The 111022-nt window shown below is 73.7% G+C and carries 105 protein-coding genes, 2 tRNA genes, 4 pseudogenes and 1 riboswitch (2 of these 112 only partly in view); of the genes and pseudogenes, 61 read left to right on the top strand and 50 right to left on the bottom strand.

The window, feature by feature from the left end; translation table 11 throughout:
• The 3 genes from ACFYM6_RS05605 to ACFYM6_RS05595 form a co-directional block, all read left to right on the top strand.
• Positions 1 to 349, top strand: the end of a protein-coding gene (locus ACFYM6_RS05605) for an MMPL family transporter (protein ID WP_387272549.1). 1790 nt of this gene lie to the left of the window's left edge; the window shows 349 of its 2139 coding nt (coding positions 1791–2139); its start codon lies off the left edge, out of view; its stop codon occupies positions 347 to 349.
• A complete protein-coding gene (locus ACFYM6_RS05600; protein WP_387272547.1) occupies positions 339 to 1580 on the top strand; it encodes an FAD-dependent oxidoreductase in 1242 nt (413 codons plus the stop codon). The genes ACFYM6_RS05605 and ACFYM6_RS05600 overlap by 11 nt, the downstream gene beginning before the upstream one ends.
• A 142-nt stretch (positions 1581 to 1722) precedes the next feature.
• Positions 1723 to 1799: transfer RNA gene (locus ACFYM6_RS05595), tRNA-Ile, on the top strand.
• 14 nt (positions 1800 to 1813) lie between these two features.
• Here the strand turns inward: ACFYM6_RS05595 and ACFYM6_RS05590 are convergent.
• A complete protein-coding gene (locus tag ACFYM6_RS05590) occupies positions 1814 to 2185 on the bottom strand; it encodes a tyrosine-type recombinase/integrase (RefSeq protein WP_387272545.1) in 372 nt (123 codons plus the stop codon).
• A 72-nt stretch (positions 2186 to 2257) separates the two neighbouring features.
• On the opposite strand from ACFYM6_RS05590, the gene ACFYM6_RS05585 reads away from it, so the two are divergent.
• The gene (locus ACFYM6_RS05585; RefSeq protein WP_387272543.1) at positions 2258 to 2626 is read left to right on the top strand and encodes a hypothetical protein; all 369 of its coding nucleotides are present in this window, start codon (positions 2258 to 2260) and stop codon (positions 2624 to 2626) included.
• A 257-nt stretch (positions 2627 to 2883) separates the two neighbouring features.
• The gene (locus ACFYM6_RS05580) at positions 2884 to 3252 is read left to right on the top strand and encodes a hypothetical protein (protein ID WP_357051212.1); all 369 of its coding nucleotides are present in this window, start codon (positions 2884 to 2886) and stop codon (positions 3250 to 3252) included.
• Here the strand turns inward: ACFYM6_RS05580 and ACFYM6_RS05575 are convergent.
• Positions 3249 to 3434, bottom strand: coding sequence for a hypothetical protein (locus ACFYM6_RS05575; RefSeq protein ID WP_387272541.1), 186 nt, complete (start codon positions 3432 to 3434; stop codon positions 3249 to 3251). The two genes, ACFYM6_RS05580 and ACFYM6_RS05575, sit on opposite strands and share 4 nt — an antisense overlap.
• Positions 3435 to 3631: 197 nt before the next feature.
• Between ACFYM6_RS05575 and ACFYM6_RS05570 the strand changes: the two genes are divergently transcribed.
• Both ACFYM6_RS05570 and ACFYM6_RS05565 read left to right on the top strand, forming a co-directional pair.
• On the top strand, positions 3632 to 3931 hold the full coding sequence (locus ACFYM6_RS05570; protein WP_387272539.1) for a multiprotein-bridging factor 1 family protein: 300 nt from the start codon (positions 3632 to 3634) through the stop codon (positions 3929 to 3931).
• A 308-nt stretch (positions 3932 to 4239) separates the two neighbouring features.
• Complete coding sequence (locus tag ACFYM6_RS05565; protein WP_387272537.1) at positions 4240 to 5001, top strand: DUF2510 domain-containing protein; 762 nt, start codon at positions 4240 to 4242, stop codon at positions 4999 to 5001.
• 74 nt (positions 5002 to 5075) lie between these two features.
• Here ACFYM6_RS05565 and ACFYM6_RS05560 read toward each other — a convergent pair whose 3' ends face one another.
• On the bottom strand, positions 5076 to 6101 hold the full coding sequence (locus ACFYM6_RS05560; protein ID WP_387272535.1) for a hypothetical protein: 1026 nt from the start codon (positions 6099 to 6101) through the stop codon (positions 5076 to 5078).
• Between the two features lie 67 nt (positions 6102 to 6168).
• On the bottom strand, positions 6169 to 7530 hold the full coding sequence (locus ACFYM6_RS05555) for a metallophosphoesterase (protein ID WP_387272534.1): 1362 nt from the start codon (positions 7528 to 7530) through the stop codon (positions 6169 to 6171).
• A gap of 251 nt (positions 7531 to 7781) precedes the next feature.
• Between ACFYM6_RS05555 and ACFYM6_RS05550 the strand changes: the two genes are divergently transcribed.
• Positions 7782 to 8177 carry a hypothetical protein gene (locus ACFYM6_RS05550; RefSeq protein WP_387272532.1) on the top strand — a complete coding sequence of 132 codons (396 nt, stop codon included), beginning with the start codon at positions 7782 to 7784 and terminating at the stop codon, positions 8175 to 8177.
• 67 nt (positions 8178 to 8244) lie between these two features.
• On the opposite strand, the gene ACFYM6_RS05545 is transcribed toward ACFYM6_RS05550, so the two are convergent.
• The 3 genes from ACFYM6_RS05545 to ACFYM6_RS05535 form a co-directional block, all read right to left on the bottom strand.
• Positions 8245 to 9129, bottom strand: a complete 885-nt coding sequence (locus ACFYM6_RS05545) for a glycine betaine ABC transporter substrate-binding protein (RefSeq protein WP_387272530.1) — start codon at positions 9127 to 9129, stop codon at positions 8245 to 8247.
• A 74-nt stretch (positions 9130 to 9203) separates the two neighbouring features.
• Positions 9204 to 10097 (bottom strand): ABC transporter permease, encoded by an 894-nt coding sequence (locus ACFYM6_RS05540; RefSeq protein ID WP_387272528.1) that lies wholly within the window; start codon positions 10095 to 10097, stop codon positions 9204 to 9206.
• On the bottom strand, positions 10094 to 11398 hold the full coding sequence (locus ACFYM6_RS05535; RefSeq protein WP_387272526.1) for a glycine betaine/L-proline ABC transporter ATP-binding protein: 1305 nt from the start codon (positions 11396 to 11398) through the stop codon (positions 10094 to 10096). The genes ACFYM6_RS05540 and ACFYM6_RS05535 overlap by 4 nt, the downstream gene beginning before the upstream one ends.
• Positions 11399 to 12411: 1013 nt before the next feature.
• Here ACFYM6_RS05535 and ACFYM6_RS05530 point away from each other — a divergent pair.
• Positions 12412 to 12681, top strand: a complete 270-nt coding sequence (locus ACFYM6_RS05530) for a hypothetical protein (protein WP_387272524.1) — start codon at positions 12412 to 12414, stop codon at positions 12679 to 12681.
• On the top strand, positions 12681 to 13718 hold the full coding sequence (locus ACFYM6_RS05525; RefSeq protein ID WP_387272522.1) for a hypothetical protein: 1038 nt from the start codon (positions 12681 to 12683) through the stop codon (positions 13716 to 13718). Before ACFYM6_RS05530 ends, ACFYM6_RS05525 begins: the two co-directional genes overlap by 1 nt.
• Before the next feature lie 240 nt (positions 13719 to 13958).
• Here ACFYM6_RS05525 and ACFYM6_RS05520 read toward each other — a convergent pair whose 3' ends face one another.
• A complete protein-coding gene (locus ACFYM6_RS05520; RefSeq protein WP_387272520.1) occupies positions 13959 to 14546 on the bottom strand; it encodes a TetR/AcrR family transcriptional regulator in 588 nt (195 codons plus the stop codon).
• A 71-nt stretch (positions 14547 to 14617) separates the two neighbouring features.
• Here ACFYM6_RS05520 and ACFYM6_RS05515 point away from each other — a divergent pair, with 71 nt between their 5' ends.
• On the top strand, positions 14618 to 15823 hold the full coding sequence (locus ACFYM6_RS05515; protein ID WP_387272518.1) for an FAD-dependent monooxygenase: 1206 nt from the start codon (positions 14618 to 14620) through the stop codon (positions 15821 to 15823).
• A gap of 48 nt (positions 15824 to 15871) precedes the next feature.
• Here ACFYM6_RS05515 and ACFYM6_RS05510 read toward each other — a convergent pair whose 3' ends face one another.
• Together ACFYM6_RS05510 and ACFYM6_RS05505 are read right to left on the bottom strand one after the other, a co-directional pair.
• Positions 15872 to 16399, bottom strand: coding sequence for an SRPBCC family protein (locus tag ACFYM6_RS05510; protein ID WP_387272516.1), 528 nt, complete (start codon positions 16397 to 16399; stop codon positions 15872 to 15874).
• 2 nt (positions 16400 to 16401) lie between these two features.
• A complete protein-coding gene (locus ACFYM6_RS05505; RefSeq protein WP_338013293.1) occupies positions 16402 to 16710 on the bottom strand; it encodes a metalloregulator ArsR/SmtB family transcription factor in 309 nt (102 codons plus the stop codon).
• A gap of 125 nt (positions 16711 to 16835) precedes the next feature.
• On the opposite strand from ACFYM6_RS05505, the gene ACFYM6_RS05500 reads away from it, so the two are divergent.
• A complete protein-coding gene (locus tag ACFYM6_RS05500) occupies positions 16836 to 17765 on the top strand; it encodes an LLM class F420-dependent oxidoreductase (RefSeq protein ID WP_387272514.1) in 930 nt (309 codons plus the stop codon).
• Here ACFYM6_RS05500 and ACFYM6_RS05495 read toward each other — a convergent pair.
• Positions 17749 to 17973, bottom strand: a complete 225-nt coding sequence (locus ACFYM6_RS05495) for a hypothetical protein (protein WP_387272512.1) — start codon at positions 17971 to 17973, stop codon at positions 17749 to 17751. The genes ACFYM6_RS05500 and ACFYM6_RS05495 overlap by 17 nt on opposite strands.
• A gap of 95 nt (positions 17974 to 18068) precedes the next feature.
• Here ACFYM6_RS05495 and ACFYM6_RS05490 point away from each other — a divergent pair, with 95 nt between their 5' ends.
• Together ACFYM6_RS05490 and ACFYM6_RS05485 are read left to right on the top strand one after the other, a co-directional pair.
• On the top strand, positions 18069 to 18794 hold the full coding sequence (locus ACFYM6_RS05490) for a hypothetical protein (RefSeq protein ID WP_387272510.1): 726 nt from the start codon (positions 18069 to 18071) through the stop codon (positions 18792 to 18794).
• Positions 18791 to 20029 carry an FAD-binding protein gene (locus ACFYM6_RS05485; RefSeq protein WP_387272508.1) on the top strand — a complete coding sequence of 413 codons (1239 nt, stop codon included), beginning with the start codon at positions 18791 to 18793 and terminating at the stop codon, positions 20027 to 20029. The genes ACFYM6_RS05490 and ACFYM6_RS05485 overlap by 4 nt, the downstream gene beginning before the upstream one ends.
• 20 nt (positions 20030 to 20049) lie before the next feature.
• On the opposite strand, the gene ACFYM6_RS05480 is transcribed toward ACFYM6_RS05485, so the two are convergent.
• Positions 20050 to 21540, bottom strand: a complete 1491-nt coding sequence (locus ACFYM6_RS05480) for a hypothetical protein (RefSeq protein WP_387272506.1) — start codon at positions 21538 to 21540, stop codon at positions 20050 to 20052.
• An 85-nt stretch (positions 21541 to 21625) separates the two neighbouring features.
• On the opposite strand from ACFYM6_RS05480, the gene ACFYM6_RS05475 reads away from it, so the two are divergent.
• Positions 21626 to 22798, top strand: a complete 1173-nt coding sequence (locus ACFYM6_RS05475; RefSeq protein WP_387272504.1) for a sensor histidine kinase — start codon at positions 21626 to 21628, stop codon at positions 22796 to 22798.
• A complete protein-coding gene (locus ACFYM6_RS05470; RefSeq protein ID WP_387272503.1) occupies positions 22795 to 23451 on the top strand; it encodes a response regulator transcription factor in 657 nt (218 codons plus the stop codon). The genes ACFYM6_RS05475 and ACFYM6_RS05470 overlap by 4 nt, the downstream gene beginning before the upstream one ends.
• Positions 23452 to 23502: 51 nt before the next feature.
• On the opposite strand, the gene ACFYM6_RS05465 is transcribed toward ACFYM6_RS05470, so the two are convergent.
• From ACFYM6_RS05465 to ACFYM6_RS05455, 3 genes are all read right to left on the bottom strand, one after another.
• Positions 23503 to 24648: a site-2 protease family protein gene (locus ACFYM6_RS05465; RefSeq protein WP_387272501.1), complete on the bottom strand. Its 1146-nt coding sequence runs from the start codon at positions 24646 to 24648 to the stop codon at positions 23503 to 23505.
• 63 nt (positions 24649 to 24711) lie between these two features.
• Entirely contained in the window at positions 24712 to 25560 is an 849-nt protein-coding gene (locus ACFYM6_RS05460; RefSeq protein ID WP_387272499.1) for an alpha/beta hydrolase, read from the bottom strand.
• A 56-nt stretch (positions 25561 to 25616) separates the two neighbouring features.
• Positions 25617 to 26339, bottom strand: coding sequence for a TetR/AcrR family transcriptional regulator (locus tag ACFYM6_RS05455; protein WP_387272497.1), 723 nt, complete (start codon positions 26337 to 26339; stop codon positions 25617 to 25619).
• Between the two features lie 110 nt (positions 26340 to 26449).
• Between ACFYM6_RS05455 and ACFYM6_RS05450 the strand changes: the two genes are divergently transcribed.
• From ACFYM6_RS05450 to ACFYM6_RS05430, 5 genes are all read left to right on the top strand, one after another.
• Positions 26450 to 27901, top strand: coding sequence for an MFS transporter (locus ACFYM6_RS05450; protein ID WP_387272495.1), 1452 nt, complete (start codon positions 26450 to 26452; stop codon positions 27899 to 27901).
• An 88-nt stretch (positions 27902 to 27989) separates the two neighbouring features.
• On the top strand, positions 27990 to 28928 hold the full coding sequence (locus ACFYM6_RS05445; RefSeq protein ID WP_387272493.1) for an ABC transporter ATP-binding protein: 939 nt from the start codon (positions 27990 to 27992) through the stop codon (positions 28926 to 28928).
• Between the two features lies 1 nt (position 28929).
• Positions 28930 to 29733 (top strand): ABC transporter permease, encoded by an 804-nt coding sequence (locus ACFYM6_RS05440; RefSeq protein WP_387272491.1) that lies wholly within the window; start codon positions 28930 to 28932, stop codon positions 29731 to 29733.
• 33 nt (positions 29734 to 29766) lie between these two features.
• Positions 29767 to 30894 (top strand): sensor histidine kinase, encoded by a 1128-nt coding sequence (locus ACFYM6_RS05435; protein WP_387272489.1) that lies wholly within the window; start codon positions 29767 to 29769, stop codon positions 30892 to 30894.
• Positions 30895 to 30967: 73 nt separating this feature from the next.
• Entirely contained in the window at positions 30968 to 31591 is a 624-nt protein-coding gene (locus tag ACFYM6_RS05430) for a response regulator (RefSeq protein ID WP_387272487.1), read from the top strand.
• Positions 31592 to 31597: 6 nt separating this feature from the next.
• Here ACFYM6_RS05430 and ACFYM6_RS05425 read toward each other — a convergent pair whose 3' ends face one another.
• The 7 genes from ACFYM6_RS05425 to ACFYM6_RS05395 form a co-directional block, all read right to left on the bottom strand.
• Positions 31598 to 32521: a L,D-transpeptidase gene (locus ACFYM6_RS05425; protein WP_387272485.1), complete on the bottom strand. Its 924-nt coding sequence runs from the start codon at positions 32519 to 32521 to the stop codon at positions 31598 to 31600.
• 155 nt (positions 32522 to 32676) lie between these two features.
• On the bottom strand, positions 32677 to 34176 hold the full coding sequence (locus ACFYM6_RS05420) for an alpha-amylase family protein (protein ID WP_387272484.1): 1500 nt from the start codon (positions 34174 to 34176) through the stop codon (positions 32677 to 32679).
• Between the two features lie 281 nt (positions 34177 to 34457).
• Positions 34458 to 35744: a serine--tRNA ligase gene (gene serS, locus ACFYM6_RS05415; protein ID WP_387272482.1), complete on the bottom strand. Its 1287-nt coding sequence runs from the start codon at positions 35742 to 35744 to the stop codon at positions 34458 to 34460.
• A 480-nt stretch (positions 35745 to 36224) separates the two neighbouring features.
• Complete coding sequence (locus ACFYM6_RS05410; RefSeq protein ID WP_387272808.1) at positions 36225 to 37304, bottom strand: MerR family transcriptional regulator; 1080 nt, start codon at positions 37302 to 37304, stop codon at positions 36225 to 36227.
• A gap of 54 nt (positions 37305 to 37358) precedes the next feature.
• Entirely contained in the window at positions 37359 to 38534 is a 1176-nt protein-coding gene (locus ACFYM6_RS05405) for a saccharopine dehydrogenase family protein (RefSeq protein WP_387272480.1), read from the bottom strand.
• 31 nt (positions 38535 to 38565) lie between these two features.
• On the bottom strand, positions 38566 to 39717 hold the full coding sequence (locus ACFYM6_RS05400; protein ID WP_387272478.1) for an alcohol dehydrogenase catalytic domain-containing protein: 1152 nt from the start codon (positions 39715 to 39717) through the stop codon (positions 38566 to 38568).
• Complete coding sequence (locus ACFYM6_RS05395; protein WP_387272806.1) at positions 39714 to 40139, bottom strand: hypothetical protein; 426 nt, start codon at positions 40137 to 40139, stop codon at positions 39714 to 39716. Before ACFYM6_RS05395 ends, ACFYM6_RS05400 begins: the two co-directional genes overlap by 4 nt.
• A gap of 190 nt (positions 40140 to 40329) precedes the next feature.
• Between ACFYM6_RS05395 and ACFYM6_RS05390 the strand changes: the two genes are divergently transcribed.
• Positions 40330 to 43173 carry a LuxR C-terminal-related transcriptional regulator gene (locus ACFYM6_RS05390; protein WP_387272477.1) on the top strand — a complete coding sequence of 948 codons (2844 nt, stop codon included), beginning with the start codon at positions 40330 to 40332 and terminating at the stop codon, positions 43171 to 43173.
• Positions 43174 to 43247: 74 nt separating this feature from the next.
• Here the strand turns inward: ACFYM6_RS05390 and ACFYM6_RS05385 are convergent, their stop codons facing one another.
• Complete coding sequence (locus ACFYM6_RS05385) at positions 43248 to 43799, bottom strand: DsbA family protein (protein WP_387272475.1); 552 nt, start codon at positions 43797 to 43799, stop codon at positions 43248 to 43250.
• 163 nt (positions 43800 to 43962) lie between these two features.
• Positions 43963 to 44643 (bottom strand): BON domain-containing protein, encoded by a 681-nt coding sequence (locus ACFYM6_RS05380; RefSeq protein ID WP_387272473.1) that lies wholly within the window; start codon positions 44641 to 44643, stop codon positions 43963 to 43965.
• Positions 44644 to 44927: 284 nt separating this feature from the next.
• Here ACFYM6_RS05380 and ACFYM6_RS05375 point away from each other — a divergent pair, with 284 nt between their 5' ends.
• The 3 genes from ACFYM6_RS05375 (at position 44928) to ACFYM6_RS05365 (ending at position 46710) form a co-directional block, all read left to right on the top strand.
• Positions 44928 to 45281: a hypothetical protein gene (locus ACFYM6_RS05375; RefSeq protein ID WP_387272471.1), complete on the top strand. Its 354-nt coding sequence runs from the start codon at positions 44928 to 44930 to the stop codon at positions 45279 to 45281.
• Positions 45278 to 45949 (top strand): cellulose binding domain-containing protein, encoded by a 672-nt coding sequence (locus ACFYM6_RS05370; protein ID WP_387272469.1) that lies wholly within the window; start codon positions 45278 to 45280, stop codon positions 45947 to 45949. The genes ACFYM6_RS05375 and ACFYM6_RS05370 overlap by 4 nt, the downstream gene beginning before the upstream one ends.
• A 122-nt stretch (positions 45950 to 46071) precedes the next feature.
• Complete coding sequence (locus ACFYM6_RS05365) at positions 46072 to 46710, top strand: maleylpyruvate isomerase N-terminal domain-containing protein (RefSeq protein WP_387272468.1); 639 nt, start codon at positions 46072 to 46074, stop codon at positions 46708 to 46710.
• Positions 46711 to 46762: 52 nt separating this feature from the next.
• On the opposite strand, the gene ACFYM6_RS05360 is transcribed toward ACFYM6_RS05365, so the two are convergent.
• Entirely contained in the window at positions 46763 to 47167 is a 405-nt protein-coding gene (locus ACFYM6_RS05360; RefSeq protein WP_387272466.1) for a hypothetical protein, read from the bottom strand.
• Positions 47168 to 47596: 429 nt separating this feature from the next.
• Here ACFYM6_RS05360 and ACFYM6_RS05355 point away from each other — a divergent pair, with 429 nt between their 5' ends.
• Together ACFYM6_RS05355 and ACFYM6_RS05350 are read left to right on the top strand one after the other, a co-directional pair.
• Complete coding sequence (locus ACFYM6_RS05355; RefSeq protein WP_357434863.1) at positions 47597 to 47959, top strand: STAS domain-containing protein; 363 nt, start codon at positions 47597 to 47599, stop codon at positions 47957 to 47959.
• 103 nt (positions 47960 to 48062) lie between these two features.
• The gene (locus ACFYM6_RS05350) at positions 48063 to 48515 is read left to right on the top strand and encodes an SRPBCC family protein (protein WP_387272465.1); all 453 of its coding nucleotides are present in this window, start codon (positions 48063 to 48065) and stop codon (positions 48513 to 48515) included.
• Between the two features lie 22 nt (positions 48516 to 48537).
• Here the strand turns inward: ACFYM6_RS05350 and ACFYM6_RS05345 are convergent, their stop codons facing one another.
• From ACFYM6_RS05345 to ACFYM6_RS05325, 5 genes and pseudogenes are all read right to left on the bottom strand, one after another.
• Positions 48538 to 49170: a hypothetical protein gene (locus ACFYM6_RS05345; RefSeq protein ID WP_387272463.1), complete on the bottom strand. Its 633-nt coding sequence runs from the start codon at positions 49168 to 49170 to the stop codon at positions 48538 to 48540.
• Positions 49171 to 49278: 108 nt separating this feature from the next.
• Positions 49279 to 50346: a coiled-coil domain-containing protein gene (locus tag ACFYM6_RS05340; protein ID WP_387272462.1), complete on the bottom strand. Its 1068-nt coding sequence runs from the start codon at positions 50344 to 50346 to the stop codon at positions 49279 to 49281.
• Positions 50347 to 50350: 4 nt separating this feature from the next.
• Positions 50351 to 50483, bottom strand: a riboswitch (cyclic di-AMP (ydaO/yuaA leader).
• 144 nt (positions 50484 to 50627) lie between these two features.
• Positions 50628 to 51542: a cation diffusion facilitator family transporter gene (locus ACFYM6_RS05335; RefSeq protein WP_387272460.1), complete on the bottom strand. Its 915-nt coding sequence runs from the start codon at positions 51540 to 51542 to the stop codon at positions 50628 to 50630.
• A 91-nt stretch (positions 51543 to 51633) separates the two neighbouring features.
• Positions 51634 to 53751: a HelD family protein gene (locus ACFYM6_RS05330; RefSeq protein WP_387272458.1), complete on the bottom strand. Its 2118-nt coding sequence runs from the start codon at positions 53749 to 53751 to the stop codon at positions 51634 to 51636.
• Between the two features lie 265 nt (positions 53752 to 54016).
• A pseudogene (locus ACFYM6_RS05325) lies at positions 54017 to 54928 on the bottom strand (alpha/beta fold hydrolase); the annotation flags it as partial.
• A gap of 150 nt (positions 54929 to 55078) precedes the next feature.
• Between ACFYM6_RS05325 and ACFYM6_RS05320 the strand changes: the two are divergent.
• Positions 55079 to 55705, top strand: a complete 627-nt coding sequence (locus tag ACFYM6_RS05320; protein WP_387272455.1) for a carbonic anhydrase — start codon at positions 55079 to 55081, stop codon at positions 55703 to 55705.
• Positions 55706 to 55819: 114 nt separating this feature from the next.
• Here ACFYM6_RS05320 and ACFYM6_RS05315 read toward each other — a convergent pair whose 3' ends face one another.
• Positions 55820 to 56149: a hypothetical protein gene (locus ACFYM6_RS05315; RefSeq protein WP_357434869.1), complete on the bottom strand. Its 330-nt coding sequence runs from the start codon at positions 56147 to 56149 to the stop codon at positions 55820 to 55822.
• 324 nt (positions 56150 to 56473) lie between these two features.
• On the opposite strand from ACFYM6_RS05315, the gene ACFYM6_RS05310 reads away from it, so the two are divergent.
• The 4 genes from ACFYM6_RS05310 to ACFYM6_RS05295 all read left to right on the top strand — a co-directional run bounded on the left by ACFYM6_RS05310 (position 56474) and on the right by ACFYM6_RS05295 (position 62079).
• Positions 56474 to 56965 (top strand): DUF3145 domain-containing protein, encoded by a 492-nt coding sequence (locus tag ACFYM6_RS05310; protein WP_387272453.1) that lies wholly within the window; start codon positions 56474 to 56476, stop codon positions 56963 to 56965.
• A 47-nt stretch (positions 56966 to 57012) separates the two neighbouring features.
• Entirely contained in the window at positions 57013 to 58731 is a 1719-nt protein-coding gene (locus tag ACFYM6_RS05305) for a glycoside hydrolase family 3 protein (protein ID WP_387272450.1), read from the top strand.
• A gap of 85 nt (positions 58732 to 58816) precedes the next feature.
• Positions 58817 to 59803, top strand: coding sequence for a glycosyltransferase family 2 protein (locus ACFYM6_RS05300; protein ID WP_387272448.1), 987 nt, complete (start codon positions 58817 to 58819; stop codon positions 59801 to 59803).
• Positions 59800 to 62079, top strand: a complete 2280-nt coding sequence (locus ACFYM6_RS05295; RefSeq protein ID WP_387272446.1) for a hypothetical protein — start codon at positions 59800 to 59802, stop codon at positions 62077 to 62079. The genes ACFYM6_RS05300 and ACFYM6_RS05295 overlap by 4 nt, the downstream gene beginning before the upstream one ends.
• A gap of 42 nt (positions 62080 to 62121) precedes the next feature.
• On the opposite strand, the gene ACFYM6_RS05290 is transcribed toward ACFYM6_RS05295, so the two are convergent.
• Positions 62122 to 64812, bottom strand: a complete 2691-nt coding sequence (locus ACFYM6_RS05290) for a sugar-binding protein (protein WP_387272444.1) — start codon at positions 64810 to 64812, stop codon at positions 62122 to 62124.
• Positions 64813 to 65220: 408 nt separating this feature from the next.
• Here ACFYM6_RS05290 and ACFYM6_RS05285 point away from each other — a divergent pair, with 408 nt between their 5' ends.
• The 8 genes from ACFYM6_RS05285 to ACFYM6_RS05250 all read left to right on the top strand — a co-directional run bounded on the left by ACFYM6_RS05285 (position 65221) and on the right by ACFYM6_RS05250 (position 74645).
• Positions 65221 to 66384, top strand: coding sequence for an ROK family protein (locus ACFYM6_RS05285; RefSeq protein ID WP_357434875.1), 1164 nt, complete (start codon positions 65221 to 65223; stop codon positions 66382 to 66384).
• Positions 66385 to 66435: 51 nt separating this feature from the next.
• A complete protein-coding gene (locus tag ACFYM6_RS05280; protein WP_073833744.1) occupies positions 66436 to 67479 on the top strand; it encodes an extracellular solute-binding protein in 1044 nt (347 codons plus the stop codon).
• 125 nt (positions 67480 to 67604) lie between these two features.
• Positions 67605 to 68678, top strand: a complete 1074-nt coding sequence (locus ACFYM6_RS05275) for an ABC transporter ATP-binding protein (protein ID WP_387272442.1) — start codon at positions 67605 to 67607, stop codon at positions 68676 to 68678.
• The gene (locus ACFYM6_RS05270) at positions 68675 to 70459 is read left to right on the top strand and encodes an ABC transporter permease (RefSeq protein WP_387272439.1); all 1785 of its coding nucleotides are present in this window, start codon (positions 68675 to 68677) and stop codon (positions 70457 to 70459) included. The genes ACFYM6_RS05275 and ACFYM6_RS05270 overlap by 4 nt, the downstream gene beginning before the upstream one ends.
• A complete protein-coding gene (locus tag ACFYM6_RS05265; protein WP_387272437.1) occupies positions 70447 to 71274 on the top strand; it encodes a creatininase family protein in 828 nt (275 codons plus the stop codon). Before ACFYM6_RS05270 ends, ACFYM6_RS05265 begins: the two co-directional genes overlap by 13 nt.
• Complete coding sequence (locus ACFYM6_RS05260) at positions 71271 to 72224, top strand: amidohydrolase family protein (RefSeq protein WP_387272435.1); 954 nt, start codon at positions 71271 to 71273, stop codon at positions 72222 to 72224. Before ACFYM6_RS05265 ends, ACFYM6_RS05260 begins: the two co-directional genes overlap by 4 nt.
• Before the next feature lie 58 nt (positions 72225 to 72282).
• Positions 72283 to 73740: an argininosuccinate lyase gene (locus ACFYM6_RS05255; protein WP_387272433.1), complete on the top strand. Its 1458-nt coding sequence runs from the start codon at positions 72283 to 72285 to the stop codon at positions 73738 to 73740.
• Entirely contained in the window at positions 73737 to 74645 is a 909-nt protein-coding gene (locus ACFYM6_RS05250) for an ROK family protein (RefSeq protein ID WP_387272430.1), read from the top strand. Before ACFYM6_RS05255 ends, ACFYM6_RS05250 begins: the two co-directional genes overlap by 4 nt.
• Positions 74646 to 74662: 17 nt before the next feature.
• Here the strand turns inward: ACFYM6_RS05250 and ACFYM6_RS05245 are convergent, their stop codons facing one another.
• On the bottom strand, positions 74663 to 75373 hold the full coding sequence (locus tag ACFYM6_RS05245; protein WP_387272428.1) for a class I SAM-dependent methyltransferase: 711 nt from the start codon (positions 75371 to 75373) through the stop codon (positions 74663 to 74665).
• Positions 75374 to 75483: 110 nt separating this feature from the next.
• On the opposite strand from ACFYM6_RS05245, the gene ACFYM6_RS05240 reads away from it, so the two are divergent.
• Positions 75484 to 75705, top strand: coding sequence for a hypothetical protein (locus ACFYM6_RS05240; RefSeq protein ID WP_387272426.1), 222 nt, complete (start codon positions 75484 to 75486; stop codon positions 75703 to 75705).
• A 56-nt stretch (positions 75706 to 75761) separates the two neighbouring features.
• Here ACFYM6_RS05240 and ACFYM6_RS05235 read toward each other — a convergent pair whose 3' ends face one another.
• From ACFYM6_RS05235 to ACFYM6_RS05210, 6 genes are all read right to left on the bottom strand, one after another.
• Positions 75762 to 77183, bottom strand: coding sequence for an acyl-CoA carboxylase subunit beta (locus tag ACFYM6_RS05235; protein ID WP_387272424.1), 1422 nt, complete (start codon positions 77181 to 77183; stop codon positions 75762 to 75764).
• Between the two features lie 22 nt (positions 77184 to 77205).
• Positions 77206 to 78432, bottom strand: a complete 1227-nt coding sequence (gene fabF, locus ACFYM6_RS05230) for a beta-ketoacyl-ACP synthase II (protein ID WP_387272423.1) — start codon at positions 78430 to 78432, stop codon at positions 77206 to 77208.
• Between the two features lie 2 nt (positions 78433 to 78434).
• On the bottom strand, positions 78435 to 78674 hold the full coding sequence (locus ACFYM6_RS05225) for an acyl carrier protein (RefSeq protein ID WP_007072348.1): 240 nt from the start codon (positions 78672 to 78674) through the stop codon (positions 78435 to 78437).
• Positions 78675 to 78763: 89 nt separating this feature from the next.
• Positions 78764 to 79708: a beta-ketoacyl-ACP synthase III gene (locus tag ACFYM6_RS05220; RefSeq protein ID WP_387272421.1), complete on the bottom strand. Its 945-nt coding sequence runs from the start codon at positions 79706 to 79708 to the stop codon at positions 78764 to 78766.
• Positions 79705 to 80874 (bottom strand): acyltransferase domain-containing protein, encoded by a 1170-nt coding sequence (locus tag ACFYM6_RS05215; protein ID WP_387272419.1) that lies wholly within the window; start codon positions 80872 to 80874, stop codon positions 79705 to 79707. The genes ACFYM6_RS05220 and ACFYM6_RS05215 overlap by 4 nt, the downstream gene beginning before the upstream one ends.
• Positions 80875 to 80952: 78 nt before the next feature.
• Positions 80953 to 82218, bottom strand: a complete 1266-nt coding sequence (locus ACFYM6_RS05210; protein ID WP_387272417.1) for a PucR family transcriptional regulator — start codon at positions 82216 to 82218, stop codon at positions 80953 to 80955.
• A 284-nt stretch (positions 82219 to 82502) separates the two neighbouring features.
• Here ACFYM6_RS05210 and ACFYM6_RS05205 point away from each other — a divergent pair, with 284 nt between their 5' ends.
• Entirely contained in the window at positions 82503 to 82838 is a 336-nt protein-coding gene (locus tag ACFYM6_RS05205; RefSeq protein WP_387272415.1) for a hypothetical protein, read from the top strand.
• A gap of 189 nt (positions 82839 to 83027) precedes the next feature.
• Entirely contained in the window at positions 83028 to 83954 is a 927-nt protein-coding gene (locus tag ACFYM6_RS05200) for an NADP-dependent oxidoreductase (protein ID WP_387272413.1), read from the top strand.
• Between the two features lie 22 nt (positions 83955 to 83976).
• On the opposite strand, the gene ACFYM6_RS05195 is transcribed toward ACFYM6_RS05200, so the two are convergent.
• Positions 83977 to 84642, bottom strand: a complete 666-nt coding sequence (locus ACFYM6_RS05195; protein WP_387272411.1) for a hypothetical protein — start codon at positions 84640 to 84642, stop codon at positions 83977 to 83979.
• 225 nt (positions 84643 to 84867) lie between these two features.
• Here ACFYM6_RS05195 and ACFYM6_RS05190 point away from each other — a divergent pair, with 225 nt between their 5' ends.
• Positions 84868 to 85464, top strand: a complete 597-nt coding sequence (locus tag ACFYM6_RS05190) for a copper resistance protein CopC (RefSeq protein WP_387272409.1) — start codon at positions 84868 to 84870, stop codon at positions 85462 to 85464.
• 76 nt (positions 85465 to 85540) lie between these two features.
• On the opposite strand, the gene gltX is transcribed toward ACFYM6_RS05190, so the two are convergent.
• From gltX to ACFYM6_RS05175, 3 genes are read right to left on the bottom strand one after another with little or no spacing between them, the layout of a single operon-like run.
• Positions 85541 to 86950, bottom strand: a complete 1410-nt coding sequence (gene gltX, locus ACFYM6_RS05185) for a glutamate--tRNA ligase (protein WP_357434893.1) — start codon at positions 86948 to 86950, stop codon at positions 85541 to 85543.
• Positions 86951 to 86997: 47 nt separating this feature from the next.
• Positions 86998 to 88275 carry an MFS transporter gene (locus ACFYM6_RS05180; protein ID WP_387272407.1) on the bottom strand — a complete coding sequence of 426 codons (1278 nt, stop codon included), beginning with the start codon at positions 88273 to 88275 and terminating at the stop codon, positions 86998 to 87000.
• Complete coding sequence (locus ACFYM6_RS05175) at positions 88272 to 89603, bottom strand: GH1 family beta-glucosidase (protein ID WP_387272405.1); 1332 nt, start codon at positions 89601 to 89603, stop codon at positions 88272 to 88274. The genes ACFYM6_RS05180 and ACFYM6_RS05175 overlap by 4 nt, the downstream gene beginning before the upstream one ends.
• 184 nt (positions 89604 to 89787) lie before the next feature.
• On the opposite strand from ACFYM6_RS05175, the gene ACFYM6_RS05170 reads away from it, so the two are divergent.
• Positions 89788 to 90234: an SRPBCC family protein gene (locus ACFYM6_RS05170; protein WP_387272403.1), complete on the top strand. Its 447-nt coding sequence runs from the start codon at positions 89788 to 89790 to the stop codon at positions 90232 to 90234.
• A 289-nt stretch (positions 90235 to 90523) separates the two neighbouring features.
• Here the strand turns inward: ACFYM6_RS05170 and aceE are convergent, their stop codons facing one another.
• Entirely contained in the window at positions 90524 to 93268 is a 2745-nt protein-coding gene (aceE, locus tag ACFYM6_RS05165) for a pyruvate dehydrogenase (acetyl-transferring), homodimeric type (protein WP_387272401.1), read from the bottom strand.
• Between the two features lie 208 nt (positions 93269 to 93476).
• Here aceE and ACFYM6_RS05160 point away from each other — a divergent pair, with 208 nt between their 5' ends.
• Positions 93477 to 93881 (top strand): YjbQ family protein, encoded by a 405-nt coding sequence (locus tag ACFYM6_RS05160; protein WP_357434897.1) that lies wholly within the window; start codon positions 93477 to 93479, stop codon positions 93879 to 93881.
• Positions 93882 to 93980: 99 nt separating this feature from the next.
• Here the strand turns inward: ACFYM6_RS05160 and ACFYM6_RS05155 are convergent, their stop codons facing one another.
• Positions 93981 to 94568 (bottom strand): NADPH-dependent FMN reductase, encoded by a 588-nt coding sequence (locus ACFYM6_RS05155; protein WP_387272399.1) that lies wholly within the window; start codon positions 94566 to 94568, stop codon positions 93981 to 93983.
• A gap of 92 nt (positions 94569 to 94660) precedes the next feature.
• Between ACFYM6_RS05155 and ACFYM6_RS05150 the strand changes: the two genes are divergently transcribed.
• The 6 genes and pseudogenes from ACFYM6_RS05150 to ACFYM6_RS05125 all read left to right on the top strand — a co-directional run bounded on the left by ACFYM6_RS05150 (position 94661) and on the right by ACFYM6_RS05125 (position 99186).
• Entirely contained in the window at positions 94661 to 95143 is a 483-nt protein-coding gene (locus ACFYM6_RS05150) for a MarR family winged helix-turn-helix transcriptional regulator (RefSeq protein WP_387272397.1), read from the top strand.
• Positions 95144 to 95470: 327 nt separating this feature from the next.
• Positions 95471 to 96142 (top strand): annotated as a pseudogene (locus ACFYM6_RS05145) (transketolase); the annotation flags it as partial.
• The gene (locus ACFYM6_RS05140; RefSeq protein WP_387272804.1) at positions 96122 to 97933 is read left to right on the top strand and encodes a thiamine pyrophosphate-dependent enzyme; all 1812 of its coding nucleotides are present in this window, start codon (positions 96122 to 96124) and stop codon (positions 97931 to 97933) included. The pseudogene ACFYM6_RS05145 and the gene ACFYM6_RS05140, both read left to right, overlap by 21 nt.
• A 111-nt stretch (positions 97934 to 98044) precedes the next feature.
• Entirely contained in the window at positions 98045 to 98482 is a 438-nt protein-coding gene (locus ACFYM6_RS05135) for a DUF3052 domain-containing protein (protein ID WP_073833724.1), read from the top strand.
• Between the two features lie 79 nt (positions 98483 to 98561).
• Positions 98562 to 99029: a peroxiredoxin gene (locus tag ACFYM6_RS05130; protein WP_073833723.1), complete on the top strand. Its 468-nt coding sequence runs from the start codon at positions 98562 to 98564 to the stop codon at positions 99027 to 99029.
• An 82-nt stretch (positions 99030 to 99111) separates the two neighbouring features.
• Positions 99112 to 99186, top strand: a tRNA-Val gene (locus ACFYM6_RS05125).
• Between the two features lie 181 nt (positions 99187 to 99367).
• Here the strand turns inward: ACFYM6_RS05125 and ACFYM6_RS05120 are convergent.
• Entirely contained in the window at positions 99368 to 99931 is a 564-nt protein-coding gene (locus tag ACFYM6_RS05120; RefSeq protein ID WP_387272395.1) for a hypothetical protein, read from the bottom strand.
• 95 nt (positions 99932 to 100026) lie between these two features.
• Between ACFYM6_RS05120 and ACFYM6_RS05115 the strand changes: the two genes are divergently transcribed.
• From ACFYM6_RS05115 to ACFYM6_RS05100, 4 genes are all read left to right on the top strand, one after another.
• Positions 100027 to 100386 carry a low temperature requirement protein A gene (locus ACFYM6_RS05115; protein ID WP_387272393.1) on the top strand — a complete coding sequence of 120 codons (360 nt, stop codon included), beginning with the start codon at positions 100027 to 100029 and terminating at the stop codon, positions 100384 to 100386.
• Positions 100387 to 100592: 206 nt separating this feature from the next.
• The gene (locus tag ACFYM6_RS05110; protein ID WP_387272391.1) at positions 100593 to 102083 is read left to right on the top strand and encodes an NCS2 family permease; all 1491 of its coding nucleotides are present in this window, start codon (positions 100593 to 100595) and stop codon (positions 102081 to 102083) included.
• A gap of 220 nt (positions 102084 to 102303) precedes the next feature.
• A complete protein-coding gene (locus ACFYM6_RS05105) occupies positions 102304 to 102786 on the top strand; it encodes a GNAT family N-acetyltransferase (protein WP_387272389.1) in 483 nt (160 codons plus the stop codon).
• A gap of 169 nt (positions 102787 to 102955) precedes the next feature.
• The gene (locus tag ACFYM6_RS05100; protein WP_387272387.1) at positions 102956 to 103753 is read left to right on the top strand and encodes an alpha/beta fold hydrolase; all 798 of its coding nucleotides are present in this window, start codon (positions 102956 to 102958) and stop codon (positions 103751 to 103753) included.
• 12 nt (positions 103754 to 103765) lie between these two features.
• Here ACFYM6_RS05100 and ACFYM6_RS05095 read toward each other — a convergent pair whose 3' ends face one another.
• Positions 103766 to 104701, bottom strand: coding sequence for a phosphotransferase family protein (locus ACFYM6_RS05095; protein ID WP_387272385.1), 936 nt, complete (start codon positions 104699 to 104701; stop codon positions 103766 to 103768).
• A 41-nt stretch (positions 104702 to 104742) separates the two neighbouring features.
• Entirely contained in the window at positions 104743 to 105327 is a 585-nt protein-coding gene (locus tag ACFYM6_RS05090; protein WP_387272383.1) for a dihydrofolate reductase family protein, read from the bottom strand.
• Between the two features lie 90 nt (positions 105328 to 105417).
• Here ACFYM6_RS05090 and ACFYM6_RS05085 point away from each other — a divergent pair, with 90 nt between their 5' ends.
• Positions 105418 to 105993: a TetR/AcrR family transcriptional regulator gene (locus ACFYM6_RS05085; protein WP_387272381.1), complete on the top strand. Its 576-nt coding sequence runs from the start codon at positions 105418 to 105420 to the stop codon at positions 105991 to 105993.
• A gap of 69 nt (positions 105994 to 106062) precedes the next feature.
• Positions 106063 to 107214 carry a polysaccharide pyruvyl transferase family protein gene (locus ACFYM6_RS05080; RefSeq protein ID WP_387272379.1) on the top strand — a complete coding sequence of 384 codons (1152 nt, stop codon included), beginning with the start codon at positions 106063 to 106065 and terminating at the stop codon, positions 107212 to 107214.
• Between the two features lie 75 nt (positions 107215 to 107289).
• Here the strand turns inward: ACFYM6_RS05080 and ACFYM6_RS05075 are convergent, their stop codons facing one another.
• Positions 107290 to 107496: a hypothetical protein gene (locus ACFYM6_RS05075; protein WP_357434911.1), complete on the bottom strand. Its 207-nt coding sequence runs from the start codon at positions 107494 to 107496 to the stop codon at positions 107290 to 107292.
• 82 nt (positions 107497 to 107578) lie between these two features.
• Between ACFYM6_RS05075 and ACFYM6_RS05070 the strand changes: the two genes are divergently transcribed.
• The gene (locus tag ACFYM6_RS05070) at positions 107579 to 108100 is read left to right on the top strand and encodes a DinB family protein (RefSeq protein WP_387272377.1); all 522 of its coding nucleotides are present in this window, start codon (positions 107579 to 107581) and stop codon (positions 108098 to 108100) included.
• 7 nt (positions 108101 to 108107) lie between these two features.
• Here ACFYM6_RS05070 and ACFYM6_RS05065 read toward each other — a convergent pair whose 3' ends face one another.
• A complete protein-coding gene (locus ACFYM6_RS05065; protein WP_387272375.1) occupies positions 108108 to 108980 on the bottom strand; it encodes a carbohydrate kinase family protein in 873 nt (290 codons plus the stop codon).
• 63 nt (positions 108981 to 109043) lie between these two features.
• Here ACFYM6_RS05065 and ACFYM6_RS05060 point away from each other — a divergent pair.
• Together ACFYM6_RS05060 and ACFYM6_RS05055 are read left to right on the top strand one after the other, a co-directional pair.
• Positions 109044 to 109500: pseudogene (locus ACFYM6_RS05060) on the top strand (ATP-dependent helicase); the annotation flags it as partial.
• 116 nt (positions 109501 to 109616) lie between these two features.
• Positions 109617 to 111022 (top strand): annotated as a pseudogene (locus ACFYM6_RS05055) (DEAD/DEAH box helicase); its annotated part runs 1180 nt beyond the window's last position; the annotation flags it as partial.

The raw sequence follows: 111022 nt of genomic DNA, 5'->3' as shown, positions 1-111022 counted from the left end.
CATCGACTACAACATCTTCCTGATGAGCCGGGTCCGCGAGGAGTCGGTCCGCCGGGGCACCCGGGCCGGGGTGCTGGCCGGCCTCGCCGTCACCGGCGGCGTGATCACCTCCGCCGGCATCGTGCTCGCCGCCACGTTCTCCGCGCTCGCCGTGCTACCGCTGGTGGTGCTCGTCGAACTGGGCGTGGCGGTCGCCATCGGGGTGCTGCTCGACACCATCGTCGTCCGGTCCCTGCTGGTGCCCGCGCTCGCGTACGACATCGGGCCGAAGGTCTGGTGGCCGAGCCGGCTGTCGCGGGCCAACCGGGACGGGGATCGGGCCGGGGCGGAGGTGACGCATGCCCGCTGAGACCGACGTGGTCATCGTCGGTGGTGGCCTGGCCGGCCTCGCCGCGGCCCGGCGGCTGCACCGCGCCGGCGTGCCGTGGCGGCTGCTGGAGGCCGGCGACCGGCTCGGCGGCCGGGTCGCCACCGACGAGGTCGACGGCTACCTGCTGGACCGTGGCTTCCAGGTGCTCAACACCGCGTACCCGCGGCTCGGCGGCCTGCTCGACCTGGCCGCTCTAAACCTCGGCTGGTTCAGCGCCGGCGTGCTGGTCCGCCGCGGCGACCGGCTGGACCGGCTGGCCAATCCGCTACGCGAGCCCGCCGGCCTCGCCGGCACGCTGACCGCCGGGGTCGGGTCGCTGTCGGACCGGTTGCGCTTCGCCGGGCTCGTCACCGGCTGTGCCACCCTGCCGGTGAACCGGCTGCTCACCGCGCCGGAGACCACCACCGAGGCGGCGCTGCGCCGGGCCGGCCTCTCCGACGCGATCATCGAGGAGTTGCTCCGGCCGTTCCTCTCCGGCGTCCTCCTCGACCGGGAACTGGCGACCTCCAGCCATGTGCTCGCCGTGATCCTGCGCTCGTTCGCCCGGGGGCGGATCGGCCTGCCCGCCCGGGGGATGGCGGCGCTGCCCCAGGCCGTCGCGGCACCGCTGCCCGCCGAGCTGATCGATCTGAACAATCCGGTCAACGCGGTCGCGCCGGGCCGGGTCCGCACCCAGGCCGGCGACCTCGCCTGCCGCGCCGTCGTGGTCGCCGTGGACCCGCCGGCGGCGGCCGCCCTGCTGCCCAGGCTCAACCGGGTACGCATGCACGGCTACACGACCTACTACCACAGCACCGACACCCCGCCCCTGGCCGAGCCGATCCTGCTGCTCGACGGGGAACGGCGGGAACTGGTCGCCAACACCGTCGTGGTCAGCCGCGCCGCGCCCACGTACGCGCCGGCCGGGAAGCACCTGGTGGCCACCTCGGTGGTCGGGCCGCAGGCCCCGCCCGAAGCGGTCATCCGGCGGGAGTTGGACCGGCTCTACGGGCGGTCCACCGCCGACTGGACCCACCTGACCACCGTCACCGTCCCGGACGCGCTGCCCGCCGCGCCACCGCCACAGGGCCGGCTGCGCAAACCGGTCGCGCTCGGCGACGGGCTCTACGTCACCGGCGACCACCGGGACAGCCCGTCCATCCAGGGGGCGCTCGCCAGCGGCTGGCGGGCCGCCGGGGCGGTGCTCGCGGAGCTGCGCAGCGAGGGCTGAGCGCAGTGGACCATGCGGGTGCCCGCCGATCCGCTGCGCGCTGTTATCCTCGCGTTGCCCACCGTGCCGGTCGGATCTTGAGCCCGGCCGTTCGGGTGGTGGCCGGTGATCCGTTGAGCGGGTTACGATCCGGCGCGGTAGCGGGGCGGTAGCTCAGCGGGTTAGAGCAGGGGACTCATAATCCCTCGGTCGCGGGTTCGAGTCCCGCCCGCCCCACCACGCAAAATCCCTGCTCAGGCATGGTGCCAACGACCCGGACGAACGGCGTCAAGATCGGGACCAACGCCAGTCCGCACTGAGTCCGCAGCAGCACGAGCGGCCGCCCGGTCGAGGCGGTCCGCCACTTGGTCCAGGTCGTCCTCGAACAGGTCCGCGTACATGTCCAGCGTCATTGCTGCCGAGGCGTGCCCGAGCATCCGCTGCACCGCCTTCACGTTGGCACCCTTGGCCACTGCCAGACTCGCTGCCGTGTGCCGCAGCTCGTGCGGTGTCAGGCCGGTGCCGCCGATCGACTCCGCAGCCCGATCGGAGACCCGCCGGCGGAAGTTGTTGTTACGCAGGACCTCACCAGCCGAATAGCCGCATGCACTGTCTAGTCCCACCACCTGCTTGACAGTGAGGACCCGTCCCAGGACACGCTCGACGTCGCGCCTGGAACTCGTGTCAGACTCTGGCCCATGCCGCACGCCCGGTTCTTCTTCGACGCGGGGGCTGGGGGTGTCCTGTGGCCAACCAGCCCACAGGACTGGCAGGCCTTGGGGAATCCGGTGCTCCTGGAGGCGCTGCCGATCAGCGTGACCCTTCGGGATGAGCTGGCTCAGCTGGCCGAGTGGTACGACGCATCACTGAACTGGGACTATCCGCCTGACCCGGGGCCATGGCGCGAGCCAGAATGCCAGGCCTTCAACAATGCCGTTCGGCGGGCGCTCGATCAGCTGCGCGCCGAACTCGGTGACCAGTGGGTGATCGCGGACCACTTCGAAGAGGTGCATGAGGATCCGGACCTCGATCGGTACCTCGCCGACCCGGCCAGCTTCCGGCGGTGACCCGCGTCGGCCATAGCCACAGGCCACCGCGGCTGTAGAGCATCTGGCGGGACGCGAGTGCCAAGCGCGTCCCGTGACGGGACAGGGCACCGTGCACGCTGTCTACTCGCACCACATGCTTGACGAATCCGTCCCAGCACATGTTTGACGGTTGGCCTAGGTTCCATGCTGTGTGGGGCCGGGCCATGGTGCGGGCCAGGCTGCTCGGCGCCCGTGCGGGGTAAGCCTCTGCAGGGATCTGGGTGACAATCTCGCGCATGAGCGCCTCTGACGTCGTAGCGGTCGACCTCACTTCGGACGAGCGGTTTCTGCTGAGGCGAGGGTTGGCCGAGTGGGGTGGACCCGCGCATTCCACGGATGATCTCGCCCGAGCTATGGGCTTCCAGGACCAGGTGGACCTCTACCACGGCGAGGGTCGCAGGCTGGGAGAGGCACTGGACCGCGGGGAGCCGTTGTCGAGGTCGCAGTGGCGAAAGCTGTTGTTCTCCACTGAGATCGTCTTCGCGAGTGACGTGGTGGGTTCTGGCTGTGACTGGTCGATCACCACTGGCCTTTCTGACGAGGAGACGATCAAGCTGCTGCGGGTGGTGCAGCGGAAGGTGGCCCGCGCACTACGGATGTCTTAGGCATCGGCGGCCACTTTGCGGGGTCGGCTGGCTTTGAGGTTGCGGACGGCCTGGTCGGTGGTGCGTCGGACGAGGCGGGTGCCGTCGTCGCAGGCGATGGCCAGCTCGGTGTCGGTGACGTTGATGGTGACGGTCTTGCCGGCGTGGACGCGGCCGAGGGCGACTTTCTGCCCGACGACCATGACGACTCCGCTGTTGGATGCCCGCCGCTGCACCTGCACGGGTTCGGTCGCAGGTTGCGGGGGTGATCCGGCGGGTCGGGCGCCTCGCAGCCGGGCCACCTCGGCGGGGGTGAGCGGGTTGGGGCCACCGGGCGCGCCGGGCGTTGGCCAGCTGCATTGATGAGGCGCACCGCGTCGTGGAAGAGGAGGGCTAGGTCATGGGCGAGCGCAGCGATTGGGCCGCGATGCGGGAGCGGCGCATGGCTGAGCCTGGAGCCGCGGAGGCGTACGACGCGGCGCGGTTGGCGTTCGAACTCGGTCGTGCGGTGCGCGATCTTCGTGAACGCCGGGGTTGGAGCCAGGCGCAACTTGCTAAGGAATCGGGGATGACGAAGTCGGCGGTCGCGCGGTTCGAGGCGGATGGAACCGTTCCAACCCTGCCGGTGTTGGAGCGGTTGGCAGCGGCCTTGGATGTCAGTCTCAGCGTGAGCTTCGAGCCCCGCGCTGCGGCGGCTTGAGGCGCTGAACGAAGACCCTGGCGTCGGTAGCGCTCATCGGGCACCAGCCCTTGCCCGCGATGTACGAACGCGGGCTGCCACAGTCGCGGTTGTCGTCATAGCCAGATCGGCAAGTGACGGCGGCGAAATCTCCGGCAGCATCGCCCGGCCGCCGGCGCCCGAGCCGGATGCGGCGGCTGGAGCGGTCGAGGCGGTAGACGGGGGATCGACTACCAGTCGAGGCTGGGGCATACGCCGAGGCTCTCCTGGCGCGGCCTGCCCTGATTCACCTCTTCACCGGCGCGGATGATCGTGGCAAGGTTTCCTCCGTGCAGGGTGGCGGGGATGGCGCGACGGGTGGGCGGCGGCCCGGTTGGTATCCGGATCCCTCCGGGCGGCAGCCGGTCCGCTGGTTCGATGGCGACCGGTGGACAGCGCACGTGATCGACGGCCGGCAGCAGCCACAACTGGACCCGCTGCCCGATGGCGCCGCCCCGCCGCCCGTTCCGCCCGGCCCGCCGCCGGGGGTGTCCGGTGCGCCGGCTCCCGCGCCGGGACAGCCGTCCGCGAAGCTTCCGGTCGGGTCGCTGGTCGTACGGTGTCTGGTCCTCGGCATCGTGGCGGTGCTCCTGGTGCTCGGCTTCCTGGCGCTGCCGTACGCCGGGGTGGACAGCCCGCCCCGGGACTTCAGCTACGCGCCGGTGCGCTATCTGGAGTTGGGTGCCTGGCTCAGCGTGTACGACACGAAGATGAGCGCCTGGGGGCGGGCCTACTCCCAGGGGCTCGGTCCGCTGATCGCGCTGGTGGTGTGGGCCGCGGTCGCCGGCACGGTGCTGCTGGTGGCGCTGGTGCCCCGCTACCGGACCCATGAGCCGTGGTGGACGGTGCTGGTCTTCGTGCTGGCGGTCGCGGCGGTGTTCGGGGCGATGGTCGCCTCGCCCAGCAACGACACCATCCTGCTGAAGTCGGCGGCTGGTTACCTGACGGTGCTGGCGGCGCACGCGCTGCTGGTGTTTACCTGCCCGCTCAGGAATCGGCGGCGGCGACCTCGCCTGGATCAGCCAATGGCGGGTGGCGGCGGGCATCCGTAGCCAGCTCGGGTGGTTCGGGGCGGCGCCGGTGGGTCCGGCGCCGCCCCGAGCCGAGGCGGGACTGTCTTCCCCGTTTAGCGGGTGGCGAGGAACTCGTTGATGGCGATGGTGACCTGCTGGCCGGTGGTGTGGCTGCGCACGATCGACATCACGCGGTCGTGCAGGTCGGTGGTGCCGGAGCGGTCGTAGGTGTCGGAGATGACCAGGTCGAGCCAGGGTCGTTTGATCGGTTCCGGTTTGCCTTGGATGGGTTTGGCGAAGAAGTCGGCGAGGGCGTCGGCGATGCGGCGTTTCGCTGTGGTGAGCTGCTGTGGCAGGTCGCCCTGCCGGTCGGTGGGTATCTGTTCCAGGGTCGTGGTGGCGTCGGTGAGGTCGGTGACGGCGGCGTCGAGTTGTGCGGGGGTGGTGAGTTCGGTTGCGGCGATGCGGTTGAGCAGGTCGCGGGCGTGGACGAGGTGTTTCACGACGGTCAGTCGCTGGTGCAGCGCGGTGACCTGGGTGGCGTCGGTGACCTTGGCGATGGCCGTCTCGGCGGCCGTGATCGTGTCCGCCGACGGGTTGGCCTCGGCGGCGGCGACCGCGTCCTGCGCCGCCTTCAGCAACTGCGCCTGCTGGTCGGCGAGTTGCACGCTCATCGAGCCGATGATGAGGGGCAGGTTGTTCGCGCCCACGATCCGCAGGTCGGCGTTGCCGTTCTGCCGGTTCCGGAACATCACCTGGGGCAGGTCGAGGGTCACGGTCTGCCAGGTGTTGACCATGGCGGCGGTGATGCTCACGCGGGTGGCGCTCTGGTACGCCGACCCGGTCGCCGCGGAGTCGTACTGGAGGACGAACGAGCCGGTGACCGGGGAGCGGTACTCGATGGTCGCGGTGGCGTCGTACGGGCCACCGGTGAGGTAGCGGTCGTCGACGGCGAGGTAGAGGTTGTTGCCGGAGTTGAATGTGTTCCGGTCGATCTGCAGGGCGCGCCGACCGTCGACGGCGATCTCGTGCGCGGGGCCGCTCTCGTACGGGATCCAGGTCAGCCCGTCGGGCTCACCGGAGAAGTCCATCGAGACCCGGGTCGTCGGTGGGGCGGGTGGGACCACGTCGAGGCGCACCGCCGAGACGGCGAGCGGAAGGTTGGCCAGCGCGTTCAGCCGCAGGTCCGCGCCGCCGTTCTGCCGGTTAAGTGAACCGGACGTCGGGAAGGTCGATGGTCGTCGTCTGCCACTGGTTCACCTGGCCGGCGCCGATCGTCACCGCCGTCGAACGCTGGTAGGCCGAGCCGCTCTGCTGCGAGTCGTACTGGATGGCGAACGAGCCCGGGACCGGGGAGCGGTAGCTGATCGTGGCCTTCACCTGGTACGGCCCGCCGAAGATCGCCGCGTCGTCGACGAACATGTACAACTGGTTGGCGCCGCCGAAGGGATTCTTCTGCAGCTCCAGTGCCCGGCGGCCGTCGACCTCGGTGGTCAGGAACGGGCCGTCCTCGTAGTTCCGGTAGGTCAGGCTGTCGGCCTTGTCCGCCGCGACGTCGAACGAGACCGTGTACCTGTTCGGGATCGGGTTTCCGCCCGGGTCCGGGTTCGGGTCGACCCAGTCCGACCGCTCGGCCAGGTACGCCCGGCCCTGCGCGTCCTTCTTGAGCAGGAAGTAGTAGTCGACGGTGCCCGGCAGGGACAGGTACTCCGCCTTCAGCGAGTCCGGGGTCACGGTCAGCCGCATCGCCCCGAAGTGCGCGGCATCCCGGAACTTGCTGCCCGGCGCGACGCTGAACAGCGGCGTCAGGCCGGCGCCGCCGTTGCCGGAAATGGCGATGTGGTAGCCGTCGGCCGTCTCGATGTGCTCCGCGTGGTGATCGTGGCCGGCGAGGATCAGGTCCACGCCCGGCGTCATCAGCCAGGCGCGGTCCAGGTTGTTGCCGGCCTTGCCGGAGGAGTAGATCGGCTGGTGGCCGCCCACCACCTTCCAGGCGGCCGAGCTGTTCGTGAGCGTGTTGCGGTACGTGTCGTAGATCGGCGGCTTCGCGCTGCCCGTCGCCGTCTGGCAGTTGGCGTCGGGGTTGACGAAGTCGAGCAGCCCGTTGCCGAAGCCGGCGACGAAGGCGGCGGGCACGTTGAAGTAGTCCAGGCTCGGCTTCACGCTCTCCGGCGAGCAACCGTTGCCGTAGTCGTGGTTCCCCATGATCGGGAACATCCGGCCGGCGTCGATGTCCGCCTTGTACGGCGCCTGGGCCTTGACCACCTCCTCGGGCAGGCCCTGCTGGTAGGTGTTGTCGCCGGTGGTGAGGATGGCCGCCGGGTTCCAGGAGTGGACCATGTCCGCGACCTGGTTCTCCTCCGCGCAGGTGCGGTCAACGCCGCAGCCGCCGTAGTCCCCGATCACGGCGAGCACCAGGCGGTCCTGGGGCGGCTGTTGGGTGTCGACCGGCGGGGTGATCCGTTGCAGCTCGCCAGCGGCCGCGCCCGCCGTGGTGGCGAGCCCCGCCGACAGGGTCAACGCAGCGACCGAGGCCAGTGTGAGGGCGAGTTTTCGTTTGGCTAGCACGTCCAGCTCCTTGCGGGTGTCGCGATCAACGACGCCGGACGCTAGGCGGTTGCGGTGATAGCCCGATGAACCCGAGACCAACCGGACCGGGCCGGCCCCTGACCAGGCGGTCGGAGGGCCAGCGAGGGGCGGCGCAGCCCGGTGTGCCAGCCGGACGCGCTGCGCCGCCCGGGCCGGGGCGTCCGCGGCGGGGCGTTGACCCGAGTACGGATGCTCATCCGCCCGGTCGCCGGGACCGGCAGGATCGGGCCGTGACCACAACGATGCGTACTCTGCTCGGCGGGCTGCTGCTGGCGGCGGCGACGGTCGGCGCCTGGTGGGCCTGGTTGGGCTGGGAGAGCGGCTACACGGTCGACCCGGCGACCGGCGCCACCAGCGGCCCGTACGCGGTGTGGCAGGTGGCCGGCTGCGTGCTGACCCTGGCCCTGATCGCCGCAGTAGGCGGCTGGTGGCGCGGCCCGTGGCTGGTGGCCCCGGTGATGACGGTGGCCTTCACGGCCGCCTGGGCGCGGCACGCCGCGTCGACCGACGCCACCGGGCTCTGGGCGGTCGGGGCGGCGCTGGTCGCCATCGGCACCGCGATCGAGTCCACCCTGGTGAGCGCCGGCGCCGGGTGGCTGCGGCGCCGCCAGCGGCGGGCCCGGTGAGAAGTGACCCGGGCCCCTGACCCGGGGGCCCGCCGGCAACGCGGCGGGCCCCCGGTCACGGGACGGGTCAGGCGAGCGCCTTCAGGTAGTCGGGGTTGGCCTTCAGCCACTCCTCGACGGCCTTCTTCTCGTCACCCTTGTGGGTGTTGAACATCAGGTCCTCCAGGGACCCGAGCTGCTGGTTGTCCATGGTGAACTTCGCCAGCATCTTCGTGACCTCGGGGAAGTCCTTGCCGAAGCCCTTGCGGCCGAAGGTGTTGATCTGTTCGGCCTGGCCCAGGGTGCCCTTCGGGTCGGCCAGGTCCTTCAGCTCGTACTTCGCGTAGGCCCAGTGGGGGTGCCAGAGGGTGACCACGATCGGCTTCTGGTCGGCGATCGCGGCGTCGAGCGCGGCCAGCATGGCCGGGGTGGAGGAGGTCTTCAGCTTCATGGCGTCGGCCAGGCCGTAGCCGGGCAGCACCTTCTCCTGGGTGGCCTTGGTGAGGCCGGCGCCCGGCTCGATACCGATCAGCTGCCCGCCGAAGGTGCCGGCCTTGCCGGCCAGGTCCTCGAGCGAGTCGACGCCGTCGACGTACTTCGGCACCGCGATGCTGAGGCTGGCGTCTTCGTACCAGACGCCGATCTTCTCCAGCTTGTCGCCGTACTTCTCCAGGTAGGAGGCGTGGGTCTGGGGCAGCCAGCCGTCCAGGAACAGGTCGATGTCGCCGCCGGCGAGCCCGCCGTAGACGAGCCCGGCCTCCAGGTTCTTGAGCTGGACCCGGTAGCCCTTCTCCTCCAGGATGTGCTGCCACAGGTGGGAGGCGGCGATCGCCTCGTCCCAGGCCATGTAGCCGATGGTGATCTTCTTGCCGTTGCCGGACCCGCCGTCCGACTTCGCGCTGCAGGCGGCACCGCCCAGCGCCAGGGTGGCGGTCACGGCGAGCGCCAGGACGCGCCTCAGGGTCGTGAACACGGATTGTCCTTCCTTCTCTGAACAGCCGGCGGACCCGCGTACGCGGGCCCAGGGGTGCCGGCGGAGGGCGACGGTCAGGCGGCCTGCCGCGCCAGGCGCTGCGCCCGCGCGGAGGGGAACCGGTCGCCCACGGAGTCGGTGAGCCGGTCGAGCACCACGGCGAGGACCACGACGGCGATGCCGCCCTCGAAGCCGCTGCCCACCTCGACCTGGGAGAGCGCGAACATGATCACGTCGCCGAGGCCGCCGGCGCCGACCATGCCGGCGATGACCACCATGGACAGGGCCAGCATGATGACCTGGTTGACCCCGGTCATGATCGTCGGCAGGGCCAGCGGCAGCTTGGTCCGCAGCAGCACCATCCACGGTGGCGCGCCGAACGACTCGGCGGCCTGGACGATCTCCTTGTCGACCTGCCGCAGGCCGAGTTCGGTCAGGCGTACGCCGGGCGGCATGCTGAACACCAGCGTGGCCAGCACGCCGGGCACGGTGCCGATGCCGAAGAAGAAGATCGCCGGGATCAGGTAGACGAACGCCGGCATGGTCTGCATGAGGTCCAGCACCGGCCGGGCCACGGTGGACGCCCGCCGGTTCTCCGCGATGAAGATGCCCATTGGGATCGCCAGCAGCAGGGCGAGCACGCTCGCCACGAGCACCTGGGCGAGGGTGCTCATGGTCTCCTCCCAGTACGGCATCCCGGCCACCACGCCGAGGCCGACCGCCGTCCCGAGGCCGAACTTCCAGCCGCGCAGCCACCAGCCGAGCCCGGCCAGGACCAGCACGACCGCCACCGGCGGTACGCCGGTGAGCAGCTCGTCGAGCGGGCGGACCAGGGCGTCGACCACGGCCGCGACCGCGTCGAAGACCGGGCCGAGGGCGCCGGTGGCCCAGTCGACGGCGGATTCGGTCCAGGCGCCCAGCGGCACTCGGGGCAGCTCGACGTCGAGCGGGGACCAGGTGTGACTCATGTCGGCTCTCCCTTCGTGCCCACCAGCTCGACCTCGGCCGGGTCGGGTGCCGGCTCGTCCATCGCGGCCACCTCGTCCGGGGTGGCGCTGGCCAGGGCGCTGAGCAGGGTGATCCGGGGGATCACCCCGGCCAGCCGGCCCCGGTCGTCGAGGACGGCCACCGGATGCTGGCTCTCCGCGCAGTCGGCGAACAGGTCGGCCACCGCGGTGTCCTCGGTGACCGTGCGGACCCGCGCGGTCGAGGCGTACCCGTCGAGGCTCGGCCGGCCCTCGCGCAGCGCCCGCAGCACGTCGTCCTCGGTGACCGTGCCGAGGAACTTCTTCATCGGCCCGGTCACGTAGACCGCCGAGGTCTGGCTCTCCCGCAGCGCCTTCGCGGCCACCCGGGGGCCGGCGTTGACGTCCAGGACGTGGTGCGGCTTCTCCATCACCGACGCGGCGGTCAGGATCCGGGTCCGGTCGACGTCGGCGACGAACTGCGCCACGTACCCGTTGGCCGGGTCGGTGAGGATCTCCTCGGCGGTGCCGATCTGGACGATCCGGCCGTCCCGCATCACCGCGATCCGGTCGCCGAGCCGCATGGCCTCGTTCAGGTCGTGGGTGATGAAGATGATGGTCTTGCCCAGTTCGGCCTGGAGTTCCAGCAGCTGGTCCTGGATCTCCCGGCGGATGAGCGGGTCCAGCGCCGAGAACGCCTCGTCCATCAGCAGGATGTCGGTGCCGGCCGCGAGCGCGCGGGCCAGCCCGACCCGCTGCCGCATACCGCCGGAGAGGTCGTGGGGGAGCTTGTCCGCCCACTCCTCCAGGCCCACCATGCGCAGCGCGTCCAGGGCGCGCTCGCGCCGCTCGGCCTTGGGCAGGCCGGCGACCTCCAGGGCGTAGCCCGCGTTCTCCAGCACCGTCCGGTGCGGCATCAGCGCGAAGTGCTGGAAGACCATGCTGATCTTCTCGCGCCGCAGCTTGCGTAGCGCGGCGGGCTTGAGCGTGGTCAGTTCGACCCCGTCGACCTGCACACTGCCCCGGGTGGGCCGGAGCAGACCGTTGAGCATCCGGATGAGAGTGGACTTGCCGGAGCCGGAGAGGCCCATCACCACGAAGATCTCGCCGGGGCGTACCTCGAAGTTCGCGTCGATCACGGCGGCCGTGGCCGGCAGGCCCGCCAGCGCCTCGGCGCGCGGGGCGCCGGTCACGAGGCGCCTCATCGCCTCGTCAGCTCGATTGCCGAATATTTTGTAGAGCGACTTCACTGCGAGTGCGGGCACGATCCCCTCTCCGATGGAACCGGTGGCGGATCGCGCCATCGGTGGCCATCTTCGCGTCTCGTCCGTCGATATCAACATCGGTCACATTCCGGAGGCCACAGGGGCCGGCCCGGAAACTTACCGACGTAATCGGCGAGAATCCAGTCGTAACCGGGGGGGCTGTGGAATTAACCACAAAAACTGCACGCCTTTCAGCGTCGAATTCGGTCGCCGGTACGTACCGCGGACGTGCCGCGCCGGGTGTGCGACGGGTGGTTCGGCCGGCTCTGGGCTCTTTGTTCCGTCCGGTGCGGGTGCCGGTGCCGAGCGGTCCGCTGCAGCCGTTCGTCCCCGAATATGACGACGGCGATAGAGAACAGTCATGCACTCGTGATTTTCCGTCACGCGATTGTCATATTCGGACGGCGATCCCGACCCGTCGGGGCGGCGCGGTTCCGCAATCGCGTCGGTCGCCTTCCGGAAGTCGCCGAATTTGGATCGCCCGCGTCCGGCGAAGAAGCCGAAACCAGCGCGCTCGTGCGGCGCGGCACCGCATGCGTCGCCGGATGCCAGGCGGTGTCCTCCCACGGCCAGCCGGCTGGACTCGCCAGCCGACCGCCGCGACGATCCGGCCGTGCCGAGGCACGGCTCCGCCCCAGCAGGGATGCCGCCGCGGCGGCAAGCTGATCGAGGACAGACCGGCCGACGGATTGCCGACAGGACGTCCGACCCCCGACCGGCGCATTGTTGGTGCAGTGGAGGCTTTGGATGGCGGGCCACATCCCATCCCTCCGGCCCCGGCGGCGACTCCGTGTCGTCGTCGGACGCCGCCAGCGCCGAGCGCGGCCGTGACGCCGCCGGCGGGCCCGGCCACCGCCCGGTCCACCGCGCGCCGCCCGGCCGAGACCCGGCCCGGCGCCGTCCTGAGCGGACGGTGCCAGCCAGTCAGGACACCGACGTCACCACCTCCGGCCGGCCTCGGCGGGATCGTCGTCATGAACCGCGGCGCCCCGCCTGACCAGCCGGGCGTACCGGCGGACGCCGGGCGCAGAGCAAGGAAGGAGGGGGCGGAGATGGCCGCTCCCACCGTGACCGCCAGCCTCAACCGCTCGACCTACTCCCCAGGCGACCAGATGACCCTCACGGTCACCTACGCCGACCCGGACACCCGGCCCGTCACGGTCACCATCGTGGTGACCGACTCCCAGGGCAACAGCAGCGCCCCGGTCAAGGCCACGGCGGTCATCGACCCGCTCACCGTGAGCGTGACCGACGATTCCGGCCGGACCTGGACAAAGGTCTCCGACACCGGGTCGGTGGCCGTGTACCGGGCGGTGGCGTGATGCCGCAAGTCACGGTCACCGTGCGGGACAACGGCGGGCACACCGCCACCGCCACCGCCAGCTACACCGTCGCCCCGCCCGTGCTGGGTGGCTACTACCTCGCCGGGAACGCCGACCCGACGGCCGACCTGGCCGGCGGCAACTTCCGCTCCCTCACCCAGTACCGCAGCTTCGCCGACGGCTACACCTTCCCCGGATACAACCAGTCGTGGCTGACCACCCTCGGCCGCAAGGGGATCGCGGTCAACATGGTGCTCGAACTGAAGTACTACGGCGTAACCAGCATCGGACCGCAGACCTTCACCGTGGACGGGGCCAGCTACACCGTCCCGGCCCCGGCGATGACCATCCAGCAGCGCCCGGGGACCACCTGGCCGAAGGCGTACGGGTACGGGCAGGTGCTCGCCGGCCTCTGCGACGGGCTCTTCGCGAGGGCGCTGTCGCAGTACCGGACCCTGGGCTTCCCGGTCAACATCCAACTCGCCTCCGAGCTGGACACCGACCACGAGTTCGGCACCACCGAATCGGGGGTGGCGTACGACTGGGCCAACTCGGATGCCCGGGCCGTGCAGGCGATGACCTACATCGTGAACTGGTTCAAGGCCCGCCCGCTGCCCGCCGGCACCACCTTCTCGGTCGGCTCGGGCGGCTTCGACCGGGCCGCCTACCGGCGTACCCACCCCGAGTCGCTGATGGCGAAGCTGGACTTCCTGCATTGGAACGTCTACGCCACCGACCCGAGCGACACCGCCCTGGGCCGGTTCCGGCGCACGAAGGACTGGGCGGTGGCCGATCTCGGCCCGGTGGCGCTCTCCCGTCCGGTGCTCATCGCGGAGTGGGGGGTACGGGTGGCCGAGTTCCCCAATCAGGCCGCCTGGATCGCCACGGTGCCGGCGGCCATCGCCCAGCTCAACGCCGAGCGGAGCCCGCGGATCGTGCGCACCAACTACTTCAACTCAGGCTGGGGCACCCTCACCCCGAAGGACGCCGGGCTGGCCGCGCTGCGGGCGGCGTACGCCACTCGGCCGTACGTCTGACGAGCCGGCCCAGCGTTTCGGCCTACGCGCCGAAGCTCGGCTGACGCGTCGGGGCCGGCCGCCGAGCCCCTCGGCGGCCGGCCCCGCGCGGGCCGGCGGCCCCCTCTGCACGCCGGCCCCTGGGCCGGGGGACCCATCCACCCACCGGCCACTCCGCAACCACCTGTCCAACGTGCTCGCCAAGCTCCAGGTGGCCGACCGCGGCCAGGCCATCGTGCGGGCCCGGGAGGCCGGCCTCGGTCAGCCCTGACCGGCGCGGAACTCGTCGGCGACGATCCGCAGCGCCCGGGTCAGCTCCGCCGCCGACGGTGCCGCCTCCGGGTCGACCAGGCACTGGGCGGCCAGACCGCCGAGCAGGGCCTGGTGGAAGGCGCCGAGCGCGAGCGCGGTCGGCTCGTCGGCGGCCGGGTCGACCCGGTGGAAGACCTCGGCGAGGCCGATCCGGGCCTGGTGGTTGGCGGTGGCGAACGCCGCCCGCAGCTCCGGCACGCGGTCCATCTGCGCGATCAGCTCGAACTGGATGGCCCAGAGCGGGCGCAGCCGGGCGAAGGACTCGATGATCCGCTCCCAGGTCGCCTCGAACCGCTGCTCGGGCGTGGCCGTCGCGTCGGCGTCCTCGGCGAGGGCGCGGCCCAACTCCTCACCCCATTCCGCCATCGCCTCGATCAGGGCCTCGTTGAGCAGGGCCTTCGTGGTGCGGAAGTGGTAGCCGATGGCGGCCAGGCTGGTGCCGGCCGCGGTGGCGACGTCCCGGGCCGTGGTGCCCGTGTATCCCTTCTCGATCAGGCAGCGCTTGGCGCCGGCGAGCAGGTCCTCCCGATTTCCCATGCCGACAGGGTAGCGGACTTCTTGAACAAGCGTCTTGCACAACTGTCTAATACGATTGTACAGTCGTTGGTATGACCGATGTGCTGATCTCCGGCGCCGGTGTCGCCGGCCCCGCTCTGGCCTGGTGGCTGCGCCGTCACGGCTTCCGTCCGACCGTCGTCGAGCGCGCCCCGGCGCTCCGCGCCGGGGGCTACAAGGTGGACATCCGGGGCGCGGCCCTGGCGGTCGTCAACCGGATGGGCCTGGGGGACGAGGTACGGCGGCACGACACCGGCATGCGGCAGGCCCGCTTCGTGGACTCGTCGGGCCGACAGCTCGCCACCATGGACGCCGCGCTCTTCGGCGGCCGGGAGGGGGACGACGTCGAGGTCATGCGCGGCGACCTGGCCCGCATCCTGGTCGACGCCACCCGCGACGTGGACTACCTCTTCGACGACTCGATCGTCGCGCTGGACCAGCGGGCCGACGGGGTGGAGGTCGCCTTCGAGCGGGCGCCGAGCCGCCGCTTCGACCTGGTGATCGGCGCCGACGGGCTGCACTCGACGGTGCGGCGGCTGGCCTTCGGCCCCGGCTCGGCATACCTGCGCCCGCTCGGGCACCACATCGCGATCTTCACGGTGCCGGCCGAGTACGGCGAGGAGCGGGTCGAGCTGATGCACCCCGCCCCGGGACGCACGGTCGGCGTCTACCGGACCGCCGGCGCGCCGGACGCGCGGGCCCTCTTCCTCTTCCCCTCGCCGGCCGAGGAGCCCGACCGCCGGGACGTCGCCGGGCAGCAGGCGGCACTGGCCCGGGCGTACGCCGGGGCCGGCTGGCGGGTGCCGGAGTTGCTCGCTGCGATGGCGGACGCGCCGGACTTCTACTTCGACGCGATGAGCCAGGTGCGGATGGACGGCTGGTCGACCGGGCGGGTCGGGCTGCTCGGCGACGCCGCCTACGGTGCCTCGCCGGCCTCCGGGCAGGGCACCAGCCTGAGTCTGGTCGGCGCGTACGTGCTGGCCGCGTCGCTGGCCGAGGCGGCCGGCGACCCGGCCGCCGGGTTCGCCGCGTACGAGCGGCGGATGCGCCCGTTCGTGGCGGCGAACCAGCAGCTCGCCGAGCGCAACCTGAAGGGCATGGTGCTCGGCTCGGCCGCGCAGATCCGGTTCCAGACGCTGATGCTGCGGCTCATGCCGCACCTGCCGGGCCGGGAGGGGATGATCCGCCGGGTCACCGAGCCGATCCGCAAGGCGGCCGCCGCGATCACCCTGCCGGACGTCCCGGCCACCGCGCGCTGAATCAGGCGGGCGTGGGGGTGGCGCTCCGCCGCCCCCGCCCCGTCTGTGTCAGGAGTCCAGCCGCTCGGTGTACGCGTCGCGCAGCCGTGCCCAGCCGAAGTCCAGCGCCTCGCCGCCGCGGATCGGGCCGACCGGGTCACCGTCGAGCAGGTGGCCGGCCACGTCCAGGCAGAGGTGCCAGCCGGCGGCCATGATCGGGGCCTGGTCGGCCTTCTCGATCCGGTGCCGCAGGGTCAACCGGGTGCCCGGGCCCGCCGGGGCCAGCTCCCAGCGCAGCAGGTCGTCGCCCCAGGTGTACTCCAGCAGCGACGGGCGCTCGGCGCGGACCACGTTGGCCGGCGCCTCGGAGGTCCGATCGCCGTCGACCATGCTGAGCGTGGCACCGCCGGGCGTGCCGAGGTCGCGGCTGGCGAGGAAGGGCGCCCACTGGGCGAGCTGGTCCGGCTCGGTCAGCGCGGCCCACACCTTCTCCGGCGGGTGCCGCAGGTCCCGGACGAACACCAGGTCCCACCGGTCACCGGCCGGTACGCGGGCGACCTCGGCGAGCGGGCCGGGCCGGAAGTTGTCGCGCTCCATGGTCACTCCTGACTGTCGAGGTGGCGCTCCAGGGCGTCGAGGTGGTCCGCCCACATCCGCCGGTACGGCCCGAGCCAGTCGTCCACCGCGCGCAGCGGGCCCGGGTCGATCCGGTAGATCCGCTGCTGGGCCGCGGTGCGGCAGGTGACGAAGCCGGCCTCGCGGAGCACCTTGAGGTGCTTGGAGACGGCCGGCTGGCTCATCCCCAGCGCGTCCACCAGGTCACCGACGCTGCTCTCGGTGCGGCGCAGCCGGTCGAGGATGCGGCGTCGGGTGGGTTCGGCCAGGACGGCGAAGGTGTCGACGGGCACACCCAAATATGCCTCATTGGTTATATGCCTGTCAAGGAATGCAGGGAGGGCGACCGCCCGGCGGGGCGTGGGCAGGTCCCCTCCTTCCCCCTCGGCCGGGCCCGGCGGCTCAATATGCTCGGGCCATGGAACTGCGGATCTTCACCGAACCCCAGCAGGGCGCCAGCTACGACCGGCTGCTCGCCGTGGCCCGCTGCGCGGAGGAGACGGGCTTCGGCGCCTTCTTCCGCTCCGACCACTACCTGAAGATGGGCTCGGTGACCGGCGAGCCGGGTCCGACCGACGCCTGGACCACCCTCGCCGGCCTGGCCCGGGACACCACCCGGATCCGGCTCGGCACGCTGATGACCGCGGCCACCTTCCGGCTCCCCGGCCCGCTCGCCATCACCGTGGCGCAGGTCGACCAGATGAGCGGCGGCCGGGTCGAGCTGGGCATCGGCACCGGCTGGTACGCCGACGAGCACACCGCGTACGGCATCCCGTTCCCGCCGGTCGGGGAGCGCTTCGACCGGCTGGAGGAGCAGCTGGCCGTCATCACCGGGCTCTGGGAGACCCCGGCCGGTCGGACCTTCGACCACCCCGGCAAGTACTACCCGGTGAGCGACTCGCCCGCGCTGCCCAAGCCGGTGCAGCAGCCCCGGCCGCCCATCCTGCTCGGCGGGAAGGGGCCGAAGCGCACGCCCCGCCTCGCCGCCCGGTACGCCGACGAGTTCAACCTGCCGTTCGCCTCGCTCGAGGACTCGGCGGCCCAGTTCCAGCGGGTGCGGGACGCCTGCGCCGAGGTCGACCGGGACCCGTCCACCATGGTCTGGTCCAACGCCCTGGTGCTCTGCTGCGCGCGGGACGAGGCGGAGGTGGCCCGCCGGGCCGCGGCGATCGGCCGGGAGCCCGCCGAGTTGCGCGAGAACGGCCTCGCCGGCACGCCTGCCGAGATCGTCGACAAGCTCGGCCGGTACGCCGGGATCGGCAGCCAGCGGGTCTACCTTCAGGTGCTCGACCTGACCGACCTGGACCACCTGGAGCTGGTCGCTGCCGAGGTCATGTCGCAGCTCTGACGATCGGCCACGCCCGTTCGGCGGCCGTTCGTGGCGCCGGGCCGGGCCCCGGCGGCTCCGGCTCGGGCTCCGGGATCGGCGCCGGCACCGGATGCCCGGTCGGTGCGGCGCCGACCGGGCCGGGGCCCACGCCGGTCGGGTCGAGCTTCTCCTCGGCCGGGCGCACCTCCGGGCGGCGGGTGGGGGCGGGGTCGCGGTGGCTGGTCATCGGCACCAGGTTCCCCGTCCGGGCCGGATCAACCGTGCCTTGACAGGTGGGCGGAAAATGCACCCGGACGACGGCGTCGGATCCGGGGGTACGACATGGAACTGCACCGCAGCCGGGGGACACTGCCGCTGGCCATCGTCTGCGTGTTCGGCGGGGTGATGGTGCTCGTCGCCGGCGAGGGCTGGCTGCTGCGGATGCTGGCGGCACTCGGGGTCGTCGTGGTCGGCGGCGCGGCGCTGGTCGGCGCGGTGCGGCCGTTCCGCTTCGTCATCGGGCCGGACGGGCTGGACGTGCGCCGCCCGGGCCTGCGCGGGACGTACCGCTGGGAGTACTTCGACGCGCTCGCCCTCGACGACCGGGGGAGGCTGGTCGGAGTGCCCGCCGTCGGCCTGGGCCTGCGGACCACCGCGCGGCACCCGCGCGACGGTCGGCCCGCCGTCGAGCTCCTCCACCTCACCCAGGTACGCGAGAGCCCGGACGAGGTCGCGGCGGCGCTGACCCGGTACTCCGGTGGCCGGTTCACCGACGCCCGCACCCCGGTGGCCACCCAGCTCCCCGGGGCGGAGATCGCGTTCACCGTCGCCCTGCGCGGTTACGGGACGGCGCCGGTCGACGAGCTGGTGGGCCGCGCCCAGGACGCGCTGGCCCGGGGCGGCCCGGCCGAGCGGCGGGCCGTCCGCGCGGAGATCGAGCAGGCCCGGGCCGCCGGCATCCCGGTCGGGCTGCGCGGGTACGACATGGGCCAGGTCGACGCCGCGCTCGGCGCGCTCCACGCCGCCCTCGCCGAGGAACCCACCACCGACCGGGAGACCACCGCGTGACCGACGCCGGCCGCAACTGGGCGGGCAACGTGCGGTACGCCGCGCGGGCCCGCCACCGGCCGTCCAGCCTGGACGCACTGCGCCGGCTGGTGGCCGGCGCCGACCGGGTGCGGGCGGTGGGCACCGGGCACACGTTCAACCGGCTCGGTGACACCGCCGGCGAGCTGATCTCGGTGGCCGGGCTGCCGCCCACCGTCGTGCTGGACCGCGACCGCGGCACGGTCACCGTCCCCGCCGGCCTGCGCTACGGCGACCTCGCCACCCGTCTGCACGCCGAGGGGTACGCGCTGGCCAACCTCGCCTCGCTGCCGCACATCTCGGTGGCCGGCGCAGTCGCCACCGCCACCCACGGCTCGGGTGCCGCCCACGGCAACCTCGCCACCGCCGTGGCCGCCCTGGAACTGGTCACCGCCGACGGCGACCTGCTCACCGTGGACCGCGCGGACCCGAGGTTCGCCGGGATGGTGGTCAACCTCGGCGCGCTGGGCGTGGTAACCCGGCTCACCCTGGACGTGGTGCCCGCCTTCCAGATCCGCCAGTACGTCCGGCTCGGCCTGCCCCGCGCGGCGCTCGACGCCGCCTGCGACGCGGCGTACAGCGTGAGCGTGTTCACCGGCTGGCGCTCGTCCCGCCTGGACCAGGTGTGGCTCAAACAGCGGGCCGACGCGCCGCCACCCCCGGCGGACTGGCTGGACACCGTCGCCGCCGACGCGCCCTGCCACCCGGTGCCCGGCATGCCGGCGGAGCACTGCACCGCCCAGTTCGGCGCGCCCGGACCGTGGCACGAGCGGCTGCCGCACTTCCGGCTCGGCTTCACCCCGAGCAGCGGTGACGAACTCCAGTCGGAGTGGCACCTGCCCCGCGCCTCGGCCGCTGCGGCGCTCGCCGCGCTCGACCCGGCCGCCGAGCGGGTCGCCGCCGTGCTCCAGGTCTGCGAGCTGCGTACGGTCGCCGCGGACGGGTTGTGGCTCAGCCCGAACCACGACCGGGACAGCCTGGCGATCCACTTCACCTGGATCGGTGACGCGGCGCGGGTGGCCCCGGTGCTCGCCGAGGTGGAGGAGCGGCTGGCACCGTTCGCCCCGCGCCCGCACTGGGGCAAGCTCTTTGTCCGGAATCCGGCCGCCACGTACCCCAGGTACGACGACTTCCGTGCCCTGCTGGCCGACCTCGACCCGGCCGGGAAGTTCCGCACCGACGAGCTCGACCGCTACTTCCCCCGCGGCCCCCGGTGACGGCGAGCCTCCCGCCCGCGCTATCTCCAGTCCGCCGGCTGGCCGGGCGGCTGACGGCCCACGGCCGGCCACAGCACGGCCAGCGCATACGCGCACAGCACCGCGAAGGCGGCCCAGCCGGGGAGCGGGTAGTACCCGGCGGACGGCGCGTAGTGGGCGAGCACCTGGGGATACTCCACCACCGTCTGCCGGACGGCGAAGCCCGCGGCCGGGGTGAGCCGCAGCAGCCATTGCGCCACGGCGTCGGGTAGCAGCGGGACCGCGGTCGCCGCGTAGGGCAGGGCGACGAGGGCCAGCGCGGCGAGGACGGCTGCCCAGCGGCGCCGCAGCAGGACGCCGAGTCCGTAGGCGAGCATGCCGCAGAGCGCGAGCGCTGCCGCGACCCCGACGACGACCCGCGCACCGGTCAGCAGGGAGACCGGCTGCACGGGGATGCCGTTGCCCCGCAGGATCGCGGTGCCGACCGGCAGGACCACGCCGACGGCGACGAGCCCGGTGATGAGGCTCGCGGCGCCGACGACGACCGCTCCGGCGGCTACGACCCGGCCGGTTGACGGCGGCGAACCTGGCCTTGCACCGAATCGGGCGGCGACGACGAGCACGATGATCAGCGCGATCACCAGACCGGGTAGCGTGCTCTCGGCGGTGCGGGCGTCCTCGCCGCTGTCCGGGCCGATGTCGCCGGTCCCGCTCACCGTGAACACCCCGTCCTTCTCGATCGCGCCGGACGCGTTGTGGTACTTCTCCCAGTCGGTGTGGTTCATCTCGCCGACCGCCTCGCTGCGCCACCCGCCACCGGCCGCGCCCGCCAGGCTGACCTGGTCGAAGACCCCGGTGGCCTGCGTGAAGCGGACCTCCTCGACGGCGCCGCCCAGGCCGACCCGGCGCAACGTGAGGTCGCCCGGGGAGCTGGCGAAGATCCCGACCTGCACGGTGTCCGGAAGGCCGCTCAGCGTCGCCGTCCCGACGGTGTGCCACTGCTGGCCGTCGGCCGACTCGGCGCCCGTGATGGTGTCGCCGGACCGGGTCAGGCGTAGCCACCGCGGGGACTGCGGCGAAACGGTGTCGGTGCTTCCGGCGATGTCGTGCCGGTAGTCGTACTGCATCCGTACGCCGTGCCTGCCGGTCATCATGAGCGCCGCGTAGGCGGAGCCCTGCCGGAGGCCGTCCTTGACGATGATCCCGGCCTTCGCCCACGGCACCAGGCCGGAGACGATCTGGTCGTGGTCGGGCGGCGGATAGGTGATCGTGCCGGTCATCGAGGTCATCCGCACGGTGATGGCCCCGTCGCGACCGAGGTCGCGGTGGAGGAACCAGAACCGGTCGCTGACGACCGAACCGTCCGCGGCGGTCGGCGTGGTGGGGCACGGCCCAGCACAGGACGAGTGGTTGCCCAGGGCGGCGAGCAGGCCGAGGGTGATCACGGCGAGGGCAGCGGCCGCCAGGGCGATCAGCCGGCCCGGGCGACGGAAGGATCTCCACTCTCGGTGGAGGAGTTCTCTGCGCAACATGCCGTGGTTGTACGGGTGCGGGCCTAACCCGGCCCGAACCCCGTCCGTCATACCGCTGTTAGGCGCGGCCGGGCATGCTGGGGCAATGGTCAGGCTGCGCAACGGGACAGTGGGACTGCGATTCACGCTCTTGTACGGGGTCGTGTTCCTGATGTCCGGTGTCGGGCTGCTGGTCCTGGCCTACCTGTTCTCCGGCGGCAAGGTGACCAGCGTCGCGCCCGTACCCGGCCAGAATCCGCCCGCCAACGGCAGCCTGACCGAGGCCCGGCAGCGCATCCACGACCTGCAAGCCCAGTTGGCCGAGGTGAACGCGCAGCACTCCCGGCAGATGCTCGTCGGCTCGCTGCTGGCGCTGGTCGTGCTGGCTGCGGTCTCCCTGCTGGCCGGCCGGGCGTTGGCCCGGCGGGTGTTGCGCCCGCTGCGCCTGATCACCGCGGCGACCCGGCACATCTCGGCCGACAGTCTCGACCAGCGGCTGGCCGTCAGCGGCCCGACGGACGAGGTGAAGGACCTGGCCGACACCATCGACGGGCTGCTGGAACGGCTGGAGACGTCGTTCGCCGCGCAACGCAGGTTCGCCGCCAACGCCTCACACGAGCTGCGTACGCCGTTGGCGACGATCCGGGCGTCGCTGGACGTCGCGGTCGCCAAGCCCGACGCGGCGGGGCAGACCGTTGCGCTGGCGGACCGGCTGCGTACGCAGGTGGATCGGATGGATCGGCTGCTCGACGGCCTGCTGGTGCTGGCCCGGGCGCAGCACGGCACACTGGGCGACTCGGCCCACGTCGACGTGGCCGAACTGGTCGCGCAGGCGCTGGCCGACCGGGCCACCGAGATCAGTGCGAAACGGCTGAGCGTGACCGGGGACCTGCCGCGCGGCGTGGGCACCACCCGGGGAGATGCCGCGCTGCTGTCCCGGTTGGTGGAGAACGTCGTGGACAACGCCGTGGCGCACAACGAGGCGGGTGGCTGGGTCCGCGTGGCGACCTCGCGGGAGGGCGGTGCGGTCCGGCTGGTCGTGCAGACCGGCGGGGGCGTGCTCGACCAGCGGGACGTGGACCGGCTGGCGCAGCCGTTCCAGCGGCTCGGGGCCGACCGCACCGGGTCCGAGCACGGGGCCGGGCTCGGGCTGTCCATCGTGGCGGCGATCGCAGCGGCCCACGGCGGACGGCTCGACCTGCGCGCTCGGCCGCACGGCGGCCTGCGGGTCTCGATCGCGCTGCCGTTCGTCGCGCTTCCCGTCAAGGCGACGGCATGAGAATCCTGGTCGTCGAGGACGCGCGGTCGCTGGCCGAGGTGGTCGCCGAGGGCCTGCGCGATCAGGGGATGGCCGTCGACCTCGCGTACGACGGGTTGTCCGCCGCCGCCAAGGTCGACCTCACGGCCTACCACGTGGTGGTCCTGGACCGCGATCTGCCCGGTCTGCCCGGCGACGTGCTGTGCCAGATGATCACCGAACGGCCGGACCGGCCGATGGTGCTGATGCTGACCGCGGCCGGAACTCCCGGCGACCGGGTCAGCGGCCTGGCGCTCGGCGCGGACGACTATCTCGCCAAGCCATTCCACTTTCCGGAGCTGATCCTGCGCATCCAGGCACTCGCCCGCCGCAAGCCGGACGCGCGTCCGCGGATCCTGCGCGCAGCCGGGATCGAGCTCGACCCGGTGCGCCGGACCGCCGCCCGCAACGACCGGCAACTGGATCTCTCGGTGAAGGAGTTCGCCCTGCTGCACGCGCTGATGTCGGCGAGCCCGGGCTTCCTCAGCGCCGAGCAACTGCTGGAGCAGGTCTGGGACGAGCACGCCGACCCGTTCACCAACACGGTGACGGTGACAATCGGGCGGCTGCGCCGCAAGCTGGGCGAACCGCCGGTCATCGCGACGACCCCCGGTGTCGGCTATCGGCTCGCCTGAGTCGCGGCCAGCTGGCCCGGGCTGACCGCCCGACGGTCTCCAGCGCTGGTTTCAGCCGGCGCGCCCACCGGTCATCTGCTCGCGCATGCTGCCGCGCTGCACGGCCCGGCTGATGTCGCTGGGCGAGACGATGCCGACCAGCCGCTGGTCGGACACCACCAGGGCCCGGCCGTCGGCGCACTGGTTGAGCCGGGGGAGCAGGTCGGTGAGCTGCTCGTCCGGGGAGGCGAGCACCAGTTCCCCGGCCCGGCAGGACACCTCGCCCAGGGTGGTCGACTCGCGGCGGTCGGCCGGGATGCCCCGGACCCGGTCGAGGGTCACCAGGCCGACCGGGTGGCCGTCCTCGGTCAGCGGCAGCGCCGAGTGCCGGTATGCGAAGAGGTAGTGGTCCACGAAGTCCGCGACGGTCATCTCCCCGGAGGCGGTCTGCGGTTGCGGGGTCATCACGTCGGCGACGCGTACCCCGCGCAGGGCGCTGCCCATCCGGGCCTGGCGCTCCTCTGCTCCGGCGGCCCCGATCAGGAACCAGCCGATCAGCGCCAGCCAGAGCCCGCCCACCCCGGCGCCCCGGAAGAACTGCCAGATCCCGACGGCGATCAGCACGATGCCGAGCCCCCAGCCGGCCCGGGCGGCCACCACCGACGCCTTCGTCCGGTCGCCGGTGGCTCGCCACACCACCGCACGCAACAGCCGTCCGCCGTCGAGCGGCGCGGCCGGCAGCACGTTGAAGATCGCCAGCAGCACGTTGATGCCGGCCAGCCAGGACAGCGCGCCGACCAGCAGGCCGCGCCCGGTGGCGAGCGACACGAGCAACGCGATCACCCCGAAGAAGATGCCGATCAGCAGGCTGACCAGTGGCCCGACCCCGGCGATCCGCAGTTCGGCACCGGGGTCCCGGGCCTCGCCCTTCAGCTTGGACACCCCGCCGAAGAGCCAGAGCGTGATGTCCTCGACCTCGATCCCGTTGCGCTTGGCGATCACCGCGTGCGCCACCTCGTGCGCGAGCAGGCCGAGGAAGAAGACCACCGCCGCGGCCAGCCCCGCCAGCCAGTACGCGAAGGCCGAATGGCCGGGGTAGGAGCGCGGGAACAGACTGGCCGACAGCGCCCAGGCGATCAGCACGAAGATGACCAGGACGCTCCAGTTGACCCCGATCGGTACACCCGCGATCCGGCCAAGCCGGAAGCTCGCCCTCATGGCTCGGTCATACCCCTGACGAGAGCACCTATGCCAGCAGGGGACGTCCCGAGGTTGTTGAGCTCAGTGCGGGGGAGCCTCGCTGACCACGGTCGGCGAGAACTGGTTGGCCGCCTCGACCGCCCACTCCAGCGCGTAGTCGGCCTCCTCCTCCCAGCCCGGCTCGCCGCCGACGAAGTGCGACCGGTGGGGGTTGCAGCGGAATCCGGTGAGCGCGGTCGAGCCCCGGTAGAGGTTGACGTTGGCGACGACCACCGACGGCGGCACCACGTGGTCGGCGCCCCCGGCCGTCAGCAGCAGCGGGGGGCGGTTCTCCCGCCTCTTGTCCACCTCGGTGACCGCGTCCGGGTCCAGGTTGGCGAACGCCGCCTCGAACAGGACGCGGCCGGCGCCGGGTACGGCGTACCGCTCCCAGGCCCGGTCCGAGTCCTCCGGGCTCAGCGTGTTGCCGAAGGCGAACCGGAAGTCCTCCCTGGTGAACGGCACCGCGCGGTTTCGGTTCGCGGGGCTGCGCAGGATGGAGAACGCTGAGCGCAGCGTGTTGAGCGGCAGCCGGAGCACGCCCTTGACCGGGGCGGGATGCAGGGCGACCCCGGCGGCGCCGAGCTTGCGGTCGAGCAGCAGTTGCGTGATCAGGCCGCCGAACGAGTGCCCCATGATGATCGGCGGCCGGGGCTGGTCCCGGACGATCCGGGCGTAGTGGTCGGTGATGTCGGCGATCCGCTGCCCGGCGATCGGGGCGGGGTCGGCCCGCAGCTCCTCGACCTCGCCCTCCATGCCGGGCCACGCCGGCGTGAGCACGCGGAAGCCGCGGGCCCGGTACCGGTCGGCCCAGTGTTCCCAACTGCGAGCGGTCATCCAGAGCCCGTGGATCAGCACGATCGTGTCGACCCGTCCCGTCGGTGCCGCCATGGTGACCTCCCGGTGTCGCGGTTGCCCGGCCCGGCGGTTACCCGGCCCGGCGGCGGTCAGTCACCGGTCCGGACATGCCCGGCGACGCCGCGGATCAGCAGGTCCAGGCCGAAGGCGAAGCGCTCGTCGCCGCCGCCGGCCAGCAGCTCGTCCACGTGCCGGTGGATGTTCGGGTACGACTCCGCGGGCAGGCTCAGGTAGTAGCTCCGCAACTGGGCGGAAAACCGATTCCAGTAGGTCGCCGGGTCCTGCCCGGACGCGCGGATCTTCTCCGCGTACAGGGCGCCCTCGTAGGCGTCCCCGGCGATGTACAGGAAGAGCCGGTCGAGGAACCAGGCGGCCTGCGGGGGCGGCACGCCGCCGGCGAGCAGGATGGCGAGCATGCCCTCGGTGACGCGCAGCGCGTTCGGGCCGCTGGGGATGGTGGCCAGCGAGGCGAGGGCCAGGTTGGTGTGGGTGGCGTAGACCCGGTACGCCTGCCGGGCCACGTCCCCGATCTGCTCCGCCCACCGCTCGGGGTCCGGCGCCGGTACGGAGATGTCGGCGCTGGCCCGGTCGACGAGCAACTCGAGCAGCTCCTCCTTGCCGGAGACGTGGGCGTAGAGCGAGGCCGGGCCGGTGCCGAGCTCCTGGGCCACCCGCCGCATGCTCAGCCCGCCCAGCCCCTCCCGGTTGATCACCGCGAGCGCGGCGTCGACGACCGCGCCCTGGCTCAGCGGCTGCTTCGCGGGGCGGGTCCTGGGGCGGGTACGCCAGGGCGGGCTGGGCGGTTCGCTCACGGATGACCTCCAGATCCGGGGGGACCCGAACATCGTACTTGCCGCGAACACCGTTCGTTGATAGAACACTGTTCGTCAACGAACGGCGTTCGCTCGTTGTGGGAGTATCGATGTCGCATCAGGCCATGACCCTCGCGCCCGACCGCGCCGGGCCGGCGGAGACCGGTCACCGCTGGCGCTGGGCAGCCCTGGCGGTGATCCTCGCCGCCGAGGTGATGGACCTCCTCGACGCCCTCGTCACCAACCTCGCCGGCCCGGCGATCCGCGCCGACCTGGGCGGGTCGACCAGCCTGATCCAGTGGCTCGGCGCCGGCTACACCCTGGCCATGGCCGTCGGTCTGGTCACCGGCGGCCGCCTCGGCGACCTGTACGGCCGCCGCCGGATGTTCCTGCTCGGGGTGCTCGGCTTCACCGCCGCCTCCGCGCTGTGTGCCCTGTCCGGCACCCCGGGCACCCTGATCGGCGCCCGGGTCGCGCAGGGGCTCTTCGGGGCGCTGCTACTGCCGCAGGGCCTCGGTCTGATCAAGGAAATGTTCCCGCCGCACCAGCTCGCCGCCGCCTTCGGCGCGTTCGGCCCGGTGATGGGGATCTCGGCGGTCGGCGGCCCGATCCTCGCCGGCTGGCTGGTCGACGCCGACCTCGCCGGCACCGGCTGGCGGGCCATCTTCCTGATCAACGTGCCGCTCGGCCTGCTCGCCGCCGCCGGCGCGCTGCGGTTCCTGCCGGAGTCCCGCGCCAGCCGCGCCAGCCGGCTCGACCTGCCCGGCGTCGGGCTGGTCTCACTCGCCGCGTTCCTGCTGGTCTACCCGCTGGTCCAGGGCCGGGAGCGGGACTGGCCGGCGTGGACCTTCGCCATGATGGCCGGCGCGGTCGCCGTCTTCGCCCTCTTCGCCTGGTACGAGGTGCGGCGCGCGCGGTCCGGCCGGGACCCCCTCGTGGTGCCGGCACTGTTCCACCGCCGCGCGTTCACCGGCGGCCTGGTCGCCGGCCTCGCCTTCTTCACCGCACTGACCGGTTTCTCGCTGGTCTTCAGCCTCTACCTCCAGGTCGGGCTGGGCTGGTCGCCGCTGCGCGCCGGGCTGGCCGGCGTCCCCCAGGCGCTCGGCATGGTGGTCGCCTTCGTGCTCGCCGGCGCCGGCCTCGCCCAGCGCCTGGGCCGGCGGCTGATCCACGTCGGCCTCGCCGTGGTCGTCGCGGGGGTCGCCGGCCTGCTGCTCACCCTGGCCGCGACCGGCAGCACGGTCGGCCCGTGGCGGATGGCACCCGCCCTGCTGGCCGTCGGCTTCGGCATGGGGCTGGTGATGGCGCCGTTCTTCGACATCGTGCTCTCCGGGGTGGCGGAGTCCGAGACCGGCTCGGCCTCGGGGACGCTCACCGCCGTCCAGCAACTCGGCGGGGCGCTCGGCGTCGCCGTGCTGGGCACGGTCTTCTTCAGCGGTCTCGACCACGGCGTCCAGCCGGCCGTGGAGATCACCCTGGGCGCGGAGCTGGGCCTGCTGGTGGTCACCTTCGTCGGCGCGTTCCTGCTGCCGCGCCGGGCCCGCGAGGGCGGCGCGCACTGACCGCTGTCCACCGCCCTGACAAATGTCACGGGTGGAAGATGACGGACGCTCCGGGGACGGCCCAGCCGTTCCCCGGAGCATCGTTGTCATGACCGACATTCCACCGGCCGTCGAGCTGGCCGGACTCACCAAGACCTTCGGCCCGGTGACCGCCGTCGACGGGCTCAGCCTCCGCGTCGAGCCGGGCGAGGTGGTGGCCTTCCTCGGCCCCAACGGCGCCGGCAAGACCACCACCGTGGACATGCTGCTCGGGCTGGCCCGCCCGGACGCCGGCACCGTCCGGGTCTTCGGCGGCACGCCGTCCGACGCCATCCGGCTCGGCCGGGTCGCCGCCGTGATGCAGACCGGCGGCCTGCTCAAGGACCTCACCGTCGCCGAGACGGTACGGCTGACCGCGCACTTCCACGCGCAGCCCCGTCCGGTGGCGGAGGTGCTCGAGCGGGCCGGCATCGCCGGCATCGCCGACCGTGCGGTGGGCAAGTGCTCCGGCGGCCAGCAGCAGCGGCTGCGCTTCGCCCTGGCGCTGCTGCCGGATCCCGACCTGATGGTGCTCGACGAGCCGACCACCGGGATGGACGTCGAGGGGCGGCGGGACTTCTGGCAGGCCATCCGGGCCGACGCCCGGAACGGGCGGACCATCATCTTCGCCACCCACTACCTCGACGAGGCCGACGCGTACGCGGACCGGATCGTGCTGGTCCGGCAGGGCCGGGTGGTCGCCGACGGCACCACCGCCGAGATCAAGAACCTGGCCGCCGGCCGGATCGTCCGGGCCACCCTCCCCGGCGCCGACCAGGCCGCGCTCGCCGCGCTCCCCGGCGTCCAGGCGGTCGAGGTACGCGGTGACGCGGTGCTGGTGCGGACCGACGACTCGGACACCGTCGCCCGGCACCTGCTCACCCGCACCGCCGCGCGGGACCTCGAGATCACCTCCCGCAACCTCGAGGACGCTTTCCTCGCCCTCACCACCGACACCCGCGCCGCCGACACCCTGACCGCCGATTCCGCGCAGCCCATCGGAGCCTGAGATGACCGTCGCCGCCTCGTCCACCACCACGCCGGCCCGGCCCGTCGACCGCCGTCCGCCTGCCCTGGGCGGGTTCTCCACCGCCGTGCTCGGCATCGAGATCCGCCGCGTGCTGCGCAACCGCCGTACGCTGATGTTCACACTGGTCATGCCGGCGGTCTTCTTCCTGCTGTTCGGGCTGCCCCAGCGCGGCGAGGAGCTGCCCAACGGCCGCCCGGTCACCGGCTGGATCATGATCAGTCTCGCCGTGTACGCGGCCATGGTCGCCACCACCAGCGCGGGAGCGGCGGTCGCCACCGAGCGGGCGCTGGGCTGGAGCCGCCAGCTCCGGCTCACCCCGCTGCGCCCGGCCGCGTACGTGGCGATCAAGGTGGCCACCGCGATGGTGCTCGGCCTGGCCGGCGTGCTGGTCGAGTTCGCGGTCGGTGCCGTCGCCGGCGTCCGCCTGCCGGCCGACATCTGGCTGCTCTCCGGGCTGGCCGCCTGGGCGGGTTCGCTGGTCTTCGCCGCCTTCGGGCTCTTCGTCGGCTACCTCGCCCCGGCCGAGAACGTCATGCAGTTCATGGGTCCGGTCCTGGCCATCCTGGCCATGTTCGGCGGGCTCTTCGTCCCGCTCGAGATGCTGCCGCACGCTTTCCAGGAGATCGCCAAGTTCACCCCGGTGTACGGCGTCGGTCAGCTCGCTCGGGCTCCGCTGACCGGGGACGGCCTGGACTGGGCGTCGGTCGCCAACCTGGTCGCCTGGACGGCGGTGTTCGGCCTCGGCGCGGCCCGGCTGTTCCGCCGCGACACCAGCCGCGTCTGACCCGTCCCCAGGGCGGAGGTTAGCGTGTTCGTCGTGAACCTGCCGTCGGAACGCAGCCAGCCGAGGACCCACTGGCGGGTCACCGGCTGGCTGCTTGCCGCCGTCTGGCTCTTCTTCCTCAACATCCCGCTGCTCACCGCCCTGCACCAGCCCGAGGTCTGGCGTCGGGTGCTGGGCGCGTCCACCCTGGTCGCCTTCGGCGTGAGCTACGTGTGCGTCTTCCAGTGGGCGCGGAACCGTCGGCAGGCGCACCTGGGCGTCCCGCGCGGCCGGGCCTGGGCGGCCCTGGCGCTGCTGCTCGGGCTCGGGCTGGCCGGCATCCCCGGCACCTCGGGAGACTGGCTCACCACACTCGTCTTCGTCGCGGCGGCGGCGGTGTTCCTGCTGCCGACGCGCGAGGCGGTCGTGGTGGTCCTCCTCGCCGCGGTGACCCCGCCGGTCACGGCCGCCCTGGTGCCCGGTTGGGAGGCCGAGAACACTGTGGCGTTCGCCGTCCTGCTCGCCTCGTTCGCCATGTTCGGGGTGAGTCGGCTGGCCCAGCGCAACGCCGAACTCCAGGCCGCCCAGCAGGAGATCCGCCGGCTCGCGGTGGCCGAGGAGCGGGCCCGCACAGCCCGCGACCTGCACGACATCCTCGGCCACTCGCTGACCGTGGTGACGGTCAAGGCGGAGCTGGCCGGGCGGCTGCTGGAGCTGGATCCGGCCCGGGCCGCCGCCGAGATCGCCGACGTGGAGCGGCTGGCCCGGCAGGCCCTCGCGGACGTGCGGGGCACCGTCGGGGCGTACCGCGAGGTGCGCCTGACGACGGAGCTGGCCGGCGCCCGTTCGGCGCTCGCCGCCGCGGGCATCGTCGCGGAGCTGCCGGAGACGGTGCCGGCGCTGCCGGCGGAGCGGGACGAACTGTTCGGCTGGACCGTACGCGAGGGGGTGACGAACGTGGTCCGGCACAGCGGCGCGCGGCGGTGCGAGGTCCGGGTGGACGGCTCGGCCGTGGAGGTCCGCGACGACGGCCGGGGGCCGGTCCGGGAGCCCGGCGCGGCCGGGCACGGGCTGGTCGGGCTGCGCGAGCGGGCACGGCGACTGGACGCCACGGTCACGGTTGGCCGTCGCCCCGGCGGACGCGGCTTCCTGCTGCGGGTCGCCCTGCCGGCGGAGTCCTGATGGGCGGCGGGTTCGCGATGGACGACCGGGTTGCGACGGGTGGCGGCCGGGCCCGGGTGCGGAGGACGCGCGAATGACCGAGCCGATCAAGCTGCTGCTCGCCGACGACCAGGCGCTGGTCCGGGGCGCGCTGGCCGCGCTGCTGTCGCTGGAGCCGGACCTGACGGTCGTCGCCGAGGTGGGCCGGGGCGACGAGGTGGTCGCGGAGGCCCGGCGTACCCGACCCGACGTGGCCCTGCTCGACGTGGAGATGCCCGGCCTGGACGGGATCGCCGCCACCGCCGCGCTGCGGGCGGCGGTGCCCGGCTGCCGGGTGCTGGTGGTGACCACCTTCGGCCGGCCCGGCTACCTGCGCCGGGCGATGGAGGCGGGCGCGAACGGCTTCGTGGTCAAGGACACCCCGGCCCGGCAGCTCGCCGACGCGGTGCGCCGGGTGCACGCCGGCCTGCGGGTGGTCGACCCGACCCTGGCCGCGGAGACCCTCGCCACCGGGCCGAGCCCGCTGACCGAGCGGGAGACCGAGGTGCTGCGGACCGCCCGGGGCGGCGGCACGGTGGCGGAGCTGGCGGCGACGCTGCACCTGTCCGAGGGGACGGTCCGCAACCACCTCTCCGCGGCGATCGGCAAGACCGGCGCCCGCAACCGGGCCGACGCGGTGCGGGTCGCCGAGGAGAACGGCTGGCTGCTCGGCGAGTGAGCCGGCTCAGGCGGCCGGTGGCGGGGTGGCGAGCTGGTCGACCACCACGACGCTGGTGCCGGCGGGCAGTTCGGCGAGGAGCTGACGCTGGCCGCTGCGGGTCAACCGGATGCAGCCGTTGGTGACGTCCTTGCCGAGCGTCGCGTCGGTGTACCAGCTGTGCAGTCCGATGTGGGCGCCGCGTAGCCCGGTCGGCACCGCGTCGGGGTCGTCGGGGATCGCGCCGAGGGCGAAGATGTCGACTTTGCCGTAGACCGACTGGGGCGGGGGCGTGCGGCCGAGGATGAAGGTGCGGCCGAGCGGGGTGGACTGGCCGGGCTTGCCGAGGCTGACCGCCCAGGAGCGGACCACCCGGCCGTTCCGGTACCAGGTGAGCCGGTGCGAGCTGCGTTCCACGACAAGCTGGTCGGGCAGCCCGACGGTGGTCCAGCCGCCGGCCGGCAGCCAGGCGATCCGGCGGTTCGCCGAGGGGAGCAGCACGGCGGTCCAGCCGGCCCGGCGCTCGACGATCGGCGTGGTCAGCGGGACGCCGCTGATGGTGGGGGCGAGGAAGGCCAGCGGCCGGCCACCGAGCGCGTCGTACGCGGCGACCCGCCGGCTCGGCGTCAGCCCCTCGCTCAGCGGCCGGAGGTCGCCCGTGCCGGGGTCGGCCGGGAACCCGACGGGGGCCGGCTCGTACGTGACCACCGGCAGATCGGCCGGAGCGGGCGCCGCCGGCGGCACGGACTCCGCCGCCGTCCGGGTCGGGGCGGGCGGCTCCGTCGGAGTGTCGACCGGCGCGACGCCGCCCGGCGCGCCGGCCGGCGTGGGGGCCGGGCTGCCGGTGAGCGCGTACCCGACCAGCAGCGCGGTCACCAGCAGCAGCGGTACGCCGAGCGCGGCGAGCAGCCAGCCGAGGGTCCAGCGCGAGGTGAGTCGACGAAGCAGCATGAACCCGACTTTAATGGACAGAAGTCCCCCGCTCCGCGAATGGCGGTGCGGGGGACTCCGGTGCGGCGCGGACCGGCGGGTCGGCGTCGCGGGTGGCGGGTCGACGTCGCGGGTGGCGGGTCGGCGTCGCGGGTCGGCGCCGCGGGTGGCGACGGTCAGGGCAGCTTCGCCCCGACGTGGATGGCGACCGCGTCGTGGGCGGGGATGTCGGCGGCGAACCAGCCGTTGCCGTCCACCGTGATCACCGGCCCGCTGCATGAGCCGTTGCTGAAGTCGCCGTGGATGACGTCGCAGTAGCGGCCGGCCGGCAGGCCCGCGTAGTACGAGCGACCGGTGATCGCGAAATCCTCGTCGTTGACGGTGAGATAGCCCTTGCCGGCCCGGCTGAACGCGATGTGCTGCCAGCCGTTGTCGTACCAGTTGGCGACGCCGGCGCCCTGGGTGGCGTTGTTGAAGGCGACCATGTTGGCGATGACCCGCCAGCGGTGCTCGCACTCCCAGCCCGAGTAGCAGGTGGTGTTGAGGGTCTTGTTGCCGGCGTCCGAGGGCGGGCCCTGGTCCCGGTTGCTGTATGTGAAGCTGGACATCACCGCCGGGGTGCCGTACGGCCAGGCCAGCATGAAGGCGTTGGCCAGGGCGTACTCGCCCCGGTCCCGGTAGGTCAGCACGCCGCCGTCGCGCTGGGTGTCGTGGTTGTCGGTGAAGACCACCGCCTGGCTGCCGGGCAGGTAGCCCCACGACTCGCCGAAGTTCCGCAGGTACGCCAGCCGCTCGCTGTTGAACATCCGGGCCAGGTCCTTGCCGTACCGGAACTCGTGCACGTCGCCGTTGCCGGTGTACTCGGTCGGCTGGATCGGCTCCCCGGCGCCGTAGATGACCTCCTGCACGAGATACGCCGAGCGGGAGAGCTTGCTCTTGATCGCGGCGATGTCGGCGGCCGGCATGTGCTTGCTGGCGTCCAGCCGGAACCCGTCCACGCCGAGCGAGAGCAGGTCGTTCAGGTACGTGGCCAGCCGGGTGCGCACGTAGTCCGACTCGGTCTTGAGGTCGGCCAGGTTGACCAGCTCGCAGTTCTGCACCTCGTACCGGTCGTTGTAGTTGACGATGTCGTTGTTGCCGTTGCGGCCGCAGTAGTGGAAGTCCTGCGAGCCGTAGTTGACCGGGTAGCTGTAGTGGCCGTACGTGGTGCCGGCCCAGCCGGTGCCGCCGTTGTCCTGGCCGGACATGTGGTTGACGACGGCGTCGACGAGCACCTTCACGCCGGCGTTGTGGCAGGTGTTCACCATCGCCTGGAACTCGGCGCGGGTGCCCTTGCGGGACTCGATCCGGTAGCTCACCGGCTGGTAGGCGACCCACCACTGATTGCCGCGGACGTGTTCCTGCGGCGGGGAGACCTGAACGTAGCCGTAGCCCTTGGGGCCGAGCACGGTGGTGCACTCGTTGGCCACCGAGTTCCAGTTCCACTCGAAGAGCTGGACGATGACCTTCTTGCTGCCGGGGGTGGCCGCAGTGGCCGGGGGTGCGGCCGGGCCGGCCGGGACGAGCAGGCCGGCGGTCAGGCCGAGGGCGAGGGCCGCCGCGACGGTGCCAGATCGCGGCGCGGCGTCAGACGCGCCGGGCTGGAGCCGTCGTTGCCGGCATCGGCGTCGATGCATCGGGACTCCTGAGGGGTGCGGGGGAGGAGGCCGATGCCGTCACCTTGCAGGCTCGGCCTGAAATTTTCGGCAAGGTTACAAGCGTGTTGCAAGACCTGTCAACGTATGGACATACGTCGTTGCGAATCGTGCCACGCACGCCGTCGAGGAGCGGTCAAGGTCTGCCCGGAACTCGCGCTGCGCCTGGTGAAGGCCGAGTAGCCGACGCGGAGGTCACGGCGTACTCGGGTTGCGGCGGCGGAGGTCGGTGGGCCCGACCCCCGCCGCCGGTCGCCAGCGGGTCAGCGGACCGGGGTGAGGCGGTCGGTGCCGAGCCGGTCGCGGAGCACCTCGGGCACCAGCACCGAGCCGTCGGGCTGCTGGAACTGCTCCAGGATGGCCGGGAAGAGCCGGCTGGTGGCCAGCGCCGAGCCGTTGAGCGTGTGCACGAACCGGGTCTGCTTGCCGCCCGGCTCCCGGTAGCGGATGGCCGCCCGGCGGGCCTGGTAGTCACCGCCCCAGGAAACCGACGACACCTCCTTGTACTTGCCGGTGCTCGGCATCCAGACCTCGACGTCGAAGGTCTTCTTCATCGCGGCGCTCGCGTCGCCGGCCGCGAGCAGGCTGGTCTGGTAGTGCAGCCCGAGCTTCTCGACCAGGCTCTCCACGTGGGCGACCATCTCCGTCAGCGCGGTGTCCGCCTGCTCGGGCAGGGTGAACTGGAAGATCTCCACCTTGTTGAACTGGTGGCCACGGACCGTGCCGCGCTCGTCGGAGTGCGAGCCGGCGGCCTCCCGGCGGTAGCACGGGGTGTAGGCGAACGCCTTCAGCGGCAGCTTCGCGGTGTCCAGGATCTCGTCCTGGAACGCCCCGAGGATCGCCGTCTCGGCCGTGGGCAACAGGAACTGGCCGCGCGGGGCGGACTGCTTGTCCAGGTGGTAGACGTCGTCGTAGAACTTGGGGAACTGGCCGGCGGCGAACCCGGCGCTGTCCAGCAGCAGGTGCGGCGGGAGCAGGAACTCGTACCCGGCCTGGATGTCCTGGTCGATCAGCCAGTTGAGCAGCGCCCACTCCAGCCGGGCGCCCATGCCGGTGTACATCCAGAAGCCGGAGCCGCCGAGCTTCACGCCCCGCTCGTGGTCGACTAGGCCCAGCGCCCGGGACAGCTCGACGTGGTCCCGGACCTGCTCGATCGCCGGCGGCTCGCCGAAGGTCTTGACGACCCGGTTGGCCTCCTTGCCGCCGGGGACGACGTCGTCGGCGGGCAGGTTGGGCAGCTCGCTCATCCGCTCGCGCAGCCGGGACTGCACCTCGTCCAGCTGGGACTCCAGCTCGGCGAGCTGCTTGCGCTCGGCCTCCGGCGCAACCGGCTCCGGCTCCTTGCCGGCCCGCTTCGCCTGCGCGTACGCCCGCGCCTCCGCCTTGCGGCGCTGCCGCTCGGCGTCGATCTCGCTGATCAGGGCGCGGCGTTCCTGGTCGAGCCGCTGGATCTCGTCCAGCGCCCGGTTGACCTCGGCGGGATCCAGACGCTTCGCCAGCGCGGTCGCCACCGCCTCGCGATCCTTCCGGATCAACTCCATGTCGAGCATGCTGCTCCGTACGCCTCCGTCCAGGCAGTCAGGTGGGACCCCCAGATGCTACCGTCGCGCCCCCGTGCGGCCGGCCCGGGCCGGGCGGCGCCGGTCGGGATCGACCCGCCGCGGCCGCTGCGGCGTCGGTGGCTGGCCGACGCCCGGTTGGTGGCGGTGAGTGATCCGGCGGCTGCCGGCCGTCGGCGTGACGGTGCGTGACAGGCGCCGACCGCCGGGACCAGCCGTTTGGGCGCTCCTTCGCTCCGAAAGCCGCGTGACCTGGTCATCTTCCGGGAGACGCCGCGCGCCCCGACCCACCCCGCCCGCTCCTTTGCTCTGCAGCCAGGGACGCAGCGGGCAACGCTGGGTGCCTGCTGCGCCGATGGCTGCAGAGCAAAGGCGGGAGCGAGGGTGGTGCGGTGGTGGAGGCAGAATCACCCAGAGTGAGCGGCGTGCGGGTCGACGTTCGGGCGTGGTGCCGGGCGGATCAAGGGGCGGTCAGAGCCGGATCGGCATGAGGATGGAGAACGCGTCCGCGTCGTCCGGGCGGCGTACGGCCAGCGGGGCGATCGGGCCGTCCAGCTCCAGCACGAGCTGACCGCGGTCCCCGGCGTCCAGGGCGTCGAGCAGGTACTCCCGGTTCACCCCGACGCGCACCGCGGCCGGGTCCGCCGCCTCGTCCGGCCGGACCACGCGCAGCCCGCCCCGGTCGTCCAAACCGAGCACGGTCACCTCGACGGCTACCCCGGCGTACTCGCGGAGCAGCAGTGGGACGTCGTCGGCGGTGAGCGCGCCGCGCAGCGCGACCACGTCGACCGGGATCCGGTACGCGGGCGCGCCGCCGACCTGGCCGTGCAGCAGCCGGCGGTAGTCCGGGAAGTCGTACGGCAGCGCCGCGGCGGCCATCGCGCGGCCGGCGACGGAGACTTCGACCCGGTCCGCGGCGACGGTGAGGTGCGCCTCCGGGGTGATCCCGACGCCGGTGTCGAGCAGCGTGCGCAATTCGTCGACCGCGTCCGCCGGGAGCAGCGCCCGGACCTCCGGACCGTCGACCTTTCCGCCCGCCCGGGCCACGGCCAGCCGGTGCCGGTCGGTGGCGACCAGCCGTACGCCGTCCGCCTCCACCTCCAGCAGCACGGCGGACAGCACCGGCAGGTCCGGGTCGCTGCCGACGGCGAACCGGACGGCATCGACGGCGGCGGCCAGGTCGGCGCGGGGCAGCACGAGACGGGTGGTCATGGGGATCTCCTCGGGATCGATCAGGGTACGGATCCGGGAGAGCTCACGGCGGGCGTCGGCGAGGCCGTCCTCCAGCCGCCGCAGGTGCGCGTCCAGCAGCCGGTGGACCAGCGCCGGCTCGTGCCGGTGCCGCAGCGCGTCGGCGATCCCGGCCAGCGGCATCCCCACCCGGCGCAGCCCCGCGACCAGCCGGGCCGGCGCGATCTGGTCGTCGCTGTACCAGCGGTAGCCGGTGGCCGGGTCGACCAGCGCCGGGACCAGCACGCCGGACCGGTCGTAGAACCGCAGCGCGCTCACCGTGAGGCCGCTGGTCCGGGCCAGCTCGCCGATGCTGCGCAGTTCACTCTCCACGCCGCCGGATCCTGGGCCCTCAACCCGCTCGAGGGTCAAGTCTCACCGCTCCAGTACGCGGAAGGTGATGCCGGCGCGGGACAGCCGGTCCAGCAGGGCGTCGCCCATCGCGGTCACCGTGGTCACCTGCCCGGCGGTGGGCGGCAGGTCGTCGAACGCCAGGCACAGGGCCGACTCGGCGAGCATCTTCGCGGTCTCGTCGTACCCCGGGTCGCCGCCGGCCACCTCGGTGTGCACCGTCCGGCCGCCGCCGGTGCCGACGAACCGGACCCGGAACCAGGACTTCGCCCGCTGCTCGGCGCTCGGCCCCTGCCCGGAGGAGAGCCGGCCGAGCAGCCAGCGCCGGGTCGGTGGCAGCTTCACCAGCCCGAGCAGGCCGGCCAGGCCCACCCCGGCGGCGAGGACGGTGGGCAGCCGCTTCACGGCGGCGAAGTGGCGGTAGCGGAAGTCCGGGCCGTACTCCGGGCGGGCGGCGGCCGACCGGCGGACGATCTGCGGGTCGATGGTGGGCAGCGGTACCGCCCACATGCCGACCTCGGCCGACCGGCCCACCTTCCCCGGTACGGCGCGGACCCGACGCCCCGCCGGCCGGGGTTCGACCGCCTTGCGCGCCCGCGCCGCCCGGCTCGTCTCCCCGGTGCGGGACAGCGCGGTCAGCGCCGAGTGGTACGTCCCGGCGGAGAAGCGCCCGCCGGCCCGGACGAAGCCGTCCACGGCGACCGGCCCGTCCGTGGCGAGCTGTCTGACGGTGAACCAGGCGCCCAGGTCGTGCGGGGTCGAGTCGAAGCCGCAGGCGTGCACCAGGCGGGCGCCGGTGCGCACCGCCTCGGCGTGGTACCGGACGTACATCAGGTCGACGAACTCCGGCTCGCCGGTGATGTCGACGTAGTCGGTGCCGGCGGCGGCGCACGCCGCGACCAGCGGCTCCCCGTGGTGGATGTACGGGCCGACGGTGGTGGCGACGACCCGGCCGCGCTCCGCGACGGCGCGTAGCGACGCCGGGTCGGTGGCGTCGGCGGTCAGCAGCGGCAGCTCGGCCAGGCCTGCGTCGATCGCGGCCAGCCGGTCCCGTACCGCGGCCAGCTTGCCCGGGTTGCGGCCGGCCAGCGCCCACCGCAGCCCCGACGGGGCGTGCCGGGCCAGATACTCGGCGGTCAGCCCGCCGGTGAACCCGGTGGCGCCGAAGAGGACGAGGTCGTACGGCCGGTCGTCGCGCATCCGCCGAGTGTGCCATCCGCCGCCGTCCGGCTCACGGGGAGAAGACCGCCCGGACGCAGCCGTCGGCACGCTCGCGGAACAGCGCGTAGCCGTCCGCGGCGCGCTCCAGCGGCAACCGATGGGTGGCCAGGTGCTCGGTTCGCAGCTCGTCGCGGGCCATCCGGTCCAGCAGCATCGGGATCCAGCGCTGCCCGTGCTGCCGGGCGCTGCGGACGGTCAGCCCCTTCTGCATCACCGCGCCGAGCGGGAACGTGTCGACGACCCCGGTCCAGGTGCCGAGCACCACCACCGTGCCGGCCTTGCGGCAGGCGTGCACCGCCTCGCGCAACGCCAGCGACCGCTCCGCGCCGCCACCGAGCCGGCCGGCGAGCAGCCCCGGCGGCTCGGCCGCCATGCCGACCGCCTCCACGCACACGTCCGGGCCCCGGCCGCCGCTGCGTTCCCGCAGCTCGGCGAGGACGTCCACGAAGCGGTAGTTGAGCGGTTCCGCGCCGACGTGCTGCTCCACCATCCGCAGCCGGTCGTCGTGGTCGTCCACCACGACGACCCGGTCCGCGCCGTGTAGCAGCGCCGCCCCGGCGGTGAGCTGGCCGACCGCTCCCGCGCCCCACACCGCCACCACGTCACCCGGCCGCACCTCGCCCAGCTCGGCGCCCAGCCAGCCGGTCGGCGCGGCGTCCGAGGCGAAGACCGCCCGGTCGTCGCTGACCGCCTCCGGCACGGCGAACGCCCCGACGTCGGCGTACGGCACCCGCACGTACTCGGCGTGGCTGCCGGCGAAGCCACCCAGCGGGCCGGGGTGGCCGTAGCAGCCGCCGGTGGGCTGGCCCCAGGCCGACTCGGCCGCCGACGCGCCGGTGGTGCCGTTGTCGCAGCAGGCGAAGAGCCCCTGCCGGCAGAACCAGCAGGCCCCGCAGGCGATCCCGGCGCACACCACCACCCGGTCGGCGACCCGGTGTCGGCGCACCTCCGGCCCGACCTCGACCACGTCGCCGAGGAACTCGTGCCCGAGCACGTCCCCGGCGGCCAGGTACGGGATCCGCCCGGCGAGCAGCGGCAGGTCCGCGCCGCAGGTCGCGCTCCGTCGTACCCGGACGATCATGTCGTGGGCGTTGCGCAGCTCCGGGTCGGGGACCTCGCGGACCGCCAGCGCGTTGGGGCCCTCCCAGCAGAGGGCCCTCACCCGGGCACCCCGGGGCGGTCCCAGCGCGAGCGGTCCGCCCGCAGCACCTCACCGGTCTCCGCGAGCTGCTTGGCCTCCCGCAGGGCCTGCCGGATGAACCGGCCGGGATCGTCGCCGACCAGGTGGGCGACCATCCCGCGCAGGCCCGGCGCGTTGCCGAGCAGCCGGGCGGCCAGCTCGGTGCCGCGCCCGCCGGGCGCCGGGCGGGCGTACAGCTCCACGGCGCCGTAGAGCCGGCGCAGCGGCTCCGGCCACCGGCCGCGCGGCAGCACCTCCTCGGGCCGGCCGGCCACGGTCACCACCTGCCAGCGCCCGGGCCGTGGGTCGGTGCCGGCCGCGTGCGGCCAGCGCTCCCGCCGGCGTACGACCAGCGTGCGCGCGGCCCTCGCCACCTTGCTCCCGCCACCGGCCAGCCGTCCCATCCGTGCCACGGGCCCCTCCCGTCGTCGCGGGTCGTCGGGCGGCCGGTCACGCGCGGCCGGCCGCCCGCGTGTCTCGAGCGTGCGGCCGGGGCGGGTGAAGCGGGTTCGCCCCGAAGGGGTGAACCGGTCCGGGCCGGGTAACCGCTGCCCGCACCGACCGGGGGAGCGGACGCGACGGGGGAGGGGCCGCATGCCGGAGGAGGCTGACCACGTCGAGGTCGCCGAGACGCCGGGGGACGTCACGGTGCCGGCGGGCCCGGCGCCGTCCCGGGGCGCCGGGCCGGTGACCGGCGCGGACCCGGCTGCCCTCCCGCCGCTGCTGGCCTCCCGGCTCGCCCCGGCCGCCCTGCCCGAGCCGGTGCTGGTCCGGCCCCGGTTGCTGGACCGGCTGGCGCAGGGGGTCGCGGCGCCGGTGACCCTGGTCTCCGGGCCGGCCGGCTGGGGCAAGACCACCCTGCTCGCCTCGTGGGCGCGGGCGGTCGGCGACGAGCCGCCGACGGCCTGGGTGACCGTGGAGGAGGGCGACACCGGGACGCGGCTCTGGTCGTACCTGGCGGCCGCGTTGCGGGCCGCCGCGGAGGGCGTCCCGGACGAGGGTCCACAGCCGCCGGTGCCGGACCGCCCGCCCCGCCCGGACCAGCTCGAACTGCTCGCCGCGGCGCTCGCCGCCCGGGAACGCCCGGTGCGGCTGGTCCTGGACGATCTGCACCGGATCACCGACCCCGGCGCGCTGACCGGGCTGGAGTTCCTGCTGCGGCACGCCGAGGGGCGGCTGCGGCTGGTGGTCGGCGCGCGGTTCGACCCGCCGCTGGCCCTGCACCGGTGGCGGTTGGCCGGGGAGCTGACCGAGGTCGGCCCGGACGAGCTGGCCTTCACCGCCGAGGAGGTGGCCGACCTGCTGGTCGCGCACGGGGTGCCGCTGCCCGCCGCGGCGGTGCCCCGGCTCCACGAGCGGACCGGTGGCTGGCCGGCCGGGCTGCGCTTCGCCGCGCTCGCGTTGCGCGCCCAGGCCGATCCGGCCCGGGCGGTCGAGCGGTTCACCGGTGACCAGCCGGACGTCGCCGGGTACCTGCGCGACGAGGTGCTCGCCCCGCTGCACCCGGCCGCCCGGGACGTGCTGCGGCGCACTGCGATCGCCACCGCCGTGTGCGCCGACCTGGCCGAGGCGGTGACCGGGCGGAGCGACGCCGGGCAGGTGCTCGCCGACCTGTCCCGGGTGGGCGGCTTCCTCCAGCACGACGGGGGTAGCCCGCCCTGGTACCGGTGCCATCCACTGCTGGCCGACCTGCTCCGCGACGAACTGGGCCGGCTCCCCGCAGAGGAGCTGCGAGACCTGCACCTGCGCGCCGCCGGCTGGTACGGGGACCACGACCGGCCGGCCGAGGCGCTGCGGCACGCGCTGGCCGCGGGCGAGTGGAACCGGGCCACCGAGCTGCTGATCGCCCGGTGGCCGGAGCTGGCCCCGTACGACCGGGACCGGCCGGCCGCCCCGGCGCCGCCCGAGCCGCCCGCCGAGGCGGTACGCCGGGACCCGGAGCTGGCGCTGGCCTGCGCCGCCGAGCGGGCGTACGACGGTGACGTCGATGCGGCGGCCGGGTACCTGCGGCGCGCCGTGGACCAGGCGGGTGCGTTGCCCGAACCGCGCCGGGACCGGTTCCGGCGGTTGGCCACCGCACTGGAGCTGACCCTGGCCCGGCTCGCCGGTGACCACGCCGAGGTACGCCGGGCCGCCGCCCGGCTGCTCGCCACCCGTACCGCCGTCGGCCCCGGGGACGACCCGCGGGCCGGGGCCGGTGAGGACGCCGACGCCGGGGCGGTGGCCGGCACCGCGCTCGGGCTGGTGGGGCTGGCCGAGGGGGAGTTGCCGGTCGCCGCCGAGCGGTTTACCGCGGCGCTGGACGCGGCCCGGCGGGCGGGACGGCCGCGTACGGAGCTGGTTTGCGCCAGCCGGTCCGCGCTGCTGACGGCGGCCCGGGGCGGGTTGCGGGCAGCCGAACGGACCGCGCGGGAGGCGCTGGCGATGCCGCCCTGCCAGGGCTGGTCGTGCCGGCTGGACTGCGGGCACGCGTACCTCGCGCTGGCCCTGGTGGCGTGGCACCGCGACGAACCGGCGGAGGCGGCGGCGAACCTGACGCTCGCGGGACCGGCCACCACGGCGCCGGGCGCGGCCGCGCTGGCCGCGCTCTGCCGGGCCGAGCTGCTGGCCGCGGACGGCGAGCCGGCCGCCGCCCTGCGGATCCTCGCCGAGGCCCGGGAGGTGTCGCCCGGCCGGGAGTTGACCGCCGCGCTGACCGCCGCCGAGGCACAGCTCCGCGCCGCCGTCGGCGACGTGGACAGCGCCCGCGCCCTGCTCAGCGACGCGCTGCGGGCTGCCACCGAGGCGGGGTCCGCCGACGCGCTGCCGTCGGAGCGGGCGGACGACGGCGCCGGGTCCGGCGGGGAGGTGGCGGCGCTGGGGGTGGCACTGGCCCGGGTGGAGCTGCGGGCGGGGGACCGGCGGGCGGCCGGGCGGGCGCTGCCCGACTGGTCCGGGCCGCAGGCGGAGTCGTGGCCGCTGCCGGTCCGGCTCGCGGCCGGCGTGCTCGACGCGGTCCTGGCCCACGACAGCGGCGACGACCGGCGGGCCGGGCGGGTCCTGGAGCAGGTGCTCGACCTGGCCGAGCCGGACGGCTACCGGCGGGTCTTCACGCGCGCCGAGCCGGGCGTACGCGACCTGCTCGCCGCCCACCTGGACTCGGGCACGGCGCACTGGGCGACGGTGAGCGACCTGGTACGTGGGGCGGACGAGCGGCGCTCCGTCGAGCCGCCGGAGCGTCCGGGTGGGCCGGAGCGCGCGCTGGACGAGCCGCTCACCGAGCGCGAGCTGACCATCCTGCGCTATTTGCAGAGCATCCTGTCCAACGTGGAGATCGCCAGCGAGCTGTCGCTGTCGGTCAACACGGTGAAGACCCACGTCCGCAACATCTACCGCAAGCTCGATGCGACCCGCCGCCGCGAGGCCGTCCGCCGAGCCCGCGAACTCCGCTTGATCTGACGCGCCCTCGTGCACGGAGAGAGTGCCCACCCGGCCGGGAATGGGCACTCGTTCCGTGAATTCCGTCGCCCTTGTCAGGGGGTGGCGGCGGCGTCGACCGCGGCCAGCAGTTCGGCGACGTCGTAGCCGCCCTCGTGGCGGACATCGTTGACGAAGAGCGTCGGGGTGCCGGTCACCCCGCTGCGGATGCCGCCGACGAAGTCCCGCCGGACCCGGTCGGCGTGGGCCTGCCCGCCCACCTCCGTGTCCACGTCGTCGGGCGGGAGCCCGAGCTGCTCGACGCCGAGCGACAGGTGCACCGGGTCGAGCTGGTCCTGGTGCTGGTAGAGCCAGTCGTGCATCTCCCAGAACCGCCCCCGCCGGCCGGCGGCCTCGGCCGCCTCCGCCGCGCTCTCGGCGTATGGATGGACGTTGGCGATGGGGAAGTGCCGGTAGACCAGCCGGACGGTGTCGCCGCGCTGGCGCAGCACCTCGGCCAGGTTCGCGTACGCGGCCCCGCAGAACCGGCACTGGTAGTCGCCGTACTCGACGATGGTGACCGCCGCGTCGGCCGGCCCCCGGGCGTGGTCCGTCTCGGTCACCGGGAGGCGCAACCGGGCGCTGGTGACCTGCAGTGGCGTCGTCATCGATCCGCCTCCGGCCGCCGCAGGATCCGCCCGGCCGGGATCGCCGGCCGAGGGTACCCGGACGCGCGGCGCCCGGGCGTGATCAACCCGTTCGGATCAGTCATGGTTCCCAGCCTCGTCCGCGACGGGGTGAGCCGGGCTCACCCGGCCCGGGTCATTCGCCTCATGGCGATACGGCCACGTGGTTGTGCACCTCCCGGATGCCCGGGGCCGACCAGACGACCCGCTCGATCTCCTCGCGTTCTGGGATCGAACGGACCAGGCCCTCCAGGACCGCCTCGTCGCCGCCGTGGATTCGGACGCTGATCCGCTCCACCTCGGTGGCGCCGTTGCGGGCGAGCGCGTCCACGATCCGCTCGGCCAGGTCCCGCGCGTCGGTGCGGGTGCCGGGCCGGACGGTGATCCCGTTGCTCACCCCGCGTACGCCGGTGAGCCGGCCGACCGCCCGCTCGGCGGCCCGGCGCTGGTACTCCCACTCGACCTGGCCGTGCAGGGTGACCCAGCCGTCGGTGACCGTCACGTCCAGCGCCTCGACCGGCACGAACGCGTCCCACTCCAGGGCCCGGGTGGCGGCGGTGGCGATCTCCGGGTCGCTCTTCTCGGCGGCGGTGGCGATCCGCACGGCGAGGTCGTTGGCGACGGCCCGTACCCGGGACACCCGGTGCGCGGCCCGCTCGGCGGCCCACTTCTTGGCGTAGCTGTCCACCCAGCCGGTCAACGTCACCACCCCCTCGGTGACGGTCACCCCGATCTCGTTGGGGCGTACCCGGGGCTCCCAGGTCAGCTCGTCGAGGACGTCGGACTGGATGTCCTGGTCGGTCCGCATGATCGTCCCTGCGGCCATCGGTGCACTCCCTCCCGGATCGGTTCGCGGCGCGGCGGTGCCCGGCACGGATCCGCGCCGGCTCCGATGGTGGCCGCTCCCCGGGTGACCTGCCCTCACCCGAACCGAATGAACCGAGTTGTTTGGGAGCGCTTCCAAATCTGGCGAGGCAACGGTTAGGGTGAATGTCCCTCGGCTGCGGGAGCCAGCACGCCGACGGGGAGCCCGGGCAGCTCCCCGACCCGACGTCGGCCTGGTCGTCCGTCGACCGCCGGCACCCCGCAGGCAACCGAGAGGAACCGCCCATGCGCAGAAGTCTCGCCGGCGTGGCCGCCGCCGCGCTGGCCGCCACCGCGGCGGCCGTCGCCGTGCAGTTCACCGCCGCACCCGCCACCCCGGCCGCCGCCGCGGCGGCCGAGCCGTACAGCTGGAAGAACGTCCGGATCGACGGCGGCGGCTTCGTCCCCGGCATCATCTTCAACCAGACCGAGAAGAACCTGATCTACGCGCGCACCGACATCGGTGGGGCCTACCGCTGGGAGCAGTCCACCCAGTCCTGGACGCCGCTGCTGGACTGGGTGGGCGACGACGCGGGCTGTGGCACTCCACCGACTCCGGCGCGAGCTTCACCAGGCTGGCCGACGTCAGCTCGGCGGTGAACGTGGGCTTCGGCAAGGCGGCCCCCGGGCAGGGGTACCCGGCGCTGTTCACCATCGGCACCGTCGACGGGACGCCCGGGGTCTACCGCTCGGACAACGCCGGCGCCGGCTGGGTGCGGATCAACGACGACCAGCACCAGTACGGCAACGCCGGCGAGGCGCTGACCGGCGATCCGCGGGTCTACGGCCGGGTCTACCTCGGCACCAACGGCCGGGGCATCCTGGTGGCGGACCGGCTCGGCGGCACCCCCAGCCCGACGCCGACCACGCCCACCCCGACGCCCACGTCACCCAGCCCGACGCCGACCTCGCCGAGCCCGACCCCGACCAGTCCGGCGCCGACCACGCCGAACCCGGCCGGCGGCTGCACGGCGACGTACCGGGTGACCAACTCGTGGGCGGGCGGCTTCCAGGGTGAGGTGACGGTCCGCAACAACGGCTCGCCGACCAGCGCCTGGTCGGTGGCCTGGAACTTCGCCGACGGGCAGCGGATCGCCCAGCTGTGGGGCGGGACGTACACCCAGAACGGCACCCTCGTGGTGGTCGGGGACGCCGGCTACAACGCCGCCCTCGGCACCGGGGCCAGCACCACCTTCGGGTTCCTCGCCAGCTGGACCGGCACCAACCCGGTGCCGGCGTTGACCTGCACCGCGATCGTCGCCCGCTGACCGGGCCGCGCGGTGGCCGTCCCGTCCGCGGGGCGGTCACCGCCGCATCCGGGGCCCGCGCCGTGGTCGATCTTGGTGAGTAGGCTCGGCCTCCCGGACCCGTGACGAGAGGGGTACGCCCGATGCACCCGATCAGGACCGCCTACCTGACCGCCGCCTGCTCGGCCGCGGCGCTGCTCGCCGACCCGGCCGTGGCGAAGCAGTGGGACGCCCCGAGCGCGCTGGCCGAGTTCCGGATCGGCGGACTCGCCGGCCACCTCGCCTTCCAGATCCTGGCCGTGCCCACGGTGCTGGCGGAGCCGGTGCCGCCGGGCGAGCCGATCGGCCTGCTCGACCACTACGCCCGGGGCACCTGGATCGGCGCGTCGGTCGACGACGAGGTGAACGTGGGCATCCGCCGGTCCGGGGAACGGATCGCCGCGGACGGCCCCGAGGCGCTGCTGGCCGCGGTCGGCGCCGCGGTCGACGAGCTGGCCGTCGCGCTGCCCGCCGAGCCGGACGGGCGGGTGGTGCACCTGGCCCGGGGGCCCTGGTCACTGGCGCTGGACGACTACCTCACCACCCGGCTGATGGAGCTGGCGGTGCACTCCGACGACCTCGCGTTCAGCCTGGGCGTACCCACCCCGGAGCTGCCGGCCGACGTGCTGGACCCGGTGCTCGCCCTGCTCGCCCGCCTCGCCGTACGCCGGCACGGCCAGCCGGCCGTGCTGCGGGCACTCAGCCGGGCCGAACGGGCGCCGGCGAGCGTCACCGCGTTCTGACGCGCCGACGGCGGTGCCCCCAGCTCGGGACACCGCCGTCGTGGCGAGCGGGTCAGCGGTCCAGGCCGGCCGCCGAGTCCGGCCGGTCCACGTCCACGAACTCGATCTCGCCGAGTTCCCGGGCTCGGCTGCCGGCCGCCCGGGCGAAGGTGCCGGCCGCCCAGCCGACCGCAGCGCCGGCCAGCGCGGCGCTGATCAGCAGCGCCCAGGGCAGCGCCGGCCGCCGGCCGGCGAGCGCGTCGAAGGCCAGCGTGGCCCGGCGGCGGGCCTCCTCGGCAGCCGAGCCGACCAGGTCGCTGGCGTCGTCGGCGAGGCCGGAGCCGTTGCGGCGGGCGGACCGCGCGGCGCCCCGGACACTGTCGCCGGCGGCGTCGACAGCGGAATGCAACTGCTGCCACGCCTGGTCCGCGATCCGCTCGGGCTTGCTGCGACGGTCCAGCAGGGTGGATCCGAACATGGTTACCTCCTCGGGGTGCCGAAGGCCGACGGCCACTTCGGACTCCGGTGACGATCGGGCGCGGGACGGTCCGCCCATCCCGGCCAGTGCCCGGAGCGGACTCGGCGCAAACCACCCCGGCGCGCCCCGTCGCGGCCGACTGGGGCAGGATGGGACAGACCACCCGAACGCGCCGAGGGCCGGGTGCGGGCCCGGCGAGCGGGGGGCGGCTACCCTGGGTCGGCGGATCGGCGACCCTCGTCGGTCGTTGAATAGTGAGAGCCTGTCGTAGCGGAATAGGAACTGGAAGGTCCGGATTGGGATGCCCAGGTGTGCCCAGTCCGCGAATTGCTCATCCCGAGGGGTGGCGACCGAGGCCGTCGGAGGAATACTCTCGGTCGCGGCCCGCGTACTGATGAGGCGCCCGTACGGGCGAGTGGAGGTGTTCGCGTGAGCCTGTCGATCGTGAAGTCTGTTCAGCCGGGTGGTGTCGTCCAGATCGCCCCGCGGGGCGAGATCGACGTCGACACCGCGTACGAGGTGCGGGAAGCGATCGCCGAGGTGCTTGCGAAGGGCCGGCCCGCCCGCATCGAGCTGAACATGCGCCTGGTCACCTTCATCGACTCGGTCGGCATCAGCGCCATGGTCGCCGGCTTCCAGACCGCCGAGGTGAGCGGTGTCAAGCTGGTGGTCACCGAGCCGAGCCGGTTCGTGCACCGGCAGCTCTGGGTCACCGGCCTGCTCGGCCTCTTCGGCGCTCCCGAGCCGTACTTCGCCGACACCCCCACGCCCGAGGTGCTCCCCGGCGCCTGAGCCCTGCCCGCCGGACCGCTCGGACCCGGGTCTTCCGACCGTTGCCAGCCGGCCCCCGGTGCGGGACGATCGTGCCCACCGGCGACGGCTAGGGGAGTACGGCTTGCTCAGCAGCGACAGTTTCAGCTACACCGTGCAGGCTCGGTGCGCACGGTCGGAGGCGGTCGCCCTGCTCAGCGACCTGACCCGCCAGGGCGAGCTGCATCCGCTGATCGTCCGGGTCCGCCAGCTCCCGCCCCGGCCCGGCGCCCTGGCCAGCTACGCGATCACCGACCGGCTGGCGCTCGGGCCGCTGCACTTCCCGGTCACCTACCAGGCGGACGTGCTGGTCGCCAACGAGGACGAGGTGGTGACCGTGGCCCGGCAGCAGCCGGCCACCACCGTCCGCAACCACACCCGGCTGCGGGACGAGCCCGGCGGCGTGGTGCGGATCGACGTCGAGATCACCCTCTCCGCCCCGGCGCCGCTGTTCGGGTACGCCTTCCGGCAGGCCCGGGCGGCCCATCTCGGCCTGGCCAGCCGGCTCGGCGCGACCCTCGAGGGGCACGCCGACTGAGCCGGTGCGGCGACCCTACCGGCTAGGCCCGCCGCCCGGCGGTTTGCGGCAACTCCGGCTCGGCTGGCGGCCATGATTCGGCCTCCGCGCCGCCAGGCGGCGCTCCGGGCCGAATGAAGGCCGGTCTGACCCCGCGCCGCGACCGGAAGCCGTCGCTGGAGCCGTCGGCCGGCCGCCGGGTCGCCGACGTGGCGCGGCGCAGCCGTCCCCACGGCTTGTAGGTGGACAGCACGGTCATCAGGATCAGCAGGCTGCTGGAGACCGCCGGCGGGATGACCAGGTCCAGCCGGTCCCGGGTGGCGAGCTCGGGCCCCAGCTCGGCGAGCCCGCGCACGGTCGGGGTGAGCAGCAGCAGGACCAGGCCGAGCATCCCGGTGGTGATCGCGAACTTCACCAGCACCCAGCGCCAGCGCAGCAGGCCCCACGGGGTGAGCAGCGCGCTCGCCAGCCCGACCAGCCAGACCGCCACGCTCAGCGGCGCGAAGAGGTATGTGACCAGCAGCCCGGCGGCCGGATAGACCACCTCCGGGTCGGCGCCGCGCAGCCCGGCGATGCCGAGGGTGACCAGCACCAGGTCGGCGCCGAGCCAGCCCAGCGAGGTGACCAGGTGCAGGGTGAGCAGTGCCTTGCGCGTGGTGGGCGAGAGTCGGCTCATGCCCTCGATGCTCGGCCGTCGCCGGCCCGGCGTCGTGGGCCGCGCGACGACATCCGGCGTACGTCGGTGGGCGTACGGTGGCCCGCCGGGCGGCGGGCCACCGCGGGCTCAGTACACCGACAGGTGCACGTGGTTGGTGTGGTCGCTGGACGGGTCGCCGTTGCCCCCGCTGTACGCCTTCCACCCGCTGCTGGGCAGCCAGATCTGCTTGTACCAGATCACGTAGAGCACGGCGAGCGGGTCGGCATTGCGGATGAAGTACGCGGCCAGGTTGTTGCCGTACGTCTTGTCGCCGCCGGTGGCCACCCCGCCGAAGCCGTTCTTCTGGGCGGCGAAGTCGCAGGCCCGGCCCTTGGGATGCTCACCCGAGCCGCTGGGCCGGTAGCAGGAGACGTACCGGGTGAACCCGGCCGCCTTGGCCTGCTGGAGCGCGTGCAGCGTGCGCGGGGTGATGCAGCCGTCGGCGGGCGTCGGGTCGTTGACGCTGCACGACTCCGCGGGCCAGGAACCGTCGGCGTTGCGCTTCGCGGGGGTGGCGTTGGCCCGGGACGTGCCCTGCACGCTGCCGCCGGCGGTGCCGGTGGTTCGGTTGTTCGCCACCTCCAGCGCGCGTTCCGCCTGTGCCTTGCGCTTGGCCATGATCGCGACCTGCTTGCGATGTTCCCGGATCTCGCCGTTGAGCGCGTTCTGGGTGCGGGTGGCCTGGTCCCGGGTGTCGATCAGGTCGCGCAGGGCCCGGTCCTCGTGTGCGGCGACCTGCTGCAGGGTGAGCGCCCGGTCCATGAAGCCCTCCGGGTTGCTGCTGCCGAGCAGCGCCGCGGCGGTGCCGAGCCGCCCGGTCCGGTAGGCCAACCCGGCGAGCTCACCGACCTTGGCGTCGCGTACACCCAGCTCGCTGTTGATCGTCTTGAGCTGGGCGGTGAGCTGCTGCTGCCGGCTCACCGACCGGTTCAACGCGGTCCGCGCCTCCAGCCAGCCCTTGCTGGCCGCGTCGAGCTGCGCGCGCAGCGCCGGTGTGCCGCCCTCGTCGTCGCCGGGTGCGGCGGCGAGCAGGCCGGTCGGGGGAGCCGCCGAGGCGGGGGAGACCGGCGTGGCCGCGACGCCGAGGGCGAGCGCCGCGACGAGCAGGGCCGCCAACCGGGCGGCCGTCCTTCGTACAGGTGCCACTGGTGGCATTCACGTGTCCTTCCGTCAACCGCCGACCGGGTTAGCTGACGGGTTCGGGACGGAAGATCCCTACCGCTGACGCGGATGCACCCCAGGTACGTGGTTCCCCGGCTCGCCGTGCTGTGGCGATTAGGCGACGGCCACCGCGGACGCTGCTGGGCGTCGCCCGGCGGAAGCCGCGACCGAGCCTACCGGCGCTGTTCCGGCCCGTCGCCGTAGGCGGCGAACGGGAATCGGGCATAAGCCGGCACTAGTGCACAATAGCCACTTGGAATTAAGGTTGTCCTCAATTACCACTCGACGGATCCGCACGCGCCGGGTGACGCCCCGGGTTCGATCTGCAACGTGGCGTGATCGATCCGGAAGTCATCGTGCAGCGCGGCCCGCGCGGCGGCGAGCACCTCGCCCACCTCGGCGTCGGGGGTGGTGGTCAGGTGCGCCGAGGCCACGTCCATGCCGGAGGTGAGCGTCCAGACGTGCAGGTCGTGCACCTCGGCGACGCCGGGCACCGCGGCCAGCCGGTCGTGCACGGCGGTCACCTGCAGGTGTTCCGGGGCGGCCTGCACCAGGATGCGGACCGCGGCCCGGCCGAGCCGCCAGGTGCGCGGCAGGATGAACAGCCCGATCGCGACGGCCACCAGCGGGTCCGCCCACCACCACTCGGTGAACGTGATGACCAGGGCGGCGCCGATCACGCCGAGCGAGCCGAGCAGGTCGCCGAGCACCTCCAGGTAGGCCCCGCGCAGGTTGATGCTCTCCTGCGCCCCGCTGCGCAGCAGCCCGAACGCGACCAGGTTGGCGAGCAGGCCGAGCACCGCCACGGCGAGCATCGGCCCGGCGAGGACCTCCGGTGGCTCGCCGAACCGGCGGACGGCCTCGACGAGCACGTACGCGGCGACCGCGCCGAGCAGCACCGCGTTGGCGAGGGCGGCCAGCACCTCCAGCCGGTAGAGCCCGAAGGTGCGCTGCGGATCGGTCTCGGCGCGCCGGGTGGCGGTGATCGCGGCCAGCGCCATGCCGATGCCGAGGACGTCGGTGAACATGTGCCCGGCGTCGGAGAGCAGGGCCAGCGAGCCGGTCGCGAAGGCGGTCGCCGCCTCGACCACCATCAGGGCGCTGAGCAGCCCGAAGGCGGCCCAGAGCCGGCCCCGGTGGCGGTGCGCGGCGTTGGCGACCGTGCCGCTGTGGTCATGACCTGCGCCCACGCCCACACCCTTCCGTTCCGCACCCCGGCCCGACCCAATCTATGCTCACATCGCTATATGTGCGAGTGAATGGGCGTCGCCGGAGCCGCCGTCAGCCCACCGGGTCGAGGGTGGTGAGGCGCTGGGTGGCCCGGGAGAGCGCCACGTAGAGCGTGCGGACGCCGGACCCCGGATCGGCCCGGATCTCGCTCGGGGCCACCAGCACCACGCCGTCGTACTCCATGCCCTTGGCCTGGAGGCTGGTCACCACCTGCAGCCGGCCGCCGCCCAGCTCGCCCAGCCAGCCGGCGACCTCGTCCCGGCGCGGCACCGGCGTGATCACGCCGACCGTCCCCTCCACCTCGGCCAGCAGGGCGCGCGCCGCCGCCACGGTGGCCGGCGCCAGCTCGGCGGGGGGCACCGCCAGCTCGACCGGCTCGACGCCGGTGGAGCGGACCGCGGTGGGCAGCGGCAGGTCCGGGTAGAGCCGGCGGATCTCCGCGGCCGCCACTGCGAAGATCTCCGCCGAGTTGCGGTAGTTGGTGGTCAGCTCGTACCGGTACCGGCGGCGCCGCCCCAGCGCCTGGTCCCGGGCCCGGGTCAGCTCCTCCGGGTCGCCGGTCCAGGCGGTCTGCGCCGGGTCACCCACCACCGTCCACGAGGCCAGCCGGCCCCGCCGGCCGATCATCCGCCACTGCATCGGGGAGACGTCCTGCGCCTCGTCGACCACCACGTGGGCGTAGTCGCGGTAGTCCTCCGGGCGCTCGCGCGCCGCGGCCCGGGCCGCCCGCTGCCGGTCGGCGAACGTGCTCAGCTCCCGGACGCCCCCGGCGAGCTGGAACGGGTCGCGCTTCGGCTTCGCCCGCTGCACCGGCTTGCCGAGCAGCGCGTCCAGCTCGTCCAGCAGGGCGATGTCGGCGATGGTCAGCCCGGCCCGGTCCAGCGTCCGGTACGCCTCGGTGAGCAGCCGGATCTCGGCGCCGGACAGGACACCGCCCGCGTACCGGCGCAGCCGCTCCGGGCGGGCCAGCCAGCCGAGCACGTGCCGGGGGTGCAACCGGGGCCACCAGGCCTTCAGGAACTCGCGGAACTCCGGCCGGTCGATGATCTCGTCCTCGAACGCGGGCTGCTCCGGCAGCCGGCCGATCCGCAGCCGGCGGGCCTGCGCGTACAGGGCGGCGAGGACGCCGTCGAACCCGGCCCGGCGCACCTCGTTGCGGCGCGCGCCACGGGGCAGCACCTTGTTCCGGATCGCGTCCAGCTGGTCCCTGGTCAGGCGGAGCAGCTCGCCCTGGTAGAGCAGGCGCAGCTCGGTGGGGGAGTCCGGCACCGCGTCCCGGACCGCGCGTTCCAGCACCCGGCGCATCCGCAGCGACCCCTTCACCGCGGCCACCTCGGGCGGATCGGTACGGGTCGCCGACATGCCGGGGAAGAGCGAGCCGAGCGAGTGCAGGGTGGCGGTCTCCTCGCCGAGCGAGGGCAGCACCGAGGCGATGTACTCGACGAACACGCTGGACGGGCCGACCACCAGGATCCCGCCGCCGGCGTACCGGGCCCGGTCGGAGTAGAGCAGGTACGCCGCACGGTGCAGCGCCACCGCCGTCTTCCCGGTGCCCGGGCCGCCGGAGACGAGCGTGACGCCCGAGCCGGGGGAGCGGATCGCCTCGTCCTGCTCGCGCTGGATGGTGGCGACGATGTCCCGCATGCCCCGTCCGGTGGCCCGGGACAGGGTGGCCAGCAGCGCGCCGTCGCCGACCACCGCCAGGTCCGGCGGCGCCGACTCCGGGTCCAGCAGGTCGTCCTCGATCCGGGTGACCTGCTCCGCCGACGACTGGATGGTGCGCCGGCGGACCACGCCCATCGGCTCGGCCGGGGTGGCCTGGTAGAAGGCGGCGGCGGCCGGCGCCCGCCAGTCCACCACCAGCGTCTCGGCGTTCTTCCCGCGGATGCCCAGCCGTCCCACGTGCAGCACCTGCCCGGTACGCAGGTCCAGCCGGCCGAAGACCAGCCCCTCGTGCTCGGCGTCCAGCACGTACCGGCGCTGGGCGGCGTGGAAGACCATCGCGTCCCGCTCCACCAGCGCGCCGAAGTTGCCGACCCGGGCCAGCCGGTAGCCCTCCCGCTCGGCGTCGGCGGCCGACCGGCGCAGCTCCGCCAGCCGGGCGTACACCCGGTCGAGATGCCGCTGCTCCACGGCGATCTCCCGTTCCAGGGTCGTCTGGTCGCTCACGGCGGGGGCTCCTGTGGTCACGCGGCGGGTACGGCGGGCTGAATGAGGGTACGGGCCGCCCTCCCGGCCGTTGTCGCGGCCATGCCGGTGCCCGGCACCCGCGCGTGCCGGTTGCCCGTTATCTGGGCGTTCCCACCACGGGTCAGGCCGCTTCCCGGGCGCGGCCGGCACCGCCGGGCGCGACCGGCTCAGCGACCGGCTCAGCGACCGGCTCAGCGACCGGCTCAGCGACCGGCTCAGCGACCGGCTCAGCGACCGGCTCGGCGGCCGGCTCGGCCGGCCGGGCCAGGGCCCGGTCGAGCACCGCCGCGAGGGCGGCGTTCACCTCGTCGGGCCGTTCCATCATCAGCATGTGGCCGGCGCCCGGGCACACCGTCAGCTCGGTGCTGGGCAGCGCGGCGGCGATCGACTCGGCACAGGGCGGCGGGGTGAGCCGGTCCCGGTCCCCGACCAGCGCGGCGGCCGGCACCCGGCCGAGCGCGGCCAGGGTGTCCAGCCGGTGCTGGGCACCGATCGAGGCGCGGAAGCCGCCGATCGAGCGGAGCGAGGCGTGCGCCACCGCCGAGGTGACCAGCCGGATGTCGGCCGGGTCGCAGCGGTCGCCGAACAGCATCCAGCGGATGCTCGGGCGCAGTGCGCGGAGGAGGGCGTGCGGCGGACGCCAGGCGCCGCAGCGGGCGAGCATCCCGGCGCCGGTGGTCTCGGCGAGCCGGATCAACCGGGCGATGCGGGGCGAGAGCCCGTAGCCGGTGTGGGTGTGCCCCTCGGCGGTGGTCGACACGAAGACCAGCCCGGCGGTCCGGGCGGCGAAGTGCGCGGGATGGCGGTGGGCGTACTCCATCACCGTCATCCCGCCCAGCGAGTGCCCGACCAGGACGACCTTCCCGTGCGGGACGACCTCGTCCAGCACCGCGGCCAGGTCGTCGCCGAGCTGGGCCAGGGTGGCCGTACGCAGCGCCATGCAGCTCGACCGGCCGTGCCCGCGGGCGTCGTAGGTGACCACCCGCACCCGGTCGCCGTACCGCGCCCGCAGCGCGGCCAACTGCCGGTGCCAGCTGCGCCCGTCCAGCGTCCAGCCGTGCAGCAGGACCGCGGTGACCTCGGCGTCGACCGGCCCGGTCGCCGCCACGTGCAGCCGTACGCCGTCGGACAGCCGTACCTCCAGGTGCTCCGGCATGTCCACCTCCCCCGGGCCGACCGATGTTCACACACCGGCGTAACCCGGCGGTAACAACCGGCTACCCGCCATGACAGCACGCCAACCGCGTCGCGGAGAAGATTCCCGACCTCCCCCCGCACGGTCGGATCAGCGACCAGGCTGGAGGGCATGCCGCCGCCCAGCCCGACACCGGCCGCCGGAGCTGCCCGGACGCCGCGTACCGCCCTGGCCGAGCTGCTGGCCGGCAACCGTCGGTTCGTCAGCGGCCAGCCGGTGCACGGCCACGACGTCACTGCGGCCGCGGCCGTCGCCTCCGGCGACCAGCAGCCGTACGCGGTGGTGCTGGGCTGCATCGACTCGCGGGTGCCGCTGGAGGCGATCTTCGACCAGACGTTCGGCTCGATCTGCGTGATCCGCACCGGGGCGCACGTGCTGGACCGCGCGGTGCTCGGCTCCATCGAGTACGTGGTGGGGCAGCTCGGCGTGCCGCTGGTGATGGTGCTCGGACACGAGCGGTGCGGGGCGGTCGGCTCGGCGGTGGAGGCGCTGCGCACCGGCGACCGGCCGGGCGGCTCGCTGGCGTACGTGGTGGACCAGATCGCCCCGGCGGTCCGGGAGGTCGGCGCGGACGACCCGTCCGCCCACCCGCGGGCCGTCCGCCGGCACGTCCGGCGCACGGTGGCCGCGCTGCGCGCCGACGACCTGCTGGCCGGCCCGGTCGCGGCCGGGCGGGTCGCGGTGGTCGGCGCCCTCTACGACCTGGCCACCGGCGACGTCGCACTGCTGGCGGAGTAACGGCCTCGTCCGTCGACGCCTCGGGCCGAGGTCGCATCAGCCGTCAGGGTCCGGAAACGACGAACCGCCCGCCGGGTGACCCGGCGGGCGGTTCGTGGTGTCGCGGTGCGGGACTCAGCCCTCGAAGACACCGGCCTCGACGAGACGCTTCTCGGTCTTGTCCCAGCCGTGGTCCGGGTAGTCGGCCGCGAGGTTGTTGATCTCGGCGCGGACCTTGGCGGCGTGGCCGGCGGCGGCCAGCGTCCGGATCTCCTCGATGAAGGCCTCGGAGTCGGTGCGCAGGCGCTCGGTCTTGCCGTTGGTCAGGTTGCGCACGTAGGCGTGCTTGCCGCCGTTGAGCGGGATGAGGTACTTGAACTCGCCCAGCACGCTGAGGGCGCCACCCTGGCCAGCCTGGCCGGCCCGGACTGAGGCGCGCGCGGTCTTAGAGGTGTTGCTCGCCACGGAGGTACTCCTTGGAGACGTACGGGAGGGACTGAAACGTCCGGGGGCTGTTGCGGGTGACGCCCGGGTGAGCGTCGGCCCGCGAAGATGTGCGGCGGCACAGAACCGCCCAGAGAACTGTACACGACCTCGATGCCTGGCTGGTCATCGTGCCGTCAGGAGGGTCAACGGGGTCAGCCGCCCGGGTATTTCCGCCAATCCGGCGCGGCGAATTTTCCGATTCGCTGGCGCACCATCCGTCACACCGGTCATCATGTGTTACGGACACCACTCGGGTGGACGAGGTCGTAGGGGAAGACGCACCTCGCTCTCCGGGAGGTCACCGTGCCAACGCGTGGCGTCGTATACGTCCACTCGACCCCGCTCGCCGTGTGCTCGCACGTCGAGTGGGCGATCGCGCGCGTCCTCGCCGCGCCGGTCAACCTGCAGTGGACGGCCCAGCCCGTCGATCCCGGCGCCCGGCGCGCCGAGTGCGGGTGGACCGGTAGCCCGGGGACGGGCGCCGAGCTGGCTGCTGCCCTCCGGCAGTGGCCCATGATCCGTTTCGAGGTGACCGAGGAACCGAGCCCGGGCGTCGACGGCGAGCGCTTTATGTACGTCCCGGGGCGGGGATTGTTCCGGGCCACCGTCGGCGCGGCCGGTGACATCCAGCTCGGCGAGGACCGGCTGCGCAGCATCATGGCGTCCGTCCGGGCCCCGGAGGCGCTCGCGCACGCCCTCGACAAGGCGCTCGGCACCGCCTGGGACGCCGAACTGGAGCCGTACCGGTACGCCGGCGACGGCGCCCCGGTGACCCTGCTCACCCGGGTCGGCTGACAAAGGTCAAGTTGCCCCGGTACGCGGGGAACTGGTGGGATGGGTGGATGTCGACCACCCCTCGACGTGCCCTCGTCGCGCTCGCCGCACTGACCGCGCTGCTCGTCTCCGGCTGCGCGAACCAGCCGAGGGGCCCGCGGACCGCCGCGGCGGAGAGCCCGCCCCCGTCGGCCGCGGCGCCGACCCCGTCCGCCGACGACCCGGCGGCCCGGGCGGCGGCGCTGGTCCGCACGTTGGCCGACGAGGATCTGGTCGGCCAGGTGCTGATGCCGTACGCGTACGGCAGCTCCGCCACCAAGGTCTCTCCGGGGTCGGCCGCCGGCAACCAGGCCCTGGCCGGGGTCGACACCCCGGCCGCGATGGTGGCGAAGTACCGGCTGGGCGGGGTGATCCTGGTCGGCTTCAGCGCCGACGACCCCACCTCCGGCAACCAGGCCACCACCAACGTCGACAACCCGAAGCAGGTCCGGGAGCTGACCACCGGGCTGCGGGCGGCCGCCGGGAAGCTCCCCGCCGGCCCGGCCCCCTTCCTGATCGGCACCGACCAGGAGTACGGCGTGGTCACCCGGATCACCGACGGGGTGACCCTGCTGCCCAGCCCGATGGCGGCCGGCGCGGCCGGGAAGCCGGCGCTGACCGAGGCCGCCTGGCGGGCCGCCGGCGCCGAGTTGGCCGCCATGGGGATAAACATGGACTTCGCCCCGGTCGCCGACGTGCTGGCCACCCGGAGCACCGTGATCGGCTCCCGCTCCTTCGGCGCGGACCCGCAGAACGCCGCCGACCAGGTGGCCGGCGCGGTCCGGGGGCTGCAGGCCGCCGGCGTGGCCGCCACCGTGAAGCACTTCCCGGGCCACGGCCTGAGCGCCGACGACTCGCACCAGGATCTCCCGGTCATCACCCAGTCCCGCGCCGAGCTGGACCGCACCGCGTTCCCGCCGTTCCGCGCCGGGATCGACGCCGGCGCGCTGGCGGTGATGTCCGCTCACCTCGACGTGCAGGCGGTCGACCCGGGCACCCCCGCCACGTTCTCCCGCAAGCTCCTCACCGACGTGCTCCGCGGCCAGTTCCACTTCCCGGGCGTGGTGGTCACGGACGGGATGAACATGGCGCCGGCCAAGCGGTGGTCGCCGGGGGAGGCCGCGGTCCGGGCGCTCAACGCCGGCAACGACCTCATCCTGATGACCCCGAACGTCGGCCAGGCGTACGACGGGCTGCTGGCCGCGCTGCGCGACGGCTCGCTGCCCCGGGCCCGCCTGGTCGAGGCGGTCACCCGGGTGCTGACCATGAAGTTCAAACTGGCCGACCGGCCGGCCCCGGACCTGTCGACGCTGGCCGGCGCCGAGCACCGCAAGGCCGCCACCGACCTGGCCGCCGCGGCGGTCACCCTGCTGCGCGGCCGGTGCGGCGCCCCGGTGGTCGGCCCGGTCACCGTCACCTCCTCCGCCGGACGGGACCGCAGCCGCGCCGCGCTGACCCAGGCGCTCACCGCCGCCGGGGTCCGGGTGCTGCCGCGCGGCGGCACCGTGGTGCACCTCGTCGGGTACGGCGACAGCGCCGACGACCTGCGCGCGGACGCGGCGGTGACGGTGGCGATGGACACCCCGTACGTGCTGGCCGACGCGAAGTCGCCGACGCTGCTGGCGACCTACTCGTCCAGCCGGGCGTCGCTGACCGCCCTGGCCGGGGTGCTCGCCGGCAAGGCCCGCCCCACCGGCCGGTCCCCGGTGCCGGTGACCGGGCTGCCCGCCACCGCCTGCGGCACCTGACCTGCGTCGACGGCCCTGAACCGGCCGTTCGCGACCAGTCCGACTGGTAGCGTCGGGCCGTCCGCCGCGCAGGAACGGAGGGGCCGTGACCGCACCTGAGCCGGCGCTCTCCGTGGTGGTGCCGATGTTCAACGAGGCGGCCGTCCTGCCGCTGCTCGCCGCGCGGCTGCGCGGCGTGCTGGACGGGCTCGGCGAGGCGTACGAGGTGGTGGCGGTCGACGACGGCAGCACCGACGGCACCGCGGCGGGGTTGGCGGTGCTGCGGGCCGGCTGGCCCGAACTGCGGGTGCTGCGGCTGCGCCGCAACAGCGGTCACCAGGCGGCCCTGGTCGCGGGGCTGCTCCGCGCCCGGGGCGGCTTCGTGGTCAGCATCGACGCAGATCTCCAGGACCCGCCCGAGGTGATCGTCGAGATGCTCCGCCGGGCCCGCGCCGACCGCCTGGACGTGGTCTACGGCGTCCGGGCCGACCGGAGCCGGGACTCCCGGTTCAAGCGGTGGACCGCGGCCGGCTACTACCGCCTGGTCCGGCACCTGGTCGGCGCGCAGGTGCCCGCCCAGGCCGGGGACTTCCGGCTGCTCAGCCGGGCGGTGGTCGAGGCGCTGCGGGCGCTGCCGGAGCGCAGCCCGGTGCTCCGGCTGGTGGTGCCGTGGCTCGGCTTCGCCAGCGGCGAGGTCGCCTACGAGCGGCGGGAACGCGCCGCCGGGCGGACCAAGTACCCGCTGTCCCGGATGGCCGGGCTGGCCGTGGAGAGCGTCACCAGCTTCTCCGCCGCCCCGCTGCGGGTGGCCACCTGGCTGGGGCTGGTCGGGGTCGCGCTCTGCGGCGTGCTGGTGGTGGTCGCGGTGCTGGCCTGGTTCGCCGGCGCGACGGTCACCGGCTGGCCCTCGCTCTACGTGGCGATCCTCTTCCTCGGCGCGGTGCAGCTGCTCTGCCTCGGGCTGCTCGGCGAGTACGTGGCCCGGATCTACACGGCGGTGCAGGGCCGGCCGCCGTACGCGGTGGCCAGCGACAGCGCCGGCGGTGAGCCGGCCCGCCCGGACGCCGCCGAGCTGGCTGACAGCCTGCGGTGACCGCCCTCGCCAGCGGCGGCCTCGCCCCGTCGGCCGTGGCGCCGCGCCGCCGCCCGGCCGCCCTGCGCCACGCCCCGGCCGTGGCCGGGTACGCGTTCGTCGCCGCCGTGCTGCTGGTGGCCGGTACCCCGGTCGCGGCGGTCGCCCGCTGGACCGGGTACGCGCTGCTGGCCGTGCTGCTCCCCGGCACGCTGGTGTTCCGCGCGCTGCGCCGCCGGCCGCACACCCTGATCGAGGACCTGGCCCTGGGCGCGGCCGTCGGGCTGGTGCTGGAGCTGGCCGCCTGGGCGGCGTGCACCGCCCTGGGTGTGCCCGGCTGGCTGCGGCTGTGGCCGCTCGCCGTGCTGCTGCCGTTCGCCGCCGTACCCCGGCTGCGGCGGCACTGGCGGGTGCGCTACGCCACCGTCGCGCCGGCCGGCTGGGCGTGGTCGCTGGCCGGGGTGGTCGCCGGCTTCACCCTCTACCTGTACTTCTCGTTCCTCGCCGTCAACCCGGTGCTGCCCCGCGACGAGGGCCAGGCCCAGTATCTCGACCTGGCATTCCAGCTCTCCCTCGCCGGGGCGGCCACCCACCAGGTCCCGCCGGACCTGCCGCAGGCCGCCGGGGAACCGCTGCACTACCACTGGTTCGGCTTCGCCCACCTGGCGGCCACCAGCCTGGTCAGCGGCGTCGACCTGCCGACGGTCTTCTTCCGGCTCGGCGTACCCGCGCTCTGCGCGCTCGCCGCCGTGCTGGTCGCCGTGGTCGGCTGGCGGCTCACCGGCCGCCCGTACGCCGGGGTGGTGGCCGCCGCGCTGATGTTCACCGTCGGGGAGTTCGGCTTCGAGAACGGCTGGCGGCAGCTCTTCGGCACCCAGGCCACCTTCGTCGTCTGGGGCAGCCCGTCGATGACGTACAGCTGGGTGCTGCTGCTGCCGCTGATCGCCGCGCTCGGCGAACTGGTCGGCCGGGCCCGCGGGGTGCGCGTACCGGCGCTGGGCCGGGGCACCTGGGCGCTGGTCGTGCTCTTCCTGGCCGCGTCGACCGGCGCGAAGGCCAGCTCGCTGCCCGTGGTGCTGGCCGCACTCACGGGGACCGCCGGGCTGGCGCTGCTGGTCCGCCGCCGGTTGCCCCGGGCCGTGCTGGTCGCCGCCGGGCTGACCCTGGCCGCGCAGCTCTTCGCCACCGCCGTGCTGTTCGCCTTCGAGAGCCACGGGGTGACCCTCGACCCGCTCTCCGGGCTGCGCCCGTACGTGCCGACCGGACGTCCGGCGGCGGTCACCGTGCTGCTGTGGGCGGCGGTGGCGGTGGCGTTCCTGCTCAACCTCCAGCTCCGGCTGGCCGGCCTGCTGCCCCTGCTGCGGCACCGCCGGTGGCGGCTGGAGCCGGTGCAGGTGTTCCTGCTCGGCGGCGCGCTCGCCGGGCCGGCGATCTACCTGGCCGTCGGCCACCCGGGCAGCAGCAACCAGTACTTCACCCGCACCGGGTTCGCCTTCGGGGTGCTGCTGTCCGCGTGGGGCTGGATCGAGGTGGCCGACCGGGCCGCCCTCGCCGCCCGGGGCCGGCGGCTGCTCGGCGCCGGGGCGGCCGGGTTCGCGGTGCTGCTCACCGTGGTCCAGCTCGGCTCGGCGATCAGCACGCCCGCCAGCCCGGCGTACGCCCCGGTGCTGCCGCTGCTCTGGTGGGCTGGCGCGCTGGCCGTGCTGGCGCTGGTGGTGGCCCTGTACTGGCCGGCGCTGTGCGGGCTGTGGCCGGGGCTGGCCGGCCGCGGCGGGCTGCTGCTGCTCACCGCCGTGCTGGTCGCCGGGGCGCCGGGCCTGGTGCTGGACGCCGCGGCGACCCGGACGTACCCGAACGGCGGGGCGTACCCGGTGGTGGCGATGCCCGCCTCGCGGGTCGAGGCGGCCCGCTGGGTCCACGCGCACAGCGACCCGGCCGACGTGCTCGCCACCAACGTGCACTGCCGGGCCGTGGTGGACGGCTGGTGCGACGCCCGCTCGTTCTGGCTCAGCGGCTACGCGGAGCGCTCGGTGCTGGTGGAGGGGTGGGCGTTCGCGCCCCGGATGGTCGGCCGGCCGCAGGGCCCGTACGCGCCGTTCTGGGACGCGGCCCGGCAGCGTGCCAACGACGTGGCCTTCACCGCACCCACCGCCGCCGGCCTGGCCGCCCTGCGTGACCGGTACGGCGTCCGCTGGCTGGTGGTCGACCGGGAGGTCGCCCCGGAGGCACCCGACCTGCGGCGCCTCGCCGACCTGCGGTTCGCGAACTCCCGGATGGCGGTCTACCGCCTGCGGTGAACGGACGGGCCCCTTGTCGAACAAGGGGCCCGCCCGGTCGGTTCAGCCCAGCGGGACCGCCTGGGCGAGCGCCGCGCCGTCCGCCTCGAACGCGGCCAGCAGCGAGGTCGGCGTACCGGCGGTCACCGGTACCACCACGGTCACCGGCGAGCCGGCGGTCAGGGCCACGGTGCGGTCGCCGGTGGACCGGTCACCGTCCCAGCCGTACAGGTACGCGGTGCCGGCCCGGTCGGCCCGCAGGGTGACCGAGACACCGTCGGAGACCGCGCGGGCGTCGGTGAGCCGCAGGGCGCCCACCGGCAGCCGCGGCACGGCCGCCGGCGCGATCCCGTCCGTCGCCGCCTGCGCGATGGTCTGCGGGCTGTGTACGCTGCGCGCGGCGGTGTCCGGGAACACCGGGGCGCTGGGCTGGCGGGCCGGCGGGGCGTACCCGGGCAGGGTGACCAGACCGTACCGGTACGGGTCGGCCCGTACGCCGGTGAAGGTGGACCAGCCCAGCCGCGACTGGGAGGTCAGGTCCTGGGTGTCCGAGTCGTAGACCAGCACGTTGAAGCCCATCCGGGCCGGGTCGACGGCGTCCGGCAGCACGGCGAACGGAATGCTCGCCTCGATGGTGTAGCCGGTGTACGGCGCGCTGACCTTGCTGACCACGGTCATCCCCGGCGCGGTCGTCGCGCCCGGCCCCTGCCGGTTGTCGGCGTCCCGCTGCCAGCACGGTGGGTCGCCGTTGGCCGGGTCGTCGGTGACCGGGAAGATGCCGGCCTTGAAAGCGGTGGAGGTGTCCGCCGAGTTCCCCTTCGGGTCGATGATGATCTCCACGCTGTCGGTGCGGCGCTGCCGCTTGCAGTCCTGCGGCACCACCTTGCGGCCCAGCACGTCGTCGGTGACCTGCACGAAGACCTTCAGGGCGTCCTCGGTCCAGGCGATCCGGCCGGTCGCCGAGGCGTCCCGCGCCGTGGTGGGCTCGCCCTCCCAGATCCGGGAGAGGTCCAGCTCCGGGCCGGGGTACTCGCCGGGGGCGGCCACCCCGTCCACCGCGTGCCCGGCCCCGGCGTGCGGCGCCTCGCTGGTCGGGACGATCTCCAGGGCGCCGGTCTCGACCGTGCTGCCGGCGGCGCTGGTGGTGGTGATGGTGATCCCGTAGTCACCGTCGGTGCCGCCCTCGTTGGCCGTGGGCAGGGTGGCGTCGGTGTTGGTGACGGTGAAGGTCACCGCGCCGGTCGCGCCGGGGGCCAGTTCGGGGTAGCTCCTGGTGGCCGCGTCGGCGCTGAAGCCCGCCGGCAGGCCGAGCGTGACCTGGCCGCGCTGGGCGACCTGGCCGTGGTTGCGCAGATCCACCCGGACCGACCGGCTCTGCCCCGAGCCGATGGTGAGCACCGGCTTGATCAGCGTGTCCAGCTGCGGGTAGCCGCTGTCGCCGGCCCAGTCCCGGAAGATCCCCACCTCGGGCAGCGGCTCCAGGGTGCCGCGCACGTCGGCGACCACCCGCACCGCCCGGTCGGTACGCCCGACGCCCTGCCCGGTGGTCAGGGTCGCGCCGAGCAGCCGCTGCTGGTTGGTGTCGGCGGCGGCCGGCACGGTGACGGTGAAGGTGGCGGTCTGCTCCTGGCCCGCCGGCACCGCGCCGCGCAGCGTGCCGGACCCGGTCGCGGTCCAGCCCTCGGGCAGCCGGAGGGCGACCCGGGGCTGGGTCAGCGCCCGGTCGCGGGGGGCCCGGACGTGCGCGGTCACCTCGACGGTCTCGCCCGGGGCGAGGTCGAACCGGTCCGTGGTCAGGTAGAGCTCGGTGCCCTGGGGCAGCCCGCCGGGCGCGGCCGGCAGCACCGAGCCGCGCAGGATCGCCTCCGCGGAGGTGTCCGCCGGGTCGTACGGGACCCGGCTGTCGACCAGGGTGTAGAAGTCGCAGCGGATCTTGGCCGGATCGGTCGGGGCGGCGGCGGTACCGGCCCAGCCCTGGGTGACGTAGTCGCGGCGGGCGTCCACCTCGATCTCGGCCCAGGTCTTCCCGGTGCGGCTCGGGGTGCCCTCCCAGACGCCGAAGACCTGGTCGGTCGGCACCGTCGGGACGAAGCTCGACGCGCACGCCGGACCGGCGGACGAGCTGCCGGTGCCGCCGGTACGCAGGAACTTCGCCGCCCGGAACGGCTTAAGGCCCTCCTTGGTGAGCTGCTCGGGGAAGGCGTTCGGGTCGGCGGCGGCGTGGAACGCCTCCGCGGCGAACCGGGCGGCCTGCTGGTGGTTGCCGTGGTTGCCCGGGGTGGGTGACGGGTTCATCGTCAGCACGATCTCGGGCCGGGTCTGCCGGATCACCCGCACGATCTGCGCGAGGGTGTCGTCGTGTCCCCAGATCCGCTCGGAGAGCGGAGCCGAGGCGGTGTACCAGAAGTCGACGCGGTCCAGGTTGTACAGGTTCTCCACCCCGGCGCGGCCGATCGCGGTGCGCTCCTCGCCCTCGCGGATGATGCCGAGCGGCGGGCCCTCCTCGAGGCCGACCGCGTTGCCGCCGCCCTCGCCCCGGGTGATGGTCACGACGCCGGCCTTCGCGCCGTACCGCTCCTTCCACTGGCCCAGGGTCGCGAGGCTGCCCGCCTCGTCGTCGGGGTGGGCGCTGACGAAGAGCACGTCGAGGTCGACGGCGGGTGGGGCGGGCGCGGGCGCGGCGAGGGCCACGCCCGGGACCCCGGAGAGGGCCAGGGCGAGCGCCGTGGGTAGCAGGAACGTCTTGCGTCGCATGCGGATCCTTCCGACTGGGCCGAGGTCCGGGCAGCCGCCAGCGACGTCGGACGCGGGCCGGCGTCGACGTGGTGGTCGCTTTCGGACGGTGGGCGGTGGGCGGCGGGACGGTGGGTGCCGACGGGCACCCCGGGCCGCCGGGTACGCAGCGGTACGGGACTCCGTACACACTGGAAGGCCTTCGCTCGGTGACGCTAGGGACCGGCGCGGCGGCTCGTCAATGCTGTGCAAGATCTTTCTTAATTTGCGGAAGAAAGTAATTCGCCGCTATGGGCGCTCTGGATCTTGCTCCGCTCCGGGAAGTGTCGGCCTGTTCGTCGACATTTCCGCTGCTCATCACGGTCACGTCGGGCGGCCGAGACCCATTCGTTACTTGACTCAATAATTCGTTCGCCGTAGGAAGGAAGTGTGACTGACGTGGTGACGCCACCGACGAGCCCGGTGAGCCGGGAGCGGTCGAAGGAGATCAAGCGGCTCTCCGTGATCTCCGCCGCCCGCCAGGTGCGGGTGCTCTCCCGCGCCGAGCTGACCGAGCTCACCGGGCTGAGCCCGGCCACGCTCACCCCGCTGGTCCGCGACCTGATCGCCGAGGGCTATCTGATCGAGCGCGGACCCGGCGCGTCCCGGGCCGGCCGGCCGCGGGCCATGCTGGAGTTCAACCCCCGCGCCGAGCTGGTCGCCGCCGTCTCGCTGGAGCCGTCCCGGATCAGCTGCGAGATCGCCGACAGCGACGGCGGCGTGGTGGCGCACCGGACCGTGCGGCTCATCGGCGACATCGTCGACCTGATCTGCACGGCGGTGCCCGACCTGGCCGGCGACGGCCTGCCCGCGCTGCGCGGGGTGGCCATCGCCGCCCCCGGCGTCTCCTCCGGCGGTGCGGTCCGGCTCGCCCCCTCGGTCGGCCTGGTGGAGGGGCGGCCGATAGGGGAGTCGGTGCGGCAGCGGCTCGGGGTGCCGGTGGTGGTCGACAACGACGTGAACCTGATGGCCGCCGGCGAGCACGCGGCCGGCGCCGGCACGGACGTGGCCGACCTGCTCCTGCTGCACGTCGCCGACGGCATCGGGGCCGGCCTGGTGCTGGACGGCCAGGTCCGCCGGGGCTCCGGCGGGGCGGCCGGCGAGGTGGGCTTCCTGCCCCTCGACCCGGCCGACCGTGGGCACGACGGGATCGGCCCGTTCGAGGCCCGCTGGTCGGAGAGCGCCATCGCCGAGAAGGTGGTGTCCCTGGCCCCGGGCCGCCGGCCCGAGTCGCCGGTACGGGCCCTGGTGGACCTGGCCGCCGCCGACGACCTGGCCGCCGCGTACCTGGACGAGGTGCTGGCCGCCTGGTCCCGCCTCATCGTCTCCTGCGCCTGCGTCGTCGACCCCGGCCGGGTCCTGCTCAGCGGGGCCGCCGCCGAGCTGGACGACGCCGCGGTCGACCGACTCCAGGCCCTGGTGTCGGCCGCCGCACCCAGCCCGACCGAGGTCCGCCGGGCGGTCCTCGGCGACCGGGCCGTGCTGCACGGCGCGGTCAGCTACGCCCTCTCCGCCGCCGCCGCGGGCCTGTCCACCCTGCTACCCGCCCCCTAGACCTTTCCCTTCAGAACAACGCAGTTCCCCCACATCCCTCGGAGGTACCCCATGAGACGCCGACTTCTTCTCGCCGGAGCGCTCGCCGCCGTCCTCGCCGCCGGCACCGCCTGCGGTGGCGGCTCGACCGACAAGGCCGCCGGCGAAACCGAGAAGCTGACGATCTACACGGCCCGCGACAAGAAGGTCGCCACCTTCGTCGTCGACAAGTTCACCGCCAAGTACCCCGAGTACAAGGGCAAGGTCGAGGTCCTCAACCTCGGCGCGCAGGAGATCCTGGAGCGGGTCCGGGCCGAGAAGGCCAACCCGCAGGCCGACGTCTGGTGGGGCGGCACCCAGCAGGGGCTGGCCGCCGGGGCCACCGAGGGCCTGCTCAACCCCTGGCAGCCGTCGTTCGCGGGCAAGATGGACGCCAAGTACAAGGACCCCGAGGGCCGCTGGTTCGGCGAGATCCTGCTGCCCGAGGTCATCATGTACAACAACAAGGCCCTCACCCCGGAGCAGGCCCCGAAGGACTGGGACGACCTGCTGAAGCCGGAGTGGAAGGACAAGATCATCATCCGTGACGTGGCCGCCTCCGGCACGATGCGGTCGATCTACGCCTCGATGATCCAGCGGCAGTCGCCGGACGGCAGCAACCCGCAGCCGGGCTACGACTGGCTGAAGAAGCTCGACGCCAACACCGGCGCGTACGCGGCCAACCCGACCGACCTCTACCTGAAGATGTCCCGCCAGCAGGGCGTCCTCAGCGCCTGGAACCTGCAGGACATCCTGCTCCAGGCCAACCAGTCCAACATGCCCTTCGGGTACGTGATGCCGGCCTCCGGCGCCCCGGTCCTGGTCGACGGCCTGGCCGCGGTCAAGGGCGGCAACACCACCGGCGCGCAGAAGTTCATCGAGTTCCTCTTCGACGACTCGCTCCGCGCCGACCTGGCCAAGGACTACTTCCAGATCCCGGCCGTGGACATCGCCGAGAAGCCGGAGTGGCTGAACCAGCTCAACCTCAAGCCGCTGGACGTCGACTGGGACGTGATCGGCAAGAACGAGACCGAGTGGATCAACCACTGGAACAGCCAGATCAAGAACAAGGGCTGATCACCGGGGTGCCGGGTGCGACCTCGCGCCCGGCACCCCGCCCCCCGTCACGCACGCCGCCAGACCGGGTCTGGCCCCACCCCACCACCGGTCAGACCCAGTAACCGGACGCAAGGAGAGACATCATGATCGATGTCACGCTGGAGTCGGTGAGCAAGCGATTCGCGCGCGCCGGCGACACTGCGGCCGTCGACGACGTCGACATCAGGATCGCCGCGGGTGAGTTCTTCACCCTGCTGGGCCCGAGCGGCTGCGGCAAGACCACCACCTTGCGCATGGTGGCCGGTTTCTACTTCCCCACCTCGGGCCGGATCCGCTTCGGCGAGGAGGACGTCACCCACCGGCCGCCGAACAAGCGCGACACCGGCATGGTGTTCCAGAACTACGCGCTCTTCCCGCACATGACCGTGGCGCAGAACGTCGCGTACGGCCTGAAGATCCGCAAGGTCGGCCGGGCCGAGTCGAAGCGGCGGGTCGAGGAGGCGCTGGGCCAGGTCCACCTCGCCGGCTACGGCGACCGCCGGATCGACCAGCTCTCCGGCGGCCAGCAGCAGCGGGTCGCGCTGGCGCGCGCCCTGGTGATCCGCCCCCGCACCCTGCTGCTCGACGAGCCGCTGTCCAACCTCGACGCCAAGCTGCGCGAGGAGACCCGGGTGGAGATCCGCCGGATCCAGCGGGAGGCCGGCACCACCTCCATCTACGTGACCCACGACCAGGCCGAGGCGATGGCGATGTCCGACCGGATCGCCGTCATGGAGTCCGGCCGGGTCCAGCAGATCGGTGCGCCGCAGGAGATCTACCACCGGCCGGCGAACGCGTTCGTGGCCCGGTTCATCGGCCGCAGCAACGTGCTCAGCCTGCCGGTGGCCACCGCCGGACCGCAGACCGTCACCGTCGCGCTGCCCGGCGGCGACCAGGTGACCGTGGCCGCGCCGGCCGAGCACGGCCTGCGCGAGAACGCCACCGCGCTGGTCTCCGTCCGGCCCGAGCACATCCGGCTCGGCTCGGCCACCGAGGCCGGCGCGCTGTCCGGCCGGGTGACCGAGCTGGAGTTCACCGGCATGTCCACCAACCTCCTGGTCGACGTGGCCGGCGAGCCGGTGCAGGTCACCGCCATCGACGTACCCGCCGGCCTGGCGGTCGGCGACCAGGTCGGGCTGCGGCTGCCCCGGGAGCGGATGTGGGTGGTGCGTCCATGAGCACCATTCCCGCCACCCCCGGCGCGGCCACCGTCCCGCCCGTCACCAAGGAGCCGACGCCGCCGCGGGCCCGCCGGTCCCGGCGGTTCGTCGGTGGCGCCAATTCACCCTGGTTCCCGTACGTCCTGGTCTTCCCGCTGGCGCTGATCCTCTTCGGGTACGTGGTCCAGCCGATGTTCGCCACCTTCGCCGAGAGCGTCGGGGTGGACGGCCTGGCGAACTACACCATCTTCCTCACCGGCGACGGGGTGGCCCGCTCCTCGCTGGTCACCTCGCTGGTGATCTCGGCGGCCAGCGTGGTGCTCTGCGGCATCGTCGGCGTGGCGATGGCGTTCCTGCTCAAGCGCTTCTCGTTCCCGGGCCGCCGGCTGATCGAGGCGATCATCCTGGTGCCGGCCGCGCTGCCGCCACTGATCGGGGCGATCTCGTTCCAGCTGCTCTACAGCGAGACCGGCATCCTGCCGCGGGGCCTGCAGCACCTGTTCGGCACCGAGAGCCCGGTACTGCCGTTCACCGGCATCGCCGGCGTGCTGGTGGTGCACACGTTCACCATGTACCCGTTCTTCTACCTGGCCACCTCGGCCGCGCTGGTCGGGATGGACCCGTCGGTGGAGGAGGCCGCGTACAACCTGGGTGCCGGCCGGCTCCGGGTCTGGCGCACGGTGCTGCTGCCGATGCTCACCCCGGCGCTGGTCTCCGCCTCGCTGCTGGTCTTCATGACCTCGCTGGCGTCGTACACCGCTCCGCTGCTGTTCGGGGTGGACCAGACGATGACCATGCAGATCTACATCAACCGCACCAACGGCGACCTGCCGATGGCCTCCACGTACGCCTCGGTGCTCGGCGTCGTGTCGGTGCTGTTCCTGCTCGGCATGCGCTCGTACGAGGGGCGGCGCAGCTACCGCTCCCAGTCCAAGGGCGTCGCCGCGCACCGTCGCGAGCTCACCAACCCGTTCGGCCGGTGGCTGGCCCTGCTCGCCTCGCTGCTCGGCACCCTGGTGCTGCTCGCCCCGGTGGGCACGATCGCGCTGGTGGCGTTCTCGCAGGACGGCTCGTGGACGACCGAGGTGATCCCCTCGGGGTACACCATGCAGAACTTCGTCACGATCTTCACGGACGCCGGGGCGTACCGGCCGATCGTCAACTCGCTGCAGATGAGCCTGATCGCCACGGTCGCCTGCGTGGTGGTCGGCGTGCTCATCGCGTACGCGGTGCGCCGGCTGGACTTCCGCGGCCGCGGCCTGCTCGACGTGGCGGTCATGCTGGCCTGGGCGCTGCCCGGCACGGTGGTGGCGATCAACCTGATCTCGGCGTTCAGCACCGGCAACGCGTTCAGCTTCGGCCAGGTCCTCATCGGAACCTTCTGGATCATGCCGCTGGCGTACTTCGTGCGGTTCCTGCCGCTGGTGTTCCGCTCCAGCTCGGCGACGCTGGCCCAGCTCGACCCGTCGCTGGAGGAGGCCGCCCGCAACCTCGGCGCGTCCTGGTGGCGGGCGTTCGGCACGGTCACCCTGCGGCTGATGCTGCCGGGCGTGCTGGCCGGCGCGCTGCTCGCCTTCGTGCACGGGGTTGGCGAGTTCGTCGCCTCGGTGCTCATCTACACCTCGGAGACCGCGCCGATCTCCGTCGAGATCAACAACCGGATGTACTCGTTCGAGGTGGGCACCGCCGCCGCGTACGGCATGCTCCAGGTCGTGCTGATCTTCGTGGTGATGGTGGTCTCCGGCCGGCTGGAGAGCGGCCCGAAGGCCAGCCGGGAGGCGGCGCAGTGGACGGCGTGACGGACCGCTGGCTGGCGGGCGGCGGACTGCTTCCCGCCGCCCGGGTCCCCGGCGGGGAACTCGCCGCGGTCGCCGCGGCGGCGGACTTCGCGGTGCTCCCGGTCGGCGCGGTCGAGTGGCACGGTCCGCACCTGCCGCTCGGCACCGACCTGATCCTCGCCGAGGGCTTCGCCGGCGAGTCCGCCCGCGACGAGCCGGGGCCACGCGGCGTGCTCTTCCCCGCCGTCGCGTACGCCGCCTGCCCGGGGCAGACCCGGCCCTGGCCGGGGACGGTGGCGATCCGGCCGGAGATCGCGGTCGGCTACCTCGCCGACGTGATCGAGGGCATCGTCGCCGCCGGCTTCCCCCGGCTGCTGGTGGTCAACGGCCACGACGCGAACATGTCCACGGTCCGGGCCGCCATGGAATGGGTCTCCGGCCGGCGCACCGCCAGCCTGCTGCTGGTCAACTGGTTCCAGCTGGTCAACCCGGCGGAGACTGCGGAGATCTACGGTGCGCCGCCGGCCCGCGGGCACGGCGGGGCGTACGAGACCTCCGGGGTGCTCGGCTTCGACCCCGGCGCGGTACGCCTCGACGCCGCCACCGACCTGCCGCCACGGCCGAAACTGCCGGTGCCCCACCCGTACGTGCTCGTGGAGTCGCGCCCCGAGCCCTGGCAGGGCTGGTCCGGGCATGTCTCACTGGCCAGCGAGGAGGCCGGCCGGCGGGTCCGCGCGCTGGCCGGGGAGCGGCTGCGGGAGGTCGTCGCCGCCTGGGTGGCCGCCCCACCGCCGGCGCCGCCCACCGCCGACCCACTGCCCGAAGGAGCGTTATGACCCTCGACCGGGGACTGGACGTCGTCGACTTCCACCTGCACTTCCGGATCGGCGCGGACGAGACGATCCACGCCTGCGAGCAGGCGGCCGGCATGCACCCCGGCGGGGAGCACGAGCGGACGGTCCGGGCCGCCGGCTCCGCGCCGTACGCCCGGCAGTGGCGGCAGGCGTGGGGCTTCCCCGACCCGGAGCCGCCCGCCGAGCGCTGGCAGGACGAGGCCGACCGCTGGGCCGACGAACTGCGCGCGGTCAACATCCGCAAGGCTGTCTTCGTGACCGGCGGCGGCAACGACACCCTCGCCGACGTCGTCGACCGCCACCCGGACCTGCTGCTCGGCTTCGCCCACCACGACCCGTACGGCCCGGACGCCGCGCGGGAACTGGAACGCGCGGTGAGCGAGCGCGGCCTGCGCGGGCTGAAGCTGTTCGCCCCGCTGCTGCGCGGCCCGCTCGACCACGAGGACCTGGACCCGCTCTGGGGTACCGCCCAGCGACTCGGCGTGCCCGTCCTGATCCACATCGGGCACTACGGCAGCGCCGGCGGCCTCAGCTTCGGCCGGTACGGCGGCCCGGACGAGCTGGCCCGGATGGCCCGGCGCTTCCCGGAACTGGCCGTGGTGGTGCCGCACTTCGGGGTCCAGCACGTGCAGGAGCTCTTCTTCGCCGCCTGGGGTTGCCCCAACATCCACGTCGACACGTCCGGCTCCAATCAGTGGGTGCGGTGGATGCCGTACAAGCTGACCCTGGAGGACCTGTTCCGCCGCTGCTACGAGACGATCGGCCCGCACCGGATCGTCTTCGGCAGCGACTCGTCCTGGTTCCCGCGCGGCTACGTCACCCGCTACCTCGACGACCAGCTCCGGGTCTGCCGGGAGCTGGGCCTGCCCGACGACCACCTACGCGCGATCTTCGCCGGCAACGCCGAACGGCTGCTCGGCCTGACCGACTGACCGGCCGAACCCGCACCGGGGCGGCCCACCGCCCGCCCGCGGACTGGAAGGAACCGTCATGAGCACATCCCCGCTGACCACCTACCAGCGGCACCACCTGGCGCCCACCTACGACCACCACGTGGGCCACCTGTATCCGGCGATGGTTCGGGCCAGCCAGGCGCACGTGGTGATGCTGACCGAGCAGGGGCTGATCCCCGCCGAGCGGGGAGCCCGGCTGCTGCGCGGGCTGGCCGTCCTGCGCGCCGGCACCACCCCGCCGCCGGCGTACGACGGCAGCTTCGAGGACACCTACTACCTGCTGGAGAAGCGGCTCGCCGAGGCGTGCGGCATCCCCACCGCCGAGCTCGACGTGCAGCTGGCCCGGAGCCGGAACGACCTGGACGCCGGGGTGTTCCGGATGCTGCTGCGGGACCAGCTCCTCGGGGTGCTGGACCGGGTGCTGGCCACCGGCCGGACCGCCCTGGACCGCGCCGACCGGTACGCGGACGTGGTCATCACCGGCTACACCCACCGCCGGCCGGCCCAGCCCACCACCATCGGGCACGCGCTCGCCGGGTACGCCGAGGCGCTCGCCGGCGAGGCGACCGCCTACGCCGACCTGATCGACCAGCTCAACGTCTCGCCGCTGGGCTCCTGCGCGTTCGCCGGCACCGACCTGGACATCGCCCCGGCCCGGGTGGCGGAGCTGCTCGGGTTCGCCGGCCTGGTGACCAACTCGTACGAGGCCGTGGCCGGCGCCGACCACCTGGTCCGCGTCGGCACCCTCAACGCGCAGGCGCTGGCCACCGGGGCCCGGCTGGCCCGCACCCTGATGGACTGGCTGAGCTGGCAGTGGGTCACCACGCCGGGCGACTTCACCCAGGGCAGCAGCATCATGCCGCAGAAGCGCAACCCGGTGGTGCTGGAGCACCTGGTCTCGTACGCCGGCGCGGCCGCGGCGGACGCCGCCTCGGTGCTGAACAACGTCGGCGCCGCCTGGTGGGAGGACTCCAACAACGCCACCACCGACGTGCAGGTCCGGCTCTGGGAGAGCAACGACCGGGCGGAGCGCTTCTTCGCCCTGGTCGGCGGCTTCCTGGCCGAGGTGGAGCCGCTGTCGCCGCCGAGCCGGGAGGAGATCGTCGCCTCCGGCGCCACCACCACCGCCGCGGCCGACGCGCTGACCCGGCACGGGGTGCCGTTCCGGGCCGCCCACTCGGTGGTCGGCCGGCTGGTCCGGGCCGGTGGCCCGGACACCTGGACCGCCGAGGGCGTCCGGGCCGCGGCCGAGGGGCTGACCGGCCCGCTCGACGACGCCGCGGTCGCCGACCTGATCGCCGCCGCCGTCCGTCCCGACCTGGTGCTGAACCGGGCTCAGGTGGACGGGCCGGGCGCCGCCGCGGTCCGCGCCCAGGTGGGTACGCTGCGCGTCGCGTTCGAGGGGGTCGCCGACCGCCTGGCGGCGGTGCGCGACCGGCTCCGCCGCGCGGACGACGCGCTGGACGCCGTCGCCGCCGAGCTGGTGGCCCGGTGAGCGTGGGGCTGGCGGGGTCCACCCGGACCGGCGGGCTGCTGCTCGGCATCGACTTCGGTGGCACCAAGATGGCCGTCGGGGTGGCCGACGCCGAGGGGCGCCTGCTGGCCCACCGCCGGGTCCCCACGCACGCCGAGCAGGGCGCGCCGCAGGCGCTGGAGCGCGCCCTACACCTCGCCGCGGAGCTGGTCGCCGAGGTCGGTGGGCCGCTCGTCGCGGCCGGGATCGCCTCGCCCGGCGTGGTCCGTCCGGACGGCATCGACCTGGCCCCCAACGTGCCCGGGTGGGAGTGGCTGCGGCTGGCCGACGCGGTCCGGGACGCGCTCGGCGTCGCCCGGGTGGCGGTGGACAACGACCTGAACGCCGCCGCCCTTGCCGAGCTGCGGCTGGGCGCGCTGCGGGACGCCGACCCCGGCCTGGTGGTGGGCATCGGCACCGGCGTGGCGGCCGCCGTGACGGTCGGCGGGACCGTCCTGGCCGGACACCGCGGGGCGGCCGGCGAGATCGGGTACGCCGTGGCCGGCGGCCCCTGGCCGGGCACCATGCTGGAGCTGGACTTCTCCGGCCGGGCGCTGGACCGGCTCGCCGAGGACCTCGGCGTGCCGGGCGGGGCGGCCGGGCTCGCCGACGCGGCGGAGCGCCCCGGGGCGACGCGCGACGCGCTGACCGCCCGGGTCGACGAGGTGGCCCGACACCTGGTCACCTGCTGCCTGCTGCTCGACCCGCAACGGGTGGTGCTGGTGGGCGGGGTGGCCCGCAGCGCGCTGATCCGCGGGCTGCTGGTCGACCGGCTCAACGAGGTACTGCCGCACCGGCCCGACGTGGTGCTCTCCCGGTTCGCCGACGACGCCGCGCTGCTCGGCGCGCTCACGCTGGCCCGCGAGGCGGTGCCCGCGCCTCGCTGACCCGGTGCTCCGGCCGGTCAGGCCGGGCGGTGGGCGCGCAGCATCAGCGAGACGCCGGGCAGCGACCGCACCGGCAGGTACCGCTCGGCGGTGATGATCGCGCGCAGTCCCAGGTTGACCGCGGGGCGCAGGCGGTCCAGGTCGCTGCCGGCGGATCGGCGCCGCCGCCAGGCCGCGACCGGCCGGAGCAGCACGTTCCAGCTCCACAACTCGTCCACCGCCAGCCCGGCCTTCGCCACCACCGCCCGCAGCCCGGCCCGGTCGTAGCGGCGGACGTGCCCGACGGCCACGTCGTGCGCCGACCAGAGCCGCATGTCGGCCGGCACGGCGATCAGCGCGGTCCCGCCCGGCCGTAGGGCCCGGCGGATCTCGGCGGCGGCCAGGTGGTCCTCGTCGAAGTGCTCCAGGATGTCGAAGGCGACCACCAGACCCAGGCTGGCCGAGGGGACCGGCAGGTGCCGGGCGTCGGCCCGGATCACGGCCAGGCCCCGCTCGCGGGCCAGCCCGGCGCCCGCCGCGCTGTATTCCAGGGCGAGCGGCCGCCAGCCGTGCGCGCGCAGCACCCGGGTGTTGCCGCCGCCGGCCGCGCCGATGTCCAGTGCCCGCTCCGGGCGCACCCCGGCCGCCGCCAGTCGCCGCAGTGCCCGACCCAGCAGGGCCCGCCGCTCCCGGTACCACCAGTGGGTGTCCTCGAGCGCGGCGAGCTTGCGGATCTCGGTCGCGTCCACGGCGTGCTCCTCGACACGTCTCGGCCGCCCTCACCCTAGTCGCCCCGCCGGCCGGGGCGGTCGCAAAACCGGGTGCGGCGCCGCGCTGGGCGCTGGCAGGCTGGGTGGCCATGGGACAGCAGGCGCAGGGTTTCCGCTACCTCGAGCGGGCCGACGGCTCCGTCGTGATCACGCACCACGGCCGGGTGGCCGCCACGCTGCGCGGCGGCCGCGCAGCGGAGTTCCTGGCCGAGGTCGAGGACGACCCGCAGTTGGTGATGGCCCGGTGGACCGGCAACTACCGCCGGGGCAACGAGCGGACCGCCCGCCAGCACCCCCGCAACCGGAGCTGAGAAGACGTCAGGGCCCGCGCCCGGACGAGCGCGGACCCTGACGGTACGACCGGTGGTTACAGCGGAATGTTGCCGTGCGCGCCCCGGGCGGCCGGCGCCGCGGCGAGGGCGTCGGCGATCCGCCGCCGGGTCTCCGCCGGCTTGATCACCTCGTCCACCACGCCGATCTCCAGCGCCCGGTTGACGCCACCGGCGACCCGGATCTGCTCCTCGATCAGCTGGGCGCGCAGCGCCTCCCGCTCCTCGACCGGAGCGGCGGCCAGCTTCTTGCGGTGCAGGACGTTCACCGCCGCGCTCGCGCCCATCACCGCGACCTCCGCGTTCGGCCAGGCGAACACCGCGGTCGCCCCCAGCGAGCGGGAGTTCATCGCGATGTACGCCCCGCCGTACGCCTTGCGGGTCACCAGCGTCACCCGCGGCACCACCGCCTCGGCGAAGGCGTGCAGCAGCTTCGCCCCGCGCCGGACCACGCCGTCCCACTCCTGGCCGAGGCCGGGCAGGTAGCCGGGGACGTCGACCAGCACGATCAGCGGCACCCCGAGCGAGTCGCACATCCGCACGAAGCGGGCGGCCTTCTCGGCGCTGGACGCGTCGAGGCAGCCACCCAGCCGCAGCGGGTTGTTGGCGATCACGCCGACCGTGCGACCGGCGAAGCGGCCGAGCGTGGTGACGATGTTCGGCGCCCACTTGGCGTGCAGTTCCACGCCCGGAGCGTCGAGCAGCGCCTTGACCACCGGCCGCACGTCGTACGCCCGGCTGGCCTCGGCCGGCATCTTCGCGGCCAGGTCGTGCCCCTCGTCGCCGGTGGCCACGTCGTCCGGCGAGAGCCGCCCCTGGCGGCCGAGGAGCGCGGCGAGCCGGCGCGACTCGGCCAGCGCCTCCTCGTCGTCCTGGCAGGTCACGTGCACCACACCGGAGCGCCGGCCGTGCGGCTCGGGACCGCCCAGCCGCGCCATGTCGACCTGCTCACCGGTGACGCTGCGGACCACCTCGGGGCCGGTGACGAAGATCCGGCCGGCCCCGCTCATCACCACGACGTCGGTCAGCGCCGGACCGTACGCGGCGCCACCCGCGGCCGGCCCGAGCACCACGGAGATCTGCGGCACCCGGCCGGACGCCCGGACCATGGCCGCGAAGACCTGGCCGACGGCGTCGAGGGCGACCACACCCTCGGCCAGCCGGGCTCCGCCGGAGTGCCAGAGGCCGAGCACCGGCACCCGTTCCCGGACGGCGGTGTCGATGGCGTCCACGATGTGCCGGCACCCGTCGGCACCCATCGCGCCGCCCATCTTGGTGGCGTCGGTGGCGTACGCGATGGCCGGCGTACCGTCGATCTCGCCCCGCGCGTAGCGCACGCCGGAGCTGTCCTGCGGCGCCAGCAGGCGCAGCGAGCCGGCGTCGAACAGCGCCCGGAGGCGGACCTCCGGATCCCGGTGGTCCACCGTCGAGCTGTCCGCGCTGACGGCGGTCGTGGTCACTGGTGCCTCCCAGGCAGAGGGGTCAGGCCCGCGTGAAGACGAGAGCCACGTTGTGCCCGCCGAAACCGAACGCGTTGTTCAGCGCGGCGGGGATCTCCATGTGCCGTGCCTTGTGGGCGGCCACCTCCAGGGTGAGGCCGTCGTCCGGGTCGTCGAGGTTGATCGTCGGCGGCACGACCCCGTCGCGGATGGCCAGGATGGTGGCGATGGACTCCAGCGCCCCGGCCGCGCCGAGCAGGTGCCCGGTCATCGACTTGGTGGCCGACAGCACGGGATGGTCGCCCAGCGCCGTGCGCAGCGCGCCGATCTCGAGCATGTCGCCCACCGGCGTGGAGGTGGCGTGCGCGTTGACGTGCACGATATCCATCTTGGCGACATCCGAGTCCGCGATCGCCTTCCCGATTGCGCGGATCGCGCCCTCGCCCTCGGCGTGCGGCTGCACGATGTCGTACGCGTCCGAGGTGATGCCGGCGCCGGCGAGCCGGGCGTACACCCGGGCGCCGCGGGCGGCGGCGTGGTCGGCGCGCTCCAGGACCACCACGCCCGCGCCCTCGCCGAGCACGAAGCCGTCGCGACCCTTGTCCCACGGCCGGGAGGCCTTCTCCGGCTCGTCGTTGCGGGTCGACATGGCCCGCATCGAGGCGAACCCGGCGATCGGCAGCGGGTGGATGACCGCCTCGGTGCCGCCCGCCACCACCACGTCGGCCCGGCCGGAGCGGATGATGTCCAGGCCGAGCGCGATCGCCTCCGCGCCGGTCGCGCACGCGCTGGCCACCGAGTGCACCCCGGCCTTGGCACCCAGCTCCAGCCCGACCCAGGCGGCCGGGCCGTTCGGCATCAGCATCGGCACGGTGTGCGGGGAGACCCGCCGCGGGCCGGACGCCTCCAGGATGTCGTCCTGGGCGAGCAGGGTGGTGGCCCCACCGATGCCGGAGCCGATGCTGACCGCCAGCCGCTCCGGGTCGGGCCCGGCGTCGGCCAGCCCGGCGTCGGCCCAGGCCTGCTGGGCCGCGATGAGGGCGATCGCCTCGGACCGGTCCAGCCGGCGCAGCTTGACCCGATCCAGCACCTCGCTGGGCTCCACGGCGAGCTGGGCCGCGATCCGGACCGGCAGTTGCGCCGCCCACTCCTGGGTGAGCGCACTCACCCCGGAGCGGCCGGCGAGCATGGCGTCCCAGGTCGACGCGACGTCCCCGCCGAGCGGGGTCGTCGCGCCGAGCCCGGTGACGACGACGTCGGGGCGACTCATGATCAGGACTGCGCCTCGATGTAGCTGACGGCGTCCCCGACGGTCTTGAGGTTCTGCACCTCGTTGTCCGGGATCTTGACGCCGAACTTCTCCTCGGCCGCCACCACGACCTCCACCATGGAGAGCGAGTCGACGTCGAGGTCGTCGGTGAAGGACTTCCCCTCGGCCACGTCGTCCGGGTTCACCCCGGCAACCTCTTCGAGGATCTCGGCGAGGCCGGCGGTGATCTCGTCACGGGTCATTGCGGTTGGTTCCTCTCATCGGGGGTTCACTCGACGGCCGGCGACGCCGGTCGTCACTCCTCGCGACGCGCTCGCGCCGGAGGGGGTCTTCAGGGGCAGCGGACGACCTGACCGGCGTAGGTCAGACCGCCGCCGAAGCCGAACAGCAGCACCGGCGCACCCGCCGGCACCTCACGCCGCTCGACCAGCTTGGACAGGGCCAGCGGGACGCTCGCCGCCGAGGTGTTGCCGGACTCGACGATGTCCTTGGCGATGACCGCGTCGGGGATGTTCAGCCGCTTGGCGATGCCGTCGATGATCCGGGCGTTGGCCTGGTGCGGCACGAACGCGGCCAGCTCGGACGGGGCGACCCCGGCCTTCTCGCAGGCCTGCAGCGCGAGCGGGGCCAGCGCGGTGGTGGCCCAGCGGAACACCGCCTGCCCCTCCTGCGCGATGTACGGCCGCCAGCCCTCGATCCGGACCGCGTCGCTCTTCTCCGGCACCGAGCCCCAGACCACCGGCCCGACCCCGGCCGGCTCGCCCTCGGCGGTCGCGGTGACCACCGCGGCCCCGGCGCCGTCGCCGAAGATGATGCAGGTCGAGCGGTCGGTCCAGTCGGTGAAGTCGGAGAGCTTCTCCGCGCCGATGACGAGGGCGTTGCGCGCCGCCCCGGCCCGGATCGCGTGGTCGGCCGTGCCCAGCGCGTACGCGAAGCCGGAGCAGGCGGTGTTGACGTCGAACGCGGCCGGGGCGGCGATGCCCAGCTTCGCGGCGACCCGGCAGGCCACGTTCGGGCTGCGGTCGATCGAGGTGCAGGTGGCGACCACGACGAGGTCGATGTCGGCGGCGCTGAGGCCGGAGTTGGCCAGTGCCTTGCCGGCCGCGGCCGTGGCCATGTCGGCCACCGTCTCGTCACCGGCGATCCGCCGGGTGACGATGCCGACGCGGTCCCGGATCCACTCGTCGTTGGTGTCGACCAACTGCGCGATGTCGTCGTTGGTCACCACGCGGGCGGGCTGGTAGTGCCCCATCGCGACGATCCTGCTGCCGGTCATGCCTGTCCTCCGATGCGGGCGAGGGGCTGGCCCGGGGCGACCGGGTCGTCGTGGTGGGCGAGCCACTCGGTGAGCAGCCCGCTGTGGTGCGCGGTCACCTCGACCGGCCCTTGCCGGGTGGCGACGTGGCCGACGGCCTGGCCGGCGCGCAGGTCGGTGCCCTCGGCCAGGCCGGTCAGCGGCTCGAAGGTCCCGGCTGCGGGGGAGACCACCACCCGGAACTGGATCGCCGGCTCGTGGCCGCTCAGGCCGCTGTGCCGGGCGATCAGGTCCCGCGCGGCGGGCAGGTCGTCGGGGGTGTTCAGGGTGACGATCTCGGGCGCCCCCTCGCCCTTGAGCTCGCGCTTGACCAGGCCGGCCAGGGTGCCGGCCGGGGGCAGCTCGATCACGCCGGTGACCCCGAGGTCGGCCAGGGTCCGCATGCACAGGTCCCAGCGGACCGGGGCGGTGACCTGCCGGACCAGCCGCTGCACCATCTCCCGGCCGTGGTTGACGGCGGCGCCGTCCCGGTTGGAGAGCAGGATCCGGGCCGGGTCGCCCGGCACGATGCCGCCGGCCACGGTGGCCAGGGCGGCCTCGGCCGGGGCCATGTACGGGGTGTGGAAGGCGCCGGCGACCTGGAGCCGGATGACCCGGGCCTTCGCCGGCGGCTCGGCGGCCAGCTTCTCCAGGCCGGCCACCGCGCCCGCGGCGACGACCTGGCCGGTGCCGTTGCGGTTGGCCGGGTGCAGCCCGTGCGCCTCGATGGCGGCGAGCACCTCGTCCGGGTCGCCGCCGAGCACGGCGGCCATTCCGGTGGGCTCCAGCGCGCAGGCGGCGGCCATCTCCCGGCCGCGTACGCCGGCGAGGGTGACGGCCGCCTCGGCGGGCAGCACCCCGGCCAGGGCGGCGGCGCTCAGCTCGCCCACGCTGTGGCCGGCGACCAGCGCGACGTCGTACATCGGCAGGTGCTCCGCGGCGAGCAGCGCGGCCGCGACGAGCAGCGGCTGCGTGCGGGCGGTGTCCTTGATCTCGTCCGCGTCCGCCTGGGTGCCGAGGTGCACCAGATCGACTCCCGCCAGCGCGGACCACCAGCGCAGGCGCGCCTCGGCGCCGGGCAGGTCGAGCCAGGGAGTCAGGAAGCCGGGTTTCTGGGAACCCTGGCCGGGTGAGAGAACGGCGAGCACGTCTACGACTCTGACGGATACTCGCGGGTCGCGCTGTAACGCACGGCACCAAACCGCACTAGGAGCGTTGGAGGAACCCTACAAAAATCGGCGACGATCATCACCTGTCTGTGCTGCTTTCCGGGCACCTGGGGCCAATGTCTGGCTCGGGACCGGTGCGACGGCCGGGACGACCGGGTCGAGCCGCCCCACGGTCAGCGCCACCTGCAGGGCGAACGCGTCCCGCGGCGCGAACGGCGAGAAGCCGGTCACCTCGGCGACCCGCTTGAGCCGGTAACGCACCGTGTTGGGGTGCACGAAGAGCGCCCGGGCGGCGCTCTCCAACGTGCCGCCGGCGGCGAAGAAGGCGTCCAGGGTCTCCAGCAGTTCACCCCCGGCGCGGACCAGCGCCGCGTATACGTCGTGGCGCAGCCGGCGGCGGGCCTCGGCGTCACCCGCCAGGGCCCGCTCGGGCAGCAGGTCGGCGGCGGCCACCGGGCAGGGGGCGGTCGGCCAGGCCGGCGCCGCGCGGAACCCGGCCAGCGCGGCCCGCGCCGAGTCCGTCGCCTCGTCCAGGCTGGGTACGGCCGGCCCCACCACCACCGGCCCCTCCCCGAACGCGGTCAGCAGCTTCTCCGTCGCCGTCACCGGGTCCGCCGCCCCGCCGAGCACGATGACCAGCCGGTCGCCGTGCACGCCGCCGATCACCTCGACCCCGATCCGGCGGGCCTGCCGGTAGACGGTGTGCAGCACGGCGGCCACCTCGCCGCCGGGGGAGCGCCCGACCGCCACCGCCACCGGGGGCGCGTCCGTCCAGCCCAGCGCCGCCGCCCGGCTGGCCAGCACGTCCGGCGAGTCGCCGCGCAGCAGCGCGTCCACCAGCAACGCCTGCAGCCGGGCGTCCCACGAGCCGCGCGACTCGGCGGCGCGGGCGTACACCCGGGCGGCGGCGAAGGCGATCTCGCGGGAGAAGCGCAGCACCGCCTCCCGCAGCGGCTGCTCCTCGCCCTCGGCGGCCAGGTGCGCCACCTGCTCCTCGACCACCTCGATGGTCACCTTGATCAGCGCGACGGTCTGTTGGAGGCTGATTGAGCGGGCCAGGGCCTGGGGTGCGGCGGCGAAGACCTCGTCCGACACCTCCTGGGTGCTGTCGGTCGCGCCGCCGCCCTGGCGCAGCCACTGCACCAGCGACCGGACGCCGGCCTGGGCGACCAGCATGACCCAGGACCGCTGGTCCGCCGGCAGTTCCCGGAACCAGGGCAGCGCCTCGTCCATCCGGGCCACGCTGGCGGTGGCCAGGGCCCCCGCCGCCCGTTCGATCCGGCGCAGCGTGGCCGGCAGTTCGGTGCCGCCCGGTTCGCTCACCGGTCCAGCCTGACACGCCCTGACCAGGGCCGGCACATCGAGGGTGGGCGGCGGCCGGGCTGGCCCGGTCGGTCCCGCCCGGCACCGAGGCACTGGCCGGCCTGGAACGGGGCGGCATCCCGTGGCCACCGCGCCGACCTGGACGCCGCCCGCCCGGCCCGATCCCGGGTCGCAGCGGATCTCCACGGGTACGCGCTGTTCAGTCCGTCGGGCCCGGCCAGTACGGTGTCAGGGCACGCCGGGGTGACCGCCCGGCGGGCGATGGCGAACGTGAGGAGACCGGGATGGCGCACGGGGAGGCCGAGAACGGCTGCGCCCAGGGTGAGCCCTGCCGGCCGGGGCCCCACGACCAGCCGGTGTCCGCCAAGCACCCGCGCCGGGCCGGCCTGACCCATCCGGCGGAGACGCCCGCCGGCTGGGGGCCGGAGCGCGGGGACGACGACCCGCCCGCGCCACGGCAGCGGGCCGCCGAGCCGGTGTTGCCGGCCCTGCCCGAGCCGGTGCCGAGCCAGAGCTGCTGCAGCGACCTGCCGGGCTGGGCTGGGGCGCACCAGCACGGCGCGGTGCGGCCCCGCAACCGTATGGTCCGCCGGGACCGGCCACCGCGCCGCTGGTGCTGACCGCTCGCCGACTCGCCTTGCCGGGCCCGACCGCCGGTTCACGGGTGACGGCGTAGCTTCGTAGCGGTTCAGGAGTTACCTCTCGCGCACCGGGCTCCGGCCGGCGTGGGCGGGCAGAGCCGGCGGCACCGCTACGACAATTTCGCCGCCCGGCAAGCCCGGCGATTGTTCAGCGCTAGCGTGGGCAGCGTGAAGGCGATCGCGATCGACGCGTACGGCTCGGCTGACCAGCTCACCCTGCGCGAGCTGCCCACCCCGCCGGTCGGGCCGGACACGGTCCTGGTCCGGGTGCGCGTCGCCGGGGTGAACCCGGTCGACTGGAAGGTCCGCGAGGGCCACCTGGCTGGCGGCATGCCGGCGCACTTCCCGCTGGTGCCCGGTTGGGACGCGGCCGGGGTGGTCGAGGCGGTCGGCCCGGCGGTGACCGGCTTCGCGGTGGGCGACGAGGTGATCGGGTACGTCCGTCGCGACGACGTCCAGTACGGCACGTACGCGGAGCTGGTGCCCGCCCCGGAGCGGTGCCTCGCCGACAAGCCGGTCCAGGCGTCCTGGCCGGAGGCGGGTGGCCTGCCGCTGGCCGGGCTGACCGCGTACCAGGCGTTGCAGCTGGTCCGGACGGGCGCCAACGACACGGTCCTGGTGCACGGCGCGTCCGGCGGGGTGGGGCACCTGGCGGTGCAGTTGGCCCGGGCGCTCGGCGCCGGCAAGGTGATCGGCACGACCAGCGAGGCCAACCACGACTTCGTCCGGTCGTTGGGCGCCGAACCGGTCAGCTACGGCGCCGGCCTGCTGGACCGGATCCGCGCGGTCGCGCCCGACGGGGTGGACGTGGCGCTGGACCTCTTCGGCGGCGAGGCGCTGGACGTCTCGGCCGAGCTGCTCGCCCGGCCGGCCCGGCTGGTCTCCACCGCCGACCCGGAGCATGTCACCCGGCTCGGCGGCAGCTACCTCTTCGTGAAGCCGTCCACCGCCGACCTGAGTGTGCTGGCCGGGCTGGTCGACGCCGACCGGCTCACGGTGCACGTGGCCCGGACCTTCCCGCTGGCCGAGGCCGCCGAGGCGCAGTGCCTGGTGGCGGCGGGGCACGTCCGGGGCAAGGTGGTGCTGGAGGTCTGAGCCGGGGGCCGGGGCGACCGGCTCAGCGGGTGCGGCGGCGGACCAGCAGCGCGATCCCGGCGAGCCCGGCGGTGATGACCACCACCACCCCGACGTTGAGCAGCAGCAGTCGCTGGAGTTCGGTCATGGCCGCGTCGATGTCCTGCACCGGGTTCAGCGTGTCCTCCGGGAGGACCCGCTCGCCGCCGCCGAGACCGCCGCTGAGCGTGTCGAACTGCCGATCCAGCGGCACACCGACGGAGCGCAGCGTCTCGGACATGTTCAGCCGGCCGAAGAACCAGCCGGCCCGGGCCTTGCTCAGGTCGGGCTGCTTGGCCGGCCGGTAGATCCGGGGCCCGCCCTTGGCGAGCGGGTAGAGGTCGTAGGTCTTCACCGGCACTCCGGCGGTCAGCACCACGACGGTGTACTTCGGACCGAGGTCCTGCGCGGCCGGGCCGCGCTGCTGCCCGGTCCGGGCCAGCCAGCTCACCTGGTCGATGACCGCGTTCACCTGGGCGGGTTGGGTGTCGGCGCGCAGCTGCAGCGGCTGGTCCAGCTGGTCGCCGGTGATGTCCACCCCGGCCGGTGCGAGCTTGGGCCCGGGCCCGGCCGCCCGGGCCGCCGGCGGGCCGCTCAGGAGCAGCGTGCACGTGGTCGCGAGCACCGCGCCCGTCACGGCCACCAGCAGTCGCGACACCCTCCGGATCATCGCCGCCTCCTCGCCCCGTTCGATGGCTGGCTTCCGCTGCAGGTCACGCTGTATCGGCCGACGGTGGTGGCCGCCCGGCGAGAACCGGTGCCCACCTCAAAGACTCCGCAGAACGTCATTCGGTTGCAGCTGCTGGAACAGTATTTGGAACTATCTGTGATCTGCGGCCGACTAATGTGAGCGGCCGTTGATCAGCGGCCGGATCGTACCCGGACGGAGGGGCTCATGGGGGGCACGATGGCCCGTGCGGCGCGTACCTGGCTGGTGGTTCTCGGGGTGGCGGTGGGGGCCGTGCTGCTGCCGGCCAGCCCCGCCGCCGCGCACAACTCGTTGACCGGCAGCGATCCGAAAAACGGGGCCCGAGTGGCGACCGCGCCGAAGCGGATCGAGCTCCGATTCCTGGCCACCCTGTCGCCCGGTACGACGAAGATCACAGTGACCGGACCGGACGACGCCCCCGCCTCCGGCGGCGATCCGACCTTCTCCGGCAAGCGGGTGAGCGTGCCGTTCACCCCGGGGCCGGCCGGCGTCTACACCGTCGCCTACCAGGTTGGCTCGACCGACGGGCATCCGATCAAGGGACAGGTCAGCTTCACCCTGACCACCGGCGTGGCCCCGGCCACCCCCTCGGCCAGTGCATCGCCGACCACCCCGGCACCCCCGACCCCGGTGGCCGAGGCGACCTCGGCGAACCCCGCCCCGGTTTCGTCGCGCTCCGACGACGGCGGCGGCACCGGCCTGTGGTGGGCGCTCGCGGCGGTGGTGGCGCTCGTCGCGCTGGGCGGCGGGCTGCTGCTGCGCCGGCGCTCCGCCCGCCGCTGAGCCGCCCGGCAGCTCTCCACCGCCGTACGACGAAGGGGCCCGCCGGACGACCGGCGGGCCCCTTCGCGATGCGAGGTCAGACCAGGCGCACCCGGGCGGCGCGCAGCCGGGTCAGGGCGCGCTCGCGGCCCAGCACCTCGAGGGACTCGAAGAGCGGCAGGCCGACCGTACGGCCGGTGACCGCCACCCGGACCGGCGCCTGCGCCTTGCCCAGCTTCAGGCCCCGCTCCGCGCCGACCGCCTCCAGCGTGGACTTCAGCGACTCGGCGTCCCAGGACTCCAGCGCCTCGAACGCGGCGATCGCCGCCTCCAGCAGCTCGGCCGCGCCCTCCTTCATCGCCTTCGCCCAGGCCGCCTCGTCGATCAGCGGGTCGGCCAGGAAGAGGAAGTCGACGTTCGGCACGATCTCGCTGAGCACCGCGATCCGGGTCTGCGCCAGCGGCGCCACCGCGGCGAACGCGGCCGGGTCGAACTCCTCCGGCTGCCACGGGGGCGGGGCGATGGTCCCGGTGCCGGTCAGCCACGGCTGGCAGGCGCCGATGAAGTCCTCCACCGGCAGCGCGCGGATGTATTCGCCGTTGAACGCGCGCAGCTTCTTCTCGTCGAAGAACGCCGGGGAGGGGTTCACCTCATCCAGCCGGAACTCCTCCTCGATCACCGACCAGGGCACGATCTCCCGGTCGCCGGAGGGAGCCCAGCCGAGCAGCATCAGGTAGTTGCGCATCGCCTCGGCGAGGTAGCCCTCGTCCCGGTACGCCTCCAGGGCGACCTTGTCCCGCCGCTTGGACAGCTTCTGCCGCTTCTCGTTCACCACCACGGGCACGTGCGCCCAGACCGGCGGCTTGACCCCGAGGGCGTCCCAGAGCAGCTGCTGCTTCGGGGTGTTGGGCAGGTGCTCCTCGGCCCGGATCACGTGGGTGATCCCCATGGTCATGTCGTCGACCACGTTGGCGAGCAGGAACACCGGCGAGCCGTCACCGCGGGCGATGACGAAGTCCTCGATCAGCTTGTTCTCGAAGGTCGGCTCGCCGCGGATCAGGTCGACCACCACGGTCTCGCCCTCGTCGGGGGTACGGAAGCGCAGGGCCCGCCCCGCGCCGGGCCCGAGCCCGCGGTCCCGGCAGAAGCCGTCGTACCCGGCGTACTGGGAGCCGGTCCGCGCCTGCACGTCCTCGCGGGTGCAGTCGCAGTAGTACGCCCGGCCGCTCTCGTACAGCCGCTGGGCCGCGGCGCGGTGCTCACCGGCGTACGACGACTGGAAGTACGGGCCCTCGTAGCTGCCCCGCTCGATGCCGATCCAGTCGAGCGCCGACAGGATGCCCTCGGTCCACTCCGGCTTGTTGCGGGCCGCGTCGGTGTCCTCGATGCGGAGCACGAACACCCCGCCCTGCTGCTTGGCGTAGATCCAGTTCTGCAGGGCCGAGCGGGCGCCGCCGACGTGGAACATACCGGTCGGGGAAGGGGCGAAGCGTACACGTACCGTCACGTCCCCAGCCTACGGCGGGCGGCGAGCCGATTTGAGCGAGGGGGCGGTCAGGGTACCGATCTGATCTTCAGCACCAGGGCGCTGCCGAGCAGGGTGACCGCCGCGGTGACCGCGTACAGGGTGGGGTAGCCGCCCAGGTGGACGACGATCGGGGCGGAGAGGGCCGGGCCGAGCACCTGCGGCGCGGAGTTGGCGATGTTGATCACTCCGAGGTCCTTGGCCCGGTCGGTGGCGGCCGGCAGCACCTGGGTGATCAGCGCCGCGTCCACCGCCAGGTAGACGCCGTAGCCGGCGCCGAGCAGCAGCGCGGCGGTGACCGCCATCGGCCAGACCGGTGCCACGGCCAGCAGCAGGGCCGCCACCGCCATGATCAGCCCGGAGACGATCACGAAGACCTTGCGCCGGCCGGACCGGTCCGACAGCCGCCCGGCCACCACCGCGGTCAGCATCATGCCGAGCGTGTAGAGCAGGATCAGCACCAGCAGCGCGCCCTCGGGGTCGGGCACGCGCACCCCGTCGGCGAGGAAGTAGAGCAGGTAGAGCGTGCCCAGCGCGTTGCCGGTCTGGACCAGGAACCGCGTGATCCAGGCCCAGGCGAAGTCGGGGTGCCGGCGCGGGCTGATCCACATCGAGGCGAGCAGCTCGCGCAACCGCAGCGCCGGGCGGTGCTCCCGGGGCAGCGGGTCGTCCTCGGTGAGCAGCGCGAACGGCAGCGACAGCAGCAGCACGGCGAGGGCGACGGCGGCGTACCCGGCGGCGTTGCCGGTGACCACGGCGGTGACCAGCACCGCCCCGAGCACCAGGCCGAGCGCCTGCGGGATGCCCACCCAGCCGGAGACACCGCCGCGCTGGGCGACCGGCACCCGGTCCGGGATGGCGGCGGTGAGGCTGGCCAGCATCGCGTTGAAGCACACCTGCGCGGCCACCCAGCCGATCGCCACCCCGGCGATGCTGTCCTGCCGGGCCAGCAGCAGCAGGGCGAGCGCGCCGACCACCGCGCCGGACGCGGTCCACACGTGCCGCCGGCCGAAGTGCCGGCCCGCCAGCCGGAGCACGGTCCGGTCGGACAGCGCGCCGGCGAGCGGGTTGGCGAGCACCGCAGCGAGCGCGCCGAGGCCGGTGACCACCGCCAGCATGGCCTCCTTGTCGGCCGGCGCGATCCGCTCCACCTGCTGCGGCAGCAGCACCTGGATCGGGGTGAAGAAGGCCATCCAGACGCCGAGATTGGCCGCGAAGATCAGCGCGATCCAGCCCCGCCGGACCGGCACGGTCGGTTCGGCGAGCGCCGCCGGCAGTGAGGCCGGCGTCGGGTCTACCGTGGTCACGGCCGCACGACCTGGTCGCGGAACCAGGCGTACGAGGACTTCGGGGTACGCCGCTGCGTGGCGTAGTCGACGTGCACCAGGCCGAACCGCTTGGTGAAGCCCTCCGCCCACTCCCAGTTGTCCAGCAGGGACCAGACGAAGTACCCGGTCACCTCGACCCCGGCGTCGATCGCCTCGCGGACCGCCCGCACGTGACCGTCCAGGTATGCGATCCGCTCCGGGTCGTGCACCCGGCCGTCGGCGTCCGGCCCGTCGTCGTACGCGCAGCCGCTCTCGGTGACCTGGATCGGCGGCAGTGCGTCCCCGTACCGGTCGCGGAGCTGGAGCAGCAGGTCGCGCAGCCCGTCCGGGGCCACCGGCCAGTCGAACGCGGTCCGGGGGTAGCCGGTCAGCGGCACGATCTCGAACGGCAGCGGCGAGCCCTCCTCGGCGGCCCGGATGCCGGTCGGGTTGTAGTAGTTCACCCCGAGCACGTCGACCGGGGCGGCGATCACGTCGAGGTCCCCGGCGCGGACCGGCGCGGGGTCGAGGCCTGGCACCTCCGGATAACCCTGGCCGAGCAGCGGGTCGGTGAAGAGCCGGTTGTGCAGCGCGTCGTACGCCATTCCGGCGGCCCGGTCGGCGTCGGTGTCCCCGGCCAGCCGCACGGGGGAGTAGTTGTTCGCGATGGCGACCGGGCTGGTGCTGCGGGCGCGCAGCGCGGCGACCGCGAGGCCGTGCCCGAGGAGTTGGTGGTGGGCCACCGGAAAGGCGTCGAAGAGCAGCATCCGGCCGGGCGCGTGCACGCCCATGCCGTGCCCGAGGCTCATGTGGATGAACGGCTCGTTGAGGGTGATCCAGAGCTTCACCCGGTCGCCGAGGCGGGCGGCGACCAGGTCGGCGTACTCGGCGAAGCGGTGGGCGGTGTCGCGGTTGAGCCAGCCGCCGGCGTCCTCCAGGGCCTGCGGCAGGTCCCAGTGGAAGAGGGTGGCCACCGGGTCCACGCCCCGGTCGAGCAGCCCGTCCACCAGCCGCTCGTAGAAGTCCAGCCCGGCCGGGTTGGCCGCGCCCGTGCCGGTGGGCTGCACCCGGGGCCAGGCGATGGAGAACCGGTACGCCGACACCCCGAGCCCGGCGAGCAGCGCGACGTCCTCGGCGTACCGGTGGTAGTGGTCGCACGCCTCGTCGCCGGTGCTGCCGTCGACGATCCGGCCCGGGGAGTGGGCGAAGGTGTCCCAGATGGAGGGTCCTCGGCCGTCGGCGCCGGCCGCGCCCTCGATCTGGTACGCGGAGGTGGACACTCCCCACCGGAAACCGCTGGGGAACTCGGGCATCGGCGCGGTCGTCATTCGCCCTCCCGGAAACACGAATCGTGTTCGGGACTCTAGGACGCGGGCCGGTGATGCGCCATAGGCCGGGGAGGCCGGCTGGTGCAAGGGTTTTCGGCGTGTCTTTTCCGAACCCGTCCGGGTAAGTCCGTTTTTGCGCATACAGTGCGTAATATCGCGGATGTCCTTAGTGGGGGAAGACGACATGATCCTCGTGGAACGCAGTGCGCACGTGATGGCGCCGGTGGAAGCGGTCTGGGGCGTCGTGCAGCGGGCCGAGCAGTTGCCGGCCTGGCTGGCGGGGGTCCGCGCGGCCGAGGTCCTCTCGGGGGAGGGCTTCGGCCGGCGACAACTGGTCCAGGCCGGGCGCGGCGCGGCGCACGAGGCCGAGGTGATCGCCTACCAGGAGCCGACCCTGATCGGGTGGCGCGAACGGGCCAGGGGCGCCGGCGCCCGGGCCGAGGCGCGCACCGAGATCTACGTGCAGCTGACCCCGGACGAGGAGGAGGGCGGGACGATCGTGCGGCTCATCGTCGTACGGTGGCCCGCCGGGCCGGTCAAGGCCGCCCTGCTCCGGCTCGGCCTGCGTCGGGTCGGCGCCGACCTGGAGGACTCGCTGGCCCGGCTGACCGACCTGGCCGCCGTCGGTTGACCCAGCCGGTCCCGGCGTCGCCCGCGATGGTGATGGTCCGGCGTCCCCGCCAGGGACGCCGGACCATCGTCCACTGTGCCGCCGGTCGGTCGGCGCTCGGTTCCGGCGCCGAGGCGGGCGACCGCCTCCGGGCCGCCCAAGGTCGTGCTGCGTCCTGGATCTAGTGGCATCCAAGCCACGCCGAGGCCACTACATCCTGGATCGTGCACGACCACCAGCGGCCGGGGAGCACCACCAGAGACGACGAAGGGCCCGGCGCGGGTGCGCCGGGCCCTTCGTGCCGGATGGGTCAGCTGTCGCCGCCGGTCTCGCCGACCGGGGCGGCGTTGACGTCCTCCAGCGCGTACTTCCGGGCGGCCTCGGCCGGCACGTGGGCCGGCACCGCGCCACGGAGGGCGAGCTGGCGCAGCGTCGCGACGGTCACCGACTCGGCGTCCACGTGGAAGTGCCGGCGCAGCGCGTGCCGGGTGTCCGACATGCCGAAGCCGTCGGTGCCGAGCGAGGTGTAGTCGCCGGGTACCCAGCGGGCGATCAGGTCCGGTACCGCGCGCATCCAGTCGCTGACCGCGACCTTCGGCCCCTCGGCGTCGGCCAGTTTCCGCTGGACGTACGGCACCCGCTGCTCGGCGCCCGGGTTGAGCAGGTTGTGCTCCTCGCACTCCACCGCGTCCCGGCGCAGCTCGGTCCAGGAGGTCACCGACCAGACGTCGGCGGCCACGCCCCAGTCCTCGGCGAGCAGCTGCTGCGCCTTGAGCGCCCACTGCATGCCGGTGCCGGAGGCGAGGACGTTCGCCTTCGGCGCGTCCACGCCGACCTGCGGCGCGGGGGAGTAGCGGTAGATGCCCTTGACGATGCCCTCGACGTCCACGCCCTGCGGCTCGGCCGGCTGGAAGATCGGCTCGTTGTAGACGGTGAGGTAGTAGAAGATGTTCTCCTGCGCCTCGCCGTACATCCGGTGCAGGCCGTTCTCCATGATGTGCGCGATCTCGTACGCGAACGCCGGGTCGTAGGCGACCACCGCGGGGTTGGTGGCGGCGATCAGCAGCGAGTGACCGTCCTCGTGCTGGAGGCCCTCACCGTTGAGCGTGGTCCGGCCGGCGGTCGCGCCGAGCAGGAAGCCCCGCGCCATCTGGTCGGCCGCGGCCCACAGCCCGTCGGCGGTCCGCTGGAACCCGAACATCGAGTAGAAGATGTACATCGGGATCATCGGCTCGCCGTGGGTGGCGTACGAGGTGCCGGCCGCGGTGAACGAGGCGACCGAGCCGGCCTCGTTGATCCCCTCGTGCAGGATCTGGCCGCCGGTGGCCTCCTTGTAGGACAGGAACAGGTCCCGGTCCACCGAGGTGTACCGCTGGCCGTGCGGCGAGTAGATCTTCGCGGTCGGGAAGAGCGAGTCCATGCCGAAGGTGCGCGCCTCGTCCGGGATGATCGGCACCCACCGCTTGCCGAACTCCTTGTCCTTCATCACGTCCTTGAGCAGGCGGACGAAGGCCATGGTGGTGGCCACCTTCTGCTTGCCCGAGCCCCGCTTGACGTCGGAGAAGCGCTCGCTGCCCGGGATCTGGAGGACCTTGCCGGTGGTCCGCCGGGTCGGCAGGTAGCCGCCGAGCTGCTTCCGCCGCTCGTGCAGGTACTCGATCTCCTCGGACTTCTCACCCGGGTGGTAGTACGGCGGGAGGTACGGGTTCTCCTCCAGCTGCTTGTCCGGGATGTCCAGGTAGAGCCGGTCGCGGAAGAGCTTCAAGTCCTCCAGCGTCAGCTTCTTCATCTGGTGGGTGGCGTTGCGGGCCTCGAAGTGCGAACCCAGCGTCCAGCCCTTGATGGTCTTGGCCAGGATCACCGTCGGCTGGCCGGTGTGCTCCATCGCCGCCTTGTAGGCCGCGTAGAGCTTGTGGTAGTCGTGGCCACCCCGCTTGAGGTTCCAGATCTCGTCGTCGCTGAGGTGCTCGACCATCTTGCGGGTGCGCGGGTCGCGGCCGAAGAAGTGCTCCCGGACGTACGCCCCGGACTCCGCCTTGTAAGTCTGGTAGTCGCCGTCGGGCGTGGTGTTCATCAGGTTGACCAGGGCACCGTCGGTGTCCGCCGCGAGCAGCGGGTCCCACTCCCGGCCCCAGACCACCTTGATCACGTTCCAGCCGGCGCCCCGGAAGAACGCCTCCAGCTCCTGCATGACCTTGCCGTTGCCCCGGACCGGGCCGTCCAGCCGCTGCAGGTTGCAGTTGATCACGAAGGTGAGGTTGTCCAGCTCCTCGCGGGCGGCCACGCCGATCGCGCCGAGCGACTCCACCTCGTCCATCTCACCGTCGCCCAGGAAGGCCCAGACGTGCTGCTGCGAGGTGTCCTTGATGCCCCGGTGGTGCAGGTAGCGGTTGAACCGGGCCTGGTAGACCGCGTTGATCGGCCCGAGGCCCATCGAGACGGTGGGGAACTCCCAGAAGTCCGGCATCAGCCGCGGGTGCGGGTACGACGGCAGCCCACCGCCCGGGTGCGACAGCTCCTGGCGGAAGCCGTCGAGCTGGTCCTCGCTGAGCCGGCCCTCCATGAAGGCCCGCGCGTACATGCCGGGGGAGGCGTGGCCCTGGTAGAAGATGTGGTCGCCGCCGCCCGGATGGTCCTTGCCCCGGAAGAAGTGGTTGAAGCCGACCTCGTAGAGCGACGCCGAGCTGGCGAAGGTGGAGATGTGGCCGCCCACGCCGATCTCGGGACGCTGCGCCCGGTGCACCAGCATGGCGGCGTTCCACCGGATGTACGCCCGGATCCGCCGCTCGATGTGCTCGTCACCCGGGAACCACGGCTCGCGCTCCGGCGGGATGGTGTTGATGTAGTCGGTGGTGGTCAGGGACGGCACCCCGACCTGGCGCTCGCGGGCCCGCTCCAGCAGGCGCAGCATGACGTAGCGGGCGCGCTTTGTCCCGCGCTCGTCGATGACACCGTCGAGCGACTCGACCCATTCGCTGGTCTCTTCAGGGTCGATGTCCGGAAGCTGGCTCGGCAGACCAGCGGTGATCACCGGGCGCTTGCGTTCCGTAGCCACAGGCGTTCCCTCGGTTCTGTGTGGGATAGGTCTCTAGCGCCATCCTGCCCCCTCGTGGCGCGTGCCGTCACGTCTCCCTGCCCCAGACGCGACGCTGAACACAGGTACCCGCCGGTAACTTAGGGCGATCCAGGGATGCGCTAGCACCGTGCCCGCCGCCGCGCCCGGTTCGCGGCGCGATCCGGCCGGCTGCGGCAGAATGCGCCCTATGCGTAGTGAGGAGATCAGCGTCCAGACCGGGTCCCGGCCGGCCGTCCGGGACATCACCGCCGAGGCCGAGCGGTTCGTCTCCGGGCAGGGCGACGGCCTGCTGCACGTGTTCGTGCCGCACGCCACCGCCGGGCTGGCCCTCATCGAGACGGGCTCCGGCTCCGACGACGACCTGCTGCGCGCGCTCGACGACCTGCTCCCCACCGACGACCGCTGGCGGCACCGGCACGGCTCGCGCGGGCACGGCCGGGACCACGTGCTGCCCGCCTTCGTCCCCCCGTACGCGACGCTGCCGGTGCTGGGCGGGCGGCTGGCGCTGGGCACCTGGCAGTCCCTCTGCCTGGTCGACACCAACGGCGACAACCCCACCCGCAAGGTCCGCTTCTCCTTCCTCCCCGCCTGACCGCGCCCCGCCCGCCCCGGATGGGCGCGCATTCCCGGAAAGAGTGGCCATCCCGCGTCGGATGACCACTCTTTCCGCGAATCTGGCTACCCGGAGGGGTCAGGCGGCGGTGGCGGCCAGGTGGGTGACGCGGATCTTGGTGGCCAGGGCGTCGAGGAGGGTGCGGAGGAGGGTCTCGGTCGTCTCGTCCTTGACCGTGCCGTCCTGGCCGAGCTTCTCGTGGGCGTTGGTCACGATGATCTCCGGCTTGGTGACCACGGCGGAGTCGGTCCAGAGGAAGAGCTGGCGGAGCTGGAGCTGGGCCCGGACGGTGCCCATCCCGGTCGGGGCGGCGCCGACGATGGCGATCGGCTTGTGGGCGAGCGGGGAGACCCACGAGGTGATCGGGAAGCTCGGCCGGGAGGCCCAGTCGAGGGCGTTCTTGAGTACGCCGGGAACCCCGTAGTTGTACTCCGGAGTGGCGATGAGCAGGGCGTCCGCGGCGGCGATCCGCTCCCGCAGGTCCACCACGGCGGCCGGCGGCGCCGGCTCGACGTCCTCGTTGAAGGGCGGGACGGCGCCGAGGTCGCGGTACCGCTCGATGGTCATGCCCGCCGGCGCGAGCCGCTGCGCCGCCCGGATGAGAGCGGAGTTGAACGACGCCTCGCGCAGGCTGCCGGAGAGGGCCAGGACGGAGAATTCGGACATGGTGCGCCTCCAGTGACGATGCTCGACGCATTTGCGTGAGCCCGTCAACAGTTGAGCAGCTCAACCATTGGTTGGCAAGTACGATGTGAGGTATGGCGCAACCCTTCGTCTCCACCGCCGGCCCGGTCGCGGCCGACCGCTCCGGCCTGGCCGGGGACACCGTGCGCCGGATCTTGCACATCGCCTCGGCGATCCGGCACTACCAGGACGAGGAGATCGCCGCCCTGGGGCTCACCCCGGCCGCCGCCCGGGCCCTGCACGAGCTCGACCCCGACCGGCCGCTGCCCGGCCGGGACCTGGCCGAGCAGTTGCGCTGCGACCGTTCCAATGTCACCGCCCTGGTCGACAAGCTGGAGCAGGCCGGGCTGGTGGAGCGCCGGGTCGACCCGGCCGACCGGCGGCAGAAGACGCTGGTGGTGACCGAGGTCGGCCGGCGCGTCCGGGACCGGGTGCGTCAGGTGATGTCGGACTCCCGACTCCTCGGCGGGCTCAGCACCGAGGAGTTGGCCACCCTGCGTGAGCTGGTCTGGAAGGTCTCCGACGGCGGCTGCCCGGAGCAGTGCGGCGAGGCCTGATCCTCGGTAGGCGGAACGTGTCCGGGTGGGCGAGCTGACCCTTCGTCGGTAATGCTGTCCGACGTGACCACCCCGCAAGATCTCGACGACCGGTTCCGGGCGGCCCTGGCCGCGCTCGACCCGCCCGCCCAGTGGCGTGACCTGGGCGAACCGCTGCCGGACGGCGCGTCGTTGACCGGAGCGCAGGCGCTGGCCCTCTTCGACGCCCAGCTGACCAGCCGCCTGCTCGACCTCGCCGGGCGGTGGCTGCGCAGCTTCGGCGAGGGCTACTACACCATCGGCTCGGCGGGCCACGAGGGCAACGCCGCGGTGGCCGCCGCCCTGCGGCCGACCGATCCCGCCCTGCTGCACTACCGGTCCGGGGCCTTCTACTGCCTGCGCGCCGCCCAGGCGGCGGGCGGCTTCCCGGTCGCCCCCGCCGACGCCGGGCCGGCCGGCGACGACCCCGAGGACGCCGAACCCGAGGACGCCGAACCCGGTGCGCGGGCCACCGCCACGGCGCGGATACCCGATCCCCGACGTGACGTCGAGAGCCTGCCCTCCGGACCGTCGGATGCGGCACCCGGCGGGAACGCGTCCGCGACGCCGGGCGGCGACTCCGCCGAGTCCACGGCCGGCGGCGCCGAGACGTCCGCGGCGTCGACCGCGGATGGCGTGCCGGCCGAGCGGCCGGAGACCCCGCCCGTCGCCGTCCGGCCGGAGCCGGCCACCAGCCCACCCACCCGATCGGACGACCACCCGGACCGTCACCCGGCGCTGGCCGAGGCCGGGGTGGCCGTGGCCGCCGCCCGCCCGGCGCTGCCCACGCCGGACCCCGCGGACGCGTACGCGGAGGCGGCTCGGGACGTGCTGCGTGGGATGGTCGCCTCGGCGCTGGAACCGATCGCCGGGGGCCGGCACAAGGTGTTCGGCCGGGCGGACCTCGCGATCATCCCGACCACCTCGACGATCGCGTCCCACCTCCCCCGGGCGGTCGGCATGGGGCTTGCCATCGAGCGGCTGCGCCGGGTCGGCAGCCGGCGGGTGCCGGGGACGACGGCCGAGGCCGGCGGGGACTCCGCCACCGGCTCGCCGTGGCCGCCGGACGCGATCGTGGTCTGCTCGTTCGGCGACGCCTCGGTCAACCACGCTACCGCGACGGCCGCGTTCAACACCGCCGGCTGGTACGACCACACCGGACTGCGCATCCCGGTGCTCTTCGTCTGCGAGGACAACGGGCTGGGCATCAGCGTCCGCTCCCCGAAGGGCTGGGTGGCCGCCACGCTGCGCGCCAAGCCGGGGATCCGCTACTTCGCCGCCGACGGCAGCGATCCGGCCGAGGCGTACCGGGTGGCGGGGGAGGCGGCGGCCTGGGTGCGCCGGCACCGGCGGCCGGCGGTGCTGCACCTGATCACCGTACGGCTGATGGGGCACGCCGGGGCCGACGCGGAGACCGCGTACCGGAGCCCGGCCGAGATCGCTGCGGACGTCGCGCGGGACCCCCTGCTGGCCACCGCCCGGCTGCTGGTGGCGGCGGGCTACGCCACCAGCGAGGAACTGCTGGCCCGGTACGACGAGCGCGGCTGGCAGGTCCGGCGGATCGCCGAGGAGGTGCTCGACGAGCCGAAGCTGGCGTCCCCGGTCGAGGTGGTGGCGGAGCTGGCCCCGCGCCGGCCGGTACGGATCTTCCGCGCGGTGGCCGACGCGGCGGACCGGGCGGCCGGGCCGAACGCGGGCGCCCGGGCCGAGGCGTTCGGCGGCAAGCCGCCGGAGCTGGCCGGACCACTCACCCTCGCGCAGAGCATCAACGCGGCGCTCGCCGACGGGATGCTGGACCACCCGGGGATGGCCGTCTTCGGCGAGGACGTCGCCGCCAAGGGCGGGGTGTACGGGGTGACCAAGGGACTGCGGGACCGGTTCGGTGGGGCCCGGGTCTTCGACACGCTGCTCGACGAGACCTCGATCCTCGGGCTCGGGCTGGGCGCCGGCGTCGCCGGGATGCTGCCGGTGCCGGAGATCCAGTATCTGGCGTACCTGCACAACGCCGAGGACCAGCTGCGGGGCGAGGCGGCCACCATGCGGTTCTTCTCCCGGGGGGCGTTCCGCAACCCGATGGTGGTCCGGGTGGCCGGGCTGGCCTACCAGGAGGGCTTCGGCGGGCACTTCCACAACGACAACTCGGTGGCCGTACTCCGGGACGTGCCGGGGCTGGTGGTCGCGGTGCCGGCGCGGCCGGACGACGCCGCGCCCATGCTCCGGACCTGCCTGGCCGCGGCGGCGGTGGACGGCAGCGTCTGCGCCTTCCTGGAGCCGATCGCGCTCTACCACACCCGCGACCTCTACGCCGACGGCGACGGCGAATGGCTGGCCGAGTACGCCCCGCCGGGCGCCTGGGCCGCCGGGCACGTGCCGATCGGCCGGGCCCGGGTGTACGGGGTCGGCTCCGCCGAGGACATCACGATCATCACCTTCGGCAACGGCGTACGGATGTCGCTGCGGGCGGCGGCCGCCCTGGCCGACGAGGGGGTCGGGATCCGGGTGGTGGACCTGCGGTGGCTCGCCCCGCTGCCGGTGGCGGACATCGTCCGGGAGGCGTCGGCCACCGGCCGGGTGCTGGTGGTCGATGAGACGCGCCGGTCGGGCGGGGTGGGCGAGGGCGTGCTCGCCGCCCTGGTGGACGGCGGATACGTGGGTGCGGCGCGACGGGTTGCCGGACTTGACTCGTTTGTACCATTGGGGCCGGCAGCACGTCAGGTTCTGGTCTCTGCGGAAGCCATTACCCAGGGTGCCCGTACGCTGCTGGCACGGTAAATTCCGTTCCACCCGGTGCGCCACTTGCGCGGCGAGCCACAACTGTGTGGACTGGGCGGAACGGCGTCGGACGACGCCGCGAGCAGGGATGAGATGAGGAGGCACGCGACAGTGAGCGCGACCGCTGGTCAGGCCGCCGACGGGGTACGCAGCCTGGCGGACCGGTTCGGGATCGAGCCGGGGATGGTCGTCATGGAGATCGGCTACGACGACGACGTCGACCAGGATCTCCGAGACGCCCTGACCGACCGCTGTGGGGATCTGGTCGACGAGGACACCGACGAGGTGGTCGACTCGGTTCTCGTCTGGTACCGCGACGGCGACGGTGACCTCTTCGAGCTCCTCGTCGACGCCCTCGGACCGCTGGCCGACAACGGCGTGGTCTGGCTCCTGACGCCCAAGGCCGGCCGGGACGGTCACGTCGAGCCGAGTGAGGTGGCCGAGAGCGCCCAGACCGCCGGCCTCCAGCAGACCTCCACGATCAACGCGGGTCGGGACTGGAGCGGGGCCCGCCTCGTGCTCCGACGCGGGTCCAAGGGCAAGAAGTAGCCGACCGTACGCACCCGGCGGCCGGCGCCGCCGGGGTGTGGCAGGCTGACCATCTCCAGACTCGACCCAAGGAGCTCGCATGCCCATCGAGGTTGGCGCCGAGGCGCCGGACTTCGTGCTCAAGGACCAGAACAACCAGGAGGTCCGGCTCTCCGACTTCCGTGGCAGGCGCACCGTGCTGCTGGTCTTCTACCCGCTCGCCTTCACCGGCATCTGCCAGGGTGAGCTCTGCGAGGTGCGGGACAACCTCGACGAGTACGTCAACGACGACGTCCAGGTGCTGACCGTCAGCGTCGACTCCGTCTACAGCCACAAGATCTGGGCCGACCGGGAGGGCTACCAGTTCCCGATGCTGGCCGACTTCTGGCCGCACGGCGCGGTGGCTCAGGCGTACGGCGTCTTCAACGACGTGGCGGGCATCGCCAACCGCGGCACGTTCGTGATCGACAAGGCCGGCGTGGTCCGGTTCGCCGAGATGAACATGCCCGGGGAGGCCCGTGACCAGCAGGGCTGGCGCAAGGCCCTGGCTGAGGCCGTCGCCGCCTGATCCCACCCCAGGTACGCCGTTCGACCGGGTCGGAGGCCGGCAGGTAAGCTTGCCGAACTCCGGCCCGCCGTACGGGTGTTCCGGGCGCGTAGCTCAGTGGGAGAGCACTCGCCTTACAAGCGAGGGGTCGCAGGTTCGAAACCTGCCGCGCCCACCACGTACCACCAGCAATCCTTCCTTCGCGACGAAGCGGTCAGGCTCCGCCGGCAATTGCCGGCGGAGCCTGACCGCTGTAGGGCCATCGGGATGGCGATGACAGTGTGTCGGCTGGCAATGCCAGCCTGGCCAAACAAGCGACGGTTGCGAAGGGACAGACGTCTACGGTGGAAGAGCGGGGTTTAAGCGTCAACCACTTTGCTGCATCCCACGTTCCTCTCGCAAACGTAGAACCAGCTCACCCCGGCACTGAATCCTGCACTTCCGCCACCCGCCGCGCTTCCATTCGGATCGTTGACCTGGTGGGTGGTGCCGTCATACAGGTGAAAGATCCCGTACACGCCATTACCGTCGGCCTCTTTGTCGTAAACGTCCACAAAGGTGTGACCGGACGAGACGGTTGCCACATCGGAGCCGTGGTAGGCGACAGCAAAATGAGCTTGTGCTGGCGACGCCCAAATTCCCGTCAGGGAAATGCCAACAATGGCGGTCAGGGTCAGCCGAAGCTTTTTGGGCAGGTGCATTCGCTCCCTCTTCCGGTCGAAGTGTGATGCATTGATCATTGCCAGTTGGCTGAATATTACGTACCGTAGGTTGACGCCTAACGCCATGAGGTTGACCATCCGCGCCACACCGTCCGACGTGATCGACGACGACGGCGATGCCGCTTTCTCGGGACAGGGCCCAAAAAAGAGCCAGGTATGTCGGAACGGGAAGAATGTTGCTGCCGTGCCCACCAGCACCACCAGCCCAACCTCGGCCCGTTCAGGCCAGCACCACCGGTTCCGGTGGCAGCGGCCGCAACGGCGGTCACGAGCACCGCGCGTTGCGCACTCGGTCGGTGGAGCGCAACCGGTGGACCGAGCGGCTGGGGCCGGCCATCGCCGTGGCGCCCGGCGCCCACGTGGACCGGTTCGAGGTCTTTTTCGACCTGGTCTTCGTCTTCTCGTTCTTCATCATCACGAGGGCCACCGCCGTGAGCATCACCGGCGCCAACCTGCTGCACGCCATGCTGGTGCTGTCCGTGCTCTGGTGGGTCTGGGTGATCCACACGGTGGTCGGGAGCCGGGTCCGGCTCGGCGTGGGGTTCGTGCCGGCCCTGATGGTCGTCGGGATGGCCGCGCCCTTCGCCTTCGCGCTGGCCCTGCTGAGCCGCTGCTCCGGCGTGACCTTGCCCACCCCGCTGCGCGACGCCGCGTAGGGGCAGGTCACCTGCCGTTACCCGGCGGTTAAGCTGGGGGTGCGAAGTCGCTCCCTGACCGGGGTGCGGCTTCGTAGTGCTTCACGGGGATCCGTGGAGCCCAGCCGTCCCGACGTTCTCCGGGCCAACCGAATCGGGACGACTGCACCCCCACCGCCCGACCGGCGCGTCCGGCGGGCCAACCCGGAACGGAGTAAGGCCACGCCATGAGCGTGACTACGCAGGATCCTGCTGCCCCGGTCGAGTCGGCGGAATCCGCCGAGCGCGGCCGCCTCGACCGCTTCTTCGAGATCACCCGCCGTGGCTCGACCGTCAAGCGCGAGGTGCTCGCCGGGATCACCACCTTCGCGACGATGGCCTACATCGTCGTGCTCAACCCGCTGATCATCGGTACCGCCCCGGACAAGGACGGCAACCTGCTCGGCATCGCGCCGGTCGCCGGGGTCACCTGCCTCGTCGCGGCGGTCATGACGATCATGATGGGCATCGTCGGCCGGGTGCCGTTCGCCGTGGCGACCGGCCTGGGCCTGAACGCGTTCGTCGCGTACGCCGTCGCCTCCCAGATGACCTGGGCCGAGGCGATGGGCCTGGTGGTGATCGAGGGTCTGATCATCACCGTGCTGGTGCTGACCGGCTTCCGGAAGGCCGTCTTCCGGGCCATCCCGGCCTCGCTGAAGGCGGCCATCGCCGCCGGTATCGGTCTGTTCATCGCCATGATCGGCTTCGTCGACGGCGGTCTGGTCCGGCGGGTGCCGGACGCGGCCGGCACCACCGTCCCGGTGCAGCTCGGCGGCGACGGCACGCTGCGCGGCTGGACCACGGTCGTCTTCCTGGTCGGCCTGCTGGTCACCGGCATCCTGGTGGCCCGCAAGGTGAAGGCCGGCGTCCTGATCGGCATCGTGGCGACCACGGTCGTCGCGGTGATCGTCAACGCCCTCGCCAAGCCTGGGCCCGCGTTCGTCGACGGCAAGCCCAACCCGGAGGGCTGGCGGCTCAATGTGCCGACCCTGCCCGATCCGCTGATCAAGGCGCCCGACCTGCACCTGGTCGGCAACGTGTCGTTCAGCTCGTTCGCCCACGTCGGCGTGATGACCGCGCTGCTGCTGGTGTTCACCCTCGTGCTCGCCGACTTCTTCGACGTGATGGGCACGACCGTGGGCCTGGCCAAGCAGGCCGGCCTGACCACCAAGGACGGCACCGACATGCCCCGACTGGGCAAGGTGCTCTTCGTCGACGGCGTCGCCGCGGTCGCCGGTGGCGCGGGCAGCGCCTCCTCGGCCACCACGTACGTCGAGTCCTCCTCGGGCATCGCGGACGGTGGGCGTACCGGCCTGACCAGCGTGGTCACCGGCGTGCTCTTCCTCGGCGCGCTGCTGCTCACCCCGCTGGTGTCGCTGGTGCCGAGCGAGGCCGCCGGCCCGGCGCTGGTGATCGTCGGCGCGCTGATGATCCGCCAGGTCAAGGAGATCGACTTCACCGACGTGGGCGTCGCGGTCCCGGCCTTCCTCACCATGACCCTGATGCCGTTCACCTACTCGATCACCAACGGCATCGGCGCCGGCTTCGTGAGCTGGGTGGCGATCCGGGTGGCCCAGGGCAAGGCGCGCCAGATCCACCCGCTGATGTGGGCGGTCTCCGCCGCGTTCGTGGTCTATTTCGGCATCAACCTGGTCAAGGCCGTCACCGGCGTCAGCTGACCGGTCCACGCCGCGCCCCCGTCGCCCCCGGCCCGAGGCGGCGGGGGCGCGGCGTATCCGGATCATGGGTTAGAGTGCCGGCGCGCGGAACACGCGACCGTCGTGGGCGCAGGGAGATGAGGCCATGGATCGCCATGAGCTTCCTTCCTCGTACCCTCTTCCGGGTCGCGCGCGCTGACCGACCGCGACCCGGGTCGCTCCACGACCTTGGAGAATCGCGTTGTCTTTTTCCGACCTGACCACCGACCGACTCGTGCTGCGTCCGTGGCCCGCCGAGGAGGCCGCCCTCGCCGCCGCCGGTGAGCGCTGCCCGCACTGGGCGGCGGACTTCCCCAGCGAGGCCGACCGCATGATCGCCGGCCGGCTCACCCGCGAGCCGGAACGGCCGCACGGGCACTATCTGATGATCGAACGGGAAACCGGCCTGACCGTCGGCGCCATTGGCCTGTTCTGGCCGCCCACCGACGGTGCCGTCGAGTTCGGCTACGGCGTCGCCCCGTCCCGGCGCCGCCGTGGCTACACCACGGAGGCCGCCCGAGCCCTCGTTGCGTTCGCCCTCGCCCTGCCCGGGGTGTCCCACGTGTACGCCAACGTGGACCCGGCCAACGTGGCCTCGGTCCGGGTGCTGGTGAAGGCCGGCCTGCGACCTGCCGGCACCGTGGCCGGCGACGAGGGGCCGTTGCACCGGTACGTCGCCGAGTAGCGCGGGACCGACCCGGCTTGAGACTTTGGGTGCGTTTGTTGTCGCTCCGGTGACAACAAACGCACCCAAAGGAGTGCATCGTCGCGGGCGCGGCCGGGGGCGCTGCCCGTCCCGACGCTGGGACGCGATGCTCGTTGTACCGGTACAGGGACGACGGGGGAGCACGGTCATGAGCTACGCGGACGTCAACGGGGTGCGGCTCTGGCACGAGGTGCACGGGACCGGCCAGCCGCTGGTGCTGCTGCACGGCGGCTACGGCGCGGTGGAGATGTTCCAGCCGATCCTGCCCGCCCTCGCCGCTCGCCGCCGGGTGATCGCCGTCGACCTGCAGGGCCACGGCCGCACCGCCGACGTGGACCGGCCGCTGCGGTACGAGTCGATGGCCGACGACATCGCCGCGCTACTGCGGCACCTCGACCTGCCGCAGGCCGACCTGATGGGCTACTCGCTCGGCGGCGGGGTGGCCCTGCGTGCCGCGATCCAGCACCCGGACCTGGTCCGCCGCCTGGTGCTGGTCTCCACGCCGTGCCGGCGGCGCGGCTGGTATCCGGAGGTGCTGGCCGCGATGGCGGCCCAGGACGAGCGGGTCGCCGAGCAGATGCGCGGCACCCCGCCGCACGAGCTCTACCTGCGTCTGGCGCCGCGCCCGCAGGACTGGCCGAGGCTCTGGGCCAAGACCGGTGAGCTGCTGCGCCGCGACTACGACTGGTCCGCCGAGGTGGCCGCGCTCGCCCTGCCGGTGCTCCTGGTCTTCGCCGACGCCGACTCGGTCCCGGTCAGCCACATGGGGGAGTTCTTCGGGCTGCTCGGCGGCGGGCACCGGGACGCCGGCTGGGACGGCACCGACCGCCCGGCGTCCCGGCTGGCCGTGCTGCCCGGCCTGACCCACTACGACATCGTCGGGTCACCGGCGTTGCCCGAGGCCGCCCTGCCGTTCCTCACCCACGAGGTCCGCGCGCCCGCCTGACCGCCCAACGGGTCAGGGGAGGCGGCGGGTGAGCCAGCGCAGCAGGGCGTCGCCCTGGGCACGCTGGAACGCTCGTACCGTGGGGATGCCGGGCGGTGGCGGCAGCCGGGCCCCGTCGAGGAAGAACCCGGTGAACCCGGCCAGTACGCCGGTCAGGTCGGCCGGATCCACTCCGGCGGCGAGCGGCAGGTCGCGCAGCAACGCCTCGGGGTCGTGCCCGCCGTAAACCTGCACGTTGACCAGGATCATCAGGCTGTCCAGCCACACCGGCCCCCGGCAGGCCCATGGCCAGTCCACCACGCTGACCCTGCCGTCGGGGCCGATCAGCAGGTTGTCGGCGCGGATGTCGAGGTGGCACAGCGTCTCGCCGGTCAGCGCCGCCAGCCCCCGGTCGGCGGCGGCGCACAGTTCCGGCAGCCGGGCCCGGGCCCACGGGTCCAGGTCGGTCGGCGGATCCGCGGCGATCCGCCGCCAGCCGGCGAAGTCCGGCGCGAGTTGCGCGGCGGCGGTGGGCGCCGCCGCGACCGACGCCGGCGTGAGCGCCGCGGCCATGGCCTCCAGGGTGGACAGCACCGCGCTCAGCTCGCCGGCCGCCCAGGGCGTCACCGGGTGCCGCCCCGCCACGTCGGTGAAGACCAGCGCCACCCAGTCGCCGTCGTCGTAGCTGCCGAGCAGCCGGGGCGCGGGCGCGGCCGGCGGCAGCGCGGCGGCGATCAGCCCCTCCGCCCGGTGCAGCCCGGGACTGCGGTCGTTCTGGGCCGGGCTGACCGCCTTGACGAAGGCGCGCCCGCCGCCGGCGGTACGCACCCGGTCGGCGGTGCCGGGCGAGAAGCCGCCCGACTGGGAGACGGCCTCCACCACCCGGTCACCGAGGATCTCCTCGACCGCGGCCCGGACCCGGTCGGGCAGATCCGCCCAGTGGATCCGGCGGTTCGTCGCGCGCGTCACCGGTCCACCGTGCCGCCAGGCACCCGGCCGGGGCAATCCGATTACCGCGCCGGGGCGGCGTACCGGAGGATGACCACTCCACTGTCGAACGGGCGTGCCTCGACCAGGGTGAACCGGTGCGGCTCGAAGCCCCGGTCGGCCAGCGGGATCCCGCTGCCGGCCACGATCGGGTTCAGCTTGACCACCAGTTCGTCCACCTCGCCGAGGAGTTGGCCGGCGAGGTGCCCGCCGCCGCAGAGCCAGATGTCCCGGCCGGGCTGCCGCTTCAGCTCGCGGACGTGGGCCACCGGATCACCGGCGACGATCTCCACCTGCGGGTCGTCCGACGGAGGCAGCGAGCGGGAGAAGACGTACTGCTTCAGGTGGGCGTACGGGCTGGTGACGCCCATCTTCAGCCCGGGGTCGTAGGTGCCCCGCCCCATCACCAGCGCGTCGAAGCGGCCCGTGGGCGGCGACTCGATGCCGAGCTGGGCGTGGGCGAACGTGGGGAAGGTCTGGGGCCATTCGGCAGCCAGGTGGGCCAGCAAGTCCGGCTCCGGCATCAGGGGGAAAAAGTCGTAGGACCCGTCGGGTGCGGCGATGAAGCCGTCGAGGGTGCTGGCGACGTAGTACACGAGCTTGCGCAAACCTGCTCCGATGTCCGGCTCAACCACGACGGCTGTCGTAGTTGACGGAGAATCTACTACACCTGTCGTGGTTGTTGCTAGGGTGTCGCCGTGGCCAGGAATCCGGAACGCCGTACCCTCCTCGCCGACGCCGGGCTGCGCGTGCTCGCCGCGGCCGGCGCGCGCGGGCTGACCCACCGCGCGGTCGACGCCGAGGCGGGCGTGCCGACCGGCACGGCCTCCAACTACTTCCCGTCCCGGCCCGCGCTGCTCGCCGGGCTCGCCGAGCGGATCTTCGAACGGATGGCGCCCGACCCGGCCGTGCTGGCCGACCTCGGCCGGCGCGAGCCGTCCCTCGCCCTGGTGGCCGACTACCTGCGGTACATCGTCGAGCGCACCACCCGCGAGCCGGACCTCACCCGGGCCCTGTTCGAGCTGCGGCTGGAGGCGTCCCGCCGCCCCGAGTTGCGGCGCGCGCTCGGCGACGTGCTCCGCCGGGGGTACGCCGACGACGTGGCCTTCCACGTCGCGGCCGGGCTGCCCGGCGGGGCCTTCGAGGTGGCGCTGCTGCACCACGCGGTGGACGGGCTCCTGCTCGACCTGCTCACGACGTCGATCGACGCCGGATTCGACGTCGACCAGGTGGTGTCCGCCCTGGTCTCCCGCCTGGTCGGCGCCGCCGGCTGACCGCCGTCCCAGGTGTGTCCACCGGCCCAGGGGGAAACCCCGGCAGGACGCCCTGGGGAGGAGCGACGGATGACGGATGCCCCGGCACTGACCATCGGCGTGCTCGGCTCGTACGGCGGTCGCAACCTCGGCGACGAGGCGATTCTGACCGGCCTCCTGTCCGATCTGCGCCATCTTGAGCCGAACGCCCGGATCATCGTGTTCTCCCGTAACCCGGCGCACACCGCGCTGGCCCATCCCGACGTGGAGGCGGTGCCCTGGGAGGGGGTCAGCCGGGCCGACTCGTCCATGCTGCTGGCCGAGCTCGACCTGCTCATCCTCGGCGGCGGCGGGATCCTCTACAACCGCGAGGCCCGCCGCTACCTGCGGGTGGTCCGGGTGGCCCAGGAGCGGGGCCTGCCGCTGCTCACCTACGCGGTGGGGGTCGGGCCGCTCAGCGACGGCATCGACACCGGGATGGTGCGCGAGACCCTGGCCGGGGCCGCCGAGGTGACCGTGCGGGACCAGGAGTCCCGGATGGTGCTGGAAGAGGCCGGGCTGCTGAACCCGATCACGGTCACCGCCGACCCGGCGTTCCTGCTGGAGCCGGAGGACTTCCCGGAGAGCTGGCTGCGCGAGGAGGGCGTCCCGGGTGGCAAGCGGCTGGTCGGGTTGAGCGTTCGCGAGCCGGGCCGGGCCGCCGAACGCCTCGACGTCGACGGCTACCACCGGCTGCTCGCCCAGATCGCCGACTTCCTGGTGCACCGGATCGACGCGTACGTGCTCTTCGTGCCGATGGAACGCGACGACATCCGGCACTCGCACGGGGTGATGTCGCACATGACCGCGTCGGAGCGGGGCCGGATCCTGCACGGTGACTACTCGCCGAGGCAGATCCTGGGCATGATGCGCCACCTCGACCTCGCGGTCGGCATGCGGCTGCACTTCCTGATCTTCGCCGCCATGATCGGCACGCCGTTCCTGCCCCTGCCGTACGCCGGAAAGGTCTTCGACCTGGCCCAGCGGCTCGGGGTGCCGGCGCTGCGTGGCGTGGAACGCGAGGTGGAGGGCCCGCTGCTGGCGGAGGTGGACCAGCTGTGGGACGAGCGGGAGGCGCGGGCCGACGAGACCGCCCGCCGGGTGGCCGAAGTGTGCGAGCAGGCCCGTGGCACCTCCCAGGTCACCCGGGGGGTGCTGGAGAGCATCCGGTCGCGCACCCTGACCCGGACCGGCGGCCGCTGAGCCGGCTCGTCGGGCCGGCGGGCCTCGTCCACCCCGCTGCTGGCCGCCGGCCGCCGAGGGATCGACCCGAGCGGGTCAGAGCGCCGGGCCGCGCCAGGTGTAGACCCACGGGCGGCCGCGGTGGTCGTCCGACTCCAGCTCGTAGATCTCCGCCTCGGCCAGCCCCTCCGGGCCGAGGCGGTGGTGCGTCAGCGGCGGCCGGCCGTTGTCGTCCAGCTCGACGGTGACGGTCTCGCCGTCGGCTACGCCACCCACCAGGGGGATCTGCACCGTTCCTGCCATGCGCCCATCCTGCCCCGGAGGCCGCCGCGCCGCAGCGATAGCGGGGCAGCGGGCCGGGCCGCTCCGGGACTAGGGTCCGAGGATGGCGGACACGACGATCGACCCCACGCTCGGTCCGGTCCTCGCCCGTACGGGCGACGAGCGGGCCGTGCTCGAATCGTTCCTCGACTTCCACCGGGCCATCGTGCTGCGCAAGGCGCGGGGCCTCGCCGACGCCGACGCGAGCCAACGCCTGGTGCCGTCCCTCACCACCCTCGCCGGCCTGCTCAAACACCTGGCCCTGGTGGAGCAGAACTGGCTGGCCCGACTGTTCGCTCCCGAGCCGGGCGACGTCTACATCACCTCGGAGGCGGAAGCCGAGGCGAGCTTCACCCTCGGCCCCGCCGACACCGTCGAGACCCTCGCCGCGGGGTACGAGGCGGCCTGCGCCCGGTCCCGGGCGATCGCCGCCCGGTTCGACCTGGACCACGTGGTGCCGCACCCGCAGCTCGGTGAGGTGTCGCTGCGCTGGGTGCTGGTTCACCTGATCGAGGAGACCGCCCGGCACGCCGGGCACGCGGACATCCTGCGCGAGCTGACCGACGGCGAGACCGGGGCGATCTAGGGACGGTTCAGTCCCGGGGCAGCAGGCCGGGCGGATATTCCATCCCGTCGTGGGTGCAGGCGGCGGCGGCCACCCGGGCGGCGTACCGGGCCGCGTCGAGCGGGGACGCGCCGCCCAGCCGGGCGGCGATCAGGCCGGCTGCGAAGGCGTCTCCCGCGCCGTTGGTGTCCACCACCGCGGCGGGTGGGGTCGCCGCGGGCACCCGCACCGGCGGCGTGTCCGGGCCGTGCAGGGTCGCGCCGGCTGCCCCGCCGGTCACCAGCACGGTCCGGGGCGCCAGCCCCGCCGCCACCTTTCCGGCCCGCTCGCCCAGCCGCACGTCGCTCAGGAAGACCAGATCGGCGACCTCGGCGAAGGGGCGGTGGTAGTCGTTCTCGCCGTCCCAGTCGTGCAGGTCGGTGGAGAGCGTCACGCCGGCCCCCAGGCTCGCGCGCAACCCCGGCAGCACGTCCCGCGCCCAGTCCATGATCGACACGTGCACGTGCCGCGCGTCGCCGACCAGCGCGGCGAGCTCCGCCGGGGCGAACGGCGCCGGGCCCGACCACGGGCGCGGGTCGTAGAGGGACATCCGGCGGCCGGCCGGGTCGACCAGGTTGACCGATCGGCGGGTGCCGGCGGGCGCCTCGGCCAGCACGGCCCGTACCGAGGTGCGGGCCAGCGCGGCCCGGACCACGTCGCCGGCCGGGTCGGCGCCCAGCACGTCCACCAGCGCCACCCGCAGGCCCAGGGCGTGCGCGGCGAGCGCCACCCCGGCCCCGGTGTTGCCGATCCGCAGCTCGATCGGGGGTACCGTCAGCGAGTCGGCGGCCGGCAGCGGGAGCGCGGGCACCTGGGCACGGATGTCGACTCCCAGGCCACCGATCACGAGCAGATCGACCATGGCGGCGAGAGTAGTCGGTCCCGGCCGCCTATCCTGGCCTCGGGCGTCGTCGAGGGGGAGTGCGTGCTGGTCATCCACGGGCTGTGGCTGTCCGGCGTCGGGCTCGCCGTCTGGGCCGAGGACAGCACCCGCCCGGCCCGGGCCCCGCGCCGACCCGGCCGGGCGCCACGGGAGCGTCCGCACCCCTTCGCCGCCGACCACGCCACCCTCGCCGCCGCGCTCGGCGACCCGCCGGGCGAACGGGCGTCGGTGCTGCTCACCCTGCCCACCCGGGCCGGCTCGCCGATGGACTCCCCGGCGCTGGTCCGGACCACCGCCGGAGAACCGGTCCGTGGTCCGGTCACCCTCGCCGGGTGGCGGGTCCCCGCCCTGGCGTACGCCCCGGACGCCGCGCTCGCCCTGCTCCGCGCCCTTGAGGTGGGGGACGTGGTGCCGGGGGCGACCCTGCGCCACCTGGCCGAGCTGGCCGACTTCGCCGCCGACCTCGTCAGCCGCGGCCGGCTGCTGCCCGGTGTGGCCGACGTCGTCGCCGTGCCACCCGCCGACTCCTCGGCCCCGACCCGGACCGGGCGGGGCGCGGTGGACGACCCGCGACCCCGGCGGCACCTGCGTCCGGTGGACCACTCCGACGTGGTCACCGCCCGGGCGGTCTGGCGGCCGCTGCTCACCGGCACGGACGCGGCCTGGGCGCGCTCGCTGGCCCTCGCCCTGCCCCCGGCCGCCCGCGCCGCCGTCGAATGGGAGGTCACGCCGCCCGGCGCCGCGGCCGGCGCCGTCGGACCAGGGGAGCTGGTCGCCGAGGCGCTGGACGCGTTGACCGACGCCGCCGCCCGGGCCGCCCTGGCCGACACCCTGCTGCACCGGGGCATGCGCCCGGTCGGGCCGGTGCCCCGCTGGCTGGCCGCGCTCACCGGGCCGGAGCGCGCGTTCCACGCCGAGCCGGCCGCCCTGGACACCCTGCGGACCGAGCTGGACGCCTGGCAGCGCGACGCCGCCGGCGGCCGGGTACGGGCCGCCTTCCGGCTGGTCGAGCCGCCCGTCGACCCGGTGGCCGAGCTGGTCGAAGGGGGATCCTGGCGACTCGAGTTCGGCCTGCACCCCACCGACGAGCCGGGCCTGGTGGTGGACGCGGCGCAGATCTGGCGCGGGTCCGCGCCCGCCCTCGTCGACCACCGGATCGAGCCGCAGGAAACCCTCCTCGCCGAGCTGGGCCGGGCCAGCCGGCTCTGGCCGGACCTGGACGACGCGCTGCGGACCGCCGCGCCGGAGGGGATGGAGCTGGACGCGGACGGCGCGCACCGGTTCCTCCGGGAGGGTGCGCCGGTGCTGCACGCGGCCGGCTTCGGGGTGCTGCTGCCGTCCTGGTGGCGGCGGCCCTCGTCCCGCCTCGGCGCCCGATTGCGGGCGCGCAGCCGGAGCGCCCCCGCCACGGTCGCCGCCGCCGCGGCGGGCCTCGGGCTGGACGCCCTGGTCGACTACCGCTGGGAGGTGGCCCTCGGCGACCAGCCGCTGACCGCCGAGGAACTGGCCGCCCTGGCCGAGCTGAAGTCCCCGCTGGTCCGGCTGCGGGGACGTTGGGTCGAGCTGGACCCGGACCGGCTCGCCGCCGGGCTGCGGCTGCTCCGCTCGGCCGGCGAGCTGACCGTGGCCGACCTGCTGCGGATGGGTCTGGCCGGCGCCGACCGCCCCGACGCGCTGCCGGTGCTGGAGGTGACCGCCGACGGGCCGTTGGGTGAGCTGCTGGCCGGGGAGGCGGAGCGGCGGCTCACCCCGGCCGACCCGCCACCGGGGTTCGCCGGGACGCTGCGGCCGTACCAGCGGCGCGGGCTGGCCTGGCTGGCGTTCCTCCAGTCGCTCGGGTTGGGCGGGATCCTCGCCGACGACATGGGGCTGGGCAAGACCGTGCAGCTGCTCGCACTGCTCGCCGGCAACCCGCCGGAGGTTGGGCCCACGCTGCTGGTCTGTCCGATGTCGCTGGTCGGCAACTGGCAGCGGGAGGCGGCCCGGTTCACGCCCGGGTTGCGGGTCCACGTGCACCACGG

Source organism: Micromonospora sp. NPDC006431 (genome assembly GCF_042870725.1).
Lineage (GTDB): Bacteria > Actinomycetota > Actinomycetes > Mycobacteriales > Micromonosporaceae > Micromonospora.
This window is presented reverse-complemented; position numbering and strand designations above follow the sequence as displayed.

What these genes read in the sequence shown, in the direction of transcription:
- ACFYM6_RS05305 (WP_387272450.1), top strand. Translation starts at nt 57,013, where the DNA reads ATGTCGACCACCCCTCGACGTGCCCTCGTCGCGCTCGCCGCACTGACC.
- ACFYM6_RS05480 (WP_387272506.1), bottom strand. Translation starts at nt 21,540, where the DNA reads ATGTTGCGCAGAGAACTCCTCCACCGAGAGTGGAGATCCTTCCGTCGC.
- ACFYM6_RS05525 (WP_387272522.1), top strand. Translation starts at nt 12,681, where the DNA reads ATGCCGCAAGTCACGGTCACCGTGCGGGACAACGGCGGGCACACCGCC.
- ACFYM6_RS05080 (WP_387272379.1), top strand. Translation starts at nt 106,063, where the DNA reads ATGACGGATGCCCCGGCACTGACCATCGGCGTGCTCGGCTCGTACGGC.
- ACFYM6_RS05460 (WP_387272499.1), bottom strand. Translation starts at nt 25,560, where the DNA reads ATGGCGGCACCGACGGGACGGGTCGACACGATCGTGCTGATCCACGGG.
- ACFYM6_RS05490 (WP_387272510.1), top strand. Translation starts at nt 18,069, where the DNA reads ATGGAACTGCACCGCAGCCGGGGGACACTGCCGCTGGCCATCGTCTGC.
- ACFYM6_RS05205 (WP_387272415.1), top strand. Translation starts at nt 82,503, where the DNA reads ATGGCGCACGGGGAGGCCGAGAACGGCTGCGCCCAGGGTGAGCCCTGC.
- ACFYM6_RS05475 (WP_387272504.1), top strand. Translation starts at nt 21,626, where the DNA reads ATGGTCAGGCTGCGCAACGGGACAGTGGGACTGCGATTCACGCTCTTG.
- ACFYM6_RS05345 (WP_387272463.1), bottom strand. Translation starts at nt 49,170, where the DNA reads ATGAGCCGACTCTCGCCCACCACGCGCAAGGCACTGCTCACCCTGCAC.
- ACFYM6_RS05110 (WP_387272391.1), top strand. Translation starts at nt 100,593, where the DNA reads ATGAGCGTGACTACGCAGGATCCTGCTGCCCCGGTCGAGTCGGCGGAA.
- ACFYM6_RS05575 (WP_387272541.1), bottom strand. Translation starts at nt 3,434, where the DNA reads ATGGTCGTCGGGCAGAAAGTCGCCCTCGGCCGCGTCCACGCCGGCAAG.
- ACFYM6_RS05515 (WP_387272518.1), top strand. Translation starts at nt 14,618, where the DNA reads ATGACCGATGTGCTGATCTCCGGCGCCGGTGTCGCCGGCCCCGCTCTG.
- ACFYM6_RS05150 (WP_387272397.1), top strand. Translation starts at nt 94,661, where the DNA reads ATGGCGCAACCCTTCGTCTCCACCGCCGGCCCGGTCGCGGCCGACCGC.
- fabF (WP_387272423.1), bottom strand. Translation starts at nt 78,432, where the DNA reads ATGAGTCGCCCCGACGTCGTCGTCACCGGGCTCGGCGCGACGACCCCG.
- ACFYM6_RS05535 (WP_387272526.1), bottom strand. Translation starts at nt 11,398, where the DNA reads ATGGCGCGATCCGCCACCGGTTCCATCGGAGAGGGGATCGTGCCCGCA.
- ACFYM6_RS05450 (WP_387272495.1), top strand. Translation starts at nt 26,450, where the DNA reads ATGTCGCATCAGGCCATGACCCTCGCGCCCGACCGCGCCGGGCCGGCG.
- ACFYM6_RS05500 (WP_387272514.1), top strand. Translation starts at nt 16,836, where the DNA reads ATGGAACTGCGGATCTTCACCGAACCCCAGCAGGGCGCCAGCTACGAC.
- ACFYM6_RS05280 (WP_073833744.1), top strand. Translation starts at nt 66,436, where the DNA reads ATGAGACGCCGACTTCTTCTCGCCGGAGCGCTCGCCGCCGTCCTCGCC.
- ACFYM6_RS05160 (WP_357434897.1), top strand. Translation starts at nt 93,477, where the DNA reads ATGCGTAGTGAGGAGATCAGCGTCCAGACCGGGTCCCGGCCGGCCGTC.
- serS (WP_387272482.1), bottom strand. Translation starts at nt 35,744, where the DNA reads ATGCTCGACATGGAGTTGATCCGGAAGGATCGCGAGGCGGTGGCGACC.
- ACFYM6_RS05075 (WP_357434911.1), bottom strand. Translation starts at nt 107,496, where the DNA reads ATGGCAGGAACGGTGCAGATCCCCCTGGTGGGTGGCGTAGCCGACGGC.
- ACFYM6_RS05420 (WP_387272484.1), bottom strand. Translation starts at nt 34,176, where the DNA reads ATGCATCGACGCCGATGCCGGCAACGACGGCTCCAGCCCGGCGCGTCT.
- ACFYM6_RS05530 (WP_387272524.1), top strand. Translation starts at nt 12,412, where the DNA reads ATGGCCGCTCCCACCGTGACCGCCAGCCTCAACCGCTCGACCTACTCC.
- ACFYM6_RS05570 (WP_387272539.1), top strand. Translation starts at nt 3,632, where the DNA reads ATGGGCGAGCGCAGCGATTGGGCCGCGATGCGGGAGCGGCGCATGGCT.
- ACFYM6_RS05065 (WP_387272375.1), bottom strand. Translation starts at nt 108,980, where the DNA reads ATGGTCGATCTGCTCGTGATCGGTGGCCTGGGAGTCGACATCCGTGCC.
- ACFYM6_RS05225 (WP_007072348.1), bottom strand. Translation starts at nt 78,674, where the DNA reads ATGACCCGTGACGAGATCACCGCCGGCCTCGCCGAGATCCTCGAAGAG.
- ACFYM6_RS05070 (WP_387272377.1), top strand. Translation starts at nt 107,579, where the DNA reads ATGGCGGACACGACGATCGACCCCACGCTCGGTCCGGTCCTCGCCCGT.
- ACFYM6_RS05100 (WP_387272387.1), top strand. Translation starts at nt 102,956, where the DNA reads ATGAGCTACGCGGACGTCAACGGGGTGCGGCTCTGGCACGAGGTGCAC.
- ACFYM6_RS05510 (WP_387272516.1), bottom strand. Translation starts at nt 16,399, where the DNA reads ATGGAGCGCGACAACTTCCGGCCCGGCCCGCTCGCCGAGGTCGCCCGC.
- ACFYM6_RS05380 (WP_387272473.1), bottom strand. Translation starts at nt 44,643, where the DNA reads ATGGCCGCAGGGACGATCATGCGGACCGACCAGGACATCCAGTCCGAC.
- ACFYM6_RS05240 (WP_387272426.1), top strand. Translation starts at nt 75,484, where the DNA reads ATGGGACAGCAGGCGCAGGGTTTCCGCTACCTCGAGCGGGCCGACGGC.
- ACFYM6_RS05365 (WP_387272468.1), top strand. Translation starts at nt 46,072, where the DNA reads ATGCACCCGATCAGGACCGCCTACCTGACCGCCGCCTGCTCGGCCGCG.
- ACFYM6_RS05190 (WP_387272409.1), top strand. Translation starts at nt 84,868, where the DNA reads ATGGGGGGCACGATGGCCCGTGCGGCGCGTACCTGGCTGGTGGTTCTC.
- ACFYM6_RS05395 (WP_387272806.1), bottom strand. Translation starts at nt 40,139, where the DNA reads ATGGGACGGCTGGCCGGTGGCGGGAGCAAGGTGGCGAGGGCCGCGCGC.
- ACFYM6_RS05405 (WP_387272480.1), bottom strand. Translation starts at nt 38,534, where the DNA reads ATGCGCGACGACCGGCCGTACGACCTCGTCCTCTTCGGCGCCACCGGG.
- ACFYM6_RS05430 (WP_387272487.1), top strand. Translation starts at nt 30,968, where the DNA reads ATGACCGAGCCGATCAAGCTGCTGCTCGCCGACGACCAGGCGCTGGTC.
- ACFYM6_RS05255 (WP_387272433.1), top strand. Translation starts at nt 72,283, where the DNA reads ATGAGCACATCCCCGCTGACCACCTACCAGCGGCACCACCTGGCGCCC.
- ACFYM6_RS05320 (WP_387272455.1), top strand. Translation starts at nt 55,079, where the DNA reads ATGCCGCCGCCCAGCCCGACACCGGCCGCCGGAGCTGCCCGGACGCCG.
- ACFYM6_RS05385 (WP_387272475.1), bottom strand. Translation starts at nt 43,799, where the DNA reads ATGACGACGCCACTGCAGGTCACCAGCGCCCGGTTGCGCCTCCCGGTG.
- ACFYM6_RS05445 (WP_387272493.1), top strand. Translation starts at nt 27,990, where the DNA reads ATGACCGACATTCCACCGGCCGTCGAGCTGGCCGGACTCACCAAGACC.
- ACFYM6_RS05140 (WP_387272804.1), top strand. Translation starts at nt 96,122, where the DNA reads ATGGGGCTTGCCATCGAGCGGCTGCGCCGGGTCGGCAGCCGGCGGGTG.
- ACFYM6_RS05580 (WP_357051212.1), top strand. Translation starts at nt 2,884, where the DNA reads ATGAGCGCCTCTGACGTCGTAGCGGTCGACCTCACTTCGGACGAGCGG.
- ACFYM6_RS05260 (WP_387272435.1), top strand. Translation starts at nt 71,271, where the DNA reads ATGACCCTCGACCGGGGACTGGACGTCGTCGACTTCCACCTGCACTTC.
- ACFYM6_RS05195 (WP_387272411.1), bottom strand. Translation starts at nt 84,642, where the DNA reads ATGATCCGGAGGGTGTCGCGACTGCTGGTGGCCGTGACGGGCGCGGTG.
- ACFYM6_RS05390 (WP_387272477.1), top strand. Translation starts at nt 40,330, where the DNA reads ATGCCGGAGGAGGCTGACCACGTCGAGGTCGCCGAGACGCCGGGGGAC.
- ACFYM6_RS05275 (WP_387272442.1), top strand. Translation starts at nt 67,605, where the DNA reads ATGATCGATGTCACGCTGGAGTCGGTGAGCAAGCGATTCGCGCGCGCC.
- ACFYM6_RS05340 (WP_387272462.1), bottom strand. Translation starts at nt 50,346, where the DNA reads ATGCCACCAGTGGCACCTGTACGAAGGACGGCCGCCCGGTTGGCGGCC.
- ACFYM6_RS05495 (WP_387272512.1), bottom strand. Translation starts at nt 17,973, where the DNA reads ATGACCAGCCACCGCGACCCCGCCCCCACCCGCCGCCCGGAGGTGCGC.
- ACFYM6_RS05360 (WP_387272466.1), bottom strand. Translation starts at nt 47,167, where the DNA reads ATGTTCGGATCCACCCTGCTGGACCGTCGCAGCAAGCCCGAGCGGATC.
- ACFYM6_RS05220 (WP_387272421.1), bottom strand. Translation starts at nt 79,708, where the DNA reads ATGACCGGCAGCAGGATCGTCGCGATGGGGCACTACCAGCCCGCCCGC.
- ACFYM6_RS05290 (WP_387272444.1), bottom strand. Translation starts at nt 64,812, where the DNA reads ATGCGACGCAAGACGTTCCTGCTACCCACGGCGCTCGCCCTGGCCCTC.
- ACFYM6_RS05540 (WP_387272528.1), bottom strand. Translation starts at nt 10,097, where the DNA reads ATGAGTCACACCTGGTCCCCGCTCGACGTCGAGCTGCCCCGAGTGCCG.
- ACFYM6_RS05130 (WP_073833723.1), top strand. Translation starts at nt 98,562, where the DNA reads ATGCCCATCGAGGTTGGCGCCGAGGCGCCGGACTTCGTGCTCAAGGAC.
- ACFYM6_RS05440 (WP_387272491.1), top strand. Translation starts at nt 28,930, where the DNA reads ATGACCGTCGCCGCCTCGTCCACCACCACGCCGGCCCGGCCCGTCGAC.
- ACFYM6_RS05375 (WP_387272471.1), top strand. Translation starts at nt 44,928, where the DNA reads ATGCGCAGAAGTCTCGCCGGCGTGGCCGCCGCCGCGCTGGCCGCCACC.
- ACFYM6_RS05585 (WP_387272543.1), top strand. Translation starts at nt 2,258, where the DNA reads ATGCCGCACGCCCGGTTCTTCTTCGACGCGGGGGCTGGGGGTGTCCTG.
- ACFYM6_RS05600 (WP_387272547.1), top strand. Translation starts at nt 339, where the DNA reads ATGCCCGCTGAGACCGACGTGGTCATCGTCGGTGGTGGCCTGGCCGGC.
- ACFYM6_RS05425 (WP_387272485.1), bottom strand. Translation starts at nt 32,521, where the DNA reads ATGCTGCTTCGTCGACTCACCTCGCGCTGGACCCTCGGCTGGCTGCTC.
- ACFYM6_RS05470 (WP_387272503.1), top strand. Translation starts at nt 22,795, where the DNA reads ATGAGAATCCTGGTCGTCGAGGACGCGCGGTCGCTGGCCGAGGTGGTC.
- ACFYM6_RS05155 (WP_387272399.1), bottom strand. Translation starts at nt 94,568, where the DNA reads ATGTCCGAATTCTCCGTCCTGGCCCTCTCCGGCAGCCTGCGCGAGGCG.
- ACFYM6_RS05175 (WP_387272405.1), bottom strand. Translation starts at nt 89,603, where the DNA reads ATGACGACCGCGCCGATGCCCGAGTTCCCCAGCGGTTTCCGGTGGGGA.
- ACFYM6_RS05465 (WP_387272501.1), bottom strand. Translation starts at nt 24,648, where the DNA reads ATGAGGGCGAGCTTCCGGCTTGGCCGGATCGCGGGTGTACCGATCGGG.
- ACFYM6_RS05170 (WP_387272403.1), top strand. Translation starts at nt 89,788, where the DNA reads ATGATCCTCGTGGAACGCAGTGCGCACGTGATGGCGCCGGTGGAAGCG.
- ACFYM6_RS05270 (WP_387272439.1), top strand. Translation starts at nt 68,675, where the DNA reads ATGAGCACCATTCCCGCCACCCCCGGCGCGGCCACCGTCCCGCCCGTC.
- ACFYM6_RS05520 (WP_387272520.1), bottom strand. Translation starts at nt 14,546, where the DNA reads ATGGGAAATCGGGAGGACCTGCTCGCCGGCGCCAAGCGCTGCCTGATC.